This is a genomic window from Rubrimonas cliftonensis (genome assembly GCF_900107585.1).
Lineage (GTDB): Bacteria > Pseudomonadota > Alphaproteobacteria > Rhodobacterales > Rhodobacteraceae > Rubrimonas > Rubrimonas cliftonensis.
On sequence record NZ_FNQM01000008.1, the window covers coordinates 1 to 115,343 of the forward strand.

At 71.2% G+C, this 115,343-nt stretch carries 86 protein-coding genes (1 of these 86 running past the window's edge); 52 read left to right on the top strand and 34 right to left on the bottom strand.

Features of this window, described 5'->3' with window-relative positions; translation table 11 throughout:
* The 6 genes from BLW43_RS13235 to BLW43_RS13260 all read right to left on the bottom strand — a co-directional run.
* The coding region (locus tag BLW43_RS13235) for a VCBS domain-containing protein (protein WP_175478893.1) at positions 1-2,693 on the bottom strand (2,693 nt) is incomplete at its 3' end.
* 343 nt (positions 2,694-3,036) lie between these two features.
* Complete coding sequence (locus BLW43_RS13240; protein ID WP_093254153.1) at positions 3,037-4,944, bottom strand: calcium-binding protein; 1,908 nt, start codon at positions 4,942-4,944, stop codon at positions 3,037-3,039.
* A 139-nt stretch (positions 4,945-5,083) separates the two neighbouring features.
* Positions 5,084-6,523: a trypsin-like serine protease gene (locus BLW43_RS13245; protein ID WP_093254154.1), complete on the bottom strand. Its 1,440-nt coding sequence runs from the start codon at positions 6,521-6,523 to the stop codon at positions 5,084-5,086.
* A gap of 22 nt (positions 6,524-6,545) precedes the next feature.
* A complete protein-coding gene (locus tag BLW43_RS13250) occupies positions 6,546-8,501 on the bottom strand; it encodes a choice-of-anchor L domain-containing protein (protein ID WP_093254155.1) in 1,956 nt (651 codons plus the stop codon).
* Positions 8,502-8,675: 174 nt separating this feature from the next.
* Positions 8,676-10,121, bottom strand: coding sequence for a calcium-binding protein (locus tag BLW43_RS13255; RefSeq protein WP_175478894.1), 1,446 nt, complete (start codon positions 10,119-10,121; stop codon positions 8,676-8,678).
* Positions 10,122-10,168: 47 nt separating this feature from the next.
* A complete protein-coding gene (locus BLW43_RS13260) occupies positions 10,169-11,431 on the bottom strand; it encodes a calcium-binding protein (protein WP_175478895.1) in 1,263 nt (420 codons plus the stop codon).
* A 266-nt stretch (positions 11,432-11,697) separates the two neighbouring features.
* Here BLW43_RS13260 and BLW43_RS23575 point away from each other — a divergent pair, with 266 nt between their 5' ends.
* The gene (locus tag BLW43_RS23575; protein ID WP_175478896.1) at positions 11,698-14,028 is read left to right on the top strand and encodes a calcium-binding protein; all 2,331 of its coding nucleotides are present in this window, start codon (positions 11,698-11,700) and stop codon (positions 14,026-14,028) included.
* Between the two features lie 12 nt (positions 14,029-14,040).
* Here the strand turns inward: BLW43_RS23575 and BLW43_RS13270 are convergent, their stop codons facing one another.
* The 5 genes from BLW43_RS13270 to BLW43_RS13290 form a co-directional block, all read right to left on the bottom strand.
* Positions 14,041-15,483: a phosphohexomutase domain-containing protein gene (locus BLW43_RS13270; RefSeq protein ID WP_093254159.1), complete on the bottom strand. Its 1,443-nt coding sequence runs from the start codon at positions 15,481-15,483 to the stop codon at positions 14,041-14,043.
* A gap of 497 nt (positions 15,484-15,980) precedes the next feature.
* Entirely contained in the window at positions 15,981-16,370 is a 390-nt protein-coding gene (locus BLW43_RS13275; RefSeq protein WP_093254160.1) for a type II toxin-antitoxin system VapC family toxin, read from the bottom strand.
* Positions 16,367-16,597 (bottom strand): type II toxin-antitoxin system Phd/YefM family antitoxin, encoded by a 231-nt coding sequence (locus BLW43_RS13280; protein WP_093254162.1) that lies wholly within the window; start codon positions 16,595-16,597, stop codon positions 16,367-16,369. The genes BLW43_RS13275 and BLW43_RS13280 overlap by 4 nt, the downstream gene beginning before the upstream one ends.
* A gap of 106 nt (positions 16,598-16,703) precedes the next feature.
* On the bottom strand, positions 16,704-18,050 hold the full coding sequence (glmM, locus tag BLW43_RS13285) for a phosphoglucosamine mutase (protein ID WP_093254163.1): 1,347 nt from the start codon (positions 18,048-18,050) through the stop codon (positions 16,704-16,706).
* Between the two features lie 154 nt (positions 18,051-18,204).
* Positions 18,205-18,771: a hypothetical protein gene (locus BLW43_RS13290; protein WP_139284058.1), complete on the bottom strand. Its 567-nt coding sequence runs from the start codon at positions 18,769-18,771 to the stop codon at positions 18,205-18,207.
* Positions 18,772-19,023: 252 nt separating this feature from the next.
* Between BLW43_RS13290 and glmU the strand changes: the two genes are divergently transcribed.
* The 8 genes from glmU to BLW43_RS13330 all read left to right on the top strand — a co-directional run bounded on the left by glmU (position 19,024) and on the right by BLW43_RS13330 (position 32,433).
* The gene (glmU, locus tag BLW43_RS13295; RefSeq protein ID WP_245731047.1) at positions 19,024-20,418 is read left to right on the top strand and encodes a bifunctional UDP-N-acetylglucosamine diphosphorylase/glucosamine-1-phosphate N-acetyltransferase GlmU; all 1,395 of its coding nucleotides are present in this window, start codon (positions 19,024-19,026) and stop codon (positions 20,416-20,418) included.
* Entirely contained in the window at positions 20,415-22,220 is a 1,806-nt protein-coding gene (locus BLW43_RS13300; RefSeq protein WP_093254165.1) for an SLC13 family permease, read from the top strand. The genes glmU and BLW43_RS13300 overlap by 4 nt, the downstream gene beginning before the upstream one ends.
* 147 nt (positions 22,221-22,367) lie before the next feature.
* Positions 22,368-24,194, top strand: coding sequence for a glutamine--fructose-6-phosphate transaminase (isomerizing) (gene glmS / locus BLW43_RS13305; protein WP_093254167.1), 1,827 nt, complete (start codon positions 22,368-22,370; stop codon positions 24,192-24,194).
* A 150-nt stretch (positions 24,195-24,344) separates the two neighbouring features.
* Complete coding sequence (locus tag BLW43_RS13310; RefSeq protein ID WP_093254168.1) at positions 24,345-25,151, top strand: TnsA endonuclease N-terminal domain-containing protein; 807 nt, start codon at positions 24,345-24,347, stop codon at positions 25,149-25,151.
* On the top strand, positions 25,148-27,301 hold the full coding sequence (locus BLW43_RS13315; RefSeq protein ID WP_245731048.1) for a Mu transposase C-terminal domain-containing protein: 2,154 nt from the start codon (positions 25,148-25,150) through the stop codon (positions 27,299-27,301). Before BLW43_RS13310 ends, BLW43_RS13315 begins: the two co-directional genes overlap by 4 nt.
* On the top strand, positions 27,294-28,937 hold the full coding sequence (locus tag BLW43_RS13320) for an ATP-binding protein (RefSeq protein WP_093254170.1): 1,644 nt from the start codon (positions 27,294-27,296) through the stop codon (positions 28,935-28,937). The genes BLW43_RS13315 and BLW43_RS13320 overlap by 8 nt, the downstream gene beginning before the upstream one ends.
* A 19-nt stretch (positions 28,938-28,956) precedes the next feature.
* Positions 28,957-30,537 carry a TnsD family Tn7-like transposition protein gene (locus BLW43_RS13325; protein ID WP_093254172.1) on the top strand — a complete coding sequence of 527 codons (1,581 nt, stop codon included), beginning with the start codon at positions 28,957-28,959 and terminating at the stop codon, positions 30,535-30,537.
* A complete protein-coding gene (locus tag BLW43_RS13330) occupies positions 30,538-32,433 on the top strand; it encodes a hypothetical protein (protein ID WP_093254174.1) in 1,896 nt (631 codons plus the stop codon).
* 34 nt (positions 32,434-32,467) lie between these two features.
* Here BLW43_RS13330 and BLW43_RS13335 read toward each other — a convergent pair whose 3' ends face one another.
* Complete coding sequence (locus BLW43_RS13335) at positions 32,468-33,037, bottom strand: tyrosine-type recombinase/integrase (RefSeq protein WP_093254175.1); 570 nt, start codon at positions 33,035-33,037, stop codon at positions 32,468-32,470.
* A 226-nt stretch (positions 33,038-33,263) separates the two neighbouring features.
* Between BLW43_RS13335 and BLW43_RS13340 the strand changes: the two genes are divergently transcribed.
* Positions 33,264-33,857 (top strand): Uma2 family endonuclease, encoded by a 594-nt coding sequence (locus BLW43_RS13340; RefSeq protein ID WP_093254312.1) that lies wholly within the window; start codon positions 33,264-33,266, stop codon positions 33,855-33,857.
* 241 nt (positions 33,858-34,098) lie between these two features.
* Here the strand turns inward: BLW43_RS13340 and BLW43_RS13345 are convergent, their stop codons facing one another.
* On the bottom strand, positions 34,099-35,157 hold the full coding sequence (locus BLW43_RS13345) for an NAD-dependent epimerase/dehydratase family protein (RefSeq protein ID WP_093254176.1): 1,059 nt from the start codon (positions 35,155-35,157) through the stop codon (positions 34,099-34,101).
* A 159-nt stretch (positions 35,158-35,316) separates the two neighbouring features.
* Between BLW43_RS13345 and BLW43_RS13350 the strand changes: the two genes are divergently transcribed.
* The 11 genes from BLW43_RS13350 to BLW43_RS13400 all read left to right on the top strand — a co-directional run bounded on the left by BLW43_RS13350 (position 35,317) and on the right by BLW43_RS13400 (position 49,327).
* Positions 35,317-35,610, top strand: a complete 294-nt coding sequence (locus tag BLW43_RS13350) for a hypothetical protein (RefSeq protein ID WP_093254178.1) — start codon at positions 35,317-35,319, stop codon at positions 35,608-35,610.
* Positions 35,611-35,970: 360 nt separating this feature from the next.
* Positions 35,971-38,619 (top strand): LamG-like jellyroll fold domain-containing protein, encoded by a 2,649-nt coding sequence (locus tag BLW43_RS13355; RefSeq protein WP_093254180.1) that lies wholly within the window; start codon positions 35,971-35,973, stop codon positions 38,617-38,619.
* A gap of 78 nt (positions 38,620-38,697) precedes the next feature.
* On the top strand, positions 38,698-39,264 hold the full coding sequence (gene rfbC / locus BLW43_RS13360; protein ID WP_093254182.1) for a dTDP-4-dehydrorhamnose 3,5-epimerase: 567 nt from the start codon (positions 38,698-38,700) through the stop codon (positions 39,262-39,264).
* Positions 39,265-39,274: 10 nt separating this feature from the next.
* Positions 39,275-40,321: a dTDP-glucose 4,6-dehydratase gene (rfbB, locus tag BLW43_RS13365; RefSeq protein ID WP_093254194.1), complete on the top strand. Its 1,047-nt coding sequence runs from the start codon at positions 39,275-39,277 to the stop codon at positions 40,319-40,321.
* Positions 40,322-40,323: 2 nt separating this feature from the next.
* On the top strand, positions 40,324-41,208 hold the full coding sequence (rfbD, locus tag BLW43_RS13370; RefSeq protein WP_093254314.1) for a dTDP-4-dehydrorhamnose reductase: 885 nt from the start codon (positions 40,324-40,326) through the stop codon (positions 41,206-41,208).
* Positions 41,192-42,076: a glucose-1-phosphate thymidylyltransferase RfbA gene (gene rfbA / locus BLW43_RS13375; RefSeq protein ID WP_093254195.1), complete on the top strand. Its 885-nt coding sequence runs from the start codon at positions 41,192-41,194 to the stop codon at positions 42,074-42,076. Before rfbD ends, rfbA begins: the two co-directional genes overlap by 17 nt.
* 102 nt (positions 42,077-42,178) lie before the next feature.
* Positions 42,179-44,629 (top strand): tetratricopeptide repeat protein, encoded by a 2,451-nt coding sequence (locus BLW43_RS13380; protein WP_093254197.1) that lies wholly within the window; start codon positions 42,179-42,181, stop codon positions 44,627-44,629.
* 1 nt (position 44,630) lies between these two features.
* Positions 44,631-45,872, top strand: coding sequence for a glycosyltransferase family 4 protein (locus BLW43_RS13385; RefSeq protein ID WP_093254199.1), 1,242 nt, complete (start codon positions 44,631-44,633; stop codon positions 45,870-45,872).
* Complete coding sequence (locus BLW43_RS13390; RefSeq protein ID WP_093254201.1) at positions 45,869-46,798, top strand: glycosyltransferase family 2 protein; 930 nt, start codon at positions 45,869-45,871, stop codon at positions 46,796-46,798. Before BLW43_RS13385 ends, BLW43_RS13390 begins: the two co-directional genes overlap by 4 nt.
* Before the next feature lie 64 nt (positions 46,799-46,862).
* Positions 46,863-47,762 (top strand): hypothetical protein, encoded by a 900-nt coding sequence (locus tag BLW43_RS13395; protein ID WP_093254203.1) that lies wholly within the window; start codon positions 46,863-46,865, stop codon positions 47,760-47,762.
* Positions 47,763-47,896: 134 nt separating this feature from the next.
* Positions 47,897-49,327 (top strand): undecaprenyl-phosphate glucose phosphotransferase, encoded by a 1,431-nt coding sequence (locus BLW43_RS13400; protein ID WP_175478897.1) that lies wholly within the window; start codon positions 47,897-47,899, stop codon positions 49,325-49,327.
* On the opposite strand, the gene BLW43_RS13405 is transcribed toward BLW43_RS13400, so the two are convergent.
* A complete protein-coding gene (locus tag BLW43_RS13405) occupies positions 49,321-50,187 on the bottom strand; it encodes a glycosyltransferase family 2 protein (RefSeq protein WP_093254206.1) in 867 nt (288 codons plus the stop codon). The two genes, BLW43_RS13400 and BLW43_RS13405, sit on opposite strands and share 7 nt — an antisense overlap.
* Positions 50,188-50,394: 207 nt before the next feature.
* Between BLW43_RS13405 and BLW43_RS13410 the strand changes: the two genes are divergently transcribed.
* The 4 genes from BLW43_RS13410 to BLW43_RS13425 all read left to right on the top strand — a co-directional run bounded on the left by BLW43_RS13410 (position 50,395) and on the right by BLW43_RS13425 (position 55,516).
* The gene (locus tag BLW43_RS13410) at positions 50,395-51,768 is read left to right on the top strand and encodes an O-antigen ligase family protein (RefSeq protein ID WP_093254207.1); all 1,374 of its coding nucleotides are present in this window, start codon (positions 50,395-50,397) and stop codon (positions 51,766-51,768) included.
* Positions 51,765-53,174 carry an oligosaccharide flippase family protein gene (locus BLW43_RS13415; RefSeq protein ID WP_093254208.1) on the top strand — a complete coding sequence of 470 codons (1,410 nt, stop codon included), beginning with the start codon at positions 51,765-51,767 and terminating at the stop codon, positions 53,172-53,174. Before BLW43_RS13410 ends, BLW43_RS13415 begins: the two co-directional genes overlap by 4 nt.
* Positions 53,175-53,268: 94 nt before the next feature.
* A complete protein-coding gene (locus tag BLW43_RS13420) occupies positions 53,269-54,600 on the top strand; it encodes a UDP-glucose dehydrogenase family protein (protein ID WP_093254316.1) in 1,332 nt (443 codons plus the stop codon).
* Between the two features lie 289 nt (positions 54,601-54,889).
* Complete coding sequence (locus BLW43_RS13425) at positions 54,890-55,516, top strand: VPLPA-CTERM sorting domain-containing protein (protein WP_093254210.1); 627 nt, start codon at positions 54,890-54,892, stop codon at positions 55,514-55,516.
* A gap of 99 nt (positions 55,517-55,615) precedes the next feature.
* On the opposite strand, the gene BLW43_RS23580 is transcribed toward BLW43_RS13425, so the two are convergent.
* From BLW43_RS23580 to BLW43_RS13435, 3 genes are all read right to left on the bottom strand, one after another.
* Positions 55,616-56,278 carry a VPLPA-CTERM sorting domain-containing protein gene (locus BLW43_RS23580; protein WP_175478898.1) on the bottom strand — a complete coding sequence of 221 codons (663 nt, stop codon included), beginning with the start codon at positions 56,276-56,278 and terminating at the stop codon, positions 55,616-55,618.
* A gap of 185 nt (positions 56,279-56,463) precedes the next feature.
* Positions 56,464-56,625 carry a hypothetical protein gene (locus BLW43_RS23585; RefSeq protein ID WP_175478899.1) on the bottom strand — a complete coding sequence of 54 codons (162 nt, stop codon included), beginning with the start codon at positions 56,623-56,625 and terminating at the stop codon, positions 56,464-56,466.
* A gap of 166 nt (positions 56,626-56,791) precedes the next feature.
* Entirely contained in the window at positions 56,792-57,688 is an 897-nt protein-coding gene (locus BLW43_RS13435) for a hypothetical protein (protein ID WP_093254214.1), read from the bottom strand.
* 164 nt (positions 57,689-57,852) lie between these two features.
* Between BLW43_RS13435 and BLW43_RS13440 the strand changes: the two genes are divergently transcribed.
* The 3 genes from BLW43_RS13440 to cysQ are packed head-to-tail and all read left to right on the top strand — an operon-like array spanning position 57,853 to position 60,596.
* On the top strand, positions 57,853-59,568 hold the full coding sequence (locus BLW43_RS13440) for a bifunctional sulfate adenylyltransferase/adenylylsulfate kinase (RefSeq protein WP_093254215.1): 1,716 nt from the start codon (positions 57,853-57,855) through the stop codon (positions 59,566-59,568).
* Positions 59,569-59,619: 51 nt separating this feature from the next.
* Positions 59,620-59,769, top strand: coding sequence for a hypothetical protein (locus tag BLW43_RS23590; RefSeq protein ID WP_175478900.1), 150 nt, complete (start codon positions 59,620-59,622; stop codon positions 59,767-59,769).
* Positions 59,769-60,596, top strand: a complete 828-nt coding sequence (gene cysQ / locus BLW43_RS13445; protein WP_093254216.1) for a 3'(2'),5'-bisphosphate nucleotidase CysQ — start codon at positions 59,769-59,771, stop codon at positions 60,594-60,596. The genes BLW43_RS23590 and cysQ overlap by 1 nt, the downstream gene beginning before the upstream one ends.
* 128 nt (positions 60,597-60,724) lie before the next feature.
* Here the strand turns inward: cysQ and BLW43_RS22945 are convergent, their stop codons facing one another.
* Positions 60,725-61,567: a hypothetical protein gene (locus tag BLW43_RS22945; protein WP_139284059.1), complete on the bottom strand. Its 843-nt coding sequence runs from the start codon at positions 61,565-61,567 to the stop codon at positions 60,725-60,727.
* A gap of 356 nt (positions 61,568-61,923) precedes the next feature.
* On the opposite strand from BLW43_RS22945, the gene BLW43_RS13450 reads away from it, so the two are divergent.
* The gene (locus BLW43_RS13450; RefSeq protein ID WP_175478901.1) at positions 61,924-63,003 is read left to right on the top strand and encodes a Gfo/Idh/MocA family protein; all 1,080 of its coding nucleotides are present in this window, start codon (positions 61,924-61,926) and stop codon (positions 63,001-63,003) included.
* On the opposite strand, the gene BLW43_RS13455 is transcribed toward BLW43_RS13450, so the two are convergent.
* The 6 genes from BLW43_RS13455 to xrtD all read right to left on the bottom strand — a co-directional run bounded on the left by BLW43_RS13455 (position 62,988) and on the right by xrtD (position 69,790).
* Positions 62,988-64,097 carry a hypothetical protein gene (locus BLW43_RS13455; protein WP_093254219.1) on the bottom strand — a complete coding sequence of 370 codons (1,110 nt, stop codon included), beginning with the start codon at positions 64,095-64,097 and terminating at the stop codon, positions 62,988-62,990. The two genes, BLW43_RS13450 and BLW43_RS13455, sit on opposite strands and share 16 nt — an antisense overlap.
* A 7-nt stretch (positions 64,098-64,104) precedes the next feature.
* A complete protein-coding gene (locus BLW43_RS13460) occupies positions 64,105-64,689 on the bottom strand; it encodes a polysaccharide biosynthesis/export family protein (protein ID WP_175478902.1) in 585 nt (194 codons plus the stop codon).
* Between the two features lie 111 nt (positions 64,690-64,800).
* Positions 64,801-65,634: a CpsD/CapB family tyrosine-protein kinase gene (locus tag BLW43_RS13465; RefSeq protein ID WP_093254221.1), complete on the bottom strand. Its 834-nt coding sequence runs from the start codon at positions 65,632-65,634 to the stop codon at positions 64,801-64,803.
* A 58-nt stretch (positions 65,635-65,692) separates the two neighbouring features.
* Positions 65,693-67,300 (bottom strand): GumC family protein, encoded by a 1,608-nt coding sequence (locus BLW43_RS13470; RefSeq protein WP_093254222.1) that lies wholly within the window; start codon positions 67,298-67,300, stop codon positions 65,693-65,695.
* A gap of 18 nt (positions 67,301-67,318) precedes the next feature.
* Positions 67,319-68,182 (bottom strand): ExeA family protein, encoded by an 864-nt coding sequence (locus BLW43_RS13475; RefSeq protein WP_093254223.1) that lies wholly within the window; start codon positions 68,180-68,182, stop codon positions 67,319-67,321.
* A gap of 120 nt (positions 68,183-68,302) precedes the next feature.
* The gene (xrtD, locus tag BLW43_RS13480) at positions 68,303-69,790 is read right to left on the bottom strand and encodes a VPLPA-CTERM-specific exosortase XrtD (protein ID WP_175478903.1); all 1,488 of its coding nucleotides are present in this window, start codon (positions 69,788-69,790) and stop codon (positions 68,303-68,305) included.
* A gap of 268 nt (positions 69,791-70,058) precedes the next feature.
* Between xrtD and BLW43_RS13485 the strand changes: the two genes are divergently transcribed.
* From BLW43_RS13485 to BLW43_RS13545, 13 genes are all read left to right on the top strand, one after another.
* Positions 70,059-71,294 carry a glycosyltransferase gene (locus BLW43_RS13485; RefSeq protein ID WP_139284060.1) on the top strand — a complete coding sequence of 412 codons (1,236 nt, stop codon included), beginning with the start codon at positions 70,059-70,061 and terminating at the stop codon, positions 71,292-71,294.
* A 14-nt stretch (positions 71,295-71,308) separates the two neighbouring features.
* Positions 71,309-71,947, top strand: coding sequence for a sulfotransferase family protein (locus tag BLW43_RS13490; protein ID WP_093254227.1), 639 nt, complete (start codon positions 71,309-71,311; stop codon positions 71,945-71,947).
* Positions 71,944-73,206, top strand: coding sequence for a right-handed parallel beta-helix repeat-containing protein (locus tag BLW43_RS13495; RefSeq protein WP_093254228.1), 1,263 nt, complete (start codon positions 71,944-71,946; stop codon positions 73,204-73,206). Before BLW43_RS13490 ends, BLW43_RS13495 begins: the two co-directional genes overlap by 4 nt.
* Before the next feature lie 180 nt (positions 73,207-73,386).
* Positions 73,387-73,650, top strand: coding sequence for a spike base protein, RCAP_Rcc01079 family (locus BLW43_RS13500; protein ID WP_093254230.1), 264 nt, complete (start codon positions 73,387-73,389; stop codon positions 73,648-73,650).
* A 119-nt stretch (positions 73,651-73,769) separates the two neighbouring features.
* On the top strand, positions 73,770-76,760 hold the full coding sequence (locus BLW43_RS13505; RefSeq protein WP_139284061.1) for a hypothetical protein: 2,991 nt from the start codon (positions 73,770-73,772) through the stop codon (positions 76,758-76,760).
* A 164-nt stretch (positions 76,761-76,924) separates the two neighbouring features.
* The gene (locus tag BLW43_RS13510; protein ID WP_093254232.1) at positions 76,925-77,875 is read left to right on the top strand and encodes a class I SAM-dependent methyltransferase; all 951 of its coding nucleotides are present in this window, start codon (positions 76,925-76,927) and stop codon (positions 77,873-77,875) included.
* Between the two features lie 4 nt (positions 77,876-77,879).
* Positions 77,880-79,433 carry an MBOAT family O-acyltransferase gene (locus BLW43_RS13515; protein WP_093254233.1) on the top strand — a complete coding sequence of 518 codons (1,554 nt, stop codon included), beginning with the start codon at positions 77,880-77,882 and terminating at the stop codon, positions 79,431-79,433.
* 10 nt (positions 79,434-79,443) lie between these two features.
* Positions 79,444-80,487, top strand: a complete 1,044-nt coding sequence (locus tag BLW43_RS13520; protein ID WP_093254235.1) for a hypothetical protein — start codon at positions 79,444-79,446, stop codon at positions 80,485-80,487.
* A complete protein-coding gene (locus BLW43_RS13525; RefSeq protein WP_217632182.1) occupies positions 80,480-80,731 on the top strand; it encodes an acyl carrier protein in 252 nt (83 codons plus the stop codon). Before BLW43_RS13520 ends, BLW43_RS13525 begins: the two co-directional genes overlap by 8 nt.
* 70 nt (positions 80,732-80,801) lie before the next feature.
* Positions 80,802-82,715, top strand: coding sequence for an HAD-IIIC family phosphatase (locus tag BLW43_RS13530; RefSeq protein WP_093254236.1), 1,914 nt, complete (start codon positions 80,802-80,804; stop codon positions 82,713-82,715).
* Complete coding sequence (locus BLW43_RS13535) at positions 82,712-83,149, top strand: VOC family protein (RefSeq protein ID WP_175478904.1); 438 nt, start codon at positions 82,712-82,714, stop codon at positions 83,147-83,149. The genes BLW43_RS13530 and BLW43_RS13535 overlap by 4 nt, the downstream gene beginning before the upstream one ends.
* Positions 83,150-83,156: 7 nt before the next feature.
* Entirely contained in the window at positions 83,157-84,125 is a 969-nt protein-coding gene (locus BLW43_RS13540) for a glycosyltransferase family 8 protein (protein ID WP_093254238.1), read from the top strand.
* Positions 84,122-85,480: a Gfo/Idh/MocA family protein gene (locus BLW43_RS13545; RefSeq protein ID WP_093254240.1), complete on the top strand. Its 1,359-nt coding sequence runs from the start codon at positions 84,122-84,124 to the stop codon at positions 85,478-85,480. The genes BLW43_RS13540 and BLW43_RS13545 overlap by 4 nt, the downstream gene beginning before the upstream one ends.
* A gap of 24 nt (positions 85,481-85,504) precedes the next feature.
* Here the strand turns inward: BLW43_RS13545 and galE are convergent, their stop codons facing one another.
* Together galE and BLW43_RS24600 are read right to left on the bottom strand one after the other, a co-directional pair.
* On the bottom strand, positions 85,505-86,488 hold the full coding sequence (gene galE, locus BLW43_RS13550) for a UDP-glucose 4-epimerase GalE (RefSeq protein WP_425441183.1): 984 nt from the start codon (positions 86,486-86,488) through the stop codon (positions 85,505-85,507).
* A gap of 818 nt (positions 86,489-87,306) precedes the next feature.
* A complete protein-coding gene (locus BLW43_RS24600) occupies positions 87,307-89,976 on the bottom strand; it encodes a calcium-binding protein (protein WP_139284062.1) in 2,670 nt (889 codons plus the stop codon).
* A gap of 394 nt (positions 89,977-90,370) precedes the next feature.
* Here BLW43_RS24600 and BLW43_RS13560 point away from each other — a divergent pair, with 394 nt between their 5' ends.
* Positions 90,371-91,903, top strand: coding sequence for a tetratricopeptide repeat-containing sulfotransferase family protein (locus tag BLW43_RS13560; protein ID WP_175478905.1), 1,533 nt, complete (start codon positions 90,371-90,373; stop codon positions 91,901-91,903).
* Here BLW43_RS13560 and BLW43_RS13565 read toward each other — a convergent pair.
* Positions 91,894-92,802 carry a LysR substrate-binding domain-containing protein gene (locus BLW43_RS13565; protein WP_093254244.1) on the bottom strand — a complete coding sequence of 303 codons (909 nt, stop codon included), beginning with the start codon at positions 92,800-92,802 and terminating at the stop codon, positions 91,894-91,896. The genes BLW43_RS13560 and BLW43_RS13565 overlap by 10 nt on opposite strands.
* Positions 92,803-93,002: 200 nt before the next feature.
* Here BLW43_RS13565 and BLW43_RS13570 point away from each other — a divergent pair, with 200 nt between their 5' ends.
* Positions 93,003-98,327 carry a metallophosphoesterase family protein gene (locus BLW43_RS13570; protein WP_093254245.1) on the top strand — a complete coding sequence of 1,775 codons (5,325 nt, stop codon included), beginning with the start codon at positions 93,003-93,005 and terminating at the stop codon, positions 98,325-98,327.
* A 250-nt stretch (positions 98,328-98,577) separates the two neighbouring features.
* On the opposite strand, the gene BLW43_RS13575 is transcribed toward BLW43_RS13570, so the two are convergent.
* Positions 98,578-99,612 carry a helix-turn-helix domain-containing protein gene (locus BLW43_RS13575; RefSeq protein ID WP_093254246.1) on the bottom strand — a complete coding sequence of 345 codons (1,035 nt, stop codon included), beginning with the start codon at positions 99,610-99,612 and terminating at the stop codon, positions 98,578-98,580.
* Positions 99,613-99,818: 206 nt separating this feature from the next.
* On the opposite strand from BLW43_RS13575, the gene BLW43_RS13580 reads away from it, so the two are divergent.
* Positions 99,819-101,018: a site-specific integrase gene (locus tag BLW43_RS13580; RefSeq protein ID WP_093254248.1), complete on the top strand. Its 1,200-nt coding sequence runs from the start codon at positions 99,819-99,821 to the stop codon at positions 101,016-101,018.
* 103 nt (positions 101,019-101,121) lie between these two features.
* On the opposite strand, the gene BLW43_RS22950 is transcribed toward BLW43_RS13580, so the two are convergent.
* The gene (locus BLW43_RS22950; protein ID WP_175478906.1) at positions 101,122-102,333 is read right to left on the bottom strand and encodes a glycosyltransferase; all 1,212 of its coding nucleotides are present in this window, start codon (positions 102,331-102,333) and stop codon (positions 101,122-101,124) included.
* Between the two features lie 139 nt (positions 102,334-102,472).
* Here BLW43_RS22950 and BLW43_RS13590 point away from each other — a divergent pair, with 139 nt between their 5' ends.
* From BLW43_RS13590 to repC, 3 genes are all read left to right on the top strand, one after another.
* Positions 102,473-103,885: a mannose-1-phosphate guanylyltransferase/mannose-6-phosphate isomerase gene (locus BLW43_RS13590; protein WP_093254249.1), complete on the top strand. Its 1,413-nt coding sequence runs from the start codon at positions 102,473-102,475 to the stop codon at positions 103,883-103,885.
* 432 nt (positions 103,886-104,317) lie between these two features.
* Positions 104,318-105,385 carry a replication initiator protein A gene (locus BLW43_RS13595; RefSeq protein WP_093254250.1) on the top strand — a complete coding sequence of 356 codons (1,068 nt, stop codon included), beginning with the start codon at positions 104,318-104,320 and terminating at the stop codon, positions 105,383-105,385.
* Positions 105,386-105,623: 238 nt separating this feature from the next.
* Positions 105,624-107,072 (top strand): plasmid replication protein RepC, encoded by a 1,449-nt coding sequence (gene repC / locus BLW43_RS13600; protein ID WP_093254252.1) that lies wholly within the window; start codon positions 105,624-105,626, stop codon positions 107,070-107,072.
* A 50-nt stretch (positions 107,073-107,122) separates the two neighbouring features.
* On the opposite strand, the gene BLW43_RS13605 is transcribed toward repC, so the two are convergent.
* The 4 genes from BLW43_RS13605 to BLW43_RS13620 form a co-directional block, all read right to left on the bottom strand.
* Positions 107,123-108,325: a ParB/RepB/Spo0J family partition protein gene (locus BLW43_RS13605; RefSeq protein ID WP_093254253.1), complete on the bottom strand. Its 1,203-nt coding sequence runs from the start codon at positions 108,323-108,325 to the stop codon at positions 107,123-107,125.
* Positions 108,322-109,650, bottom strand: coding sequence for an AAA family ATPase (locus tag BLW43_RS13610; RefSeq protein ID WP_093254255.1), 1,329 nt, complete (start codon positions 109,648-109,650; stop codon positions 108,322-108,324). The genes BLW43_RS13605 and BLW43_RS13610 overlap by 4 nt, the downstream gene beginning before the upstream one ends.
* 111 nt (positions 109,651-109,761) lie before the next feature.
* Positions 109,762-110,058: a CcdB family protein gene (locus tag BLW43_RS13615; RefSeq protein ID WP_093254256.1), complete on the bottom strand. Its 297-nt coding sequence runs from the start codon at positions 110,056-110,058 to the stop codon at positions 109,762-109,764.
* A 4-nt stretch (positions 110,059-110,062) separates the two neighbouring features.
* Positions 110,063-110,314, bottom strand: a complete 252-nt coding sequence (locus BLW43_RS13620) for a type II toxin-antitoxin system CcdA family antitoxin (RefSeq protein ID WP_093254257.1) — start codon at positions 110,312-110,314, stop codon at positions 110,063-110,065.
* Positions 110,315-110,482: 168 nt separating this feature from the next.
* On the opposite strand from BLW43_RS13620, the gene BLW43_RS13625 reads away from it, so the two are divergent.
* The 4 genes from BLW43_RS13625 (at position 110,483) to kdsA (ending at position 115,327) form a co-directional block, all read left to right on the top strand.
* Positions 110,483-112,573, top strand: coding sequence for an NAD(+) synthase (locus BLW43_RS13625; RefSeq protein ID WP_093254324.1), 2,091 nt, complete (start codon positions 110,483-110,485; stop codon positions 112,571-112,573).
* Between the two features lie 33 nt (positions 112,574-112,606).
* On the top strand, positions 112,607-113,014 hold the full coding sequence (locus BLW43_RS13630; RefSeq protein ID WP_093254259.1) for a type II toxin-antitoxin system VapC family toxin: 408 nt from the start codon (positions 112,607-112,609) through the stop codon (positions 113,012-113,014).
* Between the two features lie 206 nt (positions 113,015-113,220).
* The gene (locus BLW43_RS13635; protein ID WP_093254261.1) at positions 113,221-114,321 is read left to right on the top strand and encodes a KpsF/GutQ family sugar-phosphate isomerase; all 1,101 of its coding nucleotides are present in this window, start codon (positions 113,221-113,223) and stop codon (positions 114,319-114,321) included.
* Between the two features lie 148 nt (positions 114,322-114,469).
* Positions 114,470-115,327, top strand: a complete 858-nt coding sequence (kdsA, locus tag BLW43_RS13640) for a 3-deoxy-8-phosphooctulonate synthase (RefSeq protein WP_093254262.1) — start codon at positions 114,470-114,472, stop codon at positions 115,325-115,327.
* A 6-nt stretch (positions 115,328-115,333) separates the two neighbouring features.
* Here the strand turns inward: kdsA and BLW43_RS13645 are convergent, their stop codons facing one another.
* Positions 115,334-115,343: the end of a glycosyltransferase family 61 protein gene (locus BLW43_RS13645; RefSeq protein WP_093254264.1), read on the bottom strand. 1,151 nt of this gene lie beyond the right edge of the window; only the last 10 of its 1,161 coding nucleotides appear in the window; its start codon lies off the right edge, out of view; the stop codon is at positions 115,334-115,336.

Here is a 115,343-nt window from a genome sequence, read left to right on the forward strand (position 1 = left end):
AGGGTGTCGTTCCCGTCCCCGCCGATCAGCACCTCGTCGCCGCGGAACGCAACGAGGATGTCGTCGCCCGCCCCGCCGTCCATCACGTCGTCGCCGCGGCCCGGCTTGATCGTGTCGTTCCCGTCGCCGCCGAAGATCGTGTCGTCGTCATTGCCCGACAGGATGATGTCGTCGCCAGCGCCACCCTCGATGCTGTCCGCGCCCGAGGCCGTCTTGATGGTGTCGTCGCCGTCGCCGCCGAGCACGGTGTCGTTTCCGGCGCCGGAGAGCGCGATGTCGTCGCCCGTCCCGAGGATGAGCACGTCGTCGCCCGCGAGCCCCTTCACCGTGTCGTTCCCGCCGAGCGCGTCGATCGCGTCGGCCTGCGGCGTGCCGGTGAGCCGGTCGGGCCCTTCGGTGGGCTGGGGCCCCGCCGGCGGCTGCTCGTTGGCGCCGTCGATGGTGATGACGATGTCGCGGGTGGCGCCGTCGCTTGCGGTCAGCGTCAGGGCGTCGGTGACGGTCTGGCCGGCGGCGAGGGACTGGGCGGCGCCGTTCTGGGTGTAGGTCCAGAGGGTCCCGGCGGCGTTGACGGCGATGGTCCCGTAGGTTCCGGTCGCGGTGCGCCCCGCGAAGCTTGGGTTCTGGCCCTCGTCGGGGTCGGTGATCGAGATGGCGCCGGAGACGGATGGCTCGTCCTCGCCCAGCCTGCCGGTGGTCGCGCCGCCGGCGACGGCGGGGTCGTCGGCGCCGTCGATGGTGAGCGTGATGGCGCGCGGCGTGCCGTCGCTTGCGGTCAGCGTCAGGGCGTCGGCGACGCTCTGGCCGGCGGCGAGGAACTGCACGGCGGCGTTGTCCAGCGTGTAGGTCCAGAGAGTTCCGGCCGCGTTGACGGCGATGGCCCCGTAGGTTCCGGTCGCGGTGCGAGCCGCGAAGCTTGGGTTCTGGCCCTCGTCGGGGTCGGTGATCGAGATGGCGCCGGAGACGGATGGCTCGTCCTCGCCCAGCCTGCCGGTGGTCGCGCCGCCGGCGACGGCGGGGTCGTCCACCGCAGTCACCGTGATCGAGACGGTCGTCGTGGCCGAGCCGCCGCTTCGGTCCGAAATGGTGTAGCTGAACGCGTCGGCGCCGTTGAAGTCGGGGTCGGGCCGATAGGTCAGCCCGGCTTCGGACTCGATGACGTCGCCATGGGCGCCCTGCGTAAAGCCGCTGATGAGGAGCGTGTCGCCGTCGGCGTCGACGTCGTTGGCGAGCACGTCGATGGTCACGGCGCCGTCCTCGGCCACCGTGGCCGTGTCGCGCGTGGCGACGGGCGGCGTGTTGTCTTCGTCTGCGCCGTCGATGGTGATGGTGATGTCGCGGGTGGTTCCGTCGCTTGCGGTGAGCCGCAGCGCGTCGGTGGCGGTCTGGCCGGCGGCGAGGAACTGCACTGCGGCGTTGTCAAGCGTATAGGTCCAGAGGGTCCCGGCGGCGTTGACGGCGATGGCGCCGAACTCCCCCGTCGCCGTGGCGCCGGCGAAGCTGGGGTTCTGGCCCTCGTCGGGGTCGGAGATGGAGATGGCGCCGGAGACGGCGGCGGCGTCCTCGCCCAGCCTGCCGGTGGTCGCGCCGCCGGCGACGGCGGGATCGTCGGCGCCGTCGATGGTGACGGTGATGTCGCGGGTGGTTCCGTCGCTTGCGGTGAGCCGCAGCGCGTCGGTGGCGGTCTGGCCGGCGGCGAGGAACTGCACTGCGGCGTTGTCAAGCGTATAGGTCCAGAGGGTCCCGGCGGCGTTGACGGCGATGGCGCCGAACTCCCCCGTCGCCGTGGCGCCGGCGAAGCTGGGGTTCTGGCCCGCGTCGGGGTCGGAGATGGAGATGGCGCCGGAGACGGCGGCGGCGTCCTCGCCCAGCCTGCCGGTGGTCGCGCCGCCGGCGACGGCGGGATCGTCCACCGCAGTCACCGTGATCGAGACGGTCGTCGTGGCCGAGCCGCCGCTTCGGTCCGAAATGGTGTAGCTGAACGCGTCGGCGCCGTTGAAGTCGGGGTCGGGCCGATAGGTCAGCCCGGTTTCGGACTCGATGACGTCGCCATGGGCGCCCTGTGTAAAGCCGCTGACGAGGAGCGTGTCGCCGTCGGCGTCGACGTCGTTGGCGAGCACGTCGATGGTCACGGCGCCGTCCTCGGCCACCGTGGCCGTGTCGGGCGCGGCGACGGGCGGCGTGTTGTCGGGCCGCGTCACGCCATCGCCTGTGGACAGGAATTCGAGCACGGGGCCTTCGTCGAGCGCAAGCATCGCCGGGCCGTCGCCGGAGGCTGGCAGTTCGAAGAACGTGCCGCGCTCGTCGCCGGCGCTGTACCCCGCCCGGGCGACGGTTCCGCCCAGCCCGTTCGTTCCGCCCGAGGCGTCGCCTGTCGTCCAGTCGATGTTCTCGTACCGGAACGAGATCAGGAAGTCTCCTTCGGACCGGCCTTCCCGGTCGGAGACGTCCGTGAGCACGAGCTGGAAGGCGTTCAGCCTGTCGGTGCGGCTGGCGAAGTACCCCACGTCGTCCCACGTCACGGTCACGGCGCCGGCGGCGGGATCGAGGTCGTAATGGACAAGGTTCGTGCCCTGCGACGTTCCCCCCGGCGACGGCCTGGTCGCCCCGCCTCGCGTGTCGACGTCGGCCCAGTACGGAAAGATGCCGGCCGTTGTTCCCGACGAGATCGGCGATGGCGTGAACTCGCTCAACGGCGTGTCAAAGGTGACGCTGCCATTGGTATTGATGTAAAACCCGCTGTATGTTGCGCCAAAAAACTTAAGACCATCTTCGAAAACAGAGCTCAAGTCAATGAAATTGGAGGAATCGTCATCGTTTCTTGAGACGACGTTCTCGCCAAAACCAGCGGATCCGCCAAGATTGTTCAGCAAATTTGCCATGAGGGTTCAGCTCCGTAGTCGGAGTGTTTCGCCGCGCCAGCGAAAAATAAATACACATGTCAAAGCGCTGACTGATGCAACATTAACCAGTCTGTTGGGGTTTTCAATGGATGGCCGCTCACCCTCGTGCGCAGGCGGCCTCGGGCGCGACGTCTCAGGCGTCGAACAGCAGCACGTCGCCGGCGAAGTCGGCGACGTCGAGCGGGCCGAAGCGGGCGGAGTTGACGAGGATCGAGCTGTCGCCGGCCTCGATCAGCACGTTGTCGCCGGCCTGGATGATGCTCAGGTCGGCGAAGGCGAGCCCCGAGCCGCGGAAGTCCAGCGTGTCGGACTGGGGCAGGAAGTCGAGCACGATGCGGTCGTCGCCCCACTCGGGCGTGTCGAACACGAACGTGTCGCGCCCCGGCCCGCCCTGCATCCGGTCGTCGCCGGCGCCGCCGGTGAGGGTGTCGTCGTCGAGATTGCCGAGCAGGGTGTCGTTCCCGGCCCCGCCGACCAGCAGCTCGTCGCCGCGGAAGCCCGCGAGGATGTCGTCGCCCGCCCCGCCGTCCATCACGTCGTCGCCGCGGCCGGGCTTGATGACGTCGTTCCCGGCGCCGCCGAGGATCGTGTCGTTCCCGTCGCCGGACAGGATCACGTCGTTCCCCGCGCCGCCTTCGATGCTGTCGTCGCCGGCGCCGGCCTTGATGGTGTCGTCGCCGTCGCCGCCGAGCACCGTGTCGTTCCCGGCGCCGGATAGCACGATGTCGTCGCCGGCCCCGAGGTCGATGAAGTCGCCGCCGGCGAGCCCCTTCACCGTGTCGTTTCCGCCAAGCGCGTCGATCGCGTCGGCCTGCGGCGTGCCGGTGATGCGGTCGGGGCCGTTGGTGGCGATCGGCGCAGGCGTGACCTCCGGGCCCGGCGCCTGCGGGTCGAAGACGTTGGCGTCGGGGGCGAGGAAGATGTTCTCCGCGTCCAGCCCGCCGTAGACCGTCAGCTCCAGCGCGTCCGAGAGGCGGATGACCGCGGCGCCGGTCTCGCCCTCGGTCGTGATCGTCTGCAGGTCGTCGAGGCTTCTGACGGCCTCGAAGCCGTAGAGGGCGAGCGTGTCGAAGTCGGGTTCGAAATTGAAGATCTCGAACGATCCTGTCGCGTCGGGCGTCACCTCCACCACGTCGCGCGCCTGATCGGTCTGGCCCGGCTTGCCCGGCAGATAGATGACGTCGAAGGTGAAGGGCGCGATCACCGAACTCGGCGGCGCGCCGGGCGTGAAGCCGAGCGTGACGCTGCCGCCGCCCCGGTTGGCGAGGGTCACGCGGTCCGGGCCCAGCCCCGCGATCACCCCGACAGGCCCATCGCCGAAGGTCTGAAATTCGTCCGCGCCGTCGCCGCCCACGGCCGTCTCGTCCGGGCCGACCAAGGTCGGCCCGATACTAAAACCACCCGGACCCGGGGGAGGCGCCGGCGCCAGATCGCCATACAGGCCGTAGAGGTTCCACGGCAGGTCGGGGAGGCCGAGCTGGTCGGGCCGCGCCAGCAGGAAGGCGCCGACATCCACCAGATCGTCGCTGCTCGCCCTGACGCGGATGTTCACCGGCCCCGACGTCGCGCCGTCGAAGCGGAAGTCGTAGATGTCGGTTCCGAGGGGGTCGAATGTTCGGGTCACGGTCGTCAGGGCCGGGTCCGGCGTCACGATCACCACGCGGTCGCCCGCCTCGAAGTCGAAGTCCGAAAGCTGCGCGCTCGTCTCCAGGACGATCGTGTCCGCGCCCGGACCGCCGGAGACGTCGCCCTGGACGGCCGACCGCACGACGATCACGTCGTCGCCGCCGCCGCCGCGCGCGGACACGTTTCCGGCGGCGTTGGTGACGATGACGAGGTCGTCCTGCGCCACGTCCGGCGCCGCATAGGCCAGCACCTCGCCGAAGGCGCGGTCCGTGAGGATCTGCACCGTTTCGGTCGGCGGCGGCGGACCCTCGAAGAGTCGCAGGCCGACGGAGGGCGGCGGTTCGGCGGGGTCGGAGTCGAGCACTGTCGGCCCGCCTTCGGGCAGGCCTGGCGCTATCGGGGCGGGGTCGCGCATCGCGCTCTCCTGTCTCGACGGGCATCGCTGCGGCGCCCCGCTCGGATGGCGGAGAGCAAGGCGGCTTCAGTCTGAAACTAACACGCCATGGCGTCGTCCAGAACCGTCTCCATGGACTACAGTGGGAATTTGTCGGTATTCACCCGAACAGCAGCACGTCGCCGGCGAAGTCGGCGGCGTCGAGCGCCCCGAAGCGGGCGGAGTTGACGAGGATCGAGCTGTCGCCGGCCTCGATCAGCACGTTGCCGCCGGCCTGGGTGACGCTCAGGTCGGCGAAGCCCAGCCCCGAGCCGCGGAAGTCCAGCATGTCGGACTGGGGCAGGAAGTCGAGCACGATGCGGTCATGGCCCCATTCGGCCGTGTCGAACACGAAGATGTCGCGCCCCGGCCCGCCCTGCAGGCGGTCGTCGCCGGCCCCGCCGATCAGCGTGTCGTCGTCGAGGTTGCCGAGCAGGGTGTCGTTCCCGGCCCCGCCGATCAGCATTTCGTCGCCGCGGAACGCAACGAGGATGTCGTCGCCCGCCCCGCCGTCCATCACGTCGTCGCCGCGGCCCGGCTTGATCGTGTCGTCGCCGTCGCCGCCGAGGATCGTGTCGTCGCCGTCGCCGGACAGGATCACGTCGTTCCCCGCGCCGCCGTCGAGCAGATCTTCGCCGTCGCCGGACTTCAGCGTGTCGTCGCCGGCGCCGCCGCGCAGCGTGTCGTCGCCGTCGCGCGACAGGGCGCGGTCGTCGCCGTCGCCGAGGTCCACGTCGTCGGGCTCGGCCCCGCCGATGAAGACGTCGGCGCCCGGACCGCCTGTCACGGCGTCGGGCGCCGGCGGCGGAACGGAGATGTCGGGCGTCGGCGCGACGGGCGGAGGCGCGACGGGTGGAGGCGCGACAGGTGGGCCGTCGCCGTTCTCCGCGACCCAGCCCGCGATGTCGTCGAACGCGTCCCCGTCGATGAACGTCGCCGTCGCCCCGGTGGAGAGGACGCCGATGATCTGGCTCCCGCTCGCGCCGTCGACCCAGAACGGCCCGCCGCTGCCGCCGGCGAGCTCGAAGTCGCTGCGGTCCTCGAAGCCGTGCTCCAGCACGAACCCGTCATAGATCACGTCCGTCGTCACCTGGAGCATGTCGCGGCCAGGGGTCGCGGGATCCTGCAGGCCCTCCGGGTAGCCGGCGTAGGTGATCGAGCGCCGCCCGTTCGGCGCCATGGCGTTCGCCGCCAGGCCGAACCAGCCGGTCGCCGCCCCGATCGGCGTGGGCGCGTTCACCGTGAGCACGGCGTAGTCGCGCTGCGTCTCGGAGGTGGAGATCAGCCCGTCGCCGTCGGCGTCCACCTCGTAGTAGCGCCAGGACTCGGCCTGGAACACGCCGACGGGCGCGGCGGCGCCGTTGCGGCCGGGCGTGACCGCGATGTTCACGGCGGCGCCGTCGATCCCGTCCCAGACGACATGGGCCGCGGTCAGCACGTCGTTGGGGCCGATCACGGCGCCGCTGCCCCGCGCCGAGACGCCGTTCCCGAAGGTCGTCACGATGTCGACCACCGCCAGGAACGGGGGGGCGGCGCTGTCGCTCACGCGCGTCCAGCTCATCGCCGGGGCGCCGCCGCCCGCCTCAGCCGAACAGCAGCACGTCGCCGGCGAAGTCGGCGACGTCGAGCGCCCCGAAGCGGGCGGAGTTGACGAGGATCGAGCTGTCGCCGGCCTCGATCAGCACGTTGTCTCCCACCTGGGTGATGCTCAGGTCGGCCAGCGCCAGCCCCGAGCCGCGGAAGTCCAGCGTGTCGGACTGCGGCAGGAAGTCGAGCACGATGCGGTCGTCGCCCCATTCGGGCGTGTCGAACACGAAGACGTCGCGGCCCGGCCCGCCCTGCAGGCGGTCGTCGCCGGCGCCGCCGGTGATGGTGTCGTCGTCGAGGTTGCCGAGCAGGGTGTCGTTCCCGGCCCCGCCGACCAGCACCTCGTCGCCGCGGAAGCCCACGAGGATGTCGTCGCCGGCGCCGCCGTCCATCACGTCGTTCCCGCGGCCCGGCTTGATGACGTCGTTCCCGTCGCCGCCGAGGATCGTGTCGTTCCCGTCGCCGGACAGGATGACGTCGTTCCCCGCGCCGCCGTCGATGCTGTCGTCGCCGGCGCCGCTCTTGATGGTGTCGTCGCCGTCGCCGCCGAGCACCGTGTCGTTCCCGCCGCTCGACAGCACGATGTCGTCGCCGGCCCCGAGGTCGATGGCGTCGGCGTCCGCCAGCCCCTTCACCGTGTCGTTGCCGCCGAGGGCGAGAATGACGTCTTCCTGCGGCGTGCCGGTGAGCCGGTCGGGCCCCTCGGTGCCGGTCTGCGTCGGCGTCTCGAACGATCCGGGCGCGCCGACGAACGGGTTCGCGACGCCCGACGCGGTGACGAAGGTCGAACCGTCGGCGGTGTTCACCGAGAAGGTCGCGTCCTCGAAGTCGCCCTCGAGCGTGATCGAGGCCTCCGCCTGCCCGTCTCCGTCCACATCCACCGACAGCGTGTTGTCGGCCAGGGTGAAGGTGAGGTTGGCGAGGCCGAACAGCGCCCCGAGAAAGGCCAGGGTGTCGCTGTCGAAGAAGTCGGTGATCGTGTCGCCGTCGAGGTCGGCCAGAGACCCCTCGATGAGGTCGGCTCCGAGGCCCGTGGCGATGACGTCGAGGCCGAGGCCCGGGGCGATGGTGTCGTCGCCGCCGCCGGCCTCGAAGATCTCAGGCGAGGCGCTGCCCTGCAGGTCGTCGTTCTCGTCGCCGCCGTTCACCGGCACGAACACGCCGCCGGCCCCGGATGCCGTGGTGCGCAGGTTGCCGATGAACAGGCCGCTGTCGAGGATGCTGTCGCCGGTGTCGGCGATGCCGATCTTGAAGGTGTTCACCCCCTGCTTCACCGGCGCGATCAGCGACAACCGCGGGCTGAACCCATCATACTCCACCCGGAACGCGCCGTCGCCCGTCGAAAAGTCGAAGTCGTTGTCGATGAAGTTGCCGCTCTCGAGGTTCTCGCTGATGACGCTCAGCGGCTGCTCGACGTTGTTGTTGAAGACGGCGACGTTTACCCCGTTCACCAGAACCGCGGCGATGTCCACGAAGCTGCTGTCGGAGTACTCGGGGTATTCGTCCGAGCCGAACAGCACGTCGAAGCTGACGCCCTTCACGTTGGGGTTGCTGACGGTGACGGAGAACTCCAGCACCGAGGCGTCGTTCGTCGTGCCGGCCCCGGAGAAGGCCGCCTGCGCGGCGGCGTCGAGGTCGTCGTCGCCCGGCTGGGAGAGGATTTCGGTGAAGCCGGCCGTGGTATTGACGTCGCCGGGGCCGCCCCCGGTGCTGAGGAAGATGCTTTCGCCGATGCTGGCCGCGACCTCGCCGTTCGAGGTCCGCTCGATGGCGAAGCCGTCCTTGTAGACCCGCAGCCCGTCGAGGGAGCCGGTGTAGCTGACGTCCGAGATCGTGGCGTTGAAGACGCCGCCGGTCAGGTAGGGGACCAGCGCGCCCGCATTGGCGGCGGCGTCAAGCCGGAGCGAGCCGTCGGCGTTGGCGCTGAAGCCGCCGGGAATTGTCTCGTCCATGGTCCATCTCTCCTCAAACCGGCCAGCGGGCATGGCCGCAGGCCCTTACAGGCGCCGGAAACCTCGATCACGGCCGACCGGCGCCGGCGCAGCCGCCCGTCGACCTCTTCGTTCTTCGTCCGGCGCGCGCGCCGGGTCGGCCGCCGCCTGCCGGCGGCGGGCGGGGCGCCGGCCTCAGCCGAACAGCAGCACGTCGCCGGCGAAGTCGGCGACGTCGAGCGCGCCGAAGCGGGCGGAGTTGATGAGGATCGAGCTGTCGCCGGCCTCGATCAGCACGTTGTCGCCGGCCTGGGTGATGCTCAGGTCGGCCAGCGCCAGCCCCGAGCCGCGGAAGTCCAGCGTGTCGGACTGCGGCAGGAAGTCGAGCACGATGCGGTCATGGCCCCATTCGGGCGTGTCGAACACGAAGACGTCGCGGCCCGGCCCGCCCTGCATCCGGTCGTCGCCGGCGCCGCCGGTGATGGTGTCGTCGTCGAGGTTGCCGAGCAGGGTGTCGTTCCCGGCCCCGCCGACCAGCACCTCGTCGCCGCGGAAGCCCACGAGGATGTCGTCGCCGGCGCCGCCGTCCATCTGGTCGTCGCCGCGGCCGGGCTTGATGACGTCGTTCCCGGCGCCGCCGAGGATCGTGTCGTTCCCGTCGCCGGACAGGATCACGTCGTTCCCGTCGCCGCCGTCGATGAGGTCGTCGCCCGCGCCGCTCTTGATCGTGTCGTCGCCCGCGCCGCCGCGGATGGTGTCGTTCCCGCCGCCGGAGAGCGCGATGTCGTCGCCCGCGCCGAGGTCGATGTCGTCGGCGCCGTCCAGCCCCTTGACGGTGTCGCTCCCGCCGAGCGCGGCGATCGCGTCCTCGCCCGGCGTGCCGGTCAGCCGGTCGGGGCCCTCGGTGGCGCCGGCGACGCTCGGCTCGTCGATCTCCGGGATCTCGATGTCGATGCCGCCCGGCTCCTCGACAACCGGCGGCGTCTCTCCGACGCCTTCATTCACGGAGCCGCTGTCCGTCGCGCCGTCGCCCGTCACTCCGCTTGCCGCCGCCACCGCCGCATCGACGTCTGTTGCGGCGAACGCGTTGTCGCCGCGATAGAGTTCGTCGGTGGAGAGATCGGTGCTGATGAACGGATCGACGATGCTCGACCCCGACGAGATCACCGGCGTGCGCACCTGCATGGCGGCCGTCACCCCGCTGATGGCCGCGAACGCCGCATCGAAGCCGATCAGGAACTGGAACGTCTGGTCGCCGTCGAGCTTGCCCGGCGCGTAGGTTCGCGTGAACTGCTCGATCAGCAGGGCGTAGGAGCTGAGCCCCTCCGGCGTCTGCTCCGGCGGCGCGGCGACGAGGCCGAAGCGCAGCCCCGTGGCGCTGTCGGTCTCGGCCGTCGTCTTGGGGTCGCCGAGGACGACGGCGGCGCCGTCCCCGATCTCGAGCTGGCCGTTCGGCAGCTCCGGGATCGCGTAGGAGGGGTCGAAGGGCGTGCCGCTGAAGGGCAGGGTGATGACGTAGGGCGTCACCTCGCGCGCTAGGAAGATCCCGTCGCGCACGTTGGTCCAGCGCAGCGCGCCCGACAGGGTCACGGTGTCCGCAGCCGTGTCCACGGCGATGTCGGGGATCTGGTCCGGGGTCATCGGCTGCGCCTCCCTTCCTGTCGGTCCCGCCTGTCGGTCCCGCGCGCTTACCCGAACAGCAGCACGTCGCCGGCGAAGTCGGCGACGTCGAGCGCGCCGAAGCGCTGGGAGTTGACGAGGATCGAGCTGTCGCCGGCCTCGATCAGCACGTTGCCGCCGGCCTGGGTGATGCTGAGGTCGGCCAGCGTCAGCCCCGAGCCGCGGAAGTCCAGCGTGTCGGACTGGGGCAGGAAGTCGAGTACGATGCGGTCGTCGCCCCATTCGGGCGTGTCGAACACGAAGACGTCGCGGCCCGGCCCGCCCTGCAGGCGGTCGTCGCCGGCGCCGCCGGTGATGGTGTCGTCGTCGAGGTTGCCGAGCAGGGTGTCGTTCCCGGCCCCGCCGACCAGAACTTCGTCGCCGCGGAAGCCCACGAGGATGTCGTCGCCGGCGCCGCCGTCCATCACGTCGTCGCCGCGGCCGGGCTTGAGGATGTCGTCGCCGTCGCCGCCGAGGATGGTGTCGTTCCCGTCGCCCGAGAGCACGATGTCGGCCCCGTCTCCCGCGTCGATCAGGTCGTCGCCGTCGCCGCTCTTGATGGTGTCGTCGCCGGCGCCGCCGCGGATGGTGTCGTTCCCGGCGTCGGAAACCACGCTGTCGTCGCCGTCGCCCAGCGCGATGTCGTCGTCGCTGTCGAGCCCGCGGACCGTGTCGTTCCCGCCCAGCGCGTCGATCGTGTCAGGGCCGGGCGTGCCGATCAGCAGGTCGGGGCCTTCCGTGGCCCCGGCGACGGTCAGCTCGCCGAGGTCGGGGATCTCCACGACGATGCTGCCCGGCTGCTCGGTGATCGGCGGCGTCTCGCCGTCGATCACCACGCCAGGCAGACCCGAGAGCGGGATCGAGACGCCGGGGCCGAAGGGGCCGGAGGTGACCGGCTGGAAGTCGGTGATGCTGTTCACGAAGGCCTGCGCCTCGGCCGCATTGGCGATCGCCGGTAGCGGATCCCCGCCGAGAAGAACGAAATTGTCGAAATTTGTCTCTTCGTCATACAGCGAAAGCAGCGTGTGGCTCAGGCCGTTGCTGCGGATGATGCGGACGATCAGCTCCTCCTCGGGGCCGTCGTTGTCGTCGACGCCGACGAAGCGCTCGCTGGTGGTGTCGGAAGTGATCTCGACGACCTGAACGCCGCTCTCTTCGGTGAACAGCACCTGATAGCTGAACGCCGCATCCGCCGGACCCTGAAGCTCCAGCGTCCGGTTCGCGAAGGCGGTGACGGTTTCGGTCTCGTCCTGGAACCGGATGGCGAGGACGGGAAGGGTGAACGTGGCCACGATGCAACTCCACATGCAAGGGGCTCGCCGCGACAGGGCGACGATTCGACTGCTTAACGATTTGTAAACGCCGCAGCGGCGGCCGGTCCACTTGCAAAGATGGTTACTCAAGGGCCGCGCGCATGTGACGGGCGTCACATCGCGCCGCATTATGGTTATGGTGCGTTAACGATTGAACGGATCGCGACCGGCGATCCGGCGGGAGGCGGAGTTCGGCGGCTGCGGGGGGTCGGCGAAGCGCCTGAAACGCATCCAGGGGAGGCCCCATGGCCGAATTCATCGTCACCTCCGGCGCCGACGTCGTCGACGACGGCGACCAGATCTTCACGCTGCGCGAGGCGATCCTCGCCGCGCGGGAGACGGAGGGGCCCGACACGATCCGCTTCGAGGCCGGCGTCGCGACCGTGACCCTCGCCGCGCCCGGCGACGGCGTGCCCTCGAACGCGCTGGAGATCGTCGCGGGCGAGAGCGTCTTCATCGACGGCGATGCGAACGGCGACGGCCTGCCCGACGTGACCATCAGCGGCGGCGACGCCACGGCGCATTTCCTGGTCGAGGAGGGCGCGTCGCTGTCGCTGACCGCGCTGCGCCTCGTCGACGGCAGGGTGGTCTTCGGCGGCGCCTTCGCGGCCCCGGGAACTCCCGGCGCCGACCGCGGCGACGCCAGCGACGGCTTCCAGACCTCGCTGAGCAGCGGCGTCCGCAACTTCCAGCCCGCCGCGAACGGGGTCGCCGGCGGAACCGGCGGCCCGGGCGACGACGGCGCGGCGGCGGCGGGGTCGATCCTGAACTTCGGCGAGTTGTCGCTGACGCGTGTGTTTCTCGACGACAACAGCGCCCAGGGTCAGCCCGGCGGGGCGGGCGGCGCCGGCGGCGACGGCGCCCGCGGCGGCGATTTTCCCGGCAAGGCGCCGGACCGGTTCAACGGGGAGGACGGTGGAAACGGCGGCGCCGGCGGAACCGGCGGCGCGGCCGGCGACGGCGGCGACGGTGCGGGCGCCGTCGTCAACCTCGGATCGCTCACCCTGCGCGACGTCGCCTTCGGCGCCGGCAATGTCGGTGCGGCGGGATCGGGCGGCGCCGGTGGAACCGGCGGCGTCGGCGGGCGCGGCGGCAACGCCGAGGACGGCGGCGACGGAACCTTCGGCGCGGCCGGCGACGGCGGCGACGGCGGAAACGGCGGGCGCGGCGGCGATGGCGGCTCGGGCGGCGACGGCGGCGACGCGGCGCATGGCGTGGTCAACCGCGGCGCGCTGTCGGCCGAGACCCTGGTTGCCGCGCTCGATCCTGCGGCGAGCGGCCCGGCCCCGGTGTCGGCCGGCGGCGGCGGGGCGCGCAACTCCGGCGGCGGCGCCGGCACGCGCGGCGACGCCGGCGGCGGCTTTCTCGGCGGCGGGGCCGACGGGTCGAACGGCTCCGGCGGCTCGCTGGGCAGCTTCGGCGCGGCGGGATCGGTCGGCGCGGCGGCGCCGGTCCTGCTCAACGCCGGCGACGGCGACGCGCCCGGCTTCGTGGACACGCTGGTTTTCGCCCACGCCGCCGTGACGACCGTGCGCGAGGGCGACGCGCTGCGCTTTTCCATCGGCCGGCTCGGCTCGACCGCGACCAGCTTCACCGTGGCCTGGGCGCTGACCGGCCTCTCGGCGTCGGATCTCGCGGGCGCTCCCGCGCTCAGCGGCGCGGTATCCTTCACCGCCGGCGCATCGGACGCGCAGACGCTGAGCTTCACCGTTCGCGACGACGGCGCCTTCGAGGCGACCGAGACCGCGACGCTGACGCTGACCGGGGTCAGCTTCACCTCCTCGACCGACGAGGAGATCGGCCTCGGCACCGCCGCGGCGGTGGTCGCGGTGCTCGACGCCGCCGCCGGCACCGAGGGCGCGACCGAAGGGCCCGACCGCATCAACGGAACCGCCGGCCCCGACGTGATCGCGTCGCTCGGCGGGAACGACACGGTGAAGGGCTTCGCCAGCGACGACGACATCGTGCTCGGCGCGGACGACGACATCGCGCTGGGCGGATCGGGCGACGACACCATCGAGGGCGGCGACGGGAACGACACCATCAAGAGCGGCGCCGGCGACGACAGCATCGAGGGCGGCGCGGGGAACGACGTGATCCTGTCCGGCGACGGCGACGACACGATCCTCGGCGGCGCCGGGAACGACACGATCAAGCCCGGCCGCGGGAACGACGTGATGGACGGCGGGGCCGGCGACGACATCCTCGTGGGCTTCCGCGGCGACGAGGTTCTGGTCGGCGGGGCCGGGAACGACACCCTGCTCGGCAACCTCGACGACGACACCATCACCGGCGGCGCCGGCGACGACCGCCTGCAGGGCGGCCCGGGCTTCGACGTCTTCGTGTTCGACACGGCGGAATGGGGCGACGACCGCATCGTGCTCGACTTCCTGCCCCAGTCCGACACGCTGGACTTCCGCGGCTCGGGGCTGGCGCTGGCCGACCTGAGCATCACCCAGGCCGGCGACAACGTGCTGATCGAGGCCGGCGACAGCTCGATCCTCGTCAACTCCGCCCGCTTCGGGGCGCTCGACGTCGCCGACTTCGCCGGCGACGTGCTGCTGTTCGACGCCTGAGGCGCCGCCGCGTCAGCCCTGCCCGAGACGCGCCGACGCGGCGGCGAGCCCGGCGGCGACCAGCGCCGCCGCGCGCGCCTCGGTCTCCGCCTCGGCGTAGACGCGCAGCTCCGGCGCGTTGCCGGAGGGGCGCAGGTGCAGGATCGCCGCGCCGGCCGTCATCCGCACGCCGTCGAGCGTGTCCACCGTCCCGGCCTGGGGCAGGCCGGCGGCGGCCAGGAAACCCGCCCGCGCCGCCGCGTCTCCGGCCAGCGCCGCCGCCAGCGCCGCGCTCCTATCCGGCGCGACGTCCTGCAGGCGGTCCGACGCGGTGAAGCGGGCGGGCAGGCCGGCGGCGAGCGCCGAGAGCGGGCCGCCGGCCTCCGCCGCCAGCGCCAGCGCGGCCAGCATCGGCAGGACGGCGTCGCGGGTGGGCAGGGGGGCGAGGGTGGCCCCGTCCGCATCCCCGTCCGCATCCCCGTCCGCATCCCCGGCCTGAACCTCCGCGCCCAGCAGGAAGCCGCCATTGGCCTCGTAGGCGACGGGCAGCCGCGCGCCTTCCGCCGCCAGCTCCGCCATGGCGGCGATGACGAAAGGAGAGCCGATGCGGGTGCGGCGGATGCGGGGGAACCAGCCGGTCCTCTCCAGCGCGGTGTTGGAGGAGACCGGCGTGGCGACCGCGTCGGCGCCGAGGAACTTCGCCGTCAGCACGCCCAGCATGTCGCCGCGCAGGAAGCGCCCCGCCTCGTCGGCCATCAGCGGGCGGTCGCCGTCGCCGTCGGTGGACACGAGCGCGTCGAGCGCGTGCTCCGCCGCCCAGGCTGCGGCCTGCGCGGCGTCCTCGGGGCGCACGGCCTCGGTGTCGATGGGCACGAAGCCCTCGGCGCGACCGAGCGGGACGACCGTCGCGCCGAAGCCCTCGAAGAGCGCCACGAGCAGGTCGCGGCCCACGGCGCTGTGCTGGTAGACGCCGATCCGCCGGCCCTTCAGGAACCCCGCGGGAAAGAAGGCCCGCGCCCGGTCGAGGTAGCGCCGCGCCGCGCCCGCCTCGTCGAGCCGCCGCCCCGGCGCGGCGGCTGGCGCACTGGGGGCGGCGAGCGCGGCGAGCACGCCGGCCTCGTCGCCCTTCGTGATCTCGCCGTCGGGGCGATAGAACTTCAGCCCGTTGCGGTCGAAGGGGATGTGGCTGCCGGTGACCATCACCGAAGGCAGGCCGCGCGCCAGCGTCTCCAGCGCCAGCGCCGGCGTCGGCAGCGCGCCGCAGTCGACCGCGTCCGCCCCCGCCGCCATGGCGGCCCGCGCGCAGGCCTCGGCGATGCGCGGCGAGGAGGGGCGAAGGTCCCGCCCGATCAGCAGCGCCGGCGCAGGGCGGCCATCCCGGCCGAGATGGGCGAGGAAGGCCGCGACATGGGCCTCCACCACCGCGTCGGCCATGTCGGTCACGAGGCCGCGCAGGCCGCTGGTGCCGAATTTCATCGCCTGTCGCCCCCTCGCGGACCCGCCGCCCGCGGTTTAGCCGGCCCGGCCCGCGGCGTCACGCGGCGCGGCGCTGCAGGGCGCTGCATGTCGGACCAGTCCTTCGCCAGATCAGAGGGCCGCCCATGAAGGTCGTCGACATCCATGAGGCCAGGGCCCGTCTCTACCGTCTCGTCGCGGCGGCGGGTGAGAGCTTCGTGATCGCGCGTGCGCCGGCAAGCCGCTGGTGCGGTTGGTCCCGGTGGACGCGCGCGCGTCGCGATCGCCCCCATCGCATGCGGCGGCGTCTGCTCGAGACCGGCTGGACCGAGCTGACGCCGGAAGGCCGCCCCGCCGCCGATCCACGCCGACCCGTTCGACCGGCCGATGGTGGCGCCGGCGCAGGTCGAGGGGCTGGCGCTGCCGACGCGCGACCCGGTGGCGGCGCGCCACCCCCGGACCGGTCCGGCTGGTCTGAGGCCCGGAGCGCGCTTCGGCTTCCGGGGCGCGCCGGGATCTCAAGTCCACAGCCGCTGCGCGCCGACGGCGTCGAACGCCGTGTCGGGAGAGACGATCGGCAGTTCTTCGGCCTGGGCCGCCGCCGCTATGATCCGGTCGAACGGATCGCGATGGTCCCAGTCCAGCAGCGACGCCGAGAGGGCGGTCGCCGCCGACAGCGGAATGGGATCGAAGCCGTCCGCCAGCGCGCGATCGAGCAGCTCTCCGGCGAAAGGCGCCATGGCGGGCCATTTCCCGAGCCGAACCTTCTGACCGATCTCGTAGAAGGAGATGACGCTCAGCGCGACGCGCTCGGCGCGTTCGATCTGCGCACGGACCGTTGCAGGCAGGCGCGGGTCGTCGGTCAGGACCATGGCGAAGGGGCCGGTGTCGAGCAGCAGCGCCGTCACGCGGCGTCCCAGTCCCGCAGTTCCTCGGCGTCCATCGGCGCGAAGGCGTCGTCCGGCGGCGGCGCGACCAGCCCCTTCAGCCCGCCGATCCGGACGCGCGCCCTGCGCGCCGGCGCCAGTTCCGCGACGGGCGTTCCGTGGCGGGTGATCACGACCCGTTCGCCGCGCTCCACCGCCTCGATCAGCTTCGAGAGATTCGTCTTTGCGGCGTGGACCGAGACCTGCATCGCAACCTCGAAATGACCATAGCCAGACCTTAGCCACAATCGGGCGTCGCGGCAATCGGCGTGAACGGGCGCCGTGAAAGGTCTTGGGCGGCGCGGGCCCGTCGCCTCAGCCCGCCGACAGCGCCGCCGCCACGGCGCCCACGGTCTCCTCGACCATGGCGCGGTCCTCCGCCTCGGCCATGACGCGGATCACCGGCTCGGTGCCGGAGGGACGGATCAGCAGGCGGCCATGGCCGTCGAGCGCCGCCTCCGCCGCGGCGATGGCGGCGCGCACCGGCGCGCGCTCCAGCGCCTCCCGCGGGGCCGCGACGTTGACGAGCTTCTGCGGCAGCGGCTCGAACAGCGCCAGCGTCTCCGAGGCCGGCCGCCCGGTCTCGGCGATCACCGCCAGCGCCTGCAGCGCGGCGAGCAGGCCGTCGCCGGTGGTGGCGAAGTCGCTCAGGATGACATGGCCCGACTGCTCGCCGCCGACGTTGCAGCCCTGCGCGCGCATCGCCTCGACCACATAGCGGTCGCCCACCCTGGTGCGGATCATGCCGACGCCCTTCGCGCCGAGCCAGCGCTCCAGCCCGAGATTGGACATGACGGTGGCCACCAGCGCGCCGCCCGAGAGCCTGCCGGCCTCGGCCCAGCGCGCCGCGATCAGGCCCATGATCTGGTCGCCGTCCACCAGGCGCCCGGTCTCGTCGATCAGCATCACGCGGTCGGCGTCGCCGTCCAGCGCCACGCCGATGTCGGCGCCGTGCTCCAGCACCGCGGCCGCGCAGGCCTGCGGCGCGGTGGAGCCGACGCCGTCGTTGATGTTGAGGCCGTTGGGCGAGACGCCGATGCGGACCACCTCGGCCCCCAGCTCCCACAGCGCCTCGGGCGCGGCGCGGTAGGCGGCGCCGTTGGCGCAGTCGATCGCGACCTTGAGGCCGTCGAGCCTCAGCCCCTTGGGAAAGCTCGCCTTCACCACCTCGATATAGCGCGCCACGCCGCCGTCGATGCGCCGCGCCCGGCCGACGCGGCCCGCGAGGTCCCAGCCGGGCGCAGTCGGGGGCGAAGGTGCGGCGATCTCGGCCTCGATGGCGTCCTCCTCGGCGTCCGACAGCTTGTAGCCGTCCGGCCCGAACAGCTTGATGCCGTTGTCGGCCCACGGGTTGTGCGAGGCCGACAGCATCACGCCGACGTCGGCGCGCATGGAGCGCGTCAGCATCCCCACCGCCGGCGTCGGCACCGGGCCGAGCAGCATCACGTCCATCCCCCCGGAGGTGAAGCCGGCCTGCAGCGCGCTCTCCAGCATGTAGCCCGAGAGCCGCGTGTCCTTGCCGATCACCACGCGCCCCGAGCCGCCCTCGCGCCGGAACCGCCGCGCCGCCGCGCGCCCCAGCGCCAGCGCGACCTCGGCGGTCATCGGGTGGACGTTGGCGGGCCCGCGCACGCCGTCGGTGCCGAAGAGTCTTGGGGACATGGGCGGGCTTCCTTCCGGGGCGGCGCGCGGCGGCGCGGACGGGACGTCATGCCGGCGCGTTATGGCGCCTTCGCGGCCGGAAGTTGATCCCCCGCGCGTCGCCCGTGGAGAGCCGGAGACGGTGGGGAGGCGGGCCGCGGGAAGGCCGCGGGCGTCAGGCGATGGCGCCGCTCCGCGCCAGCCGCCGCAGGTTGCGCTGGCGCAGCGCGTAGTAGAGCCAGGCGAGCGCCGTCACGGGCAGGGTGAGCCGTCCGGCCTCGACCCGCACCAGATCGGTGTAGCGCGTCCGCCCGCCCGGCGCTGGCTCAAGGATCATGAGGTGATCCCAGGCGCTGACCACGTCGCCGCGGCCGTTGTCGCGCAGCAGGCGGCGCGCGCCCTCGGCCGGCGGCCGCTCGATGGCGATGACCTGCCGCCCGATCGGCAGCCAGCCGAAGAGCCGCAGATCGACGCGGTGCTCGCGCGCGTCCCACACCGTCGGAAATCCGTCGGGATCGACCGGGTCGAAGCGCATCAGGCCGCGGGTGACGCTCTCCAGCAGCGCCGGCGTCTGGATCGCCCGCCACAGCGTCTCGATGTCGACGTCCAGCGTCACGGAGGTCGCCGCGCTGCGCCCGCGCGGCTCGGCGGCGCGCTTCAGGGCCCGCGTCTCGGCGCGTGTCTGGGCGCGGCGGGCGTCGAGGACGAACAGGCACGGCGTGGCGCGGCATGGGCGTGTCATCATGGGCGCTCCGTTAACTCGTTTACATTTATTTGCCCCTTGTGACGGCGCGCGCCATCCCTCATTTATGGGGAGGCGTTCTATGCCAACTATCTGAAAAATAACGCAGGAGAAGCTGGCGGATCGAGTTTGCCGCCGGACCCGCGCGGTTAACGCAGCGTCAGCTTGCGGCGATCTCGGTCCGGCGCTTCTCAAACCCCGGAGGGGCGCCGTAGAAGAGGGCTCCCGTCGCTGACCGCCAGGCGCCCGCCGATGACCTCTTCCCCCGCCGCCGCCTCTCCCGCCGCCGCGGCGCCGCCCATGGCCGTCGTCGTGCTGGCCGCCGGCGTCGGCAGCCGGATGCGCTCCGCCCTGCCGAAGCCGCTGCACAGGGTCGGCGGGCTGCCGCTGCTCGGCCATGCGCTCGCGGCCTTCCCCGCGGCGAAGGCTGCGCGGCGGGTCGTCGTGGTCGGCCCGGGCGAGGCCGGCGCGCAGGTCGCCGCGGCGGCGCGGGCCGCCGCCCCCGACGCCGCGATCGCGGTGCAGGCCGCCCAGCGCGGCACCGGCGACGCGCTGGCCTCAGCCCTCCCGGCGCTTGCGGGTTTCCGCGAGGGGACCGTGCTGGTGGTCTACGCCGACACGCCGCTGCTGAAGCCGCAGACGCTGGCGGCGATGGCCGCGGCCCGGGCGGCGGGCGCCGGCGTCGTGGCGCTCGGCTTCGAGCCGCCGGAGCCGGGACGCTACGGGCGGCTGGTCGAAGACAGGGCCGGGCTCGCGCGCATCGTCGAGGCGGCGGACGCGACGGCCGACGAGCTGGCGACGCCGCTCTGCAACGCCGGCGCCATGGCCGTCGACGCGGCTCGGTTGCCCGGCTGGCTCGGCCGGCTCGACGCCGGCAACGCGCAGGGCGAGCTCTACCTCACCGATCTCGTGGGGCTCGCGCGCGCCGACGGGGCGCCTTGCGCGGTCGTGCGCTGCGGCGTGGACGAGGCGACGGGGGTCAACAGCCGCGCGGAGCTCGCCGCCGCCGAGGCGGCCTTCCAGGCCCGCGCCCGCGCGGCCGCCATGGCGGGCGGCGCGACGCTGACGGCGCCCGAGACCGTGTTCCTCTCCCATGACACCCGGCTCGGCCGCGACGTGACGGTGGGCCCCAACGTGGTGTTCGCCCCCGGCGTCACGGTGGAGGACGGCGCCGAGATCCGCGCCTTCTCGCATCTGGAGGGCTGCGTCGTGCGCGCCGGCGCGATCGTCGGGCCCTTCGCGCGGCTGCGCCCCGGCGCGGAGGTGGGCCCCGGCGCCCATGTCGGCAACTTCGTCGAGATCAAGAACGCCGTTCTGGGCGAGGGCGCCAAGGCCAACCACCTCGCCTATGTCGGCGACGCGACGGTGGGGGCGGGCGCCAACATCGGCGCCGGCGCCATCACCTGCAACTACGACGGCGCGAACAAGCACCGCACCGAGATCGGCGCGGGCGCCTTCATCGGCTCCAACAGCGCGCTGGTGGCGCCGGTGACGATCGGCGCCGGCGCCTATGTCGCCTCGGGCTCGGTGGTGACGCGGGACGTCGCGGCCGACGCGCTCGCCGTGGCGCGGGCGCGGCAGGTCGACAAGCCGGGGCTCGCGGCGACGCTGCGCGCGCGGCTCAGGCGGGCGGCGGAGCGTCCATGATCGACCCCGCAGCCCTCTGGTCGGCGCTTCCGGCCGAGGCGCCCGCAGTCTTCACGCTTGCGCTGCTCGTCGCGACGTTCGCGATGTTCGTGCGCGAGCGCCATCCGCCAGAGCTGGTCGCCCTGTCGGCGCTCGGCGCGCTGCTCGCCTTCGGCGTGCTCGACGCCGGCGAGGCCTTCGCGGCCATGGCCAACCCCGCCCCGGTCACCATCGCCTGCATGTTCGTGCTGTCGGCGGCGCTGGTGCGGGCGGGACTGCTCGAGATGGTCGCCGCGCCGCTGGTCGCCGGGGCCGCGGCGCGTCCACGCCGGACGCTTGCGGCGTTCGCGCTGATGCTGGCGGCGACGTCGGCCTTCATGAACAACACGCCCGTGGTCGTCGTGATGATCCCCATCGCCATCCGGCTGGCCGAGGCGCTCGGGATGGCGCCGTCCAAGCTGCTGATCCCGGTCTCCTACTGCGCGATCCTGGGCGGCCTGTGCACGATGATCGGCACCTCGACCAACCTGCTGGTGGACGGGGTCGCGCGCCAGCAGGGGCTTGCCCCGTTCACGCTGCTGGAGATCACGCCTCTCGGCGTCGCCCTGCTCTGTGCGGGCCTGATCTACATGGCGACCTTCGGCATGCGGCTCCTGCCGGAGCGCGAGACGCCGGGCGGCGCCCTGCGCCGGCGCAAGAACCTCCGCTTCATGACCGAGGTGGTCATCCCCGAGGGATCGTCGACCATCGGCATGGCGCTGGAGGACGTCGACATCTTTCGACGCGAAGGCCTGAGCGTCATCGACGTCGTCCGCGGAGACGCGTCGCTGCGCAGGGATCTCGCGGCGGTGCGGCTCGAGGAGGGCGACCGGGTCGTGCTGCGCACGGGAGCGCATGCGCTCATCGACCTGCGCCAGAGCCGCGGACTGAAGACGGTGGACCGCGTCGGCCAGCGCGGCAGCGTCACGGCGGAGGCCCTGGCTGGGCCGGAATGCACGCTGATCGGCCGGTCGCTGGGCAAGTCCCGCCTGCGCCGGCGCTATGGCGTCTATCCTCTCGCCGTGCACCGGCGGGGACCGATGGAGGGGGGGCGGCTCGACGACGTCGTGGTGCGGCTGGGCGACACGCTGATGCTGGAGGGCGACCCGGAGGATATCCGCCGCATGGCGGAGGATCTGGGGCTCGAGCTGCTGTCGCGACCGCTGGCGAGGGCCTACAGGCGCGAGCGCGCGCCTCTGGTGGCGGCGGTGTTCCTGGCCGTCGTCGGCCTGTCGGCGCTGAACGTCGCCCCGATCGCCACGCTTTCGCTGCTCGGAGCGATCACGGTGCTGATGACGCGGTGCGTCGACGTCGAGGAGGCGTATGCGACCGTCGACGGGCGGCTGCTCGCGCTCATTCTCGCGATGCTGGGTTTCGGCGCGGCGCTCGACAAGACCGGCGCCGTCGCGCTGCTGGTCGACATCGCCGCGCCATGGCTCGCCGGCGCGCATCCGGCGCTGGCGCTGTGGGCGCTTATCCTGGCGGCGTCGCTGCTGACCGAGGCCGTCACCAACAACGCCGTCGCCGTGGTGATGACGCCCGTGGCCGTCGCGCTGGCCGGAAGTCTGGGCGTCGACCCCAGGCCGTTCGTGGTGGGCGTGATGGTGGCCGCCTCGGCGAGCTTCGCGACCCCCATCGGCTACCAGACCAACATGCTGGTCTATGCGCCGGGCGGATACCGCTTCGCGGACTTCCTGCGCGTGGGCGCGCCGCTGAACCTGATCATCGGCGTCGTCGCCGCGCTGGTCATTCCCGTCCTCTGGCCGCTGACCCCGGTGAACTGAGGGCGCGCGCCCGCAGCCGTCCCGCGGCGGCGGGGCCGCCCTCACGCGGCGGCCTCAGCATGAAACATGATGTGAACCTTGCGGGCTTTGCCCGCCCGGCCTGCAACGATAGGAAGTGGGGCGGGTGGCCCTGGCGGAGAATTCATCATGTGCGGCATCGTCGGCGTTCTGGCGCGCCGCCCGGCGGCGCCGCTGATCCTCGCCGCGCTCAAGCGGCTGGAGTATCGCGGCTATGACAGCGCCGGCGTCGCCACGCTCGACGAGGGCGGCGCGATGCGCCGGCTGCGCGCGCCAGGCAAGCTCGATGCGCTGGTCGCCGCCCATGACGCGGCGCCGCTGCCGGGGACGACGGGGATGGGCCACACCCGCTGGGCGACCCACGGCGCGCCGACCGAGGTCAACGCCCACCCCCACCGCGTCGGCGCCGTCGCGGTGGTCCACAACGGCATCATCGAGAACTTCCGCGAGCTGCGCGGCGAACTGGTCGCCGACGGCGCCGTGTTCGAGAGCGAGACCGACACCGAGGTGGTCGCTCAGCTCTGCGCGCGGGAGATGCGCCGCGGCCTCGGCCCCACGGACGCCGCCGCCGCGACGCTGAAGCGGCTTCGGGGGGCCTTCGCGCTGTGCTTCCTGTTCGAAGGCGCGACCAACCTGCTGGTCTGCGCCCGCCGCGGGCCGCCGCTGGCGATCGGCTACGGCGACGGCGAGATGTTCGTCGGCTCCGACGCGCTGGCGCTGGCGCCGCTGACGACGCGCATCGCCTATCTGGAGGACGGCGACTGGGCGGCGGTGACGCGCGACGGCGCCCATGTCTTCGACGAGCGCGGCCAGCCGGTCGTGCGCGCGGTCCGCAACGTCGCCGTCGAGCCGGGAAGCGTCGACAAGGGCGGCCACCGCCATTTCATGGCCAAGGAGATCCACGAGCAGCCCGCCACCGCCGCCGCGGCCGTGGCGCAGTACGTCTCGCCCGGGCGCGACCGGGTGCTCTCGCCTGCGGCGTCGCTCGACTGGGCGGGGCTGGAGCGGGTGACGCTGGTGGCCTGCGGCACAGCCTTCTACGCCTGCCAGGTCGCGAAATGGTGGTTCGAGACCGTGGCGCGCCTGCCCGCCGAGATCGACGTCGCCTCGGAGTTCCGCTACCGCGAACCGCCGCTGCCGGCGCGCGGCGCGGCGGTCTTCGTCAGCCAGTCCGGCGAGACGGCCGACACGCTGGCGGCGCTGCGCTACGCCCGGTCGCAGAACCAGACCATCCTCACCGCCGTCAATGTCGAGACGTCCTCGATGGCGCGCGAGGCGGACGTGGTGCTGCCGCTCTACGCTGGCCCCGAGATCGGCGTCGCCTCGACCAAGGCCTTCACCGGCCAGCTGATCGCGCTGGCGGCCACCGCGATCCTCGCGGCGCGGGCGCGGGGCGCCGTCGACGCGGCGGAGGAGGCGCGGCTCGTCTCGGCGCTCTGCGCCGCCCCCGCGGCGCTCGCCGACGCCATCTCGCGCGAGGCCGACGCGGCGCGCGTCGCCGCCGAGATCGCGCGGGCGCGCGACGTGCTCTATCTCGGGCGCGGGCCGATGCACGCGCTCGCGATGGAGGGGGCGCTGAAGCTCAAGGAGCTGACCTACATCCACGCCGAGGGCTACCCGGCGGGCGAGCTCAAGCACGGGCCCATCGCGCTGGTGGACGAGCGCACGCCGGTCATCGTGCTGGCTCCGACGGGTCCGCTGTCGGAGAAGACGCTCTCCAACATGCACGAGGTGATGGCGCGCAAGGGCCGCGTGGCGCTGATCTCCGACGCCGCGGGCTGCGCGGCGGCGGGCGAGGGCGTGTGGCGGATGCTGGAGGCGCCCGCCGCCGACCCGTTCATCGCGCCCATCGTCTACGCCGCCCCGGTGCAGCTTCTCGCCTACCATGCAGCCGTGGCCCGCGGGACCGACGTGGACCAGCCGCGCAACTTGGCCAAGTCGGTGACGGTGGAGTGAGCGGGCCGGCGCGCGTCCACGCCCCTGTCGAATCGCAAAAATGATCGCTTTCACGGGAAATAGATCGCTCTCACGTAAAAAAGTGCGTTCATTTCTCCGAGGGCGTTCTATGCTTTGCATACCGTTAAGAAGGTTGTCTGCGGAGACGGGATGGCGCGCAGCCGCTACGGGTTCGACGAGGCCAAGATCGCCCGCCTCCTCAATGAAGGGCGCGGTAAGGGCCGCGGCGCCGACTACAAACCCTGGCTGACGGTGCAGGACGTGCCGTCGCGGGGACGCAGCCACCGCTTCGCCGGCCGAACCACTGCGCGCGTCCACCACCTACTGTCCGACATCGAATACCGGACGCTGCTGATCTATGAATGGTGCGACGCCGTCGTGGATATTCGCGAGCGTTTCCCGCTCGACCGCACTGCGACCACGCGCATCGCCGCAGCGATCGGGGTCGCTCATCCGGCCGACCCGAAATCCGGCGTCGATCTGGTCATGACGACGGACCTCCTCATCGATTTCACGGACCGCGTGGTGGCCCGTGCGGTCAAGCCGTCGAGCGACCTCGACAAGGCAAGGACGCTAGAGAAACTTGAGATTGAACGACGTGTCTGGTCCGAACAGGGCGTCGACTGGGGCGTCGTCACCGAGCGCGAACTGCCCGACAGCATCATCGCCAACCTGCAACGGCTCGCGGGGTACCGTGATGTGGATGACAGGGTCGCGCCGGAGCGCATCGATTTAATCGAGCGGGAGCATGCGGAATGGAGCGACGCCCTGCTCCGCGATTTCTGCCTTGCCATGGACGCGCGCCACGGGCTCGAGGCGGGCGGAGCGCTGGAGATCGTGCTGCACCTCATCGCCATCAAGCGCTGGATCGCGGACGTCACAGCGCCGATCGACGGCGAGACGCCGCTGTGGCGGTTCACGCGACGCGACGGGCAGGCGCGGAGGGATAGCGCGTGACCGGATTCGCGCCGTGCGACGTGATGCAGACCGGTGACGCGGGACGGCGCGAGCGCGTTTTGTGGATCGACCGGGACCGCGGGCGCGCCGTCCTGATCGACATCGACGCCGAGCGCGCCCTGCCGGTCCTGCGACCGTTGGACGTTCTGGAGGCGCAGGTGGAGGCCGGCGAGATCGCGCGGATCGACGATCCGTGGCTGCGCCCGGTGCTCGAAGACGCGACGCCGCCGACGCATCGGACGCGCCGCGACGCCGCCTGGCGGCTGATCGAACCTCTCATCCGCGCCCAGCCGGACACGTTCCTCGAAGGCCCGCGCGGGGCGCTCGTGGCGCAAACCGTGGCCCGGGGCGAGGCCAGCCGCACACGCCTCTACCGCCTGCTGCGGCGATACTGGCAGCGCGGCATGACGCCGAACGCGCTGCTTCCCGACTACGCCAACAGCGGCGGGCGAGGAAAGGACAAGGCGGCCTCGGGCCGGAAGCGCGGCGGCCGTCCAGTCTACGGCCCTGAGGGGATTAACGTCACGCCCGACATCCGGGAGGCCTTCACGCTGTCGGTGCAACGCCATCTTGTGAAGAGCAAGAATATGACGGTGTCGGAGTGCTATAACCGCTGCCTTGGAGACTTCTTCTGCGACGTACGCGTCGATCCGGAGACCGGTCGCCAGAGGAGGGTGCTGCGGGACCAGCATCCGTCGCTTCACCAGTTCCGGTACTGGCTGGCGAAAGACGACAATCCGCTGGCGCTTAAGCGCAAGCGCCGCACCGCGCGGGTCTATGACAAGGACAGCCGCGGATTGCTGGGCTCTTCCCGCGCCGAAGTCGCGGCGCCGGCGGATCGCTTCCAGATCGACGCCACCGTGGCCGACATCTACCTCGTGTCGCAGTTTGATCGACGCCGAATCGTGGGCCGACCGACCATCTATGTGATTGTCGATGTCTTCAGCGGTCTGATTGCCGGGCTCTATGTCGGCTTCGAGCACGCGTCATGGCTCGGCGCCATGATGGCGCTGATCAACGCGGCGATGGACAAGACCGCGTATTGCGCGCGGTATGGAGTCGAGATTACCGAAGCGGACTGGCCCTGCGCGACGCTGCCCCGAACGCTGCTGGCCGACCGTGGCGAGATGCTCGGCCCGAAGGCCGACGCTCTGGTCAATAACTTCGGCATCCACCTCGAAAATACCGCGCCCTATCGCGCCGACTGGAAGGGGATCGTGGAGCAGCAATTCCGGCTGCTGCCCGCCGCGTTCAGAGACTATACGCCAGGCTATATCGAGCCAGACTTCCGTGAGCGGGGTGCCCGAGACTACCGTCAGGACGCTACGTTCACACTCGACGAATTCACTGCGATCATCATACGCTGCGTCCTCTTCTACAACAACGAGCGGGAGATCACCGGCTATCGCCGCGACGCCGGCATGATCGCCGAGGACATGCCGCCGGTTCCAATCGAGCTGTGGGAGTGGGGCCTCTCCGCCCGCGGCGGCGCGCAGCGACGCTATCCTGAGGACCGGGTTCGCCTGAGCCTTCTGCCGACGGCGACCGCATCCGTCACGCACCGTGGGATCGAGTTCCACGGGTGCCTCTACAGCTGCCCGACAGCGATCGCAGAGCGCTGGTTCGACAAGGCGCGACAGCGTGGGCGATGGAAGGTCGACATCTCCTACGATCCCCGGCTTCTTGACGAAATCCACCTCCATGACGCGCGGGGCTCGTTCGGATTCCTGCCCTGCGCCTTGACCGATCTGAGCGCCGCGCAACGCGGCAAGACGCTGTGGGAGATCGACGAGCAACGTCGTCAAGACCGCCGCCGCATCGCGCAAAGCGACGGTTCCCGCCGCGAGGCGCGGATCAATCTCGGCCAACATCTGCGGGAGATCGCCGACGCCGCGCTGACGAAGACGGCCGCCGCCGGGCCGTCTGCAGAAAGCGCCGCAGCCCGCGTGCGGGGCATCCGCGCCAACTGCGCCGCCGAGCGAGACGCAGAGCGAAGGGCGGCTGTCGAGACGGCGCGACCGCGGGGCGACGGCGCCAAGGTCACCCCGATCCGGCCCGAGATCACAACCGACCGTGACTTCTCGCTGCCCAGCGTGGCGCGTTTCCGCAAGCGACACTCAGACGACGAAACAGAGGGCGGCGATGACTGAGGCGCCGCCGGACCTCCCCGAGTACGCAGGCAACCCGTTCATCAACCGCCTGCCGCCGCTACGCGACGCCAAGACGGCGCTGGAGGACCTCACGTCGCTGCCGATCCACGCCGAGGCGGAGCGGGCCTATCCCGCGCATCTGCGCGCCCACTGCTTGCAGCGCCTCACCCACTACTTCGACCCCAACGAACGCCATATCGATCTCGACCAGCGCATCGAGTTGATGATCCGGCAAGGCTATGTCGGGCGAAACCCGCTCACCACCAGCTACATTGATCACCTCGCCAACGGCCACGCCCGCGTGATGGCGCGCAACCTCGAGACGGCGCCACGGGTCGCGGAGTCCACCGCCAGCGGCATCGCGCTGATCGGCGTCAGCGGCATGGGCAAGACCCGAAGCGTCCAGCGCATCCTCAGCCGCTACACGCCGCAGGTGATTGTCCACGAAGAGCCGTTCCTACTGCACCAGGTCGTGTGGCTGCGCCTAGACTGCCCGTCACTCGGATCCCGCAAGCAGCTCTGCTTCAGCTTCTTCAAGAAGATGGACGAGTTGCTGGGGACCAACTTCGAGGCGCGCCACGGCGGCGCTCGGGAGCCGGTCGACAAGATGCTGCCGCAAATGGGCGCCATCGCGAACCGCCACGCGCTTGGCCTTCTCGTGATCGACGAGATCCAGCATCTGATCGAAGCGAAGGGATCGGGGCGGGAGGAGCTGCTGAATTTCCTCGTCACTCTGGTCAACATGGTTGGCGTGCCCGTCCTTCTGATCGGCACGCCGCGGGCACTGCCGCTTCTCGACGGAGCCTTCCGACAGGCGCGACGCGTGAGCGGCCTCGGCAGCCTGCTCTGGGATCGCCGCCCACCGGATGAGACGTGGGACGACTTCGTCACGCGCATGTGGCGCTGCCAGTGGACGCGCACGCCCTCGCCGCTGACGGATGACGTTCGGGCAGCCTTTTACGACGAGAGCCAGGGCGTCATCGACATCGTCATCAAGCTTTACCTTCTAGCGCAGTTGAAGGCGGTCCAGCTTGGGGCGCTGGCCGACGATCCCGAGATCATCGACGCGCCGCTGCTGCGCCATGTCGCGAAAGAGAGCCTCGGGCTCGTGCGCCCAATGCTGGACGCGCTGCGGCGCGACGATCGGCGCGCGCTGGAACGGTACGACGACCTGACGAGCTTCGACATTCACGTCCGTCAGGTTCTGGCGGATGCGGCGGCGACCATGCCGCGACGAGTTCCCCTCTCTCAGGAACCGCCGGTGGCGGCGGCCACAACCGCACGACCTGATGAGGGTGGAGCGCACATCCTCGCGGTGCTCGGGCAGCTGGGCGTCGCCGCCGACGTCGCTAGGGCCGTCATTGCGGAGATCAGGGCGGAGACACCCGATCTGAGCCCGCTTGATCTGGTTCATGCGGTCGCCGAGCGCCTCAAGGACCGCCCTTCGCTCGGGAAGACTGCGAGGCGGCCGCGAAGGCCGAAGGCGTGTCCACCCGAGACTCAGCCAAGTCCAGATGATCTGCGCGGCGCAACTGTCGAGTCCGCGTCCGGCCATGCTGGACTGCTCGCCGCGAGCATGCTGCGGGCGCCGGCGGATGACACCGATCTGATATCGCGTGACGCAGCACGTGGCTGATAGAGGCGCTGCGAAGAGGATGCTGACCTACTTCCCCCGCCTACTTCCCGACGAGCTGCTCTACAGCGTCATCGCCCGCCACCACCGCCACACCTGCGAGGAGAGCCCCAAGCGCACGATCGAGGCCCTGTTCGGCGACCGCTCGGTGCGCGCGGCCGTCGACCTGCCGGCGCGTCTCTGTGCGCTTGCGGCGCGGCTGCCGCCAGGGCTGCGGCTGACGGCGCCCAGCATCGCGCGGTGGCTCACGCTGCTGCCCTACTACGCCGCCTTCCAGAGCGCCGCCGTCCGGCGGGACGCGCTGCGCGCCATGACGCGCGGCACGACAGACGGCCTGCACATGCGCCTCGGCTTCACAGCGAGCCGGGTGCGGCCGCCGACAGCGCTGCGCCGGTGTCCGGTCTGTGACGCTGAGGCGCTGACGGAGGTCGGCGAACTCTGGTGGCGGCGCGCCCATCAGCTGCCTGGCGTGCTTGTCTGCCCCGATCACGGCGCACCGCTGATGGCGACCTCAGCGCAGCCGGCGCTTGCGGGGCAGCACGTCTTCCTCGCGGCGGCCGCGCATCCGGTCCTGATCGCCGCGGCGCCGGGATGGGCCGCCGACAGGGCCGCCATGGCGCTGCTCACCGATCCCCCGCCTGATCGCGTCGTCTACCGCGGGGCGTTGCTGGACGCGCTGGCTGTCCGGGAGCTGGCCACGCCGACCGGCTCCGTCCGACAGCGCCGGCTCGGCGCGCTGCAGGCCGAGACGTTCGCGCCGCTGGCGGATGCTCTGCCCGAGGCGCTCCGCCCGGACTGGCTGGCGGCGATCACGCGCCGGCGCCGCCATGTCTTCCACCCGCTCCACTACGTGCTGCTCGACGTCCTGCTGGACGCGGCGCCGGTGGATCGGGCGCGCCGCGTCGTGCGCCCGCGGCGCTTCCTCGCCGACGACGCGGACTTCGAAGCGCGGCTGCGCGCAGCTGTCGCGACGTCACCGGTCCTGACTCGCGTGGCGCGCGAGCTTGGCGTCGATGCGAACACCGTCCGCCGCCACGCCGCGCGTCTCGGCCTAAATGCGCCGTGGAAGCCTCTGGCGACGGCGACGCGCGGTCCCGATGCAGGAACAGACCATGATCATCGAAGGGACTGGGCCACATTGCGCGCCGCCGAGCCGACCCTGAGCCGCAAGGCGCTCCGGACCCGCCTGCCGGCGGCCCACGCATGGCTGCGCCGCCATGACCCCGACTGGCTGGCGACCCACTCTCCGCAGCTGCGCCGCCGTACTCGTGGAAGGGCGCGGGTGGACTGGGCGGCGACCGACCGGGCGCTGGCCGCGGACATCGGGCGCGCCGCCACGCGGCTACTGGCCCAAGCGCCGCCGGTGCGGATCACATGCGCCTCGGTGGAGCGGGCGCTCGGCCGCCCCGGCTGGCTGGCGCCGCGCCGGGCGAAGCTGCCCCTCAGCGACGCGGCGGTGCGCGCCGTGTCGGAGGACGTCGGCGCCTTTCAGGCGCGCCGTCGCCTCTGGGCGGAGGGGACGCTGCTGGCGGAGGGACCCGCCCCGGACTGGCGCGTCCGTCGCCTCGCGGGTCTGCGCGCCGCGCCGCAGGGCAAGAGCTGAATGGCGGTCCAGATCGAGGCCCTGAGGATCTTCGGCGAGGTCGAGATCGTCGTCATCGGCGCGCCGTTCCGCAGCGCGGACGGGTCATGGCTGATCAAGCTGATTCTGCGTTGGCGCGACAGCGACCGGCAGTCCACGGCCGTCGTTCCCATGGGCGCGCTCCCGCTTCTCTCCATCGGTCGCGTGTTCATAAGCGGCAATCGCTCCGATCTGGCCTGGACCGGCAAGGTCGCCGACATCACCATCCCCGACGTCTCGGCCTGCGAGGAGATCGAATCGGACGCTGTGCCCGGGGAATTACTCGCGCCGCTGTTCTCCAGCGCGCGGCGGCGGGGACCGCCCCAGAGCGTGTTGCTGTACCGCGTCGGAGACCGGCGCATCTACGTCCCCGCCATCGAACTGATCCGCGCGTGCCACCTGACCTGCTCGACGCTGGCGACCGCCATCCTGCGGCCGCAGGCGCTGATGGGGCTCTACCGGCCGCTGCGGCCCGGCGCGCATGAACGGCTGCGCCTCGATTTCACTGCAGCGCTGCCGGTCGGCCTGCTGCGGGGCAAGCGCGCGCCGGGCTTCGTGGAGCGCTTCGCATGGACCGCCGTGCATCCCGAGGGCCGCAGGAGCTGGGACAGCGTGGCGCGCCTCTCGCCCGGGTCGGGCAGCCTGCGCATCGCGCCGCCGGCCCTCATCGGCTCGGAATGGCGTGTGCGCATGATCGAGGCCGATAACGCGGCGCTGGTGCTTGAGATCGCGTCCATCACCGGCAAGGAGCAGGTCGCCGAAGAAATCGTCTACACCCATCCGAAGCTGATCCGCTACGTGCGCACCGTGACCCGGACCGACGTCGGGACCGCCGCCACCAGCCGCGCCGAGAATGCCGGCGCAAAAGGCGAGACGTCGACCGAGCCGTTCGATGGCGAGGTCTCGGAGGAAGAAGGTAGTTCGGATGCGGGCGAAGGCGGCGCGGAGCGCCTGATCGTCGAGACCGAGGCGGCGACGCGCATGGCGGACCCGTCGGTCGTCTCCATCGAGGGCAATGCGCACGAGTTCGACCGGACGATCCCGATCCGTGACATCCGCTTTGAGGTGGAGGCGACCAAGGGTAAGCGCGCCAAGATGATCGTCACGGACGACGAGGATGAGGACGATGACGACGGCGAGACCGGCATCAGGACAGTACGCCGCGCAAGCGGCGGCGCGCTAGATGGGTCGCAGGCCGCCGGCTCTGGAGACGCCGGGCCACGCAGGACGATGAGCGAAGCCGGCGAGACCAAGCCCGCACCGGCGAAGCCCGCCGCCATGGTGCGCCGCAAGGTGACGGTCGCCGAGCCCGAGCCCGGTGCGGAGTTGGACCAGATCGAGTTCAGCACGCTCGAAAAGATGGACACCGACTATGTCGGCGCGCTCGGCCCGCTGGTCGAGGTCCTGCGCCGGATGGATGCAATGCTGCCCACCGTCCGCGTCTCCTCCTCGCTGACGCCGCTGCCGGAGGGCCGCGCGATCTCGCGCATCGGGGCCGCCCGCTTCGATCGCAGGCCGGCGCTGGTCGCCGTGCTCTGGCCTGCGGACCGCGGCCCGACGCTGCTGATCGACGTCGATCACAGCGGCGGCGTCTCCGTGGCGATGCTCGCGCTGCGCTACGGTCCGGACGCGACTATGGCGGCCATTGAGGAAGACGTGAAGGCGATGCTGACCGCGCTCGCCACCAACGGTTTCTGGGTGATGGAGACGCTGCAGGAGCAGATCGACGCCGGCGCGGTCGCCGTCGAGCGCCTGGTGAAGGTCCTGCGCCGCACCCGCAGCGCCGAGCACCCCGACTACATCAACCGCTGGGTCCTGACGCTCATCGAGCGGCTGGGGTTTCAGGACGAGATGCGGTCTGGTGACGCAGGCCTTTGAATCTTTGATGTGGCTTTGGCCAGAGAAGCCGACCTCATCGCCACATCCGGTCGCTGATCTCACGCTGCTCGTCGCCAAGCGCGTTGGCGTAGATTGCGGTCACCTCCAGCGAGCCGTGCCCCATCCATTTAGCGAGCATGTTGAGCGGCACCCCGTTGACGACGGCGTTGACGCCGTAGCCGTGTCGAAATCCCTTCGGGGCCGCATGGGGTCCGTCGGCGACGCCGGCATCGGCGAGCACGGCCTTCACGCGCCGCCAAGCCGTCGTCCGCGACCAGGACCAAAGGCGGTCGTCCTGCGCCGCGCCGCGCTCGCGCAGACCGTGCACGAGGTCGAGCAGTTCGGTGAGGGGCTCGGGCACGGGCACGATGCGATAGATGCCCCGGCGGCGTTTCTTGAGCGTCTCGAAGGTCAGGGTCCGGTCGGCGAGGTCAACCCGGCGGCGTGTGAGACCGAGCACTTCGGAGATCCGCGCGCCGCTGTAGTGCAGCGTCTCGCAGAAGCTGCGGATCTCGCGCGGCGCCGATTTCGCCGCGACGAGAAACGCCTCGCGCTCCCGGCGGTTGAGATACAGTCTTTCGCCGTGCGCATCGAACAAGCTCATGGCGGACCGTTCTCACAAAATCTGTTTCGCTCGCAACCCACGCGCTGCGCGGCGCACGGCTTGAAACGGGTGGCCTCGACGCCGCCATATCAAGCGCTTGCCGGCGCCGCGCCGCGAACGCGGGCGTGTAACGGTATTATTCGAAAGGTTTCAACCGAAATGCGTTTGATGACGTTCATGGCCCCACGCCCTATCATGGGCGTGCTGTCGGATGACGGAGGCGGTGATGACCTTGCAGACGCTCGCGTTCAAGCGGCCCGCCACCTATCAGGACGTTCTCGACGCGCCGGCTCATCTCGTCGCCGAACTGCTCGACGGCGCGCTCCATCTGCAGCCGCGTCCCGGAGCGCGCCATGCCCGCGCCGCCTCTCGCCTCGGCGTGAAGCTCGGCGGTTTTGACGACGACGGACCGGGCGGATGGTGGCTGCTGGACGAGCCGGAGATCCATCTCGGCGACCATGTTCTCGTGCCTGATCTCGCCGGATGGCGACGCGCGAACATGCCGGCGTTTCCGGATGCCCCAGCGATTGATCTGGCGCCGGATTGGATCTGCGAGGTGCTCTCGCCGTCGACCCGTCGACTCGATCTCGGCGTGAAGCGCGATGTCTATGGCGCGCATGGCGTGTCTCACCTGTGGTTTGTCGACCCTGACGCGCAGACGCTTGAGGCCTTCGCCTGCCGCGGTGGCGCATGGGTGCTTTTGGCCACGCTCACCGGCGACGCGATGGTCCGACTCGCTCCGTTTGAGGAGGCGATCTTCTCGCTCAGCGCGCTGTGGCCGCCGAGCAAGCCGGAACCACCGCAGAGCGAGGACATTTAAGCTCTACGAGAGCAAACTTTTTTGCGATGCGCTGGGAGATCTAGCGGGCGGGCCATACAGTTAGGAGCAAACTTTCAGCATTCTGAGGCCGTCGCCAGCGCCCAAAAACACAGTCTTTTCAGAAGCGTGCCGCTCGATCTTTTTTGTCATTCAACAGCCCCGATCGCCGGGAACGAAGCCGGGATCTGAAGCAGGACGTCCGGCGTGCGTCCGTCCGCGCCGGGGAAGGCGCGCCGGCCGTTCATCCGGCGCGCACGGTCCAGTCGGTCCACCAGCGCGCGAACCGCCGCACCCCTTCCGCGAGCGTCACCTGCGGGACGAACCCGGTCGCGCGCTCGAGGTCGGCGACGTCGGCGGCGGTGGCGGCGACGTCGCCGGGCTGGGCGGGGACGAGCCGGACCTCGGCCTTGCGGCCCAGCTCGGCTTCGAGCGCGGCGACGAGGGCGCGCACCGGCGCGGGTTCGGCGCGGCCGATGTTGTAGACGCGGTGCGGCGCCCAGCTGCGCGCGGGGTCGGGGTTCATGCGGTCGAAGCCGGGATCCGGCGCCGGGGCCAGCGGCGCAAGCCGCAGCAGGCTCTCCACCACGTCGTCGACATAGGTGAAGTCGCGGCTGACCTCGCCCATGTTGTAGAGCTCCAGCGTCCGGCCCGCCATGATCGCCTCGGCGAAGGACCAGTAGGCCATGTCCGGCCGCCCCCAGGGCCCGTAGACGGTGAAGAAGCGCAGCCCCGTCGCCGGAAGCGCGTAGAGGTGGCTGTAGGCGTGCGCCATCAGCTCGTTCGCCTTCTTGGTCGCGGCGTAGAGGCTGACAGGATGATCGACGCCGTCGCGGGGCGACAGCGGCAGCCTGGCGTTGCCGCCATAGACCGAACTCGACGAGGCGTAGACGAGATGGGCCGGCGCGGCCGCGCGGCACGCCTCCAGCACGTTGAGAAACCCGGTGAGGTTGCTGTCGGCGTAGGCGCCGGGATTGGTCAGCGAGTGCCGCACGCCGGCCTGCGCGGCGAGATGGATCACGCGGCGCGGCGCGCCGGCCGCGTCGAAGGCGGCGCCTAGGGCCCGCGCGTCCGCGAGATCGCCCTCGATGAAGCGGAAGCCGGGCCGGCCCGACAGCCGCTCCAGCCGGGCGCGCTTCAGCCGCACGTCGTAATAGTCGTTCACGTTGTCGAAGCCGACCACGGCGAGGCCGGCCTCCAGCAGCCGCTCGGCGACATGCATGCCGATGAAGCCGGCGGCGCCCGTGACCAGGACGGGCGGCTCGTCGCGGAGGTGCTCCGCCCAGGCTGCGGGGTCTGTCATGGCGGGATCCCTGATCGCGGCCGTCCGCCAGGATTGCGTCCGTCGCAGGGCTTTTCTTCGAGCGCCGCATCAATGGACGATGCGGGCGGCGTTGTCGAGCGCCGCCGCCGGCCTGCGCGTTTCATCGCCCGTTAATCGGCGCGGGGCACAGTCCTCGCCATGAAACACGGACCCATCAAGGTGCTCGCCGCGGGTTACGGCCTCGGCGTCGCGGCGGGAGCGGCCGTCTGGACGACGGGCGGCTCGATCCTTGCTTCGGCCGCGACGGCGTGGCTGGGCGGCGCCGCGGCGACCCTTGCGCTGGCGGCGATCCCCGCCACGCGCCGGCTTCTGGCCGATGCGGGCCGGGGCGCGGCCGCCGAGGACGAACGCGCGCTCGCCGAGGCGGTCCGTCGCTGGGAGGACGAACGCCTTGGCGTCTCCGCAAAGGCCGAGCGCCGCCGTTTCGGCTGAGGCGCCGTAGCGCCCGGCGGTCGCCCGTCCGCGGCGGGCCGGGAACTTGCGCCGTGGCGCGTTTCGCCATGACCGCCTCAAGAATCCCGGAGCACAAATACTCCTATCCGATAGGCACCGTTTCCACTGCGCACTGAAGCATTGTGACACGACTTGTAATTCGAAATATGCGCATATTGTGGCGATTTCTGCGAATAGCAGCCTTTTTTTGTCGCGGATGTTAACAAAAAGTTCTGGTGAGATAAAATCCGGTTCGTTACAAGTCTCGTTAACCGAGTCGCCTTATCCACCATCCCAAACGCAGCATCGTCGGGTTGAGCCCGATTTCTGTGGAAACTCATCTCGTGGAGTTGTTCCTGCATGTCGACCCAACGGAATACGTCAGCGACGGTCTCAAGCGCCGCCGAGCTGGAGGCCGCGCTCTCGATAGCCGATGGCGGGACCATACTGCTAGCTCCCGGGAACTACGGGGCGCTCCGGCTGCTTTCATGGCAGCAGGAATATGTCAGGTACGACTCCGAAGTCGTCATAAGGTCCGCGGATCCTGACAATCCCGCGGTCTTCACCGGGTTCGATCTGCGCGGCGTCGAGAATCTGGCGTTCGAGAGCGTGGCCTTCGAGTACGACGCGCCGCGGGGCGATCGCGTCGTGGAGCAGCCGTTCAAGGCGACCAGCGTGACCGGGTTGCGGCTGACCGACGTGGATTTCAAGGGCGATCTCGCCGAGGGCGTCAGCTCGGGCGCCGACGGATACGCCACGGGCTTCGGTCTGGCGGTGGTCAGCTCCCGCGACGTCACGCTGGAGGACTCGCACATCGAGACCTTCTTCAAGGGCGCCACCTTCAACGGCGTCGACGGGCTCACGGTGCGGGGCAACACCATCGTCGACATGCGCTCGGACGGACTGAACTTCGTCGACGTCGAGGATGCGCTGATCGCCGACAATTTCATCGGCGACTTCCGCGCCGCGCCGCTGCTGAACGACCATCGCGATGCGATCCAGTTCTGGACCGCCGGTTTCGAGGATCCGTCGCGCAACGTGACGATCTCGGGCAACTACATCGACATCGACGACGGCGACTGGATGCAGTCGATCTTCATCGGAAACGACGGCGTCGGGTCTGACCCGACCTTCCTGATGGAGAATTTCGAAATCGTCGACAACGTCATCTACAACAGCCACGCCAACGCTGTGCATGTGGACGGCGTCGACGGGCTGGTGATCGCGCGCAACACGGTGTTGCACAACGTGATTCCCGGCTTCGAGGGCGGCACCTACGATCCGCGCATCGTCGTCACCAGCCGCTCGCGCGACGTGCTGGTCGAGCGCAACGTCGCGCCCAAGATCGACATGAACGCGAGGGCGGGCGACAATATCGTGCGCGACAACCTGATCGTGCAGCGCGACTATCTGCGGGAGCCGCATCACTACGAAAACCTGTTCGTCAACGCCATGGCCGACGCGGACGCGACGCTTGAGGATCTGCGGGCCTTTCCGGGCGGCGTGATCGAGACGCTGGACGTCGGCTCGGCGCTGAACCGCTTCGACACGACGCCGACGGCGCCGGACGGCTTCATCGTCTCGACCCGGGGCGAGGCGCTGGAGCGCAGCACCTACACGCTGGACGCGCGGAACGTCTTCGACCCCGACGGCAGGATCGCGCCGGAGCGGCTGCAGGTGACCTGGCGCTTCGGCGACGGCTCCACGGCGCAGGGGCTGGTCGTCGAGCATCCCTACGCCAACGCCGGCGTCTACGACGTGACGGCGGAGGCGCGCATCGACGGCGGCTCCGAGACGCTGACCCTGCGCAAGCGCCTGGCGGTGGAGACCCCGCTGATCGCCAAGCTCGACTTCGAGAACGGCCTCGTCGACGAGTCCGACCTGGCCGGGAGCGTCACCAGGACCGGCGCGGTCTCGGTGACGTCGGAGGGCGACGGCCGTGTGCTGAAGATGAGCGGCGGCTACATATCGCTCGAAAGCGCCGACGCCTTCACCAACAACGACGCGTTCAGCCTGCTGATCGACTTCAAGAAGCAGGCCGCCGCCGACTCGGGGCGCCTGGTGGCGCTGGTCGGCAGCTTCGTGATCGACATTCAGGAGGACGGCGTGCGCGTCAACCTGACGACCTCGGAGGGGCAGTGGCGCTTCGGCACGTCCAGCGCCGCGATCCGCGACGTCGAGTGGCACAGCCTGGGCCTGACCTTCTCGGGCGAGTCCGGCGTCGCGAAACTCTACATCGACGGCGTCGAGATCTCTCGGTTCAGCGGCCTCGACGGCCATTTCCAGGATGGGTCCTCCGGTCAGGCGCTGCACCTGGGCAACCCCTGGGGCGGCGGCGACTTCCGCGGAATGGTTGATAATGTTTTGTTCTACAACGCAGAACTCTCGGCCGAGCAGGTGGTGCTGGGCGGGCGCTTCGGCGACGAGATCGACGTGTCGAACCCCATCGAGCCGAACCTGCGGCCGCTCCTGATCACGTTCGACGAGCCGCGACCGACGGAGGGCTATCTCGTCCGCGGCGCCGAGATCGTGGACCGCGACGGCGACGCCTGGGCGCGCTTCGACGGCGTGGACGACATGGTGACGGTCGCCGTGGCGCCGGAGGCCTTCGACGACGCCAGCCAGATCTCGGTCGGCGCCACGTTCGAGCGCGAGGACCTGCTCAACGGCCGCCTGTTCTCCAGCAGCAAGCAGTTCAGCGTCGATTTCCGCGGCCCCGACGTGATCGTGTTCGTCGCGCTGGAGGACGGCGGCGCGTTCCGCACCATCGTCGAAGGCCTCGACATCGGCGTAGGCGAGGTCCACGCCCTGCAGCTCGACATCGACCTCGCGGGCGACCGCATCGTTCTGCTTCACAACGACGAGATCGTTCTGGACGAACAGGCGCCCGTGGATTTCCCGAACTTCGGCTGGGAGGGTCTGACCGTCGGCGGCTCGGGCTGGGTCAGGAACTTCAACGGCTACATCGACGACTTCTTCCTGCTGTCCGACGCGCCGACCTGGGAGTAGCGCCTTGCGGCGGGACAAGCCACTGGACCCCCGCGCGGCGCCATGTTCTAAGCGCCGCGCGCGATCAGTGAGGCCGGGATGGACGTGACGGCGACCGAGATACCCGACGTGCTCATCCTCACGCCGCGCCGCTTCGCCGACGCGCGGGGCTTCTTCAGCGAGACCTGGAGCGCGCGGGCGATGGCGGCCGTCGGCCTCGACGTCGCCTTCGTGCAGGACAACCATTCCCGCTCGACGCAGGCCGGAACCGTGCGCGGCCTCCACTACCAGCGCCCGCCGCACGCCCAGGGCAAGCTGGTGCGCGTGGCGCGCGGGCGCATCCGCGACGTGGCGGTGGATGTCCGCGTCGGTTCGCCGAGCTACGGCCGCTGGGTGGCCGCCGAGCTTTCGGCGGAGAACGGCGCCCAGCTCTGGGCGCCGCGCGGCTTCCTGCACGGCTTCGTCACGCTCGAACCCGACACCGACGTGATCTACAAGGTCGACGACTTCTACTCCGCCGACTGCGACGGCGCCGTGCGCTTCGACGACCCCGACCTCGCCATCGACTGGGGCGTCGATCCGCAGGCCGCGACGCTCTCCGACAAGGACGCCGCCGCGCCGGCCTTCGCGTCGTTCCGCTCGCCCTTCGCCTTTGCGCATCCATGAGGGCCGCGCGATGAAGCTCCTCGTGACCGGCGGCGCCGGTTTCATCGGATCGGCCGTCGTGCGCGGCGCCGTGGCCGAGGGGATCCGGGTCGTCAACGTCGACGCGCTGACCTATGCGGCCAATCTCGACAACGTCGCCTCGGTCGTCGACAGCCCGCTCTACGCCTTCGAGCGGGTCGACATCCGCGACGACGCCGGGCTGGCCCGGGTCTTCGCCGCGCATGATCCCGACGCGGTGATGCACCTGGCCGCGGAGAGCCACGTCGACCGCTCGATCGACGCGCCGACAGCCTTCGTGGAGACCAACGTGCTCGGAACCTGCGCCCTGCTGCAGGCGGCGCGGGCGCACTGGCGGGCGCTGCCGCCGGCGCGGCGGGAGGCGTTCCGCTTCCACCATGTCTCGACCGACGAGGTCTATGGCGCGCTCGGTCCGACGGGCCGCTTCACCGAGGCGACGCCCTACGATCCGCGATCGCCCTATTCGGCCTCGAAGGCGGCGTCCGACCATCTGGCGCGCGCCTGGGGCGAGACCTACGGCCTGCCGGTTCTGGTGACGAACTGCTCCAACAACTACGGCCCCTTCCACTTCCCCGAGAAGCTGATCCCGCTGACCATCCTCAACGCACTGGCGGGGCGGCCGATCCCGATCTACGGCTTGGGCGAGAACGTCCGCGACTGGCTCTATGTCGAGGACCACGCGGCGGCGCTGCTGACGGTCCTGCGGCGCGGCCGGGTCGGCGAGACCTACAACATCGGCGGCGATGCGGAGGCGCGCAACATCGACATCGTCCGGGCGATCTGCGCCGTCCTCGACGCGCTCCGCCCCGACGGCGCCCCGCGCGAGCGGCTGATCTCCTTCGTGGCGGACCGCCCGGGCCACGACTTCCGCTACGCCATCGACGCGGGCAAGATCCGCGACGAGCTCGGCTGGCGGCCGACGGTCTCGCTGGAGGAGGGGCTGCGCCGCACCGTGGCGTGGTATCTCGACAACGAGCCGTGGTGGCGCGCGATCCAGCAGCGTCACGGCGTCGGCGACCGGCTGGGCCTCGGCGCGTGACGCTGTCGCTGCTCGTCTTCGGCTCCACGGGCCAGGTCGGCGTGGAGCTGCGCCGGCTCGGCGGCCCGGACCTGGCGATCGAGTCGCTCGACCGCGCCGCTGCGGATCTCGCGGATCCCGAGGCCTGCGCCGCGCGGGTGGCGCGGACGGGCGCGGATGTCGTCGTCAACGCCGCCGCCTACACCGCCGTGGACCGCGCGGAGGGCGATGAGGCGGCGGCGACGGTCGTCAACGGCGCGGCGCCCGGCGCCATGGCGCGGGCCGCCGCGGCGCGCGGCATCCCCTTCCTGCACGTCTCGACCGACTATGTATTCGACGGCGGCGGCGCGCGGCCCTGGCGCGAGACCGACCCCGTCGCGCCGCTCGGCGCCTATGGCCGCTCCAAGCTCGAGGGCGAGCGGCGGGTCGCCGAGGCCGGCGGGCCGCACGCGGTGCTGCGGACCGCCTGGGTGCACGCCGCCCACGGCTCGAACTTCGTGCGGACCATGCTCCGGCTGGGGGCGGAGCGGGACGCGCTGCGGATCGTCGACGACCAGCGCGGCGGACCGACCGCGGCGGCCGACGTGGCGGCGGCGCTGGTTGCGATCGCCCGGGCCTTCGCGGAGGGGCGCGGCGTATCGGGCGTTTTCCACTACGCCGGCGCGCCGACCGTGAGCTGGCGCGAGTTCGCCGAGGCGATTTTCGAACGCGCGCATTGGCTTGCGCCGCCGCGGATCGAGCCCATCCCGTCGGAGGCGTATCCGACGCCGGCGCCGCGGCCGCGCAACTCCGCGCTTGACTGCGGGCGCATCGGCGCCGCCTATGGCCTGCGACAGCCTGACTGGCGCTGCTCGCTCGAGGCGATCATGAAGGAACTCGGGGAGGCGCGCGATGGCGTCGGGGCGTAAGGGCCTGCTGCTCGCGGGCGGATCCGGAACCCGGCTGCATCCGATCACGCGGGCGGTCTCGAAGCAGCTTCTGCCGCTCTACGACAAGCCGATGATCTACTATCCGCTCAGCGTGCTGATGCTGGCGGGGCTGCGCGACATCGCCGTGATCACCACGCCGCACGATCAGGCGCAGTTCCAGCGCCTGCTCGGCGACGGCGGCGACCTGGGTCTGCGGCTGGAATGGATCGTCCAGCCGAGCCCCGACGGCCTCGCCCAGGCCTACCTGCTCGCGGAGACGTTTCTCGACGGCGCGCCCTCGGCGATGGTTCTGGGCGACAACATCTTCTACGGGCACGGGCTGCCGGAGACGCTGGCGGCGGCCGACGCGCGCGCCGAGGGCGGCGTGGTGTTCGGCTACCAGGTCGCCGATCCGGAGCGCTACGGCGTGGTCGAGTTCGACCGCGAGGGCGCGGTGCGGTCGATCGAGGAGAAGCCGGCGCGGCCGCGGTCCAACTTCGCGCTGACGGGGCTCTACTTCTTCGACGGCCGGGCGCCGGAGCTGGCGCGCGATCTCAGGCCCTCGGCGCGCGGCGAGATCGAGATCACCGGGCTGATGCAGCGCTATCTCGACGCCGGCGCGCTTTCGGTCGAGCTCCTGGGGCGCGGCTTCGCCTGGCTCGACACCGGCACCCATGACAGCCTGATCGAGGCCGGGGAGTTCGTCCGCACCATCGAGAAGCGCCAGGGCCTCAAGATCGGCTGCCCCGAGGAGATCGCCTTCCGCAAGGGCTTCATCGACCGGGCGGCGCTGGCGCGGCTCGGCGAGGCGCTCGTGAAGACCGGTTACGGGCGCTATCTGCTCGGGATCGCCGAGGCGGCGGAGTAACGCGGTGTTGGCGCGCCGACGGCCACTCTGTATCATGGCGCCGCGCGGCCTTTTTGACGTCGCCGCCGCCGTCCGGCGGCCCGTGAAGCCTGGAGTATCCGTATGATCGCGCCTCTCCTCAAGCTGCCCTTCCTGCGCGCGCTGGCGACGGGGGCGGCCCTGATGCTCGTGGCCGCATGCGAAAGCCCCGAGGAGCGCGTCGCCGGCCACTACGCGGCGGCGATGGAGCTTCTGGAGAAGGAGCAGCCCGAGAGGGCGGCGCTCGAGCTGCGCAACGCCCTGAGGCTCGACGAGAACCACGCGCCGTCCCGGTTCGAGATGGCCAAGCTCTACGAGGCCGACGGCGAGCTGCGCGCCGCGGTGGGCAATTACCGCCTCGTCATCGAACTCGATCCCGAGAACGTCGAGGCGCGCAAGCGCCTGGCGCCGCTGCTGATCGTCGGCGGCGCCTTCGAGGAGGCGCGCGACGTCGCCGCGGCGGCCGCGGCGCTGGCGCCGGAGGACCCCGAGATCAAGACGCTGGAGGCGACTGCGCTCTACCGGCTGGGCGACGTCGACAAGGCCGTGGAGCTGGCCCGCGCGGCCATCGACATCGACCCGGGCCACACGCCCGCCCAGGTTCTGATCGTCACCGACATGGCCGCGCGCGGCGACCGGAGCGGAGCGCTGGCGCGCGCGGACGCGCTGCTGGCCGAGGCGCCTGACGACCTTGCGCTCAACCTGCTCAAGCTGCGGCTGCTGGAAGGCTCGCCCGACGTCACCGATCACCTGCGGAAGATGGCGGAGCGCTTCCCGGACCGCGCCGAGTTCCGGACGGCGCTGGCGTCGGCGCTGCAGGCGGCGGGCGACGTAGAGGGCGCCGAGCGCGAGCTGCGCGCTCTGGCGGAAGCCGCGCCGGAGGACGCGCGGCGGGGGCTTGCGCTGGCGCGGTTCCTCGGCTCTGCGCACGGCCCCGAAGCCGCGCGCGCGGAACTGGACAGCCTCGCCGCGGCCGCGCCGCCCGAGAGCCGCCTGGAGTATCGCCTCGCCAGGGCCGAGCTCGACTACGCGCTCGGCGATGCGGACGCCGCCCTCGACATTCTGCGCTCGGTGATCGACAGCGACGAGTCATCCGCCGCCGGCGCGGCCCGGGCCCGGCTCGCTTTCGGTCGGATCGCGCTCGCGCGAGGCGACCTCGAAGCCGCGCGCGACGCCGCGGAGACCGTGCTGACCGCTGACGACGAGAACGCCGATGCGCGCGGCCTGCGCGCGGCGATCATGATCGAGGAGGACCGGCCGCGGGAGGCGGTTCTCGAACTGCGCCAGGCGCTGGCCCAGGCGCCCAACGACATGCGCCTGCTGCTGCTCAGCGCCCGCGCGCATGAGCGCGCCGGCAGCGCCGAGCTCGCCGAGGAGAGCCTCGCCTCGGCGGCGATCGCCTCTGGGTATCAGCCCGAGATCGCCATCGCATACGCCCGGCTCCTGTCGCGGCGCGAACGGCTGGAGGCCGCCGAGGCGGTTCTGGCGGAGACGTATCGTCAGCATCCGCGCGACGCCCGCGTGCTGCTGGCCATCGCCGAGGTTCGCCTTCGCAGGCAGGACTGGGACGGGGCCGAGGAGGTCGCGGCGGCCTTCGAGGCGCTCGGCGGCGAGGAGGCGGCCTCGCGCCTGCGCGCGGCGTCGCTGACCGGCCAGGGCCGGTTCGACGAGAGCGTGTCGGTCCTAGAGCGGCTGACGGCCGGCGACGATGCGGGCGACGCGCTGACCGCCCTCGTGCGCAACTATGTGCGGCTCGGCGACATGGAGAACGCGCGCCGCGTCGTCGATGAGACGATCGCGCGCGACCCGGGCCAGCTCCGCGCGCGGGTGCTGCGCGCCGAGCTGGAGGTGATGGGTCGCGATTTCAATGTCGCCGAGGCGACGCTGCGCGAGGCCGTCGCCATGTCGCCGGAGGCCTCGCTCGGCCATGTGAGCCTGGTGCGGCTTCTGCTGATGCGCGGCGACGAGGCGGCCGCCGAGACGGCCGCGCGCGAGGCGGTGGCGCAGGCGGCTTCGCCGGCGGAGGCGCGCCTGATTCTGGCGCAGCTGCTCGAGCGCCGCGGCGACTTCGACGGGGCCATCGAACAGTACGAGGCGCTCTACGAAAGCCAGCCCGACTCCTTCGTCGTCGCCAACAATCTGGCGAGCCTGCTGTCGGACCATCGCGCCGACGACCCCGCCGCCATCGACCGCGCCGCCCGCGTCGCCCAACGCCTGCGCGGCTCGGAGTCGCCGTACTTCAAGGACACCTACGGTTGGACGCTGTTTCTGCAGGGCGAGCACGAGACGGCGGCGCGGGTGCTCGAACAGGCCGCCGAGGGGCTGCCCGAAAACGCTGTCGTGCGCTATCACGCCGGCCGCGCGATGGCCGCGCTCGGGCGCTCCGACGCCGCGCGCGGCCACCTGGAGGCCGCGCTCGCCCTCGGCGGCGACTTCGCCTTCGCGGACGCGGCCCGGGCCGCGCTCGCGGCGCTTCCCGCGGCCGGAAGCGACCCGAACCAGAGCGGCCCGGACCAGAGCGGCGCGCAGCAGTGACATGAACCTGGAGCGCGCAGCCGCCGCGGTCGCCGGCGCAAGGATCCTGATCCTCGTGGAGAACCTGCCCGTCCCCTTCGATCGCCGCGTCTGGCAGGAGGCCACGACGCTGCGCCGTCATGGCTGCGAGGTGACGGTGATCTGTCCCAAGGGCCGCGGCTACGACGCGGAGGAGGAGGAGATCGAGGGCGTCCGCATCTTCCGGCACGATCTGCCCCTCGAAGCGGAGGGCGCGCTGGGGTATCTGCGCGAGTATCTCGCGGCGCTGTGGAGTCAGGCCCGGCTCGCCGCCCGGGTGCGCCGTCGCCACGGCTTCGACGTGATCCAGGCGTGCAACCCGCCGGACCTGCTGTTCCTGACGGCGCTGCCCTATCGCCTGACCGGCCGCGCCCGTTTCATCTTCGACCATCACGACCTGTCGCCGGAGCTGTTCGAGGTGAAGTTCGGTCGACGCGGCCTGCTGCACGCCGTTCTGCGCGCCGCGGAACGGGCGACCTTCGCGCTCGCCGACGCCTCGATCGCGACCAACGAGACGTTTCGCGACATCGCCGTAGCGCGGGGGCGGATGGACCGCGACCGGGTCCGCATCGTGCGCAGCTATCCGAATCTGGCGCGCTTTCGCCGGGTCGAACCCCAGGCGGGGCTCAAGCGGCCTGACGGGTTTCTCGTCGGCTATGTCGGCATCATCGGCGCGCAGGACGGCGTCGACCTCCTGGTTCGCGCCATGGCCGATCTCGTCGGCCCGCGGGGGCGCGACGACGTGGACTGCGTGATCATCGGCGACGGGCCGGCGCTGGCGGGGTGTCAGGCGCTGGCGGCCGAGCTCGGCGTCGCGGAGCGGGTCCGCTTCGCCGGCTATCTGGGCGGCGAGGCGCTGCTGGCGCATCTGAGCGCGGTGGACGTCGGCGTGATCCCCGACCCCTCGAACGCGTTCAACGACAAGCTCTCCATGAACAAGGTGTTCGAGTACATGGCGCTCGGCCTGCCCTTCGTGCAGTTCAACCTGCGCCAGGCGGCGTCGGAGGCGGGGGAGGCGGCGCTGGTGGCGTCAGGCTCCAGACCCGAGGATCTCGCCGCCGCGATCGAGACGCTCCTCGACGATCCCGAGCGCCGCGGCCGCATGTCCGCCTATGGCGCGGCGCGGGCGGCGCGGGAATTCACCTGGGAGAGTCAGGAGCCGGCGCTGCTGGAGGCCTACGCCCTGGCGCTGGAGGCCGGCGGTCGCCGGCGCAGGTCGGCATGAGCGTCGACGTGTCGATCATCGTCGTCAACTTCCGCACGCCGGAGATGACGGTCGAGGCCGTGCGCTCTGTCGGCGAGAACGCCGGCGAGGGGTTCTCCTACGAGATCATCCTGATGGACAACGGCTCCGGCGACGGCTCGGCCGAGGCGTTGCGCGCGGCGTTTCCCGAGCTCGACGTCATGGCGCTGGAGGAGAATGTCGGCTTCGCGCGCGCCAACAACATCGGGGCGGAGCGGGCGCGGGGCGAGTACATCCTGTTTCTCAACCCCGACACGCTGGTGCGGCCGGGCGCCGTCGCCGCGCTGCTGGCCTTCGCCCGCCGCCGGCCTGAGGGGGGCGCCTGGGGCGGCCGCACGGTATTCGCCGACGGCGCGCTGAATCCCAGCTCCGTGGCGCGCTTCGTGACGCCGGCCACCATGCTCATGCGTGCGGTCGGGCTGTCGCACCTGTTTCCCCGCAGCGCCTGGCTCAATCCGGAGATCTATCCGGGCTGGCGGCGCGACAGCGAACGGGAAGTCGACGTGCTGTTCTTCTGCTTCGTGCTGATGCGGACCGAGGTGTGGCGCCGGCTTGGCGGCTTCGACAGGCGGTTCTTCATGTTCTGCGAGGATGACGACCTGTGCTGGCGGCTGCGGCAGGCGGGGCTGCCGCGCCTGTTCACGCCGGAGGCCGCCATCGTGCATTATGGCGGCGCATCCACGACGCATCGCCCCGGCAGGATCGTCGCGATCAATCGCGCGCGGTTGCAATGGGTGGATCGACACTGGCGCCCGGTGGCGCGGGCCACCGCGCGCCTTGCTCTCGGCGGCGGGGTCGCGGCGCGTGCGCTCTTCGAGCGGCTTTTCCACGGCAGGCGGACGCCGACCTGGGGCGAGGTCTGGGCGCGGCGCTCCGAGTGGCTGTCGCCCGGCGCCGTGACGAAATGAATTCCGGTTCATCGTGATTTCCGTAAGACAGTTGCGCCGCCGTCTCGGCCTTTGGCGCTACGCTGTGCTCCATGGCGCGCGGGACCGGCGGCTGGCGCGGGCGGCGGCGGAGGCTCAGCGCGAAGCCGACGCCGCGCTGGAGGCGCTGCCGCCGCTGCCCGCGGCTGGCGACGGTCCGGAAGCCCACATCATGTGCGGCGAGCGCCAGTTCGTCATGGGCGCATGGTCCAGCTACAGCCTGCTGCGCTTCATACCCGAGGCGCGGCTTGTCGTGCATACGGACGGCTCGCTGACGGAGCAGACGCTGGCGCGCTGGCGCCGGATCGCGCCGGGCATGCGCGTGGTCTCCCGCGAGGAGGGTCTGGCCGCGATGCGGCGCAGGCTCAGGCCGTTCCCCCGCATTCTCGACTGGTGCGAGCGCTACCATTTCGGCATCAAGCTCGGCGGCACCCACTCGATCGCCGAGGCGCAGCGGGTGCTGGAGTTCGACAGCGACACGCTCGCCCTGCGCGAGCCTCGGGCGCTCCTGGACGCGCTGCGCGACTCCAGCGTGCCGCTGACCTGGAACGCCGACATCGCGTACTGCTACGCCTATCCCGAAGCGACGCTGCGCGACGCGCTCGGCGACATGCTGGGGCCGTTGCCGTGGCGACTCAACGGCGGGCTCATGGCCGGCAGGCGCCTCGATGACGCCGACTGGGCGCTGCTCGACGCTGCTCTGGGCCGGTTCGGGGAGCGCGCCGGCATCGATCCGATGCGTTTCTGGATGCACCAGACCCTCATTGCGGTGCTGGCCTCCCACATGGGCGACAAGGCCCGCCCCCTGCCCAGGGAGTACGACATCCATGACGGTCCGACACGGCCCGACGCGTCGATGCGCCACTATGTCGGTCATCCGGGGATTCGGCCGCGGTTCTTCATCGAGGGCGTGCCGTTCGTGCGCGACGCCGTCGAGCCGATGTGAGCCGTCATGACGTGGAGAAGCTTTCGGTTCCCACACGTTAGCCGGCGTGTCATAACCATGCGAGCGGACGGTCCACGCAAATCGGTAATGGACGACTGGCGGTCAGTGAACTCATGAACAGTCGTCAGAGACCCATGCTCCCCGTCGCCGCGCGTCGCGGCTATCCTTTGCCGCCCTCTGTGCTGCCGGAGGCCATACTCGCCGTCGACGTGCTGGCGCTGACGTTGTCGGCTGCGGCGGTGCTGTTCGTGTTCAGAGAACCGCCCGAGAACGCGCTCATGCTCGTGTTCTTCTTCTATCTGCCGTTCTATGTCGCGCTGGCGAGCTGGAGCCGGATGCACAGCATCACGAGCGTCATCTCGCCGATGTCCCGCTCAGACGACGTGATCATCGCCAACGCCTCGGTCTGCCTGATGCTGCTGAGCTTCCTGATGGCGTTCGGCGACAGCAACAAGCAGAACACGGTGCAGTTCGCGGCGGCCCTGTCGGCTTGCGCCGCCACGACGATGATCGCGCTGCGCTTCGCCGCCCGCGCCGTGATACTCGACCTGTCGCGCCGCGCCGTGATCGGTCAGAACGTCATCGTCGCGGGAACCGGCGACCAGCTGCGCCGCTTCGTGGCGAGACTCGATCAGTCACGCCCCATCTTCGTGAACATCTGCGGCATCTACGAGTTCGCGGTCGACGGCCATGACGCGGGGCCCGGCGAACACCCCGCCGAACACCCCGCCGTGCGCGACGCCGCCGAACTCATCGCGATAGCCCGCGCCGACGCTGTCGACGACATCATTCTGGCGATGCCGTGGAATGCGGGGGCCGAGCTGGCGCATCTCGTCGCGCAGCTGAAAGAGCTTCCGATCAGCGTGCATCTCAGCACCGACCTGGTCGGGTACGAGCTTTCCTTCCGCCCCATCGTCGGCACGCTGGCCCAGTTGCCGGCGTTCGAGGTCGCGCAACGGCCGATCTCGGGATGGAGCTTCGTGATGAAGCGGATGCTCGATTACACGCTGTCTGCCGCGGCGCTGGTTGCGCTGTCGCCCCTGATGCTGCTCGTGGCGCTCGCGATCAAGATCGACACTCCGGGTCCGGTGTTCTTCAAGCAGTCGAGGCTCGGATTCAACAACGAAACCTTTTCCATCTACAAGTTTCGCTCCATGCATCACAAGCCTGTCTCCGAGGCGGTGATCCGACAGGCGAGCAAGGGGGATCCGCGGGTGACGCGGGTGGGACGGATCATCCGGACCACCAGCATCGACGAGCTGCCGCAGCTGTTCAATGTGCTGAACGGCTCGATGTCGCTTGTCGGCCCACGCCCCCACGCCCTGTCGCACAACGAGGAGTACGGCGCGCAGATCCGTGGCTACTTCGTCCGGCATCGCGTCCGGCCCGGCATCACGGGCTGGGCGCAGGTCAAGGGCCTGCGCGGCGAGACCGAGACCCTGAGCAAGATGGAGGCCCGGGTCGCCCATGACGTCTACTACACGGAGAACTGGTCGCTTCTCTTCGATCTGAAGATCCTGATCATGACGGTGGCCATCGTTCTGTTCCAGCGAACGGCCTATTGAACGGCGCCGGCCGCGAGCCGCAGCATGCTCCAGGCTCGAAACAGCCGGATGCGCGTCATCGCCGCCAGAGCGCGCAGCCGTTCGCCGGGCGTGGCCAGCTTCGGGCTGAAAAGAACCCGCGGCGCGTGAAGCAGCGGCGATGCCGCGACGGCCAGCGCCCGCAGCGCCCAGCGCAACCTGGGCGCGCGCCCTGTCATGGCCAGGCGGAACAGCTCACGCTCGGTGCGGCGCGTCTTGCGCAGCAGCGCCGTGAAATCGCTGCGCGTCGGGTGCGCCACCCGAACCGCGTCGTCGTAGACAAGCCGGAAACCCTGTCCGACGGCGCGCCAGCACCAGTCGATGTCCTCCGAGACGTCCGGCGCGAAGGGGCCGACGGCGCCGAACACGGCGCGGCTGGTCAGCATGTTGGCGGTGACGGAAAACTTCTTCTTTTCGACATAGGTCTTCTGGTCGAAGGCGAACAGGGTGTCGAACGCCTCGGCGCCGCTGCGCGGCGGCGGCGTCTCGTCGAACACGTCGACCCGCCCGCCGACGACGTCCGCCCCGGGCCGGGCCATGGCGCGGCGCGCGGCGATGATCCAGTCGGCGGCCGGCACGCAGTCAGCGTCCAGAAAGAGCAGCAGCGGCGACTCCGTCTCGGCCACGCCGCGGTTGCGCGCGGCGGCGGCGCCGGGGCTGTTTTCGGTGACGAAGCGGATCTCCGGAAAGGCGGCGGCGACGGCGCCCATGTCCTCGCTCGAGGCGTTGTCGACGACGATGCGCTCGATCGCATCGTAACCCTCGCAGCCGCGCAGCGCCTCCAGGCACCGCCGCAGCCGCGCGACGTCGTTGTAATGTGGAATAATCACAGCCGCGTTCATGGATTCACCGCCCCTTATGCAGCAAGTTGAGCGTTGTGGAAGACTCACGACGTCGGATCGATGGCCTACCAGCTTTCAGCCAAACGAACTACTGACGCGCCGCGCGAGCCCGTAGCCGCAGCGGTTCGCCGCGGCGCGGACAGGCGCGACCGGGCGGCTTTTCTGCACGAGCGGCGCGCGCAGGCGCGGGCGCGGGTCAATCGCCGCATGATCCTGACCATGATGGTCTGTCTCTGCACGCCGCTGATCTTCTACATCGGTCCGATGCAGCTGACGCCCTATCGCCTGCTGCTGCTGCTCGCCTTCCTGCCGATGGTCGCCGCGCTGCTGACCGGGCGCGCCGGACGCCTTGTCCTGCCCGACCTGCTGATGGTGGTCTATGCGTGCTGGGCCGCCGGCGCGCTGCTGGCGGTGGACGGTCTGCAGCGGCTCGAGTTCTCCGGCATGTTCATCGTGGAGACGCTCGGAGCCTATCTGTTCGCACGGGTCTATGTCAGCGACCGGGAGTCCTTCGTCTATTTCGCCAGGGTCCTCTTCGGCGCCGTGGCCTTCCTGCTGCCGATCGCGCTGGTCGAGGCGACGACGAATGTCATGATCCTCAATCGCCTGGCCGACATCGTCGGCGGCACGATCGCGGACATCAACCAGGAGAGGCGGCTTGGACTGGAGCGCGTCCAGGGCCCCTTCAACCACTCGATCCTGTTCGGGGTCTTCTGTTCGTCAGCCTTCGCGCTCGCCTACTATCCGCTGCGCGAGGACGTCAGGAACATGTTCGCGGGCGTTTGGCGGCTGGTCCTGGTGGCGGTGGCGGTGTTCCTGTCGCTGTCGACCGGCGCCTACCTCGCGGTGGTGCTGCAGGGCGCGCTGATCGGCTGGGACCAGATGCTGCAGGGCTGGCGCAGGCGATGGCTGCTGCTGGGTGGGCTTGTCGCCGGATTCTACGGCTTCGTCTCGCTGGCGTCGAACCGGACGCCGGTCGAGGTCTTCATCACCTACTTCACCTTCAACGCCGGCAACGCCTGGAACCGCATCCACATCTGGAACTACGCGAGCGCCGACGTGGCCCGCCACTGGCTCTTCGGCATCGGCCAGCGGGGGGACTGGGAGCGGCCGCACTGGATGCCGAGCAGCGTGGACCATTTCTGGCTCGCGACCGCCCTGCGCCACGGCCTGGTGGCCATTCTGCTGCTGATCTCCGCCTATCTGGCGCTGCTGGTGATGGTCGGCCGCGCGCCCCTCGCGGATCGACGCGACCAGTTGTTGCGGCGCAGCGTGATGATGACGATCATCGGCGTGAGCCTGGCGCTCTGCACCGTCCATGTCTGGGGCGCCACCTACATCCTTTTCCTCATGCTGCTCGGGTCGGGATGCTGGCTGATCGCGAACCCTGACGTGCCGATGCTGGAGCGCGCCGGGGCGAAGGGCCTGCGTCGGAGCAGGCCCGGCCCTGCGACGTTTGCCCGCTCCGACGCGGTTGGCGGTTTGTCGTCTCCGCGGCGCTCTGCTACGGGATCGTCCCTGTCTGGCGCGGCCGGTCGCGACGACGCGGTGAGAGGCGAAGCGGGGCCGTCGGCGGTATGATCAAGAACGGGCTGTTCCTGACCGCCGGCAATTTCGCCGCCGGCGCAATGTCCTTCGCGCGCAACGTGGCGATCGCGCGTCTCGTGGGCGTCGAGGATTTCGGTGTCGCCAGCACCTTCGCGATGATCGTCGGCCTCGCGGACGCCCTGGGCTACACCGGCGTCGACCGGCTTCTCCTGCAGGCCAAGGACGGCGACAGCGCGCAGATCCAGCGTACGGTTCACCTCGCCAACATCAGCAAGGGCGTGGTGACGGCCGGTGTGCTGCTTCTGATGAGCGAGTATGTCGCCGCCTATTTCAGCGTTCCCGAGACCGCCTGGGCGTATCAGGTGCTTGCGATCGGCCTGCTCGCGCGCGGCTTCGGCAACGTCGACCGCTTCCGCTACCAGCGCGACATGCATTTTGGTCCCTCGATCGTGATGGAACTGGCGGCCGGGCTCGCCTCGCTGGTTTGCGCCGTCGCGCTGGGCGTTGTTCTGGGCGACTATCGAGCGATGCTCTATGCGCTGTTGCTCTACGATTTCGTCTTCGTGGCGATGTCGCACATCGTCGCCGAGCGGCCATACCGGGTAAGCTTCGACAGCGCGCCTCTTCGGCGCGTCCTGAAGTTCGGCTGGCCGCTGACCATCAATGCCGTCCTGCTCTACGCCGTAATGCAGGGCGACCGATTCATCATTGGCGGCGCTCTCGGCGTGGAGATGCTCGGTCTCTACAGTGCGGCGCTGCTTCTGGTGTCGTTCCCGACCAATCTGGTGAACAAGAGCCTGAACAGCTTCTTCCTGCCGCAGATCTCGCGCGTGCAGGAAGATTCCCGCCGCTACGCGATCTACTTCGAACTACTGATGCAGATGGCGCTGTTGACCACCTTCGTGATGTGCGCCGGCTATCAGATCGCCGGCCCGGCGGTGCTGATCACGATGTACGGGGAAAGCTTCGCGTCGGTCGCGTTCCTGTTCCTGCCGCTGGCGATGCTGCACGGCCTGCGCCTCATCCGCAGCGCGATCAACACGCAGGCGATCGCCCGCGCGCAGACGACCAACCCGCTGGTGGCCAACCTCGTGCGGGCGATGGCGCTGCCGGTCGCGTGGGTCGTGGTCGACAATGGCGGCGGTCTGGCCATGGTGACGCTGGTGGCCGTGGTCGCCGAGGCGATCGCCACGATGGTCGCGCTCAGCATGCTGACGCGGCGCTCCGAGCCCGGTCTCGGCGCCGGCGTCGAGCTGGTGTTCCTGACCCTCATGGGCGTCGCCGTTGTCGTGCTCAACGACATGGTTATGCATCACGGGCTGAGGCTTCCGTTCTGGAACGTCGCATTTCCCGCGCTTCTGGCGGCGACGGCGCTGCTGCTGGTGTGGCGGACGCCGCTGCTGCGGCGCTGGTTGCTCAGCGGCGGGCGCCAACTCTGAGACGACGCCGGCGACGAATGCGCTGGCGTCTCGCCGCGACAGCGGCTAAGCGGCAGGTGCCGCGAAAGACGGGCTTGGCAACAGCGGGTTGACGATGCGGATTGCAATGATCGGTACGGGCTATGTCGGCTTGGTGTCGGGCGTATGCTTCTCTGATTTCGGACATGACGTGGTCTGCGTCGATACGAACGATCAGAAGATCGCCATGCTGCGCGGCGGACAGTCGCCCATCTACGAGCCGGGGCTCGACGCGCTGATGGCGAAGAACGTCGAGGCCGGCCGGCTGTCCTTCTCGACGGATCTCGCCGCCTCGGTGAATGCGGTCGATGCTGTGTTCATCGCCGTCGGCACGCCAACGCGGCGCGGCGAGGGGCACGCCGACCTGACCTATGTCTACGCCGCCGCGCGGGAGATCGCGAAGGCGCTCAGCGGTCCGACCGTCGTCGTCGTGAAATCCACGGTCCCGGTCGGCACCAACCGCGAGGTGCTTCGGATCATGCGCGAAGTGCGCCCGGAGCTGGCGGTCGACGTCGCCTCGAACCCGGAGTTCCTGCGCGAAGGCGCTGCGATCGCGGATTTCATGCGGCCGGACCGCGTCGTTGTCGGCGCCGAGTCGCAGACTGCGCGGGATGTGATGCGCGCGCTCTATCGGCCCCTGTCGCTGCGCGAGGTGCCGATCATCTTCAGCTCGCTCGAATCGGCCGAGATCATCAAGTACGCGGCCAACGCTTTTCTCGCCACGAAGATCACCTTCATCAACGAGATCGCGGATCTCTGCGAGAAGGTCGGCGGCGACGTGCAGGACGTCGCGAAGGGCATCGGTCTGGACGGACGCATCGGGGGCAAGTTTCTGCACCCCGGGCCCGGTTACGGCGGATCGTGCTTCCCGAAGGACACGATCGCCCTCACCCGCACCGGCCAGCAGCACAACGTCCCGATCCGGATCGTGGAGACCGTCATCGCGGTCAACCAGGCCCGAAAGCTCGGCATGATCGACCGGATCGCCGCCATGCTCGACGGGGAACTCGTCAATCGCCGCGTCGCGGTTCTCGGCGTGACGTTCAAGCCCGATACTGACGACATGCGCGAGGCGCCGGCGCTGACGATCGTGCCGGCGCTCATCGGCGGCGGGGCTTCGGTCGCGGTATGCGATCCCCAGGGCAAGAAGGAAGGCGTCACGCTGCTGCCCGGCGTCGCGTGGTTCGACGACCCCTACGAGGCCGCCGCGGGCGCGGACGCCGTCGTGGTGCTGACGGAATGGAACATGTTCCGGGGCCTGGACCTCTCGAGGTTGCGCCAGGGAATGCGCGGAGACGCGCTGGTGGATCTGCGCAACATCTACCTCCCGGCGGATGCGGTGGCGGCGGGTCTGCGCTACGCCTCGATCGGCCGGGTTGCCGCGGCGGGCCATGCTCAGGCTTCCTGACGCCAGCTTCCTGACGCCGACCTTCTCGATCAGGCCAGCCGCCGGGGCCGCAAGCGGCCCCGGCGGCTGATCCTTGTCGCAAGACGCGATCCACCGGCCGCGTGAGCGCGGCTCGGTGGAAATCTCCCGAATCCTGCCTCCGCAGGGTTGTGCCGCGACGCAGCGCATACAACGCAGGCGCGAATAAACCTTTGATTGAATCAAATCTTCTGCTAGCAACCATTTAGTGAAGGTTGTCACGCGGGCGCGTTAACCTTTCTTGGTGTTCGATTAATGGAGGTGCTGTCACATGCGGATGGCCTACGGAGTTCTGGCGGGCTTTCTGGCTTCAGCCACTGCGGCTTCGGCTGCAACCATCGATTTCACCGACGCGTCGGTGTGGTCATCCGGCGCTTCGACCCAGACGGTGTTCGGGTCGACCGTGAGCCTTTCGGCGTCCGGCGGCGCGATCAACTTCACGCCCTTCGACGGTGGCGCGGCGGTGCCCGGCCTCGCGTCGATCAACGACGGCGTGGGCGTCAATGACGACGAAGTTTCGCCGCGTGAAACGCTGACGGTGATGTTCTCGGCGCCGCTGTTTCTGACGGCAGTGTCGTTCCTCGATCTCTTCATCGCTCCGGATGGCAGCGAGGAGGAGTTCGCGATCGGCTCTTCCGACGGCGCCATGCTGTTCACCGTGAGCGCCGTGCAGGACGCCGCCGCCGGCGAGCCTGGCTTCGCCACCTACGTCCTGCCGACCCCGACGGTGGTTTCGAGCATCACGTTCACCGTGGGCGGCACCAATGACGCCCAGGGCGTTCCGGACTTCGCGCTCGCCTCGCTCGACGTCGAGGCGGTTCCGCTGCCTGCCACGGCGTGGATGCTGCTCGCCGGCGTCGCTGGCATCGGCTATGTGTCGCGCCGTCGCTACGCCTGACTTTCGCCGTTCTCTGAAATGAAAGCCCTCAAGGCCGGTCAGGCCTTGAGGGTTATTTTTTTCAAGCCTTGATCGAAGTAAGGCTCGCAGTCAGCCTGATCAGGCGATGGCGCGGCGACGGCGCACGATGTAGCCGGCGCCGGCCAGGCCGGTGAGCAGCATCCAAGCGGCGGCGGGCAGCGGAACCGGCTCGACGTCGATGCCGGCGACCGCGTAGTCGGACTTGCCGAAGCCGTCGTTGCCGGCGCCGACCGTGAAGGTCAGCGAGCTGACGAGGCGACGGTCAATGGCGTGGAAGGCGTAGCCGCCATTGCCGGCGGCGCCTTCGTTGTCCTGCACGGCGAAGAGCTCGATCACGCCGCCGTCATCGAACGTGACGATCGCCGACTCGAGGTCGTCCGTGGTGGGGCTCTGGTAGAGATCGAGGAAGTGGAAGCCGGTCACGAAGAGCGGGCCGTCGAAGTTGACGGTGATGAACTCCGGCGGCGTCGACGGCGCGGTGAGCTCGTCGTCGCGGATGCCGAAGCCGTCGGTGACCTCGGCGAGGCCGCCGGTCTCGCCGGCGAAGCCGTCATAGTCCTGCACCGAGTTGATGCGGGCCTCGGGCTGCAGCGAGACGGTCGAACCGAACACCGAGGTGGTCGCGAAGCCGTCGGGCCACACGGTGCGATCGGTGAAGTCGATGGTGGCGGTGCTCGCCGCGTTGGCGACCACACCGAAGGTGAGCGCAATCGCGCTGCCCAGAATGGCGGACTTGATCATAGTGTATACACTCCTGCTGCGGTTTCCGTTAGCGGCGCTAGGTAACCACCGCTCTGGCTTCAGTGGTAAGACAAAATAAACGATTATCATATCAAAAATTTGATTGAAATGATAATTTGTTTTTCTACTTGCGGTTGTTTTTTGAGGTGAACGGGCGCCGGTTTGGCGCCGCTCAGAGCATCTGGTCAGAACAGAACGATGACGGCGAGCAGAGTGAGCGTAACCCCGGAAAGCGCAACTTTCGATAGTGGGAACGCCTCTTCTCGTGAAAACGCGTATTCTTCGGCGTCGTGCATCCTGGCGTAGTCTACGGAAAGCTCGCCACTGCGTTGCGTGAAAGCGCTCATTGCCCTGTTCCTTGCGTCTGAGGATCGCCGCCCTGGTGCGTGGAACGCCGCACCTAAGTAAAGAAACGAGCCAGCGGTTGTCCCTTGGCGAGTCCATTATTATAAAAAATGGTTAAGTTGAGCAAGAAATTATGAAATCAATCAGCGGTTGCGCAAGTGGGATGCCTCAGTAATCGAAGCGCAGCAGCTCGACGCCGTCGAGCTGCGCGATCGCGTCGATGTCGCGGGCGTAGAGTGCGCGAAGCCGCTTCCTTTCCGTTGTGTCGAACGGCGCGAACGGCTCGGCGCCGGGCGGCGAAGGCGCGTTGAAGAGCTCGGCGACGCGGGCATTGCGCTCACGTGGCGGCAGGGAGGCGTCGAGGCGCTCGGCCGCGGGGACGGCGTCGGCGTGGGGTGCGCGGGTGCGGACCGGCGGCGTCACGTCTTCGAGGTCGCTGACGTCTACGCCGCACAGTGCGGAGAGTATATGGCCCTGCGCGGATCGGTAGTCCTCGTAGCGCCAGACGCGGATCTTCACGGCGGGCGCTGCTCGGCGCAGGCGCTTGAGATGCGCGGCCCAGCTCGGCGGTCGCGTGCGTACGGCCTCGCGCACCGTGTCGAATCCGCCTGGAACGACGCGCTCCCGCAGTATCTGCACATAGACCGAAGGCAGCATCGTTTCCCAGTAGCGCAATGAGAGGAAGACCTCCAGCCGGGCTCCGTCTCCTTCCAGGGAGGCGAAGGCGCGCATCCGGAGCCAGGCGCGTGGATAGATCGGCGAGGCCAGCGCATCCGGCGATGGCCCGAGCCAGTTCTCTTCGGAGACGACGACGGTCTGCGGGCCAGCGCGCAGCGGCGCGAGCGCGGCGTGGATGTGACGACGCATGGGCGCGCCGGCCGCCCAGAGACGCCAGTGCCGCATGCGGAGGTCCGGGAGCTGGTTGAGCCGGTTCACTTCCATGGGCAGGTAGTCCACGCCGCGTTCCAGAAGGCGCATCCGGTTGTGCTCAAGCAGATCCTGAACATGGGTGGTCGCCGTCTTGTGGACGCCGAGGTGCATGCGCCAATCGCGCACAGGCTGCATCGCGCTTCCCCTGCCTCCTCCGCAGACGTCCGTTAGTGGCGTCGGGCGCGGCCTGCAAGTCGCAGCTTCAGCGCAGAGTCGCCATTAACGACTTGTCAGCGTTGCATTGTGCTTTTTTGCCGGGCAGAGGTGTGGCGCACGCCCGCAGCGCCAACGGAGACCTCATGTCCGACGTTCTGTCCAACACCGATCCGATCGCTGAGCTCTTCGTCTCGCCCGAAAGCGCCGTCAAGATGAAGCGCGAGGCGGCCGATCTGGTCGGGTGGGATCTCACGCCCCGCCAGCTCTGCGATCTGGAGCTGTTGATGAACGGCGGCTTCAACCCGCTGCGCGGCTTTCTGGGGCAGGCGGACTATGACGGCGTGCTGGAGCGGATGCGCCTGGCCAGCGGCCGGCTCTGGCCGATCCCCGTGACGCTCGACGTCCCGGCGGCCTTCGCGGAGCGGATCGAGATCGGGCAGGACGTCGCCCTGCGCGACCCCGAGGGCGTGCCGCTCGCCATCCTCTCGGTCAGCGACAAGTGGACCCCCGACAAGGCGCGCGAGGCGGCGGCGGTGTTCGGCGCCGACGACCGCGCCCACCCGGCGGTCTCCTACCTGCATGATCGGGCGGGGGAGGTCTATCTCGGCGGGCCGGTGACAGGGATCGCGGCGCCGACGCATTACGACTATCGCGCCCGGCGCGACACGCCCAACGAGCTGCGGGCGCTGTTCCGCAAGCTCGGCTGGCGCAAGATCGTGGCGTTCCAGACGCGCAATCCGCTGCATCGCGCCCACCAGGAGCTGACCTTCCGCGCCGCGCGCGAGGCCCAGGCGAACCTGCTGATCCATCCCGTGGTCGGGCTGACGAAGCCGGGCGACATCGACCACTTCACCCGCGTGCGCTGCTACGAGGCCGTGCTCGACAAGTATCCCGCCTCGACCACGCACCTGTCGCTGCTCAACCTCGCAATGCGCATGGCCGGCCCGCGCGAGGCCGTGTGGCACGGGCTGATCCGCAAGAACCACGGCGTGACGCACTTCATCGTCGGCCGCGACCACGCCGGGCCCGGCAAGAACAGTCAGGGAGAGGACTTCTACGGTCCCTACGACGCCCAGGATCTGTTCGCCGAGCACCAGGCCGAGATCGGCGTCGAGATGGTGCCGTTCAAGCAGATGGTCTACGTCGATGAGCGCGCGCAGTATTTCCCCTCCGACGAGGTGGAGAAGGGGCTGACCGTGCTCAGCATCTCCGGCACCGAGCTGCGCCGCCGCCTGCGCGAGGGGCTGGAGATACCCGACTGGTTCTCCTACCCGGAGGTGGTCGCCGAGCTGCGCCGGACCTCGCCGCCGCGCGCCAGGCAGGGCTTCACCGTGTTCTTCACGGGCCTCAGCGGCTCCGGCAAGTCGACCATCGCCAACGCGCTCATGGTGAAGCTGATGGAGCTGGGCGGACGCCCGGTCACGCTGCTCGACGGCGACGTGGTCCGCAAGCACCTGTCCTCGGAGCTCGGCTTCTCCAAGGAGCACCGCGACATCAACATCCGCCGCATCGGCTATGTCGCCTCCGAGATCACCAAGAACGGCGGCATCGCGATCTGCGCGCCCATCGCGCCCTACGCCGCCACCCGCGCCGGCGTGCGCGAGATGGTCGAGGCCTTCGGCGCCTTCGTCGAGGTGCATGTCGCGACGCCGCTGGAGGAATGCGAGCGGCGCGACCGCAAGGGCCTCTACAAGCTCGCCCGCGAAGGCAAGATCAAGGAGTTCACCGGCATCTCGGACCCCTACGAGGAGCCGGGGGCCCCCGAGCTGCGGGTGGAGACCGTCAGCGTGACGCCCGACGACTGCGCCCAGGAGGTGATGCTCAAGCTCGAGCAGCTCGGCCTCATCGGCGTGGCCTGACCGCGCGGCGACGTTCGCCGCAAGCCGGACCGAACTGCGAGAGGATGCGCCATGATCTCCCACCACCGCCATCGCGACATCGGTCCGGCATGCCCGGCCGACCCCGGCCCGCGCGACCATTGCGACGGCGCGGCGGCTCTCGGCTGTCGCTTCGACGCGGACGAAGCAGCCTGGCGGCCCGATCCGGTCGGGGCCGCCTGATGCGCGACGCCGCCATGGCCGCGGTCCTGCGGCGGCTGGCCGTCGCCGCCGGCGCGGAGATCCTGCGCGTGCGCGCCGGCGCGCGCCTCGAGACGCGGGAGAAGGACGACCGCAGCCCGGTGACGGCGGCCGATCTCGCCGCCGACCGCGTCATCCGCGCCGGGCTCGCCGAGGCCTACCCCGACATCCCCGTGGTGAGCGAGGAGAGCGACGAGGCGCGCGACATCGCCGGGGACCGGCCGTTCTTCCTCGTGGACCCGCTCGACGGCACCAGGGAGTTCCTGAAGGGCTCCGACCAGTTCACCGTCAACATCGCCCTGATCGAGGGCGGGGCGCCGGCGGCCGGCGTGGTCGCCGCGCCCGCGGCGGCGCGGCTCTACGCCACCGCGCCGGGCGGCGGGGCCGTGGCCGAGACCGGCGCCGTCGACCCCGACGCGCCGGGAGATGTCCGTCCGATCGCCTCGAAGGTGGCCGACCCGACGGCGCTGCGCGCGGTCGCCTCCGCCTCGCATCGCGACGCCGAGACCGACGCGTGGCTGGCGCGGCATCCCGTGGCGCGGACCGTCGCGGCCGGTTCCTCGCTCAAGTTCTGCCTGATCGCCGCGGGGGAGGCCGACGTCTATCCCCGCTTCGGCCCGACGATGCAGTGGGACACCGCGGCCGGCCATGCGGTTCTGGCCGCGGCGGGCGGCGCGACGCTGCGGCTCGACCGCGCCGGCGCGCCGCTGCGCTACGGCCGCGGCGCCGGCGCCGACGCGGACTGGCTCAACCCCGGCTTCGTCGCCTCGGCGGCGGGCTTTGTCGTCGGAACCGACCGGGAAGCCTGAAGACGTTCAAGAAGGGCGGTCACGGGGATCGGACCGGCGGCGCGTCTGACGGCCCGTGACTGGGACGCTCGCGCCTTCCGGCGATTGCCCTCGGGCCGCCAAGTCGGCGCGGTCCGGCGCGAGCGGCTTCACGCGACGCGGCGGCGGACCCGGCCTACGAGCGTTAGCGCCGCCGCCGCCGTGGCGAGACCGACCATGCCGCCGGGTAGCGGGATGGGGGCGACGAGGGCGGGTGAAACGCGAATGTTAATTTGAGATAAATTTGAAAAATCATTACCATCTGACCCAACTTGCACACCATTTATATAAAAACTAGAGTTATACAGGCCAGCTCTGTCCCAGTAGGTTCCAATAAATCCAATATTGTCAAGTAATATAGAAAACTTTATAGAATCGTCAATCTTGGTATAATCCAGCAAAACACCAGGGACGCCATGCAAGTATTCATTTAGGCTGCTTGCTAAAAAAAACTTTTCAAAACGGACAATGGAATCGCCATTCAAAGTGTAGTCGACAGAGCTTGCTCCGGTGCGTTCATTAGCGTAAAATTCACCGAGTGGAGGAAAAAAGGCTACAGAACTTACAGATTTGAAATTATAGTCCCGCACTTCTTCATCAAAGCCACCCTCGTCGGCATAGTAAAATTGACAGCCTGTTCCAAAAAAACCATAATCACATATAGACCTTGCGCTCGCCGTGACAGGTCCATCAAAATCAATAATCGAAAATGTAGGCGACGTATCAAATTCGAATGAAACAGTATCGCCTACGCGAACATCATAATTGTTGCCTGAAGATGGCGGAAGCGTCGAATCCTCACGCTCCAGCCCGAAAACACCGTGAACGAAGCGATAGTGAGCGGCTTGCGCGCCGTTCATCGTCCAGAGCGCAAGGACGGTGGCGATCACCATGAATCTGCACAACATCAGCGGCCCCATAAAATCAAAATGATCATTGTCAATCATCATCATGAAATTCATCGGTTGTCAACCGTGACGAAGCGGAGGGTCGGCGGCGCGCCGCTGCGCGGATCCTCGTCGCGGGCGCGCCGCCTCGCCCTCCCCGCTTCGCGACGTGTTTGCCGCGACACCGGCGCCGCAGTCTCGAACCTGCGCCGGGGATGCCCGCCCGGGACCGGCCGGCGCGCGCGCCGTGTCGCCTTACGTGGCCGCGGGAGTTGCGCCGCGCCGCTCCAGACGCGATGAAAGGGCGCGCGACGCCCGCGCCGGGGGGCTGGGCGGCAGGCGGCGCCGATGCAGGCCGGCTCAACCCCGGCTTCGCGGCCGGGACCGGGCGGGAAGTCCGAACACGTTCGAGAGGGGCGGTCATGGCGTTCAGGTGGGCGATCCTCGGGACCGGGCCGGTGGCCCGGAAATTCGCGCTGGGGCTGCGCGCGGCGCAGGACGCCGCGGCCGTGGTGGTCGCCTCGCGCGACCCCGCCAGGGCGCGCGCCTTCGCCGCGTCGCTCGGCGTCGCGCGCGCCGTCGACAGCTACGAGGAGGCGGTCGAGGCCGAGGTCGACGCCGTCTACGTCGCCACGCCGGTCCACCTGCGGCGCGCCCACGCGGCGCTGTGCCTGGCGCGCGGCCGCCCCGCGCTGCTGGAAAAACCCTTCGCCGGCGCGGCCGCCGAGGCCGAGGCGATCGCGACGGCGGCGCGGGAGGCGGGCGTGTTCTGCATGGAGGGGATGTGGACGCGCTTCACGCCGCTGGCGCGCCGGCTTGCGGCCCTGCGCGAGGAGGGCGCGCTCGGCGCGGTGCGGCTTGTCGAGGGGGCGTTCTGCGTTGCCGAGCGGCCCGACCCCGCCGGCTCGCTGTTTCGCGCGCAGGACGGCGGCGCGCTGCTGCACCGGGGCGTCTATCCGCTGTCGCTGGCGAGCATGCTGATGGGGCCGCCGGTCTCGGCGACCGCGACGGCGACGCTGGGCGAGACCGGCGTCGACGAGGACTGCGCCGTTCTCGCCCGCCACGCGAACGGCGGGATCTCGGTCTCGCGCGCCAGTCTGCGCGTGGACGCGCCGCTGGAGCTGCTGGCGGCCGGCGAGCGCGCCACGGCGCGGGTGTCGGCGCCGCTCTATCGGCCCAGCCGGATGCGGATCGCGAAGACGGCGCCGCGCAGGGGGATGGGGGGCGGCGGCGGGCGGCTCGAGAAGCTGCGCGAAAGCGGCCTCGCGCAGGGCCTCCTGCAGCGGCTCGCCGCGCTGCGGCCCGAGCGGGGCGCGACCGTCTTCGCGCCCTTCGCCGGCAACGGTTACGGCCATCAGGCCGACGAGGTCCGCCGCTGCGTCGAGGCCGGGCTGACCGAAAGCCCCGTGATGCCGCTCGCCGAGAGCGTCGCGATCATCGCCGCCATGGATCAGGCCCGGGCCGCCTGGGGCGGCGGGCGGGACGATCACTCGAAGCGGTAGGACAGCTGCAGGAACACCGCGTTGGACAGGATGTCCTCGTCCTCCTCGCGCGAGGCGCGGAAGGTGTAGCCGAGCCGCGTCGACCAGTCCGCCGTCAGCGCGTAGCGGAACGACGGCGTGAGCGAGAGGGTCTGACGGTCTTCCGCGTCGCCGCCGAACACCGAGGAGCGCACCGTGGCGCGCCCGGCCAGCGACAGCGAGGCGCGCTGGGTCAGCTCGCGGTTGACGGCCACGCCGAGCGCGGAGACCGTCGCCACCTCGCCGTCCGAGCCCTGGTCGACGTCCTGGGAGAGCGACGCCTCCACCGACCCGCGTTCGCCGGCGTAGGAGAAGGTGAGGCCGCCGACGACGCCGGGCGTCACGTCTTCGCCGTCGCCGCTGGTGAGCGATGCGCCGAGATTGCCGCCCAGGACGATCCGCTCCGTCGCGAGGTGGTCGAAGCCGAAGCGCAGCGAGAGCGACTGGCTCGCGCCGCTGTCGTCGGACTCGAACAGCCGCGCGCCGAGGGAACTGGTCAGCGTCGTCGCCTGCGTCGCGGCCCGGCGCAGCCCCAGATCGGCCCCGAAGGTCGTGTTGTTCGAAAGGTTGACCGTGTCCTCGGTGAAGATGCGGCCCCGCGCGAGCAGCCCGGCGGTCAGGCTATGCCGCGGATCGAGCAGCAGGCTGCCGTTCACCGCGCCGGAGACGTCGACCTGAAGCGCGTTCGCGCTGGTGGCGCCGCTGTCCTCGAACTGCGCGTCGCGCACGAAGTCGGGCGTCACGTTGAGGGAGGCCGCCAGGGTTCCGCGCCGGCCTCGGATATCGGCGCTGCTGCTCAGCCGCGGCAGCAGGGTGGGATCCTCGTCGTCGCCGACGCTGACGAAGCCGCGCACGCCGGGGGCGAAGATCACGGAGCCGCGCGGCGTCTCGGCGGCGAAGGAGAGCCCCAGATCGGTCACGGAGAAGGCGGCCGCGTCGCCGCCGTCGGCCTCGCGGTCGGGATTGTCCTCCAAGGTGAGCCGCTCGGAGAAGAAGCCGCTCACGCGCCAGTCCGCCGCACCCGGCGACGAGAGGGCGGCGAACGCCGCCGCGAGGGCGATGGTGCGCCCGTCCACGCGCCCGCTACTCGAACAGGCCGCGTTCGGGAACCACGATCACGTCCCCGTCGAAAAGCTGGATGAGGTTGATCGGAACCGCGCCGTCCTCGAGCACTTCGTAGTCGAACAGCAGCGCCGACTGCGCGCCGTCGACGTCGCGCCGCACCTGGATGCGATCGGTCGCCGCGAACACGCCCAGTCCGCCGGAGAGGGCCAGCGCCTGCAGGACGTCGATCGGCAGGGCGACGTCGTAGCGGCCGGGCCGCGCCACCTGGCCGATGACGTAGATCGCCGCCAGCGTCTCCTCGGCCAGCCCCTGCTGCGCGAGCGCGACGGTGACGGTCGGCGGCTCGACGAACTGCGCGGCGAGAGCGCGCCGGATGTCGGCCTGCAGCGCCTCGGGCGTGCGGTCGGCCGCGGGCAGCGTGCCCGCAAGCGGCATGGAGATCCGCCCGTCCGGCCGCACCAGCAAGGTGGAGTTGAGGCCGGGATCCTCGAGCACCGTCACCGTGAGGCGGTCGCCGAGGGCGATGCGATAGCTTCCGGTCTGCGCGGATGCGGCGACGGCGAGCGCCGTCGCGAAAATCGCCGCTAGAATCGTGCGCACCATCGAACCTCTCTCACAGCCCACTTGAGGGTGAACGGCCACGGGCCTGACGTCCATGGAAAAATACATGCGTCCACCCTTCCGGTCCAGCATGCGTTTGGCCGGCCGGACGTCTCAGGCGTAACTGTTGTAGTAATCGCTCAGCTGCGCCTCCTCGGCGCGGTTGAGCAGGACGCCGAGCATCGGCAGCGTCTCGGGCAGCTGTCGCTCGCATTCGAGGATCTGTTCCGCCGTCGTGCGGCCGCCCTGCGCGACCATCAGCACGCCGTCGATGTTGGGCGCAAACGCGCTGACGTCGTCGCAGACGAGCATCGGCGGCATGTCGAACAGCGTCAGATCCGGCTTGAGCGCGGCGTCCGCGGCGGCCAGCGTCTCCGCCGTGCGGCGGCTCTGCAGAACCTCGGCGCTGTCGCGCACGGTGTGCTCGTTGAGCGCCAGCGCCATGTTGTCGCCCACCCGCACGAGATGCTCCTCGGTCGTCGTCGCGCCGGAGAGCCAGTCCTCAAGGCGCCGCCCTTTCCTGACGCCGAGCTTGGTCGAGAGGCTCGGCGCGCGCAGATCCATGTCCACGAGCAGCACGCTGCTGTCGGCGCGCCGCGCGAGGCTGAAGGCGAGGTTCAGCGACACGAAGGATTTGCCGCATCCCTTCGTCGGCGAGGTGACGCCGATGCGCCGCCTGGGGCTGTCCTTCAGCGCCCCGGTCAGCTTGGTTCGGAGCATGTCGAAAGCCATGTAGGCGGGGTTGTTGCGGTCCAGCGTGATGATCCGCTCCCTGTCGAGGCGGCCGTGGTCGATCTCAAGGCTCGGCAGCGCCAGCCAGCCGGCGGGGTCCGGTCGCGCCGGCGCGGCGGCGGGGCGACCGCCCGCCGACCCGCCCGCCGGCCTGCCTCCGGCGGCCTCACGCTCTCGCCGGGCGCGCTCGATCGCCTCTTTCAGCCTCTCGACCATGCCCTGAGTCCTCCCCCCGCGCCCGCCATCCGCGACCTGTCCCGAGGCCGCGGCGTCCTCAGATAATGCCCAGCAAAGTCATGATCCTGGTAAGCCCGCTGGCGTCCATCAGCTTCTCCGCCAGAAGCGGCAGGGGAAGATACAGCTGGTCGATCGCGTAGAGCGCCGCGGCGCCGCCGAGCAGCGTCGCCGCGGCGCCTCCGCGCCAGCGCCACCGCCGCAGCGTGGTTTCGCGCGCCGCCGAAACATAGGGAATCACCGCGATCGGCGCCATCTCCAGCCGCCGTTCGACATCGCGCGCCGTACGCAGGCTGCGGTTCAGCAGTTCGAAGAGCAGCATCAGGCCGACGCCGAGCGCGTTGCCGGCCACGAAGCCCGCCGCGGCGATCAGCGGCCGGTTGGGCGACACCGGCGCGTCGGGGGTCAGCGCCTGCTCGATCACCTCGAAGCGCTCCGCCTGGCGGTTGGCCTCCAGTCGCTCGCCGACTTCGGCCTCGCCGCGCTTCAGCACGGCCTGCTGATGCTGGAGCTCCAGAGTAAGGTACTGGCGCTGAAGGCTGTTCAGCTCGATCTCGACCGCTGGCGTCTTCTCGATCGAGTCGACCAGCTTGGCGCGGCGCGCCTCCTCGGTCTCTCTCTGGCGGTCGAGCAGCGTGATCTGCGCCTCGACGGCCTGGAGTTCGCGTTCGACGCCGCTCGCCGTGCGGTCCCTCTCCGCCTCGGCGTCGGCGACGCCCTGCTCCGCCGTCTGCGCCGCGTCGCCGGCTATCGAGACCTCCAGCGCGCGGATGCGCGCGGTGAGGGAGCGGATTGTCGGATGGGTCGCGGCGTAGAGGCTGGCCTGCTGGGCGAGGGCCGAGCGCAGCCGCTGCAACTCCTGCTCCTCGAGCGTGAGCGACCCCGAGCCGACCGAAACGGCGCCGTTCGCGATGGCGTTGACAAGGGCGCGGCGCCGCTCCTCGAGGGCGACGCGCTGCCGCTCGCGCTCGAAGGCGCGCAGGTCGAGGTTGGCGAGCTCGGTGCGGCGGAACTCGAGGCTGTCGGGCAGCGCGAACTCGTTGGCGTTCTTGAACGCCGCGATGCGCTCCTCCATGGCGGTCATCTCGCCGCTCAGCCGCTCGGCCTCGCGGGTGAAGAAGGTCAGCGTGCCCTGCGCCTGCTCGTTGCGCTGGCGGATGTTCTGCTCCAGCACCATCGAGACGAGCTCGTTGGCGATGCGCGAGGTCAGCTGCGGCCGGTCGGCGGTGAAGGTGATGCCGATGGTCGCGACCGACACCGGCCCGCGGCCGCGGTTCTCGGCGGCGAGCACCGTGCTGTTGATGTCGGTCGCCTCGCGCATCGCCGCCACGACGTCGGACGGCGACATCGTTTCGCGCCCTTCGAAGACGTTGAAGCGCTCGGCGAGGTCGAGCAGGTTGTCGCGCGCCATGAGACGCTGCTCGATGAGCTGGATGCGCTCCGACGGGTCGGACGTCACCGTAGACCGCGCCAGGTCGGAGGGGATCTGCTGCGATTCCACCAGGATCCGCGCCGTCGAGCGATAGGTCGCCGGCAGCGCCAGCGCCACCATGACGCTGAGCGTGGTGCACAGCCCCACCGCGGCGACGTACCAGTACCAGCGTCTGCGAATGACGCCGATCACGTCGTTGATCGTGATTCCCTCCATGCCGCGCTCCGTTACGCCTCAGCCGGTGCCCTTGACCAGCGTGGGCGTCTTATCCAGGGGTTTGAACTGGCTGTAGAGGCCGCGCTGATGGGCGCCGGCGAGGAACTCCCGCAGCAGCGTCTCGTCGATCACGCGCTGCTCGGTGGCGAAGCCGTATACGAGGCAGAGGTCGCACAGGCTGTTGACGATGCGCGGCACGCCGCGGCACGCCTCGTGCACGAGTTTGCAGGTGTGCGGAAGGAACACCCGCCACGCCGCGCCGGCGAGCTCCATGCGGTGATGGATGTAGGCCTCGACCTCCTCGGCGCTGAGCGGTTCGAGGTGGAAGTCGGCCGTGACCCGCTGTCGGAACTGCGTCAGCTCGGGGCGTTCGATCAGGTCGCGCAGCTGCGGCTGTCCCACGAGCACGAGCTGGAGCAGCTCGTCGCCCTCCGAGTTCATGTTCGACAGCATCCGAAGTTCTTCGAGCAGATCCACGCTCAGATTCTGCGCCTCGTCGAAGATCAGGACGACCCGGCGGCCCCTCGCGTAGGTGTCGACGACGATATCCTGGAACCGGCGAAAGAGCGTCACATAGCCGTCGTCGCCGGGGCGCTCGTCCAGCGCCATCAGCACCCACTGCAGCAGGTCGCCGCGGCCCGGCTGCATGTTGGAGACGAGGCCGAGTCGAACGTCCTCGCCCGCCTCCCGCAGCAACTGGCGGATGAGGGTGGTCTTGCCTGCGCCAATCTCGCCCGTCACGACCGTGATCGGCGCGCGCGACATCAGGCCGTAGCGCAGCATGGTGATGCCCATGGTGTGCGCTTCGGACCAGTACATGAAGCTCGGGTCGGGAAGGGTCGAGAACGGTCTGTGCCGCAGGCGATAGAACTCCTCGTACATTTCGCCACCCTCTCGCTCGAACGCGGTTCGCGCAGTTCGGGAACTGCGCGACACACAAACCCCTTGGCTATAATATATCGTTGCTTGCGTCGCGCAGTTCCAGCCGTCCGGGCGCGAAGTTCAGGGAATGAATGCTGACAGCCGCGGCAGCATCGCCTGCATGAACTGCTGCAGCCGCGCGTCGCCGAGAGCCTCGTCCTCCCCGGGCTCAAGCGGCGTGATCAGCCGCACCAGGCCGCCATCCGTCCGGCCGGTGGTGAGCGAGTCGAGCACCGTGATCGCCTTCACGGCATAGTCGCTGGTGAGGCGCTGACCTCGCTGCTCGAACCAGAAATAGACCAGCTGTCTGTTCAGGCCCTTCTGAATCATGGCGCGGTTGACCTCGAACGGCGCCGCTCCGTCGACCGCCACTTCGAGCTGCCTCCAGCGCGACACCTCCCACCCGCCGGCGGGGATGCACACTTCCGGAGAGTGGATGCCGTTGCCCTCCGTCTGCTTGTGGTAGTAGGCGACGAACATGTCAACAGAAGCGCCGCTGACCTCGGAGACGTATCCGGCCGAGTGGTAGTCGTCGGCGCCGAGCACGCGCTCGATCTCCGGCTCCAGCAGCCGCGGCGCGCCGCGCCATTCCTCGATGACGCGGGGGAAGAAGACCAGCAGCTCCCGGTCGGGACGGACGATCTCGCGCTCGGGGGCCGCCGCCCAGCCGACCGCCGCCGCGCTCGTCAGGGCTGCGGCGGCGATCAGCGCGGCCGAGGGGACCACGTCGAGCACCCGCCGGGCCTGGACGCCGAGACCCTCGAACTCGACGTCGAGCGTCTCCGAGAGCCGCTTCGGCCGCCTCGTCAGCTGTTGCAGCAGCATCGCTTCCAGGAAGAGGATCACGATGCAGGCGACGAAGATGATCCAGCCTTCGAAGGTGTGCAGGAACCCCTCGGCGTGCTCGATGCCGAAATAGTTGACGAGCACGCCGATCATGCCGATGCGGAACGAGTTCATCATCACCGTGATCGGCGCGGCCGAGGCGAGCAGGACGATCTTGTGCCACACCGGGCCCTGGTAGAGGACCGCGAAGACGTAGGAGAAGCTGAGCATCGGAAAGAGATAGCGCAGGCCGCTGCACGCTTCCGCGACCTGAAGCTTGTAGAGGCCCAGATCGATGATGTTGCCGTCGAGGTAGACGGGGATGCCGATGGCCTGGATCAGCGCCACGCCAATCTGCGAGGACACGGCCTGAAGCCCCACCGAAACCTGCCAGTAGACGAACTGCGGCAGCGGCAGCATGAACACCAGATGCAGGATGGCCGGCCAGAAGATCGCGCCGCGGCGCAGCCCGAAGCTGATGAGCACCAGCCCTGCGATCCAGACCATGAAGCCGTAGGTCGTGATGTCCGGAATGCGCACGAGGTTGCCCAGCAGCCCCATCAGCAGTCCGAGCGCCAGCACGGCCACGCCGGGCCAACGATCCGTCACCGGCCTGTCCACCGGCGGCGCGGCGCGCATCTCGCGCAGGAAAAGGAACGTCGAGATCAGCGGGATGATCGGGCCGTGACTGTATTCGGGCACCGACCACGCGTCGACCAGCGAGACGAGGCCGCTCCAGAACACCACGCCCCCGGCCGCGAAGGCCGCGGCCAGCCATAACGCTCCCAGCGGAGCGGACCTGAGCGACAGGTGCGACGACGTCGACTTCGGATCAGTAGCAATCGCCAAAACACGCTTCTCCAGACAGATCGACCAGACGGCCAAGTCGCCGCGGCGGCGTTTAACACATAAGCAGTCGGAAATCCTTTCCGAAAACGTTATCGAGTGTGAGCGTAGACGCTTGCCTGCGAATGCACTAGCGACGCCTTCGAGGCAGCAATCGGGGAGACTGATGCGAATCCTTCCTGTGGACGGCCTGGAGGGCGATCCGGCGGCGCCGGCCGACGTCCTGCCCGAACATCCTCCGCGCGTCGAGACCCTGATGCCCAAGCCCTTCGACGGCTACGGTCCGAGCTGGACCTGCGGCTCGATCGTCAGCGGCATGGCCCGCTTCGGCGCGCCGTGCCGCGTCACCGCCACGCGCGTCACGCGGCGCATCGAGGGCCTGGCGTTGCGCGCGGCGTTGCCCGCGGCCTTCAACTCCGCGCCCTACCGCTATGTCCGGCGTTTCGCGGAGCGGCGGGCCGAGCGCGTGTTCCTGCGCGACGTCGGACCCGGCGACATCGCCTACATATGGCAGAACACCAGCCTCGAGACGACCGAGGCGCTGGCGCGGCGCGGCGCGCTGGTCGTGCTGGAGTGCATCAACACGCACCAGCGCCACGCCAGGAACATTCTCGACGCCGAGTTCGACCGCATCGGCCTGCCGCCGAGCCACGGCATAACCGAGCGCTCCGCGCGCGAACTGGACCAGAAGCTCGCCACCGCGCACGCCGTGTTCGCCCCCAGCCGCGCCGTGGAGATCTCGCTGCTGGAGGCGGGGCTGCCCGAAGAGAAGGTGCTCCCGGCCAGTTACGGAGCCTGGATGGACGCCGTCGAGGCGCCGGCGCCGCGCGGGCGCAGGCCGGTGTTCATCTTCGTGGCGTCGGTGTCGGTGCGAAAGGGCGCGCATCTTCTGCTGCGCGCCTGGCGGCGGGCCGGCCTCGACGCGGAGCTGCGCGTGCTCGGCGCCGTCAGCGACGACATCGCGCGAAGCTGCGCGGACGCGCTTGCGGCGTCGAACGTGAAGGTCATGGGTTTCCGGCGCGACGTCTCCGCCCAGCTCGCGCAGGCCGACGTGTTCGTGCTGCCCTCCCTTGAGGAGGGCGATCCGATCGCGACGTACGAGGCGGCGTTCCACGGGCTGCCGATCATCGCCTCTCCGATGGGCGGCGGCAGGATGGGCGACGACCCGGAACGGTTGCGTCTGGTCGACCCGCGGGACGAGGACGCGATGGTGGCGATTCTGCGGGAGCTCGCCGGCTCCGAAGAGCTGCGCCGGCATCTCGGGGCGAAGGCGCGGCGCGCGGCGGCGCGTTTCGAGTGGCCTCTGGTGGGCGCGCGCCGCGTGGAGAGCCTGATGCGCCTGCACGGCGCCCGCGTCGCGGGCGCGCAGGACGGACCGGCGCGCGGCGGCGCGGCGGCGTGACAGCGGAGGACGTGATGAAGCCCACCAAGGTGTTCTGCATCGGTTTCCAGAAAACCGGCACGACCTCGATCAACATGGCGTTGACCGAGCTCGGCTACAGCGTCGCAAGCGTCTTCGGCCGCAATCTGAAGCTCGAGGAGCTGCGCGCCACCTATGTCGAACGTGGCCTCGCCAAGGCGCGCCAGCACGACGCGGTCGAGGACATGCCGTGGCCGCTGATGTTTCGCGAGCTCGACGCGGCGTTCCCCGGCGCGCGGTTCGTGCTGACCTGGCGTGAGACGGATCGCTGGCTGGCCTCCATCTGCGATCATTTCGGCGACAACCCCGACGTCATGCAGCAACTCACCTACGGCGCCGACGCGCCGGCGCCGGTGGGCTGCGAGGCGCGCTACGCCCAGGTCTACGACGCGCACAACGCCGAGGTCCGCAGCCATTTCCGCGACCGGCCCGGCGATCTGCTGGAGATGAACCTCTCGCATGGAGACGGGTGGGACGCGCTTTGCGGCTTCATCGGCGAAACGCCCCTCGACACGCCCTTTCCACGCGCCAATTCATCGTCGCAACGCAAGTCGCTTGGGCAGCGAATCCGCCGGCGGCTGCGCCGCATGGGGATAGCCGTGCCGGCGCTGAACGCGACGGGGGGGGATGGATGAGCAGTTCGATCGCGCGGCGGCTCGCGGCGGTCTGGCTGTGCGCCGCGGCGGCCTTCACGGCCCCGGCGGCCGCGGCGCTCGACGTCATGGACCTCAGCCCCGCCGATGCCGGGGAACGTCTGGCGGCGCTCGCGCGCGCCGGCGTGCCGGACGACGGCGTGACGATCCGGCTCGCCGACGGCGACTACGGCGCGCTGACCGTCAAGGGCCTGCGCGGCGGGCCGGCGACGATCGAACCGGCGCCCGGCGCGACGCCGCGATTCAGTCGGCTGCGGGTGATCGACAGCGTGGACGTGGAGCTGCGGCGGCTGGTCGTCGAATGGACGGAGCCGCGCGTCGAGCGCCACCGCCGGCCGCTCGTGGAGGTCGCCGGCGCCTCCGAGCGCGTGATCATCCGCGACCTCGCCATCAATCCCGACGTCGATCCGACGGGCTGGGCCGCCGAGGACTGGCAGAGCCGGGCGGAGCACGGCGTGCGGCTGCGCGGTCGCGACAACGCCCTGATCGGCGCCGACATCCGCGCCGTCTATCACGGCGTCGAGGCGTTGGGGCCCGGCTCCATGGCCCGGGGCAATCGCGTCTCCGGCTTCGCCGGCGACGGCATGCGGGTTCTGGCGGATGGCGTGACGCTCGAGGCCAACCGCATCACTGACTGCGTGAGCATCGACAAGAATCACGACGACGGCATTCAGGGCTGGACCGTCGGCCCCGACCGCAAGCCCGGCCGCGGCGTGCTGCGCGACGCCAGGATCATCGGCAACACCCTGATCTCCAGGGTCGACCCGCGATACAGCCTGCCTTGCGGGATGCAGGGCATCGGCCTGTTCAACGGCTTTTTCGAGAACTGGACGATCGAGGACAATCTTGTCGTCGTGGATCACTGGCACGGCATCACCATGATGGGCGCGCGCGACGCGCGGATCGTGCACAACACCGTCGTCGACCGCTCGCCGGGCCGCCCGGGGCCGCCCTGGATCACCATCATGTCGCACAATGACGGGCGCCGGTCGCAGCGCGGCCTGATCGCGAACAACATCGTCGGCGCGCTGCGCGGGTCCAAGGAGGTGCCGCCCGGCACGGTGATGACGGTGGGCAACGTCGTCGCGCCCGATCCGGCGACGGCCGTGCGCGACCCGGCGGGTCTCGACTATCGCCCGCGCCCTGGCGGCCCGGCCTTCGGCCTTGTCGATCCGCGCTTCACCCCGTCCGGCGTCGCCGATCGTCCGGTCGGCGCATCCTGGCCCCGCCCCACCGGCTGAGACCGGCCAGCCGGCCTCGGCCGGCGCGACGCCTTTTCGATCGCCGTGACGGCGGGCGCGGCCCTTCGCACGCCCTTCGCCGCGCCGAAGGCGCACTGCGCGCAGATTGACGCGAATTGTTAAGGCGTTGGTGCTACATCGGCATTGTTTTTCAACAGTATCATTCCGAGGACAGAAGATATGGCTCTTCAGCCCAAATCCCTTCGCGCCGCCGCAGTCGGCGCTCCCGCCCGCCGTTTCGTTTCCGTGACGCCCAACGACGCCGCGGACCTGCCCGGAGGCGCGACGCGCGCCGTCTTCGTCGGCGGTGCCGGCCTGCTGGCCGTCGTCGGCGCCGGCGGCGGCGAGGTCGAACTGCTCAGCGGCGACGCCCAGTACCATCCCATCGAGATCGTGCGCGTGCTCAGCCGCACGACGGCGACCGGCGTCATCGCCCTTTACTGACGCAGCGGCCCCGGGAGATCGCCGACATGATGAGCATGCTGCAGCGGGCCTCGTTGTCCGCCGTTCCGCCGCGTCCAAAGACCCGGCGTCCGTCCGCCCCCGTCCCTGTGGTCACGGCCTTGGCGAGGAGCGATGCGCGCCTCTGGATCAATACGGCGGCGGTCGATGTCGACGGGACGCTCAGTCTTCGCGCCGCGGCGCTCACGCCGCATCTCGTCGCGTCCTGGGCCTTCGACACCGCGCCCCTGCGCGAATACGAGATCGTGGCGGAGATCGATCTCTCGGCCGCCCCGAGCGGCGCGTCCGTCCATCTGCGCGCCGCCGACAACGTCGATCTCGACTGCAGCCCCGACGGCTTCGTGGGCAATCTCTTCGACGTGCTGGCGGAAGACGTCGCCTACGCCCCGAATGGCGTCGTGACCCTATCGACCCGGTTCAGGGCGATGCGATCGATCACCTATCTCGGCGTCGCCGTCGGGCAGCAGCGCGTCGCCGTGAGCCGCGATGTTCAGGTCAATCCCCTGCCGAGCGGCTCGGGCGTCGATGTGCTGTCGATCTGGGTGCGCGAGGTCGTCGAGGATGCGCCCGTGGGGACCACGGCGCTGCGCGACCGCGTGAACCACAACGGCGTGACCTTCGTCTTCAACCGGGAGGCGCGCGTCGGGCGCTACGCCGCCGACGGCGCGTTCTGGGTGCTGAACGACGACCCCGCCGGCGCGCCCGTCGAGGTGATCGACATCCTGCCGCGCTCGGCGCGCATCCACGCCATCCAGGGCGACATGCGCTGGGGCCATGGCGCGATGCTCGACCACGGCTCGGGCTCGCCGGGCTCGGACAACAGTTCGGGCGCGCGCTGGCAGGGCTGGCACGAACTCGACGGCACCGGCGCGGGCGGCTTTCCCTACGAACACGCCTTCAACGCCGATCCCGCCGCGACCGGCGCGCCGATCCGCTTCGACGCGGCGCGGCCCGAGGGGTCGATCACCAAGGCGGTGTCGATGCTGCAGCAGGGCGGCTCGGCCGGGCGCACGGCGCTCGACCGCTTCGCGATCCTGACCGTCGTCGCGACGCAGCCGGCGGCGGACGCCTTCCGCCCCGGCACGGCGGCGGCCTCGAAAGCGTCGCCGGCGCGGCTGTCCGATCTGGAGATGAGCCGCATTCCGGCGCTGGTCTCGCCGGCGGGGCACGAGCCTGACGTGGACTGGGCGCTGTGGCGGGCGCTCCAGCACCAGAACTTCCATGCCGTCAACGCGCCGAACCACGACGTCGTGATGGCGAAGGCGACGGGCGGGGCTTATGGCCGCGAGATCGTCGTCGCCTGGTCGAAGCTGTTTCTCGCGCTGATCTCGGACCGGCCGACCGCGGCTCAGAAGGCGGCGCTCGCCGCCGCGATGACGCAGCACGGCATCGACATCCACGCCCGCAACACCTGTCGGACCATCCCGTATCAGGAGCGCTACGTCGTCGGCGGCGGCAACAACAACATCCGCAAGCCCTTCGTCGCGCTGGCCGCGGCGCTGCTGCAGGACGGCGCGATGCTCTCTCACCTGAACGTCGACGGCGGGACCGGCTTCCGCTACGAGAGCGACTGGTACATCCAGCGCGTGACGCAGACACTCATCGACGCGCCTTTCACCGACAGCGGCGACCGGGCTGCGTGGGAATACGAGCCCTGGACGCTCGGCATGCCCGAGTTCCAGAACCTGCCTTCGGCGATCAACCACGGCGCGCCGTGGGACGCCACGCCGGTCGAGGGCACGAGCTACGCCGCGCAGACGAGGGGCGCGGGCAACGCGTTCTCGTCGGTCTATCGCAGCATCACCCAGTCCTGCGCCTACGGGATCATGCTCGCCATGCACCGGATCGAGGGCGCGCGGGCGGCCTGGGGCTACGAGACCAACTTCGCCTACTACGATCGCGGGTTCTACGCCAACCAGCTCGTGACCTCCGGCACCGCCTCGCCGGGGCCGATCTTCGACCATCTGGACGATCCCCAGCTCGCCTGGTGGATCGCGCACCGCATCCAGCCCGGCGAGATCGTCGCCGCCGGCCGCCTCGGGCTGATCGAGGACCGCACGGTGGATGCTGTCGATCACCCGAACTACGCGACCGACAATACGACGCGCATGGTCTGGCAGATCCCGCGGGTGCGCGCGGCGACCACCAGCCTGCCCTACCGCTTCGACGTGGCGCGGGAGGAGTTCTTCGTCGGCGCGCTCGACAACGCTGCGGTGGACAGCTTCTCCGTCTCGCCGGCGCTGCCTGACGGCCTGACGCTGACGCCTGACGGCAAGATCGAGGGCACGCCGACGACCCCGACCGGCGCAACCCTGCTGGAAGGCTGGGGCAGGTGGACGGTGACGGCCGCGCTCGGCGCGCGGAGCGTCTCGGCCGACGTCGTGCTCGCGGTGCTCGGCGATCCAGTCGCGTCCGCCATGGCCGCCGCGACGGTCGCCGGCGAACCCGCCGGCGGATTCATGAGGGCGCTCGGCTCCGAGGTCTCGGCGTCGCAAACCGCTGCGCCGGGGGATGCCCTCCTCGCCATCGTGGCCTCGCAGCGGCGCTTCCTGACGAAGTCGACGAACAGGGTGGCGCTGCAGTGGACGCCGAACGGCGGCGCCGCGGAGCCCATGACGACGCTGGTCGAGGCCGAGACGCCGGAGACGGGGCATCACTCGACTTCGGAGATCGCGCTGATCGTCGCCCCGACCGCCGGGCCGGGCGTGATCCGCGCGAGTTTCGACGAGCCGCAGAACCAGGCGCTGCTGACGACGCTGGCGCTGCGCAACCTGCGCGTCGGTCAGGTCGGCAAGACTGCGGTCAGCGTGATCACGAGCGGCGCGACCTCGAACAGCGTCACGCTGACGACGATCCAGCCCGGCTCGCTCACAGTGGTCGGGCTTGCGATCCGGCGGGGCGACGCCGCCGACGTGAAGCCGCCGGCGGGGCTTTCGCTCCTGTCCGACACGAGAACCGGCTCCAGCCCGACGTCGGACGTCACGCTGCTGGTCTTCGTGGGCAATCTGCCGACCGGCCAGCACACGCTGACCGCGTCCTGGTCCCCGGCGCGGGAGAGCACCATGCTGGCGGCGGAGATCCTCGCCCGCTGACCTCGCCTCGCGTTTACGCGCCTGAAACGTCGCCGGGGCCAAGCTCGGCTCCGGCGGCGGGCAACAAGTGATTGCAATATCGCGTTTCGTCGCGCAAACCTTGGCCGCCTCAGCGTGTGTGCGCTGCACTATCGGCCTGAGCGTGTCGAGGCGGCGGAGGTTTCATGGGTGTCCTATCAGACCGCGATGTGGTGCTGGCGTTGACAGACGCCGCGCCCGCGACACGCGCCGTGATCGAAGCGGTCCTCGACGTCTGGCCCGACCACGCCCGCTACATGCGCCGCAGCCTTGAAGCGCGCACGCCGCCGCAGATGGCGGCGACGGAGACCCTGGCCGAGGCGGCGCTCCTGCTGACCGACGACCTGCCCGAATGCGCGGCGCGCTACCGCTGGACATGCGACCGGCTGCGCGAGGAGGAACTGTTCTTCCACCGCGAGGGCCGCTACCGGCTGTCGACCTTCGCCGAAGCCGAGGCCGAGGTCTACGGCGACGCCGCCTACATGGCGAACTACGTCGACGGCCTGCTGCTGACGCAGGTGCTCTGGTACAATCACGCCGCGAGCTGCGACTTCTTCCTGCGCGAGACACCTGCGATGCTTGCGCCCGACTCGCGGTTTCTGGAGATCGGGCCAGGCCACGGGCTCATGACCTACATGGCGCTGCGGGACTTCGATCTGGCGCGCGCCGAGGCCTGGGACGTGTCGTCCGTGTCGCTCGACCGCACCCGCGCCGCGCTCGAGCGGCTGGGCGGCGCCGACGTGGCCTATTCCGTGCGCGACGTGATGACGCTGGAGCCGCAGGGCGAGCGGTTCGACTTCGTCGTGCTGAGCGAGGTCCTGGAGCATCTCGAGGATCCGAAGGCGGCGATGCGCCGGATCCGCCATGTCGTCGACGACGCGCGCGGCGTGGTCTTCGTCAACGTGCCGATCAACAGCCCGTCTCCCGATCACCTCCACCTCATGCGCGAGCCCGACGATGCGCGCGCCCTGCTGACGGAGTGCGGTTTCGTCATAGAGCGCGAGGCGTTCTTCGCGACGCAGGCGACGCCGCTCGAGCGCGCGCTGCGCAATCGGGTGTCCGTGTCGGCCTGCATGCTGGCGCGGCCCAGGGCCTGAAAGCATGTTGTTCAACTCGCTCGAATTTATATTTATTTTCCTGCCGTTTACGTTGGCGTTCTTCTATGGAATGCTGTTTTTCGGTCTCAGAAGGTATATTTTCGTCTTCACGGTGATCGCATCGTCGATCTTCTACGCCGTGTGGAATCCGCCCTACCTGCTGCTTCTGGGCGCGTCGGTTGCGGGAAACTACGGCGTCGGCGTGCTGCTCGACAGGTTGCCCGCGAGCCGCGCCCGCAGCTGGGTCTTCGGCCTCGGGGTGGCTGCGAATCTTGCGCTTCTGGGCTGGTTCAAGTACACGAACTTCTTCATAAACAACTTGAACTCAGCAGGTTTCGACTTCACGGCGCAGAACATAATCCTGCCGCTGGCGATCTCCTTCTATACATTCCAGCAGATCGCCTATCTCGCGGACGTGGCCCGGCGCGAGGTCAGGCCGGCGGGGATCTGGCGCTACGCGACCTTCGTGGTGTTCTTCCCGCAGCTGATCGCCGGCCCGATCGTCCACTACAAGGACATGGTCCCCCAGTTCTTCGGGCGGCATGTCGGCCGTTTCATGGCGGCCAACCTGACGGTGGGACTGGCCATCTTCGCCATCGGGCTGTTCAAGAAGACGGTGATCGCCGACACCGCCGCCGGCTTCTCGACCCCGGTCTATGCGGCTGCGGCCGCGGGGGAGCCGATCGGCCTGCTGGCGGGCTGGACGGCGGCGATCGCCTACACGGTGCAGCTCTATTTCGACTTCTCCGGCTATTCGGACATGGCGATAGGCCTGGCGCGCATGTTCGGCATCGTGCTTCCGGTCAACTTCCACTCGCCGCTTCGCGCGGCGTCGGTCATCGACTACTGGCGGCGCTGGCACATCACGCTTCAGCAGTTCATCGTCACCTACATGTATCAGCCGCTGGTGCTGCCGCTTTCGCGGTTCGCGGCGGAGATGCGGCTCGGCCGCTGGGCGTCCTTCGGCGTGACCGTGGCGCTGCCGACGGTGATCCTCTTCACGGTGATCGGCCTCTGGCACGGGGCGGCGTGGACCTTCGTGCTCTTCGGCCTGATGCACGGGACGTATCTGGCCGTGAACGAGGCGTGGCGCGAGACCCGCCGCCGCGCCCGCCGCAAGCCCGGCGGCGCGCCGACATGGCTCGACAGGCTGGGGTATCACGCGCTGACCCTGCTGGCGGTGATTGCGGCCAACGTCATGTTCCGGGCCGCCGATCCGGGCGACGCCGTGGCGATCTGGGCGGGAATGCTCCGGTTCGACCAGCTCCCGCAGATCGGCGCGGCGCTGCCGGCGACCGCGGCGGAGGCGTTCTCGGAACCGGCGGTGTTCCTTGCCTTGGCCTGGGCGCTGATCCTGCTCGGCCCCAACACCCAGCAGATCATGGGCCGCTACCGCCCGATCCTGGCCTGGCGGCGCTGGCGCGGCGTCGCTGCGCCGGCGATATCGCTGACCTGGCGGCCGACGCCCGTCTGGGCGGTCGCGACGGCGGCGGCGCTGTTTCTCGGCGTCGCCTTCGTGATGCGCGGGCAGAGCGAATTCATCTACTTCAACTTCTGAGGCGCGAAGTATGGCGCGGAGACGACTGGCGAGTTTCCACCTCTGGCTCGGCGCGACGTTCGTCGCGCTCGTCGTCGCGGCCGTCGCCGCGCCGAACGATCCCTACATCCGCTGGCAGTCGCTCGACGGCACGCTCTTCGAGCGGGCGAAGCGCTTCTACGAGCGCATCCATTTCGACCCGACGCCGATCGACGTCGCCTTCATCGGCTCATCGCGCACCGCCAGCGCGCTGGAGACGCCGGAGCTGGAGGCCGCGCTCGCCGCGCGCGGCGCGCCGATGCGGGTGGCGAACTTCTCCCTGCCCGCCTCCGGCTACGACATCCGCTACGTCATCGCCCGCGAACTGCTCGAGACCCGCGACGTCAAGCTGCTGGTGATCAGCGTCGTGGAGCAGTTTCCCCGCGACGGCCACCAGGCGTTCGGCGAGATCGCCCGCGCAGGCGACGTGCTCGCCGCCCCGTGGATCGTCAACCGCACGCTCCCCGAGAACCTCGCGCGCCTGCCCGTGCGCCAGCTCCAGTTCTGGCTGGAGAGCCTCGTCCCGGACGCTTTCGGCCGGAGCGCCGGCTTCGACCCGGCCGCCTATCCGGGCGCCTCGGCGTGGAACCGGCCTCCCGACGCCGACTACTGGACGGCGGAGGACCCGCAGGCGCTTGCCGAGGAGGCGGCGCGGCGGCGGCGCGAGATCACCCCGCCGCTGCTGCCGGACTGGCTCGGCGGGGTCGAGTTCGGCGTCACGCGCCATTACATCGACGCCATCGCCGATCTCGCCGAGGCCCATGGCGTCGCGCTCGCCTTCGTCTTCTTCCCCTTCTACGAAGGCTTCGAGGACGTGCGCGAGCGCGACTTTCTGGAACGCCTCGGGCCGCTCTGGGCCGCCACGCCGTTGATGCGCGATCCCGCCAACTACCGCGACGCCGCCCATGTCAGCGGCGCAGGCCGCGTCCGCGCCGCGGCATGGATGGCCGAACGGCTGAGCGCCGCCATGGACGCCGGTCTGTTCGCACCGCCGCCGTCACCGCCACCGTCATCCGAGGAGAGCCACAATGACTGACGCCGCACTCGAAGCCGAGCTCATGGAGATAATGCGTGACGTTCTCGACGTCGACGACCTGAACTATGATGAAAATCTCACCGCTGACGACGTAGAGGAATGGGACAGCCTGAGCCATGTTCGCCTTATTGTCGCAGTTGAAAAGCACTTCGGCGTCCGCTTCTCGACGCAGGAGATAGAGGCCATGCGCCGGCTCGGGGATTTGCGGCGCGCGATCACGACGAAAAAGGCGGGCGCGGCCTGACCGGTCCACTTTATTTCGCGGGGCTGGCGCCTTATGAGACCAGCAGGCGCCGAGAGCGGGAGTCGCACCGATGATCTCTTATGACGTCGCAGCGTTGCCATGGCTTCCCAAAGCGCCGGACGACCATCGCGAGCAGGTCCGCGCGTTCGGCCCCGGGGTCGCCGCCGCGGCGCTGCGCGACGCCGCGACGGCGCGGCTCGACATCAACGGCCTAACGCGGCTGGCCAAGGCGCTGGATCGCGTGGGCGAGGCGGTCGAAGGCGACGCCCTCTCGCCGGTCGACGCGGCGCTGCTGGCCGACTGCACGACGGACTATCTCGCCCCGGCGCTCGTCGCGACCGCCCCGCGCCACGGCGTGCGGCTGCGCCTCACGGTCGGCGACTACGGACAGATGGAGCAGGCGCTGCTCGACCCGGGCTCGGCGGTGGCGCGGGCCAGGCCGGAGGTGGCGCTGATCTCGCTCGACGCCGCGTCGCTCGGTCTCGACGCGCCGCTGATGGACGCCGCCGCCGCCGCGGAGGCGGTGGCGCGCGCCGTGGCCAGGCTGGAGGCGCTGGCGGCCGCGGCGCGCGAACGGCTCGGGGCCGTCCCGATCCTGCAGACCGTGGCGCCGCCCGCCGAACCCTGGTCGGGGTCGCTCGACGCCCGCTTCGCCGGCGCGCCGGCGGCGATGATCCAGGCGCTCAACGCGCGGATGGGCGGGATCGCCGAGGCCCATGGCGGTCTGCTGCTGGATGTCGCCGGATTGGCGGCGCGGGTGGGCGTCGCGCGCTGGCGCGACCATGGCCAGCGCCATGCGGCCAAGCTGCCCTTCGCGCTCGACCTCACGCCGCTCTGGGCGGACCATGTCTGCCGGCTGATCGGGGCGATGCGGGGCAAGGCGCGCAAATGCCTCGTGCTCGACCTGGACAACACGCTCTGGGGCGGGGTCGTCGGCGACGACGGCGTGGAGGGCATCGCGCTCGGCCAGGGGTCGGCGCGGGGCGAGGCGCATCTGGCCGTACAGCGCTACGCGCTGTCGCTGCGGGCGCGCGGGATCGTGCTCGCCGTCTGCTCCAAGAACGAGGACGACGCGGCGCGCGCGCCGTTCCGGCGTCACCCCGACATGCTGCTCAGGGAGGAGCATGTCGCGGTCTTCGTGGCCAACTGGACCGACAAGGCGACGAACCTGCAGGCGATCGCCAGGACGCTCAACATCGGCGTCGACGCGCTCGCCTTCCTGGACGACAACCCCGCCGAGCGCGCCCGCGTGCGCCAGATGCTGCCGGAGGTCGCGACGCCGGAGCTGCCGGACGATCCCGCCTGGTATCCCGCCGCGCTGGCGCATGCCGGCTATTTCGAGACCGTCGCGCTGTCGGCGGAGGACGCCGGCCGCGCCGACGCCTACCAGGCCAACGCCGCGCGCGCCGTGGCGCTGGAGTCGCTCGGTTCGATCGACGCCTATCACCGCTCGCTGGAGATGCGCTGCGACATCCGGCCCTTCGACCGCGTCGGCCGGGCGCGCATCGCCCAGCTCATCAACAAGACCAACCAGTTCAACGTGACCACGATCCGCCGCACCGAGGCCGAGGTCGCCGAGATCGAGGTCGATCCGGAGATGTTCCACCGCCAGATCCGGCTGGTCGACCGGTTCGGCGACAACGGCATGATCGCGGTGGTGATCTTCCGCAAGGGAGTGGCGGAGTGGGTCTGCGACACCTGGCTGATGAGCTGCCGGGTGCTCAGCCGCCGCGTCGAGGAGGCCGCGCTGCGCGCGGTCGCCGAGGCGGCCCGGGCCGAGGGGGCGACGCGGCTCGTCGGCCGCTACCGCCCGACCGCGAAGAACCGCATGGTGGCCGATCTCTTCGGCGTCCTGGGCTTCGCCAAGGTCGCCGAGACCGAGGCGGGCGAGACGGAATGGGCCCTGGCGCTCGCGGACTACGTCGCGCCGGAGCTGCCCATGGAGGTCGTCGGGCCGGGCGACGACGCCGAGCGCGCCGCATGACGGACGCCGGGGCGCTGGCGGCCGCCGCGGCCGCGCTCGACGGCCCGCCGCGGCTCCATCACGTCGGCGTCGTCCAGCCCGATTTTGAGGCGGCCGAGGCGTTCATGGCGCTGACGGGGCTGAAGGAGGCCTATCGCGGCTATGTCGAGCCCTTCGCGTGCTGGTGCCTGTTCTGCTGCGCCGACGGGCCGACCGCGATCGAGCTGGTGGTGCCCAACGGCGGCCAGCTGGCGAAGTTCAACCGCGGCGCCGGGGGGCTGCATCATTACGCGGTGGAGGTGGCCGATCTCGACGTGGTGCGCGACCGCTACGCCGCGCGGGGCGCGTCGCTGCTGATGCCCGAGCACGTGAAGGGCGCCGGCCCGTTCCTGTGCAATTTCCTCAGCCCGATCTCCACGCGCGGCGTGCAGATCGAGTTCGTGCAGCCGATCTGAGCCGCGGATGAGCCCATCGGACGGCGTCATCTCCATCGTCCTGGCCGGCGACGCCGCCGTGGCCGTCGGCGCGGCGGCGGCGGCGGCGTCGGCCGCCGCCGCGAAGCGGCCCGGAGAGCGGCTCGACTTCCACGTCTTCGACTGCGGCATGACCGCCGAGGACGCCCGCCGCTTCCGGACGATGGTCGCCGCCGGCGGCGACAGCCTGACATGGCACCGGATCGAGGGCGAGAAGGCGTCACTGCTGTTCGGGCTCTACTCGCACTCCAACCGTCCCTACCCGCCCGCCGCCTACGCGCGGCTGCTGGTCGGCGACATCCTGCCGTCCTCGACGCGGCGCGCGATCTATCTCGACACCGACGTGGTGGTGCGCGGCGATCTGCGCGCGCTGTGGGATATCGACATGGAAGGCTGCGCGGCGTTGGCGATCGCCGATCTGCCGCGCGACGAAGGCAGGATGGCCCGGCTGGCCGCGACGCTTACCGAGCGGGACCGCCGCCGCTTCGACGTGGACGAGACGGCCGTCTACTTCCAGTCGGGGGTGATGGTGCTCGACGTCGACGCGTTCCGCGACGGCGTGGCGCGCGACGTGTTGGCGACGCTGCGCGACTATCCCCGGCTGCACTTTCCCGATCAGGACGCGCTCAACATCGTGCTGTCGCGGCGGCGCCGGCTGATCGATCCGCGGTGGAACCAGATGACCTCGATCTACTGGACCGACGACTGGCGCGAGACCCCCTATGACGAGGCGACCTTCGGCGCCCTGCGCGAGACGCCCTTCGTCATCCACTTCTCGGGCCGTCCGAAGCCGTGGGAGGCGGGATGCGACCACCCGCTCAAGGCGCAGTTCGATGCGGCGCTGGCGCGCACGCCCTGGGCCGGCGCCGCGCCGGGGCCGCTGGCGAAGGCGCGCCGCCGCGCCGGGGCGGCGGTGCGGAAGCTGCGCAAGCTCCTGGCCAGGGCGCTGGCGCGATGAGCGCCGCCCGCGGGTCGGCGGCCGGGCCGGACGGCGTCACCCGCGTCGGTGTGATCGGCTGCGGCTATGTGTTCGACCACTACATGACGACGTGGTCGCGCCACCCGCGGCTTCGCCTCGCCGGCGTGGCCGACCGCGACGCCGCCCGCGCCGCGCGGGTGGGCGCTTTTTATGGCCTGCGCGTTTACCCCGACAACGCGGCGCTGCTCGCCGACCCCGAGATCGATCTGGTGATGAATCTCACCAGCATCGAAAGCCATGTCGAGGTTACGCGGGCGGCCCTCGAGGCGGGCAAGCACGTCTACTCCGAGAAGCCGCTGACGACCGATCTCGCCGAGGCCCGCGCCCTGGCCGCGCTCGCCGAGAGCCGGGGGCTGGCGCTGTCCTGCGCGCCCTCCAACGCGCTGGGCGACACGGCGCAGACCCTGTGGAAGGCGGTGCGCGACGGGGCCGTGGGGCGACCGCGGCTGGTCTACGCCGAGTTCGACGACAACCCGATCTACCTGATGAGCCCCGAGGGCTGGCGCAGCCGCTCCGGCGCCCCCTGGCCCTACATCCACGAATACGAGCAGGGCTGCACCTATGAGCATGTCGGCTACCACCTGACCTGGATGTGCGCGATCTTCGGCCCTGTCCGGTCCGTCACCGCCTTCTCCGCCGTCACCGTGCCCGACAAGACCGACCATCCGCTCGACCCGCCGGACACGCCCGATTTCTCGGTGGCGTGCCTCGCCTTCGAGTCCGGCGTGGTGGGCCGGGTGACGTGCAGCATCGCCGCGCCGCTCGACCACAGCGCGCGCATCGTCGGCGACAAGGGGATGCTGCGCGCCGACACCTACCGCCACTACCGCTGCCCGGTGTATCTGGAGCGCTTCTCGAAGCTGTCGCTGAACGCGCGCAAGGCCCAGAGCGTCCGGCGCAGCCCCCTGCTGCAGGCGCTGTTCGGCGTCGGCGGCAGGCGGCTGAAGCTGGCGCGCAACCCGCCGCCGGGCGAGAGCGTCGATCCGGGCGACGGGCTCGGGCCGTGGTGGTCGCCCCGCGCCGCGCTGACCCGGCTGCGCCGGCGCGAGCTCGGCCAGCAGGACAAATGCGTCGGCGTCGCCGAGCTGGCGGCGGCGCTGCGCGCGGGCCGGCCCTGGTTTCCCGCGCCGGACTTCACGCTGCATCTGACCGAACTGACCATCGCCATCCAGGGCGCCCGCGCCGACGGCGCGCCCCGCGTCCTGACCACGCGGTTCGAGCCGCCGGCGCCGACGCCGGCGACCCTGAGCGGCGCGCCGGACTACGGCGCGGGGCGACCCGGCCTCGCGGCCCGGCTCAGCGAGAAGCTGCTCGACCGCCTGCACCGCCACTAGCGGCGCCGGCCGGCGCCGCGGGTCTCAGGCGCCGTAGCCGCCGCGCCGCATCCAGGCCCAGGCGTCGCGCAGGATCGCGTCGATGTCGCTGCGCTCGGCGCGCCATCCGAGGATCTGCCGGGCGCGCGACGGGTCGCAGACCAGCCGCGCCGGATCTCCGGGGCGCCGCGGCCCCACGCGATGGGGCACCGGCCGCCCGACGACTTCCCCGGCCCGCTCGATCACCTCGCGGACCGACAGTCCGCGGCCGGCGCCGAGATTGGCCGTGAAGCCCTCGCCGCCGGCCAGCAGCCGCTCGACCCCGAGCACATGGGCGCGGGCGAGGTCGGAGGCGTGCACATAGTCGCGCACGCAGGTGCCGTCCTCGGTGGGATAGTCGTCGCCATAGACCACGATCTCGGGCCGCCGACCCAGGGCGGCCTCCAGCATGATCGGGATGAGATGCGTCTCGGGGCGGTGGTCCTCGCCGATCTCGCCCTCGGGGTCGGCGCCGGCGACGTTGAAGTAGCGGAACACGCCGGCCCGCAGGCCGTGGAAGCGCTCGAAATCGGCGATCAGGCGCTCGATGGCGAGCTTGCACGACCCGTAGGGGCTGTCGGGGCGCAGCGGCGCATCCTCGGGGATCAGCGCGGCGTCGCAGGCGCCGTAGACCGCCGCGGTGGACGAGAACACCAGCGCCCCGACGCCCTCTTCGCGCATCGCCTCCAGCAGGTTCAGCGCGCCCGTCAGGTTGGCGCGCCAGTAGAGCCCCGGATCCCGCACCGACTCGCCGACGAGCGACAGCGCGGCGAAGTGCATCACCGCCGCGGGCGCGAAACGCGCGATCGCCTCGCGGACCGAGGCGGCGTCCAGCAGGTTCCCCTCGACCGCCGGCCCGTAGCGCACGGCCTCGCGCCAGCCCGTGCGGTAGCTGTCGAAGCAGACCGGTTCGTGGCCGGCGGCGGCGAGCGCCTTGCAGGCGTGACTGCCGACATAGCCGGCGCCCCCTGTGACCAGGATGACCGCCATGATCGCCTCCATCGCTCCGCGCCAGGGCGGTCCGCATGCGCCGCGCGTCGCCGTTGTCGCCGAGCGGCGGGCGGCGCGCAAGCTGCGCCGGCGCGCGTGGCGCAGCTTGCGCGCCAATCCCGCCGTCGGCGCCTCCGGAGGATCGATGCCGGCGCGACCGGCGACCGGATGCCGGAACGGCCTTGCTCCGCAGCTCCGGTCCCCCTGGCTTCCGGTCCCCCGGGCTGATGCGGCGGAGCCTCCCGCCCAGCGGCGTCCCGTACGCCCTGACGGCGTCACGGGACCGCGCGGAGCATGCACCGACGACGATGAAGACCGGCATGCCGGCGATCGACCCGGCGGGAGCGGCTTGCTGGTCCGCGTGACGGGAGCCCATGGGGCGGTTGCGGACGGGCGGGGCGAATCGCCGGCAGGCCGCTTCCATGGCGCGCAAGGCGACGCCGGTCGCGTCCGTCGCGCTGGCGAAGGGGCGGCGCGCATGATCTGGGCGGCGACGACGAAGCGGCGGGATCGCCGCATCGCGCGATCCAGGTCGGGCCAGGTCGGGCCAGGTCGGGCCAGGTCGGGCCAGGTCGGGCCAGGTCGGGCCAGGTCGGGGGAGAAGCAGGGGCGCGGCGTTCGCCATCTCCATGGGGCTGACCACAGGCATCGCGCCGCGGATGTGGCGCCCCCGATTCCATGCCGAGCCTTCCGCGGCAGGTCTTCCTGCTCCGCTGGGAGCGCTCGCAGATGTCCGATCGCGCCGCCGGCCGGCGCATGACGCCCCGCCGGTCTGCGCCCGGGGACGTTCGCACGCAGACGCCCCGGATCGTCCCGGCTCAGGCGAAGATGAACACGCTGTCGGCGACCTCCGTCAGCCGCTCCCCGCCCTCGATCAGAATGGACAGGCTGTTCTCGTAGCTGTCGACCTGCCAGATCGTGACCAGACGCCCCTTCTGAAAGATGTCCAGCGCGTCGATCCCGGTGATCCCGGCGCCGGAAAGATCGATCAGGTCGGACCCCACGTTGAAGCGCGGCGCGCGGTCCCGCCCCCAGTCGAGATCGTTGTACACGATCACGTCGAGCCCCGGACCGAGGATGAAGACGTCGTCGCCCGCGCCGCCCTCGAAGGTGTCGTCGCCCAGGTTGCCGCGCAAGCTGTCGTCGCCGGCGCCGCCGACGAGCCGCTCGTTCCCGCGAAAGCCGAACACGTTGTCGTCGCCGTCGCCGGCGTCCAGCACGTCGTCGCCGCGCCCGAGCTTCACGATGTCGTCGCCGGCGCCGGCCGTCACCGTGTCGTCGCCGTCGCCCGCGAGGATGAAATCGTCGCCGTCGCCGCCGTCGATGACGTCGTTCCCGAAATAGCCCTTGATGAGGTCGTCGCCGGCGCCGCCGTCGGCGGTGTCGTCGCCGAGCCCGGCGAGCAGCGTGTCGTCGCCGTCGCCGCCGGAAAGCGCGTCGTCGCCGTCGCCGCCCGACAGCACGTCCTCGTCCGCGTCGCCAGACAGGCTGTCGTCGCCCGCCCCGCCGTCGAGCGCGTCGTCGCCAAGGCCGCCGGTCAGCGTGTCGTCGCCGGCGCCGCCGGAAAGCGTGTCGCGCCCCGCGCCGCCAGCGAAGTCGTCGTCGCCGTCGCCCCCCGCCAGCGCCAGCGCCTCGGGCGCGGTCAGCGTCACCGTCACCGTCCCTGTCGCCGGCGCGGGGCCGGTCGCGCGGCCATAGACCACCGCCGCCGTCGTGGGCGCGCCGAACGGATCGTCGGGGTTGGGCACGCGGTCGATGATGACGATGTCGTCGAAGCCGTCGGCGTTCAGGTCGCCGACCGGGCGCGCCTGCGACGGCCGATATGTGAAGCCGGTCACCCCGATCAGCGCGACGCCGTTGGCGCCGTCGATATCCTGCAGCGACAGCGGCGGCGGATCGACGCCCGCCACGCCGAACACGACATAGGCCTCGCTCCGCTCGGTGAAGTCGGACGTGTCGGGGTCGTAGCTTTCGTCGTAGGTCGAGATCAGCAGGTCCGCGAGCCCGTCGCCGTTGAAGTCGCCGGCCGGCGCGGCGTTCAGGCGCGCGTAGCCGTCGTCCAACCATGCGTTCGTGATCAGACGGCTGCCCGCGGCGAGCCGCTCCGCAAGCGTCACGCGGCCGGTCGCGGGCGACGCCCCCCCGTAGAGCACCGCAAGCTGCGGCGGCCCCGCTTGACTCGCGCAGCAGTCGGACAGCTCCAGCTCGGTGTAGACGAGCCCGAGATCGTCGCGCCCGTCGCCGTTCGCGTCGCCAAGGGCGACGACCTCGAATTCGTAGACGACTCCCGGACCGGGGGTGATGAGATAGCCGTCATCCCCGGACAGCGCCTCGAGCGTCACCGTCGCGTCGAACCCGTCTGCGCGACCGTAGACCACCGCGACGACGAACTCCCCGTCCACATAGGCGGACAGCACCAGGTCGTCGACGCCGTCGCCGTTCATGTCGAGCCCCGCGGCGATGTCGCCGTGGTAGCCGGCGCCCTCGGAGACCAGCACCGGGATCGTGAAGCCGTTCGCGCCGTCCAGGGCGCCGGGCGTCGCGAGCGCCGCCGCGCCCGCCGGCCCGCCGAACACGACATGCAGCGCGGCGAGATCCGCCGTCCATTCGCCGAAGAAGTAGCCGTTCGACGTCACGCCGAGATCGTCGTAGCCGTCGCCGTTCAGGTCGCCGGCGGCGAAGACGCCGCCGCCGAGCCCGATCGGCGCGTCGGGAACGAGCACCGAGGTCTCAGGGCCGCCGGGCGCGTCGTCGATCGCCACCGTCCCGCTCCGTCCCGAAACGCCGAACAGCACCGCCGCAAGACCGGAATAGATCGACTTCGTGTATCCGAAACTGTCCACCGCAGGCGTCGCGTCGCCGCTATAGCGCGAGGCCAGCGCCAGTTCCGTCACGCCGTCGCCGTCAAGGTCGCCGACGGCGGCGAAGGCCGGTTCGTCGATATACTCCGCGCCGCCGAACGACCCCGTCACATGGAGGCCGTCCTCCGGGCCCAGCCCGTAGAGGTCGACCGGGCCCTCGCGCAGCCCCTCGCGACCGAACAGCACGGCGAGGTAGGGCGCTCCGAAGCCGCCGAAGCGGTCGCCGAGGATCAGGTCGTCGACGCCGTCGCCGTTCACGTCTCCCGTCCCGAGCGGCTCCGCAACTTCGAAGGAGTAGTTGGGGCCGGTGGACTGAAACGCGAACCCGCCCTCCGGCGTCAGCGCGGAGACGTCGATCGCGCCGCGGTTCGGCGCGCCCAGCACATAGCTGAAGGTCACGGTCGCGGTCTCGCCCGGCGCCAGACCGTCGAAGGCGTCGTCGGGCTCGAAGAGCAGCGCGCCGTCGGCTGCGATCGTCACCACGCCCCCGCCGGACAGGGTGGAGACCGCGCCGATGGAGAGGGCCACGCCCTCGGGCCCGGCGTCGTTGGCGCGCGGATCGATCCTGAACGGGCTGGTCGTGAAGCCTGCGGCCGCATCGTCGACCGCCACGAACGCGTCCGTCATCGCACGCTCCAATCCATCCGGCTTGATGGCCGTTCTTCAATTCGACGATCATGATGCGATGTGGCGCTGGCGCGCAAGAATTCAGTCGATCTGGCCGGGCTGTTTTCTCGCACAGGGCGCCGCGCAAACCGTCGCAAGAGCGTCATCCCGAGAGATGAACCCGAAAAGCCGCGTCCGGTCAGCCCCGTATGGTCTTCGCGCTTGTTCCGTCGACATGCCGGCTCCTGGAATGCGCGGCCGCGGGGGCGCAGGGTCGGGGGCGGCTGCGCGCCCGCAGGCGGTCGTCGACGGGCGGATCGGCGCGGCCTGCGGCCTTGCGCGCCTTCCCGGCGCGTGCTCTGCGGGACCGGCGCGGCGGCCGCGTCGGCCGCAGGAAGGCAGGACGAGGCCCGGCATGACTGGCGCGGCGGCCGAGACCGCAGACTTCCCCGAGCTGGCCGCCGCCCGCGCGCTCTGGAGCGCCGACCGGCGCGACGCGGCGCTCGCCGCCTTCGCGGCGGCGGCGGGCGCGCGGCCCCGCAACGTGAAGGCGCTGCTCGAGGCGGCGCGCGCCCATGGGGCGTGTTTCGAGATCGCGCGCGCGGAGCGGCTGCTGGAGCAGGCGCAGGCCGTCGGCGGCGGCGATCCGCGGGTCGCGACCGCCATTGCGGCGAGCTACGGCCGCATCTTCCGCGAGCGGCGCGCCATCGCGCTGCTGGAGGCGATGGCGCCGCGCCCCCCTGCGGCCCGCGCCGAGCTTGCGGCGCTCTACGAGCGCATCGGGCGGCTCGACGCGGCGCTGGACGAGATCGAGGCGTGCCGCGCCGCCGCGCCCGACGCGCCCGAGCTGCTGCTCGCGCTGGGCCGCGTCCTGCGCCGCAAGGGCGACGCGCGGCCGGCGGCGGCGGCCCTGCGCCGGGCGCTGGCGCTCTCGAGCGCGCCGCCGCTCGCAGCGGAGGCGTGGAGCGAGCTGAGCTATCTGCACGACGCGGCCGGGGAGTTCGACGCCGCCGCGGCGGCGATCGACCGCGCGCACGCCGTCATCCGCGCCGGGCCCGACATCGCCCGGCTGCTCGCCCAGGCGGCGGCGAACAACAGGGCCGTCGAGCGGCTGTCGCAGGCGTTCGGGCGCGAGCGCCTCGCGGCGTGGCGCGCGCGGTCGCCGGAGCGGCGCAGCGAGGCCGTCGGCCATCTGATCGGCTTTCCGCGCTCCGGCACGACGCTGCTGGAGCAGCGGCTTGACGCGCATCCCGGCGTCGTCGCCTCGCCGGAGCGCCCGCTCTACCTGCGCGACCTGCTGCCGGCGCTGTGCCGCGCGGGCGGCGGGCCGCTTTCGCTGGCCTCGCTCGACGCGGCGCCCGAGGCCGCCGTGGCGGCGCTGCGCGCGCGCTATCTCTCGGGGATGGCGGCCGCGCTGGGCGAGGATCTCGGCGGACGGCTGCACATCGACAAGAACCCCAACCACACGGGCCTGCTGCCCGGCCTGCTGCGCCTGTTCCCCGAATCGCGCGTCGTGACCGCGCTGCGCGACCCGCGCGACGTGGTGACGAGCTGCGTCATGCGGACCTTCCGCGTCACCGAATTCAGCGCGATGCTGCTCGACTGGGGCTCGGCGGCGGCGCTCTACGCCGTGGAGATGGGGGCGTGGCTCCGTTACCGCGCCGCGCTCGACCCAGCCCAGCTGGTTGAGACGCGCTACGAGGACGGGCTCGACGATTTCGCCGGCGAGACGCGCCGCACGCTCGCCGCTCTGGGCCTGCCATGGGACGACGCGGTGCTGGGCTACCGCGAGCGGCTGGCCGACAAGGCGGTGAACTCGCCGACCCAGACCGAGGTGCGCCGCCCGCCGCACCGGGGCGCCGTGGGCCGCTGGCGGAACCACGAGGCCCGCCTCGCCCCGCACATGGACGTGCTGCGCCCCTTCGTCGAGGCCTTCGGCTACGACTGACGCTGGCCTGCGTCCGTCGTCGTCATCTCCGCGGCGAGACGGGCCGCCACGTCGCGGAACGCCGCGATCAGCGGCTGGCGGCGGCGCTCGCGGCGGTAGATCAGGTATTCCTGGAACTCCAGCCGCGTCCGCCTGCCCGCCAGCGGCGTGTGCGACAGCCGCGGGTCGGGCGGACACTCCGAGGGCACGAAGAAGGCGACGCCCATGCCGGTGGCGACGGCCTCGCGGATGGCGCTGCGCTCGTTGATCTCCAGCACGCCGCGCGGCTGCACGGCTTCGGCCTCCATCGCCTGCGCGATCATGGCGTGGGTCCGCGAGCCCTGCTCGCGCATGATCAGGGTCTCGCCGGCGAGATCGGCGACGGCGACCTGCGCGAGCCGCTCGAAACGATGCCCCCGCGCGGCCGTGACCCACAGGCGCTCGCGCCGCAGGGGCTCGACGCCCAGCGCGTCGCCCGCCGGCGGGTCGACCGCGACGCCGAGATCGGCCGAGCCGTTCTGCACCTCCTCGAGGATCGCGCCGATCGATGCGACGCCGAGCGAAAGCTCGACCGCCGCATGGCGCGCGCGGAACCGGCGCAGCAGCTCGACCGCCAGCGCTGTGCTGTCGGCCGCCAGGCGCAGGCGTCCGCCGGTCAGCGCAGCCGGGCGGCGCAGCGCGGTTTCGACGTCCTCCGCCGCGATCATCAGTCTTTCGGTCACGGAAAAGAGATCGCGGCCCGACGCGGTCAACCGCAGCGTGCGGCCGCGACGTTCGAACAGCCGCACGCCGTAATGGGCCTCCAAGGATTTGAGATGCTGGGAAATCGTCGGCTGCGAGACGCCCAGCACGGTCGCCGCGCGCGCCACGCCGCCCTCGCGGGCGACGAGGTGAAACGCCCTCACCTGCGCGAAATTCATCGGTTTTCCCTAAGTATCAGCGTGGAAGAACGAATTTGATCTATCAATCGCATTGGTTAACCGTCCGTGTCGAGTTCTCCGGGCGGTTTCGCGGCGCGATCTGCGCCGCGGCCCGGCCCGACCGCTGAAACCCGACCGCCGGAACCCGAGCGGGCCCCCGCCCGCCGAGGCCGCGCGACCCGCGATCCGTGGAGAATCCGATGCTCGACATGCTGATCAACGCCGAGGGCGACGCCAGGACCTTCGCGCTCGCCGACGTGTTCGGACCCGGCGCGACCGGCTTCGCGGTCGCCACGTCGAATGGCGGGACGGTGGCCGCCGCCATCCTCGACGGCGTGCTGACGCTGACCCCGGGCGCGCTCGGCCACGCCGACATCACCCTCACCGCCACCGGCGCCGAGGGCGAGGCGCTGTCGCATGATTTCCGCGCCATCGTCGCGGGGCCGAACGCCTATGTCTTCGCGATCATCCCCGACACCCAGGACTACACCTCGAACGCCGCGATCCGCGAGACGTTCGGGAACATGACCGACTGGCTGCTCGCCCAGCAGGAGAGCCTGGGCATCGCCCATGTCATCCATGTCGGCGACATCGTCCAGTTCGGCGCCGAGAGCCAGTGGCTGATCGCCGAGGACGCGATGGAGCGGCTCGACGGCAGGCTGAGCTACACGCTGAACGTCGGCAACCACGACCAGCAGCGCCCCGGCTTCTCCTCCGCGTTCTCGTTCGAGAGCGACGTGGACGCCTACTTCACGCCGGAGCAGGTCGGCGCGACGCCCGAGCAGGGCGGCGGGACCTATGACGGCTTCGACGTCGGCGAGGACACGTTCGGCAACGGCGACACCTACACCGACAGCATCCGCAACCACTACACCACCATCACCACGCCGGACGGGCAGGACTGGCTGATCTTCAGCCTCGAGTTCGGCATGCCCGACGACGTGCTGCGCTGGGCCTCGGAGATCATCGAGGACCATCTCGACCACCGCGTGATCATCGACACCCATTCCTGGAACGGCGGCGACGGGCGCGTGACGCCGACCACCTCGCCGCTGACCACCGACAATGGCGGCTGGGGCTACGCGATCCGCGACAACCCGCGCAACGTCAACGACGGCGAGGATGCCTGGCGCGAGCTGGCGTCGAAATATCCCAACGTCACCTTCACCTTCAACGGCCACAACTTCATGGGCGGCGCGGAGACGGTGGCGAGCCTCGCGGCGGGCGGCGCCCCGGTCCACCAGATGTTCGTGAACTACCAGAATGGCGCGCTGCCCAACGATGCGAGCTTCAACGGCACCGGCGGCGACGGCGCGATCCGGCTGGTGGTGATCGACCCCGACAACAGCCGCTTCACCACGCACACCAAGCTCGTCGAGCGCGACGGCTTCTACAACGCCTTCCCCGACCATGAGGAGGTGTTCGAGGGCGTCGATTTCGGCGCGCCGGAGCAGATCACCATCGCCAAGGCCGGCGGCGCGCTGGTCGCCGTGGCCGAGGGCGAGACGGCGACGGTCGCGCTCGACCCCGCCGCCTCGCTGGAGAACGGCCCGACCACCTACGCCTGGTTCGACGCCGCGGGCGAGAAGCTGGGCGAGACCGACGGCGCGGCCCTGGAGGTCGAGCTGCCCGCCGGCGTGCACCGCCTGACGCTGAAGGCGACGGACGCCGAGGGCAATGTCAGCGCCGATCTCAAGACCGTGCTGGTCCGCACGGGCCAGAACCTGCTCGCCGAGACCTTCGACGACGGGAACGCCGACGGCTGGGGCGTGCCGGTGACGCCGCCGGCGGCCGTCACGATCGGCACGGATCTCGGCTTCGGCGCGCCCTCGATCAGCGGCGTCGCGCAGATCCCGGTGACGCTGGAGTTCGAGAGCAGCTTCCGCCCCTACGACGACCAGACCGGCGAGATCATGGTCTCCTTCGACGGCGGCGAAAGCTTCACGACGCTGCTGACCCTCGACACCGCCTCCGTCCCCGGCGGCGAGAGCTCGCTGGCGCGCGCCAACGAGACCATCGTCATCGAGACGCTGATCCCCAACAGCGCGGCTTCGGTGCAGTTCGCCTGGCGCATGAGCGAGGCCGACAACGACTGGTGGTGGGCCATCGACGACGTGAAGGTGTTCGGGCCGGGCGCGACGACCGAGACCGTCATCTGGAGCGAGAACTTCGACGGGCTCGCCGCGTCGCTGCTCTCTGCGGTCGACGAGAACATCCCCGCGACGGTGCTCGGTTGGACGCATGAGACGCCCGAGGGCTGGACGCGCACGGTCGACGCGCCGCAGGGCGCGACGGAATGGCAGGGCTGGTCCTTCGCGACGCCGGAATTCTGGACCTCCGCCGACGGCCAGCAGCGGTCGAGCTTCACGCTGGGGACCGGCGTGATCGCCATCGCCGACGGCGACGAGTGGGACGACTTCAACGGCGGCTCGGTCGTGGGCGACGACTTCGCCACGGTGCTGACGACCGACGCCATCGCGCTGGACGGCCTCGGCGAAGGCGCGTCGGCGCTGAGGCTGACCTTCGACAGCAGCTTCCGGCCCTATGACGCGCAGACCGGCGAGGTGCTGGTCTCCTTCGACGGCGGCGAGTTCGCCGCGCTGCTGACGCTCGACACCTCGACCGTGCCGGGCGGCCAGAGCTCGCTGGCGCGCGCCAACGAGACGGTCGTCATCGACCTCGCGGCCCTGGAGGGCGCGCAAGACGTGCGGTTCCGCTTCGACTATCGCGACGCCGACAATGACTGGTGGTGGGCGATCGACAACCTGTCGCTCGCCAGCGTCACGACCGAGCGGCCTGAACTCTTCGCCGAGGACTTCGACGGCCTGCCCCTGCAGGGCGTGGTGGACGAGCCGGGCGATCCGGCGGTTCCGGTCTGGACGCCGACGCCGCCCGAGGGCTGGGCGCAGGAGGTCGCCGACACGACCTCGCAGGGCACGACCGAGTGGCAGGGCTGGACCTTCGCCGACAAGGATTTCTGGATCGACGTCGCCGGCAACCAGTCGCGGGATGCGTTTGCGCTGGGCGCGAACACGCTGGCGATCGCCGACCCCGACGAGTGGGACGACAACAACGCCGGCGCGGCCGGCGACACCAACGAGTTCGACAGCACGCTGACGACGCCGGCCATCGACCTCACCGGCGTCGGCGGCGGCCAGCCGGGCGGCGAGGCGGCCGGGGTGGCGAAGGTCGGCGCCCTGGGCGGCGCGGCGGGCCTGCTGGTCACGCCGGCCGCGTCGGGGCGCTTCGACGCCTACACGCTGATCTTCGACGTGCTCGCGCAGTCCGGCGCGCTGACCGGCCCGGCGGCGCTCTACCAGACCGACGCGGCCAACCGCGACGCCGCCGAGCTCTACATCGGCGAGGCCGGCGGCATCGGCGTGCCGGGCTTCTATGTCGGGCAGGAGCAGTTCGCCTTCGACGCCTGGAACCGCATCGTGATCCGCATCGACGTGCAGGACGGCCAGCAGATCCTGAGCGGCTTCATCAACGGCGAGAAGGTGGCCGAGCTGCCGGTGAGCGGCGTCGGCGAGACCGGCTCGACCTGGTCGATCGACGCCGATGCGGGCTTCCTGCTGTTCTCCGACGGCGCGGGCCTGACCGGCGATCTCTTCGTCAATGCGGTCGCCTTCACGCCGGACGTGCTGGACGACGCGGCCATCGAGGGGCTTGGCGGCGTGGACGTCGACGGTCCACTCTCCGGGCCGCAGAACCCCGACGCCTTCCAGCTCAGCTTCGACGGCGCGCTCGATGCGGTCGACGTCGGCTCGGCGACGGTGGAGCAGGTCAGCTTCGCGCAGGCGAGCCTCGGCTCGTTCCTCGTCAAGGGGTCGATCTTCGGCAACCCGGACGGCGAGGGCGAGGCCGCCGTCTACGCCCAGTCGAACGGCCCGAACGAGATCCTGCTGTATCAGGACGGTTTCGACTGGTCGAACTATGTGTACGACGTGGTGATCGAGCCGGCGGACAACGACACCGTCGGCGTGGTGTTCTACTGGGCCGACGCTTCGAACTACTACGAAGTCGCGATCGACCAGCAGAACCGCACCCGCACCCTGACCCGGGTCCAGGACGGCGAGGCGACCGTGCTGGCGCAGGAGAACGGCGCCTACCGCCATTTCGCCAGGCAGGATCTCCGCGTGGCGGTCGGCGAGAACGGGATCATCGTCACGCTCGACGAGGCGCTGCTGTTCGACGGGCCGGTGGTTGACGCCGAGCCGCTGCAGGGCGGCACGGTGGGCTTGCTCAGCCGCTCGATGGACCGGGTCGAGTTCGACAATGTCGTGGTGACGGCCCAGACGCTTGCGGCCCGCCTGCTCGGCGACGCGCGCGGCGTGGACCTCGACGGCGACGGCGTGGCGACGCTGTCCTTCACGGCCGCGGCGACCATCAGCCCGGCGGCGGTGGCCAGCTTCGAGTGGCTCGTCGACGGCGAGGTCGCAGCGACCGGCGAGACGGTCGAGATCGAGGCGCCGGTCGGCGAGACCGTGGTGACGCTGCGGGTGACCGACGTGAACGGCGCGGTCTCGACCGACGCCCGCACGGTGGAGGTCGTCCCGGCGGAGGCGGTGCTGCTGGCGGCGGATTTCTCCACCGACGCGGCGGGCTTCGCCTTCATCGACGAGGGGACGATCGACGCCCCCGGCGCCTGGAGCGTGACCGACGGCGCGCTGGTTCAGGAGAGCGACATCAACTCCTCCCAGCAGGGCACGGGATCTCGCGCCTACTCGGTGGACGGCGACGGCCCCTACCTGCTGCGCGACGGGACCTACGCCCTCCATGACGCCGAAGAGGCGGCGGCATGGCGGGACTATGCGCTCGAGGTCACGGCGACGTCCGCCGACAACGACGGCGTCGGCGTGCTGTTCCGCTACCAGGACGCCGACAACTACTACAAGCTGGAGATCGACGCGCAGCTCGGGCTGGTGCATCTCACGCGCCATCTCGACGGGTTCGAGACGCTGCTGGCGCGCGCCTATGGCGGCTACACGCCGGGCGAGGCGTTCGACATCCGCATCGAGGCGGAGGGGTCGCGGCTCGGGGCCTGGATCGACGGGGCGGAGGTCTTCGGCGCGCAGGTCGACGATACGCGGCTCGAGAGCGGCACGGTGGGCCTCTACACCTGGGCCAACGCCGGCGTCGCGTTCGACGACCTCGTGGTGACGCGCCTCGGCGATGCGCCGGGGCTGAACCTGATCGAGGGGACCGACGGCAACGACCGGCTGGCGGGCACGGCGCTCGCCGACGAGATCCGCACCGGCGGCGGGCGGTCGGACGTGGTCAGCGGGCTCGGCGGCGGCGACCGCTTCGTGTTCGAGAACGGCGCGGGCCGGCAGGTGCTGCGGATCGAGGACTACGACGCCGCCGAGGGCGACGTTCTGGATCTGGGCGGGGCGCAGGTGGCCGGCGTCCGGGATGCGGCGGGCCGCCTCGTGCTGACGCTGGACACCGACGACGTGATCATCCTCACCGGCCTCTCGTCGGTGGATGAGATCGTTTTCGCCGGCGACACGCTCTTCGGCTGAGGCGCCCGGCCGTCCGCAGGGCCCGCCCAGCGAGCCCCGCCGCCCGGGCGAGTCCGGACGGCGGCGACCCGCCAGGCCGGACTGAGCCGGACTAGGCCGGACTGGGCCGGGCGGCCCGCGCGCATCCGGCCTTCCGGCGCTCGACCGGGGCGGTCCGGTCTGCGACCGGATCGGTCCGAGGCCATCTGCGGGGGCGTGGAACGGCTGCGGCATCGCCGCGCCGCGCGGGATCGCCCCGGACCTCTCCGCGTCACGCCGCCGCCCGCCATGTCCTGAAGCGGCCCCGTCCCGTCATCTCCCGCGCGATCCCGGCGGCCTCCAGCCGTTCGAGCGCGCGCCCCGCGGCGCTTTCCGACAGCCCGAGCGCGCGCGCCGCCTCCGGGGCGGCGAGGGCGAGGCGCCGCGCGAGCAGCTCCACGAGGCGGGCAGGCGTGCGCCCCTTCATGGCGGCGGCGGCGGCGTCGGCGCGGGCGCGCCAGGCGGCGAGGTCGTCCAGCGCCGCCCGCGCGTCCGCCGCGCCGTCGGCGAGATCGGCGAGGAACGCCGCCAGCCTCGCCTCGGGCTCGGGGCCGGCGGCGCGGCGGCGCAGGGGCAGCGGCGCGAAGCGCGCCCCGCCGCCCCTGGCGTCGCCGCGTCCCGGACCGCCGCCCGGCGAGGCTCTCCCCCAGAAGACGCCTGGCGACGACGCGCCGGCCGCAAGCCGCATCGCCGCGACGGCCGCATCGGCCGCGGCGTCGGGATCGGCGCGCCGGAGCGCCTGCTCCAGCGCCGCCGCGCGCACGAAGCAGTGCCGGCCCTGCGCCGTCTCCGGCGGCTCCGCCGGCCATCGGTCCTGCGCCGAGCGCGCGGCCGCCAGCCGGCGCGCGAGCCCGTGCGCCAGCGTCATCGCGGGGGCCTCGTCGCCCGCCCTGCCCCGCCGGCGGGCGGCGTCGAGCGCCATCGCCCAGGGGTCCACCGGCGCGGCCTCCGCCTGCAGCAGCCGCGCGGCCTGCACGACGGCGAGCCGCTCGCGCGCAGCCCGGCGCGCCGCCGGGGGCGCGAGGCGCAGCCGCTCGTCGAGCCGGGCGAAGCCTGCGGCGGCGGCGACCAGGCCCTGGACGCAGGCGCGTTCGGCCTCGGCCCAGCCATGCGCGTCCGCGGCCTGCGCGCGGAACCGGCGTGGCGCGTCGTCCTCGGCGGCGCGGAGGGCCGGCGGCGCGTCCTCCTCGAGGTCGTCGTAGATCGAGCGCGCGAGGGAGGCCTCGTCGTCGGGATCGGCGTCAGTCCAAGGTGGGTGTCGGTGCATTCGATCAGAATAGCTTGAAAACCGTAAAAAGCGAAATGGACAGGATTACGCCGTTTACCTTGAGGGCTGCTCCACCGCATGCAACCATGCGATAACAGATATTTATCGCAAGGCTTGTCCGAAGGCCCTCCGGCGGGCAGAATCCGAGCCCAAGAGGCGCGAATGCGCCGTGAGAGCGCACCGCGCTCGGTCCGGAGACGCGCCCCATGTCGTCCACGCCGAACGACGCCGGCCAGAACGACCCTGGCCAGAACGACCCTGGCCAGAACGACCACCCCGGCCCGGACGACCCCGGCCCGGACGCGGCCGCGGCCGACGCGGCCCGCCGCCGCGTGGCCGCGCTGCTGGCGGACCGCCCGCCTGCGCTCTCCGACGCGCATGTGGCTGCGCTTCTGGCGATGGCCCGCGAGACGACGCCCGACAACTCCGCGCGCGCGCTGCGCAGCGACGCCCGCGCCATCGCGGCGTGGCGGCGGGCCGCCGTCGGCGGAGACCTCGTCTTTCCCGAGGCGCCCGGCGTCGTCGTCGCCTTCATCCTCGACCATGCCGCCGATCTGGAGAGCCGGCCGGCCGACGACCCGTCGCGCCTCGCCGCCGAGGCGCTGGTCGCGCTCGGCCGCCGCGGCGGGCTGGCGGCGCAGGCCCCGGCCACCATCGGCCGCCGGCTCGCGAGTTGGCGCCGGCTGCACCGGCTGAAGGGCGTCGACGACCCCTTCGACGACCCGCTGGTGCGCGAGACGCTGCGCATGGTCCGCCGCGCCGGGCGCGGCCGCCACGGCCGGCCGAGGAAATCCGCCAACGCCATCGACCGCCGGCTGCTCGACGCGCTCTACGAGGCGCGGCCCTCCGGCCTGCGCGGCGTCCGCGACGCGGCGCTCATCGAGGTCGCCTGGGCCTCGGGCGGGCGGCGGCGCTCCGAGATGGCGGCGCTGAGGGTCGAGGATCTCGACCGCTCGCGCTTCGCCGGGACCGGGGAGATCGGCCTGCGGCTGGCCGGCTCCAAGACCCATCGCGGCGCCGAGGCCCCGCCGCCGCTGACGGTCCGCGGCCGCGCGGCGCGCTGTCTCGACCTGTGGCTGCGCGCCTCCGGCGTGACGGCGGGCCCGGTGTTCCGCGGCCTCACCCGCGGCGGGGCCGGGCGCACGGTCAGAGTGCTGGAGACGGGCGTGAGCGGCGAGGCGATCCGGCGCGCGGTGAAGTCGGCGCTGGTCGCCGCGGGGTTCGACCCCGCCCACGCCTCGCCCCACGGGCTGAGGAGCGGCTTCGTCACCGAGGCCGCGCGCCGGGGCGTGCCGCTCGAGGCCGCCATGCGCCTCACCCTGCACCGCTCCCGCGCCCAGGCCGGCGCGTACTATCAGGAAGCCGGGCTCGACCGGAACCCGGCGACGGCGCTCGGGGCCGAGTGAGCGCGGCGTGGAGGCGGGGCTGGAGGCGGCGCCCCTCCCCGTCCCCGAGCCTTCTCCGAGCCTTCCCTGTCCCCGAGCCTTTCCGGGCGCTCCCGGCGAGGGGTCAGGCGCGCTCGGCCAGCCGCCGCAGCGCCGCGGCCCGCGCCGGCCAGATCCACGCCCGGTCATAGGCGGCGAGGATGCGCTGGCGCGCCCGCAGCCCCCGCGCCCGCGCGCCGGCGCGGTCCTCCAGCGTCGCGACGATCGCCGCGGCCAGCGCCTGCGGGTCGTAGTGGTCGACGAGCAGCGCGCCGTCCGATGCGCCCAGCGCTTCGCGGATCGGCGCCGCGTCGTTCGCGATCAGCGGCGCCCCCGCGCTCATCGCCTCCAGGAACGACCACGACAGCACGAAGGGCACCGTCAGGTACACATGCGCGTCGGTCCCCTGCAGCAGCGCGGCGTAGGGCGCGGGCGCGAGCAGCCCCGTGAAGTGCAGCCGGCTTTCGTCGAGGTCGAGTTCGGCCAGCATCCGCGCCTTCCAGCTCTCGCCCGCCGGCAGCGCCGCGCCATAGGCCACCCGGTCCCGCCCCGCGATCACGGCGTGAAGCTTCGGCCGCGCCTTCTGCGCCAGCGCCAGCGCGCGCATGAACTCCGGAAAGCCGCGATAGGGCTCCATGCCGCGGGTGGCGTAGCTCACCACCTCCGCGTCATCCGGAACGCCGTGCTCGGCCAGCTGCGCCCGCGCGGCGGGGTCGGGCTTCAAGCCGGCGGCGTCCACGCCGTCCGGCGCCACGGTCAGCCGCGCGCGGATCCAGTCGGGAAACTGCGCCGCCTGGAACTCGGCGGGGCAGAACGCCATGTCCGCCTGCGCCAGATCGACGAGCATCGGCGCGTTGCGCGCCGCCGCCCGCGCCCGCAGGGCCGTCTCGTCGCCGGGCGGCGGATCGTCGGGGTGGATGTCCGGGCGCGGGTGGCGGTACCACCACTCCAGATAGGGGACGAAGGCGGCGCCCGGCCAGACCGCCTTGGCGTAGGTGCCCGCGCCCCAGCCGCTGTGGGCGACGACGACCTGCGGATCGATCCCGGCGGCCTTCGCCTTCACCGCCGTCGCGGCGAAGCTTTCGGCGTTGCGCAGGGCGCGGTCGAGGCCGCGGGCGTGGCGGTGCGTCTCCGGCGCGCCGTCCTCGGCGGCTTCGAACAGCATCATCCGGCAGCCGCGCGGCGGCGTCGCCTGGGCGGCGGTCGCGAAGCAGACGTCGTCGCCCTGGCGCGCCAGCCATGCGCCGAAGGCGCCGAACTGGCCCGGAAAGTTCGTGTGGACGAAGAGGATGCGCATTCTCGGACTCTCGGTCTGCCAGCTCCCGCGGCGGCGGGACGCGGCGCGACCGTCGCGGGGGGACTGTTGCATCTCGACTTTGCGGCCGGCAACCGTCAAAGCTGCGCGCGTGTCCCCTCCCGCCCGAGCGAAACCCCGCATGACCGCTGCGATCATCCCCATCATTCTGTGCGGCGGTTCGGGCACGCGGCTCTGGCCGGTTTCGCGCAAGGACTTCGCCAAGCAGCACGCGCCGATCCTTGAAGGGCTTTCGCCGTTTCAGGGGACGCTGGCGCGCTTTGCGGGCGGCGGCTTCGACCGGCCCATCGTGGTCGCGGGCGCCGGGGGGCGTTTCATGGCGGCCGACCAGGCGCTGGCGGTGGGCGTGGCGCCTGAGATGCTGCTGGAGCCGGAGGGGCGCGACACCGCCGCCGCCATCGCCGCCGCGGCGCGGCTGGCGGCGCGGCGGCGGCCCGACGCGGTGGCGATGGTGTTCCCGTCCGACCACCTGATCCGGGACGTCGCGGCGCTGCACGCGGCGATGGCGGCGGCGGCGGAGGCGGCCGGGGCGGGCCGCATCGTGACCGTGGGCATGCGGCCGACCGAGCCGGCCACCGGCTTCGGCTACATCCGCCCCGGCGAGGGGCTCGGCCATGGCGCGGCGCGGGCGGTCGCGCGCTTCGTGGAGAAGCCCGACGCCGCGCAGGCGCAGGCGCTGATCGCCGACGGCTGCCTGTGGAACGCGGGCATGTTCTGCTTCCGCGCCGACGTGCTGCTGGAGGAGATCGCGCGGCTCGCGCCGGAGGTCGCCGCGGCCGTCGAGCGCGGCGTGGAGGAGGCGGAGGACGACCTCGGCGCGCTCCGCCTGGGCCAGGGTTTCCTCGCTGCGCCAAAGATCTCGTTCGACTATGCGGTGATGGAGAAGACCGCCCGCGCCGCCGTGGTGGAGGCCGATTTCGGCTGGTCCGACATCGGCGACTGGCGCGAGGTGTGGCGCGCCGCGCCCCGCGACGCGGCGGACAACGCCGCCATCGGCGAGGCGGTGCTGCAGGACAGCCGCGGCTGCTACGTGCGCGCGGACGCCGGCCGGCTGGTGGCGACGCTGGGGCTCGAGGGGCTCGCGGTGATCGACACGCCCGACGCGGTGATGGTGGCGCCGCTCGACCGCACGCAGGAGGTGAAGGGGCTGGTCGCCGCGCTCGCCGCCGCCGGCCGGCCCGAGGCGACGACGCCCGCCCGCGTCCACCGCCCCTGGGGCTGGTACCAGACCATGGATCTCGGCGAGCGCTTCCGCGTGAAGCGCATCCAGGTGACGCCGGGCAAGAAGCTGAGCCTGCAGAAGCACCACCACCGCGCCGAGCACTGGGTCGTGGTGAAGGGCACGGCGGAAGTCACCCGCGACCACGAGGTGCTGACCGTGCGCGAGAACGAGAGCGTCTATCTGCCGCTCGGCTGCGTCCACCGCCTCGCCAACCCTGGCAAGATCCCTGTCGAGATCATCGAGGTGCAGACCGGCGCCTATCTCGAAGAAGACGACATCATCCGCATCGAGGACGATTTCGGCCGCGGCTGAACCGCCCCCGGCGCTTGCCGGCCGCCCGTCGCCAACGCGCGTCGCGCCTCCCCGCGCGCCGGGCGCCGTGCGATCTTGGGGCGGTCTTCGGGCGTCCCCGAACGGCCTTCGGCGGGCGGCGGTGAACGAAGGTCCGAGCTTCGGACCCCGCCGCCGCCGCCCTGCCCCGGCCGCCGCCGCGGGGCGCTGCGATTCGCCCGCCGTTGCGGCCTGCTCCGGCGATTTCGGTGATTCCCCGCGGGGAAGCGCCGCCGGCGCCGTTCCTTCGTTCACCGACTGCCGTTCCTTCGTTCACCCCGGCCCGTTCCATCGATCACCCGGCGCCGTTCCTTCGTTCACCCGGCGCCGTTAGATCGTTCACTGCGGCCTGCGGCGCTGGACGGGTCGGGACGGCTGCGACAAAGCTGTGAACCTGTGGTCGAGGGGCGCGGCATGGCGATGGAAACCTACGAGATCGAGACCCTGGGCGGGGCCCGACCCGCCATGGACCAGCCGGCCCCCGCCCAGCCGGCCCCGGACCAGCCCGGCGCGACCGGCGCGCCCCTGTCGCCCGCCCTCCCGTCGCCGCGCCGCGCCGCGGTCGAGACCGACAGCCCGCTGGAGGGCGCGGTCGCCGGCCAGGTCGACCTGATGGCCTACCCGTTCTTCTCGCTGTCCAAGACCCCCGCCAAGCGCGCGATAAAGTTCGTCGAGGGCGCGGTGTCGCTGGAGGTGCGGCCCTCCGAGAAGGGCGTCGCCACGATCTACGACAAGGAGATCCTGATCTACCTCGCCTCGCTGGCCATCGAGCGGCTCGACCGCGGCGAGACCTTCGACGGCGTCCTGACCTTCACCGCCTACGATTTCTTCAAGCTCGCCGGCCTCTCCGGCGCCTCGGGCAAGAACTACCAGCGGCTCGCCGGCTCGCTCGACCGGCTGCAGGGCACGCAGGTGCGCACCACCATCGAAACGGGGGGCGTCAACATCGACGGCTGGTTCTCCTGGGTGTCGGAGGCGCAGGTGATCTTCACCCGCGACAGCCGCGGACAGAAGCGGGCGCGGGCCTTCCGCGTGCGCATCACCGACTGGCTGGTGCGCGCCATCGCCGCCGACGGTTCGGTGCTGAGCTACGACCGCAGCTATTTCCAGCTGTCGGCCATCGAGCGGCGGCTCTACGAGATCGCCCGCGCCGGCTGCGTGCGCGGCGCGCCGCTGGAGCTGGAGCTCAATACGCTGCGCACCCGCGTCGGCGTCACCAGCCCGCTCAAGAAGTTCCGCCAGCTGCTCGCCCAGATCGCCGAGCGCGACGACCTGCCGGGCTTTCGCGTCGACATCCTCGACGCCGAGGCCCGCGGCGTGCTGAGCCGCATCAGGGTGCGCCTCGTCCCCCGCGCCGGCGCGCTGGCGCCGCCGCGCGGCGCGGCGCCCGGCCCAGAAAGCGGCCCGGAAAGCGGCCCGGAAAGCCGTCCCGAAATCCCAGCCGGAAGCCCGCCCGCCCAGGGCGCGCTCGCGCTCGACTGAGCCGCGGGCGCATCAGGCGCAGGACGTCCCGACCATGACAGAGGAAAGCCGAACCCCAGAATAGCAAACCCCCGGAGGCCGGAGGCTCCCCGAGGGCGTGCGTCGTCTATCGTTGGCGCTTTAGACATAGCACCCCCCCATATCAGCCGCAACGCTCAAGCGCGCTTCCTGCGTGTCCGAAGGCGTGCGCGCGGGCGAGACGCCCGGACTCCGGCCAACACCGGAGACCACAGAGGCCATGCTCATCGAGACCGAGGCGGCGCATCCCCCGCGCCGCGCCCCCGCCCCTTCCGGGCGGGACGACCTTCCCTCGCCCGCGGCCCGGCCGAACCCCGGCCAGCGCCGCTCCACCCCCGCCGGCCGCCGCGCCGATGCGCTGGCCGAGGCCTGGGCCGGTCTGCCCGAGGGCGTCACCCGCTGGCGCCTCGTCGCAGCCCTCAGGGCCGCCGCCCGCGCGCTGAGCCTGTCCAGCCCGATGCTGCGGCTGATGGAGCACTACGTCGACCTCACCTACGATCAGGACTGGGCGGAGGACAGCGAGCCGGTGATCTGCCGCCCGCTGACGGAGATCGCCGAGCATCTCGGCCGCAGCGAGCGCCAGGTGCGCAACATCGAGCGCGCGCTCGTCGAGCGCGGCCTGCTGGCGTTCCGCGACAGCGGCAACCACGCCCGCAAGGGCCGCCGCGACCGAAAGACCGGCCGTCTGGTCTACGCCTACGGGCCGAGCCTGGCGCCCTTCGGCGCCCGCGCCGGGGAGGTGATCGCGCTGGCCGCCGCCGCCCGCGCCGACATCGCCGAGGGTCGCCGCCTGCGCATGGCGGTCTCGGCGCTGCGCCGGCGGCTGAAGGCCGATCTCGACGCGGCCGACGCCGCGGGGATCGAGGCGACCGCCTTGCGCGCCGCGCTCGACGCCGCCCCGGCCCGCCTGCCCGCCGCGATGCCGGCGGATGCGCTGCGGGGCCTGCGCGACGACCTCGCCGATCTCGCGGCGCGGGTGCTGGAGGCGCTTGGCGGCGCCTGCCCCGAGGACGACGCCCCGGCATGGTCCAAGCTGCATGAAACTTCCGCCCGGCCGGCAATCGACGGCTCTCCTGAAACTGATACATCCAAAAAAAATGCCGCAAGCGGCTCTGGTATCGCCTTGAAAAAGGCAAAGACGGCCGCGGGGCGCGAAGGGACGATCGATGCGCCTGTTGTGGGAGGCGGAAAGGACGAGCGCGCTCGGACGGCGCACCCCGACAACGGCGTGGGGGCGATCCCGCTGGCGCTGGCGCTGGCCGCAGCCGGGCCCGAGATCGGGGCCCTGGCGCGGGAGACCGCCGCGGCGCGGGGCGGTCCGCCCAACTGGCCGGTGCTGATCGACGCCGCCCGCACGGTCGCGCCGATGCTGGGGATCGACCAGACGCTCTGGGGCGAGGCCTGCGGGCGGCTGGGGCGCGGCGGCGCGGTGCTGGCGACGATCATCCTTGCGCGCGGCGCCGCGCGGGCCGGGCCGGAGGATGGCGGCGCTGGGGCGGGGGTCGGCGGGGCCGGTCTCGCGCCGATCCGCCGCCCGGCGGCCTATCTGCGCGAACTTCTGGCGCGGGCGGATCGGGGCGAGTTGCATCTCGACCGCTCGATCCGGGCGCTCGCGGCGACCCCCTGCGGCGACAGCCCCGAGCCTGCGCTGCGCAGGGCCGCGCCGTGAGGTCAGGGCGAGATCCGGGCGAGGTCCGGACCAGTCCGGGTCGGCGCGCCCTACCCGTCCAGCTCCCGCAGGAACGCCGCCAGCGCGACGCGCAGCTCCGGCTCGCTCCAGCTCCGCGCGCCGGCGAAGCGGATCGTGACGCGGTCGCCCCGCGCCGCGGCCTCCACCCCCATGCGCTCGGCCCGCGCCCGCACGGTCGGCCCGGCCGCGCTGCGCGGGGCGCTTCGGAGCGCCCCGCCGCCCGCCGCCGCGGCGTCGAGCGCCGACAGCGCGTCGTCGCGGCCCGCCTCCGTCTGGGCGCCGGCCAGGAGGGCGCCGCGCAGGAGCGCGCTGAGCGGGTCGGGCCGCTCGGCGGTGGGCAGCGGCAGCGCCGGGTCGGCGACGGCGCGCAGCAGCGCGACCTCAAGCGTCTCGCTGCGGTCGGGCTGGGCGGCGAGCGCGATGCGCACGGCCTCGGCGGTCTCCGGCGCCTCGCGCATGCGGTTGCGCAGCGCGACGCCCACGGCGCGGGGCAGCGCGGCGGGATGGGCCAGCGCGTCGCCGACCGCGTCCATCACCTCGACGAAGTTGCGGATGTAGCTGCGCTTCTGCGGCGCGGCGGAGCGGAACAGCTCGGCCACCGCCGCGTCGGCGTCGCCGCCCAGATGCGCGTCGGCGTAGGCGCGGGCGAGCCGCGCCATCTCGGCGAAGGAGACGTCGCGCCGCATCAGGTTCTCGTCGACCATGCGGCGGTAGGCGCTCGCGAGAGCCGCGGCGTCCTCCCTGTCCGCGGGGCCGATCGCGGCGGGGATGCGCTCGAAGCCCGGCCCCTCGGCGCGCAGCTCGCGCCAGGCCGCGAGGCGGCGCCAGCCCTGCACCAGCGCGAAGCGGCGCGGGCCCGGCGCCGCGCCCTGCCCGTCCCCGATCCGCGCCAGCCGGATCGGGTTCGACAGCCCGATCTCGCGGATCGAGGCCTTCAGCGCCTCGATGTCCTCGTCGCGCACCGGCGCCCGGTCGCGGATCAGCCAGCCCTCGTCGATGGCGTCCGGGTCGACCGCCTCCAGCAGCAGCCCGGCGCGCTTGGCTGCGACATGCGCCGCGGCCAGCGCGTCGTTCTCGGCGCGGATCGCAGCCTCTCGGGCGGCGCGGTCGGAGAGCGAGGCCGCGGTCTCGCGCACGGCGGCGGCCATGGGTCCGCGCCGGGCGGGCGGCGGCGTCGCGGCGTCGGGCTCCGCCGCCGGGGCCTCGACGTCGAAGGCGCGCCGCCGGCTCACGCCGCGGCCTCCCCGCCAGCGGCCCGGTCGCCGTTCTCGGCTGCGATCTCCGTCCGCGCCGCCGCGACGGCCTCGGCGAACTCGCCGTAAGCCGCGTCAAAACTTTCTCGCGCGCGGCGCCAGGTCTCTCGGGTCATGTCGCGGTAGTCGATCTCGTAGACCGAGCACAGGAAGCGGCCCGACTGCTCGACGGCCCGCGTCATCTCGATCTGGCGCTGCGCCACCCGCTCGCCGAAGGCTTTTCGGAACGCGCCGTCCATCGCCTGGTGCAGCGGGTTGCCCGGCTCGTAGCGCGTCAGCAGGAAGCGCAGGTCGCAGAACCGTTTCCCCGCGGGGAAATGCCCGCCGAAGCCGTGCTCGAGGTCGGCCAGCGCGTCCGAGAGCTGGCCGAGAAACGAGGTGGTGCTGTCGTACTCCCAGTAGCCGGGGCCGGAGGGGATCCACAGCAGGTCGGCGGCGAAGACCGCGTTCATCGACTGGTAGCCGATGGCCGGCGGGCAGTCGAAGATGATCAGGTCGTAGGCGTCGGGCGGCAGCGCGTCGAGCCAGCGCGAGACCGCGGCGAAGAAGGTCCAGTCGGGGTTGAGGTGGCGGTACTGGGCGCTGGCGAACTCCACGAAGGCGGCGTTGGCGCAGGAGGCGACGAGGTCGACCGTCGGCCATGCCGTGGCGCGGATGAAGCTGGCCGGCGCGCGCGCCTCCAGGCCGAGCCCGGTCACCGAGGCGGGCAGGGCGCGCCGCTCGGTCCGCGCGCCGCTCTCCGCGCCGACGGGGCCGGCGTTCATCGCCTCGGTCTCGCGGATGAGATCGCGCGCCATGACGCCCCAGACCGTGTCCTCCTCGGCGACGTCGACCGCGCCCATGGCGTGGGAGAGCGTGGCCTGCGGGTCGAAATCCACCGCCAGCACGCGCCAGCCCTCAAGGGCGGCGGCGTGGGCGAAATGCAGCGCCACGGTGGACTTGCCGGCCCCGCCCTTGAAGTTGGCGATCGCCGCGCGCACGGCGCGGCCTCCGGTGCGGGCGGGCATGAGGCCCGCGCGGCCGCGGCCGGGCTTCAGCCGGGCGCGCAGCGCGTTGATCTCGTCGAGGCTGAACCAGCGCTGGCGGCCGTCGGGCTCGGTCACGCCCTGGGGCAGGGCGGGGTTCTCGGCGAGGCGGTTGCGGAAGGTGGAGGGGTTGATCTTCAGGATCAGCTCCGCGACCTCCCAGCTGGAGAAGCGGCGCAGGGTCTTCTCGGCCTCGGGCGAGAAGGTCTGGGCGCGGATCCAGCCCTGGATGCGCCGCGATCCCGCCGTCAGGCGGGCGAGGTCTTCATGGTCGATCATGTGCCTGTCCGGTTGAGGCGCCTCTTGCGGGCGTCCTTCGCTGCTCGCGGGCAGTTTACGCCCGCAGGCCCGAACCACCAAGCAAAACCGTTCCCCGCGGGGAAAGGCGCTTCAGAAGCCGCTGAAGACCATGTCGAGCGCGCCGCGGATCGCGTGATCCTGCGCGCTCAGGTCGGCGACCGGCGCGCCGGCTAGAAGCCGCGCAGGAACGGCCGCCATCTCGGCGGTGTGCAGCGCGCAGCGGGCGCCCTCGATCTCGAAGACCGGTTCGAGGCGGGAGATCGCCGGCAGCGCCTCACTGACCGGCATGAGCGGCGCGACGACCCGCGACCCGGTTGCGATCAGGTCCGACTGGAGGTCCAGCACGAGGGCGCCGTCCGGCAGGCGGTGGACGTGGAACTGCGCCACCCGGTCAGGGCTTCCACGACTGCCACGCCGCCAGCGGCAGGCCGTTGGCCTCGATCCACGCCGTGCGCCGCGCCATGGCGTCGGTGTTTTCGGCGCGCCACGCCTCGGCCCGCGCGGCGCGCACGGCCTGATCGAGCGCCGTCTCGGCGATGGCGGAGACGTTGAGATCGAGCGCCCGCGCCGCGTCGAGCAGCGCCGCGTCGAGGGTGACGTTGGTTCTGCGCTTGACGGCGACGCTGGTGCGATCACGTGACATACACATTCTTTATACACACTCAATCCTGCGCGCAAGTTCCCCCGGCGGCCTGTCCGTTCCCCGCGGGGAAAGCGCGCGCCGAGCCTTGCCCCATCGTCAGCCCCGGCGCCTCGGGCTATCGTGGCGCCTGTGCGCCGGAGGATGCGCCGCCGCCTGTGGGACCGCTCCATGACGCTTGCGCCGCCGCCCGGCTTCTTCAACGCCCATGATCAGGGCTTCGTCCGCTGCGCCGTCGCCGCGCCGAAGGTGACGCTGGCCGACCCGGCGGCGAACGCCGAGGCCATCGCCGCGCTGGCGGAGACGGCGGCGGCCGACCATGTCGCGGTGCTGCTGACGCCGGAGCTGGGGCTCTCGGGCTACGCCATCGACGACCTGCTGCACCAGGACGCGCTGCTGAATGCGGTGGAGGCGGCGCTCGCCGCGCTCGCGGCGCGGACGGCGGCCTTGGGCCTGATGCTGCTGGTCGGCGCGCCGCTGCGGCTTCAGGGCCGGCTGCACAACTGCGCCGTGGCGCTGCACCGGGGCCGCGTCCTCGGCGTCGTGCCCAAGAGCTACCTGCCGAACTACCGCGAGTTCTACGAGGCGCGCTGGTTCGCGCCCGCCGCCGCCGCCGCCGCGACCGAGATCACTGTGGCCGGCCAGACCGCGCCCTTCGGCGCGGACCTCATCTTCGAGGCGGAGGACGTCCCCGGCCTCGCCGTCGCCCTGGAGATCTGCGAGGACGTCTGGGTTCCGGTCCCGCCCTCGGCGCTGGCCTGCATGGCGGGCGCGACGGTGGTGGCGAACCTCTCGGCCTCCAACGCCACGGTCGGCAAGTCCGAGTTCCGCCACGCGCTCTGCGAGGTCAGCTCGGCGCGCCAGATCTGCGCCTATCTCTACTCCGCGGCGGGGGAGGGCGAGAGCACCACCGATCTCGCCTGGGACGGGCAGGCGATGATCTACGACCTCGGCGAGATGCTGGCCGAGACGCCGCGCTTCGCCCGCGCGCCGCAGATGATCACCGCGGACGTCGATATCGAGCGCCTGCAGGCGGAGCGGCTGCGCGCGACCAGCTTCGCCGCCTGCGCGCGCGAGACGCCGGGCGCGACCGACCCCGCGCGCTGGCGCCGCGTGCGCTTCTCGCTCGACCCCGTGCGGGTGCGCGACGTCGGGTTGCGCCGGGCGGTGGCGCGCTTTCCCTTCGTGCCGGCCTCCTCGGAGCGGCTCGACGCGCTCTGCGCCGAGGCCTACGCGATCCAGACCGACGGGTTGCGCCAGCGGCTCGAGGCGTCGGGCGTGAAGCGCGTCGTGATCGGCGTCTCGGGCGGGCTCGACAGCACCCAGGCGCTGCTGGTTGCGGCGCAGGCGATGGAGCGGCTGGGGCGGCCGCGCAGCGACATTCTCGCCTACACCCTGCCGGCCTTCGCCACCTCGGCGAAGACGAAGGCGACCGCCTGGGCGCTGATGCGGGCGCTGGGGGTGACGGCGCGCGAGGTCGACATGACGCCTTCCTGCGTTCAGATGCTGCGCGACATCGGCCACCCCGCGGCCGACGGCGCGGCGCAGTACGACCTCGCCTACGAGAACGTGCAGGCCGGCGCGCGCACCAGCTTCCTGTTCCGCGCCGCCGGCCACGAGGGCGCGCTGGTGGTGGGCACCGGCGACCTGTCGGAGGCGGCGCTCGGCTGGTGCACATACGGCGTCGGCGACCACATGAGCCACTACAACCCGAACGCCTCGATCCCCAAGACGCTGATCCAGCACCTGATCCGCTGGGAGGCCGCGCGCGCGGGCTTCGGGGCGGAGGTCTCCGCGGCGCTGCGCGACGTGCTGGCCACGGAGATCTCGCCCGAGCTGGTGCCGGGCGAGGGGGAGGGGCCGGGCCAGCGCACCGAGGATTTCGTCGGCCCCTACGCGCTGCAGGACTTCAACCTCTACCACGTCACCCGCTACGGGATGCGGCCCTCGCGCGTGGCCTTTCTCGCCTGGCACGCCTGGCGCGACGCGCAGGCGGGGGCCTGGCCGCCGGGCCTGCCCGAAGACCAGCGCCGCGCCTACGACCTCGAGGAGATCGCGCGCTGGCTGCGGGTGTTCCTGAGCCGCTTCTTCGGGACGAGCCAGTACAAGCGCTCGGCCATGCCCAACGGGCCGAAGCTGAGTTCCGGCGGCGCGCTCAGCCCGCGCGGCGACTGGCGCGCGCCGAGCGACGCCGGCCCCGCGGTCTGGCTCGCGGAGCTGGAGGCCCGGCTGGGCGCCGCCGGGTCGGCGCCGCCCCTTTGACGCGGCCTCCCGCCGCGCTTCGGCGCCTGCGTCATCGACGCGAGCGTGGCGCTGAAATGGCTGGTCGGCGAAGCAGGATCAGACGCCGCGGCCGCATTGCTGGACGGCCCCGCGCTGCTGGCGCCGGAACTCATCCATGTCGAGATCGCCAATGCGCTGTGGCGCATGGCGCGGGTCGGGCGCATCGCCGAGGCCGACGCCGCCGATGCGCTCGCGCTGCTTGCGAGGCTGCCCCTGCGCCGGCGCGTCGCCGATCGTCACCTGGCGCCGGAAGCGCTGCGGCTGGCGCAGTTGCTGGACCATCCCGCATGCGACTGCCTCTACCTGGCGCTGGCGATGGACGCCGGCGCGCCGGTGGTGACGGCGGATCGTCGCTTCGTCGCGGCGGCTGCGCGTGACGCGGCGAGCGCGCCTCTCGTCGTCGATCTCGCCGCGCTGTAGCGATGCGCGCCATGGTCACGCGCTTTCCGGAGCGCGGCTGCAATTTCCCATGGGCGGGCTTCAACGGGCCGAGGCCCGGACCGGGAGGGGCGCCTTTCCCCGCGGGGAAAGGGCTGCGCGCCAGACGCCGGGTGCGCGGCGGGCGGCGGCTTCTTTCCAAGCATGGCGCGGCGGGCTATGCAGCGGGCCGCGCAGCGGAGAACCCGATGACGTCAGACGCCGCATCCCCGAGCATCCCTGAGACCGCCGCCGAAAGGGCCGCCGAAAGGGCCGTCGAGAAGGCCGCCGCGGAGGCGAGCCTCGACGCCGCGCCCGAGGCCGATGTCGGCGCGTTCGGCCTCGACGCGCTCGACGCCGCTGTGGAGGGCGTGGCGCGGCTGCGCGCGGCGCTCGCCGCGCCGCCCCTGAGCGAGGCCTTCGCCGCCGCGGTCCGGCTGATCATGGGGCTGGAGGGCCGGCTGATCGTCTCCGGCGTCGGCAAGAGCGGCCATGTCGGCGCCAAGCTCGCGGCGACCTTCGCCTCCACCGGCGCGCCGGCCTATTTCGTGCATCCCACCGAGGCCAGCCACGGCGACCTCGGCATGATCCGCCGCGAGGACGCCATTCTCGCGCTGTCCTGGTCGGGCGAGACGCGCGAGCTGACCGACCTCGTCGCCTATTCGCGGCGCTTCGCCGTGCCGCTGATCGCCGTCACCGGCGGCGCCGGCAGCATGCTGGCGCGGGCGGCGGACGTGGCGCTCGTGCTGCCGGCCGCGCGCGAGGCCTGCCCGCACAACCTCGCGCCGACGACCTCGACGCTGATGCAGCTCGCGCTCGGCGACGCGCTGGCGGTGGCGCTGCTGCGCCGGCGCGGCTTCAGCGCGACCGATTTCCGCGACCTGCACCCCGGCGGCAAGCTCGGCGAGCAGCTCAAGACGGTCTCGGCGCTGATGCTGCGCGGCGAGCACATGCCGCTGATCGCGCCCGACGCGACGGTGGAGCGCGCCATCGGCGCGATCACCTCGAAGGGCTGCGGCATCGCCGGCGTGCTCGACGCGGGCGGGCGGCTCGTCGGCGTCATCACCGATGGCGACATCCGCCGCTTCGTGGAGCGCCACGCCGAGACGCCGATGCGCCAGGCGCTGACCGAGAACAGCGCGGGCGACGTCATGACCCGCGATCCGGTGATCGCGGCGCCCGACATGCTCGCCGTCTCGGCGGTGGCGGCGATGGAGGCGCGGCGCATCTCGGCGATGTTCGTCGTGGAGGACGGCCGGCCCGTGGGCGTGGTGACGCTGCTGCAGTTCCTGCGCTCGGGCGTGGTCTGAGCGCCTGCGCGCGTGAGCGTGGTGTGAGCGCCTGCGCGCTCGGGGTTCTGTCTGAGCGCCTGCGCGCTTGGGGTTCTGTCTGAGCGCCTGCGCGCTCGGGCGTGATGTGAGGCGCGCGCCGGCGGCGCGGCGGGGGAGGAGACTTCAGATGACCGAGTTCAGGCGCGTGACGGTCGACGGCCCCTCGGGGCCCGTCGTCTTCGCCTCCGACGCGCCTTTCGCGCTGATCGCCGGCCCCTGCCAGATCGAGAGCCGCGACCATGCGCTGAAGATCGCCGGGGCGCTGCGCGCGACCGCCGACGCCGCGGGCGTGCCGCTCGTCTTCAAGGCCAGCTACGACAAGGCCAACCGCTCATCGGCGCACGGCGCGCGGGGCGTCGGGCTGGAGGCCGGCCTGCGCATCCTCGCCGACGTGCGCGACGCCATCGGCGCGCCGGTGCTGACCGACATCCACGCCGAGACCCAGGTCGCCGCCGTCGCCGAGGTGGTCGACATCCTGCAGATCCCGGCGTTCCTGTGCCGCCAGACCGACCTGCTGCTCGCCGCCGCCGCCACGGGGCGCGCGATCAACGTCAAGAAGGGCCAGTTCCTGGCGCCGTGGGACATGGCCAACGTCGCCGACAAGCTGGTGTCGGGCGGCTGCGAGAAGGTGCTGCTGTGCGAGCGCGGCGCGTCCTTCGGCTACAACACGCTGGTCAGCGACTTCCGCGCGCTGCCGGCCATGGCGCGGACCGGCTGGCCGGTGGTGTTCGACGCGACGCATTCGGTGCAGCAGCCCGGCGGGCTCGGCGCATCCTCCGGCGGCCAGCGCGAGTTCGCGCCGGTGCTGGCGCGGGCGGCGGCGGCGGTGGGCGTGGCGGGGCTCTTCATCGAGGCCCATGACGACCCCGACCATGCGCCCTCGGACGGGCCCAACATGCTGCCGCTGGAGTGGATGGGCCCGCTGCTGGCGGAGCTCACGGCGCTCGACCGGCTGGCCAAGGAGAGCCGGTTCCGCGGGATCTGAGCCCGGTCAGCCGGCC

What these genes read in the sequence shown, in the direction of transcription:
- BLW43_RS13520 (WP_093254235.1), top strand. Translation starts at nt 79,444, where the DNA reads ATGGCGCGGAGACGACTGGCGAGTTTCCACCTCTGGCTCGGCGCGACG.
- BLW43_RS13530 (WP_093254236.1), top strand. Translation starts at nt 80,802, where the DNA reads ATGATCTCTTATGACGTCGCAGCGTTGCCATGGCTTCCCAAAGCGCCG.
- BLW43_RS13470 (WP_093254222.1), bottom strand. Translation starts at nt 67,300, where the DNA reads ATGGAGGGAATCACGATCAACGACGTGATCGGCGTCATTCGCAGACGC.
- BLW43_RS13330 (WP_093254174.1), top strand. Translation starts at nt 30,538, where the DNA reads ATGGCGGTCCAGATCGAGGCCCTGAGGATCTTCGGCGAGGTCGAGATC.
- BLW43_RS13465 (WP_093254221.1), bottom strand. Translation starts at nt 65,634, where the DNA reads ATGGTCGAGAGGCTGAAAGAGGCGATCGAGCGCGCCCGGCGAGAGCGT.
- BLW43_RS13385 (WP_093254199.1), top strand. Translation starts at nt 44,631, where the DNA reads ATGAACCTGGAGCGCGCAGCCGCCGCGGTCGCCGGCGCAAGGATCCTG.
- BLW43_RS13250 (WP_093254155.1), bottom strand. Translation starts at nt 8,501, where the DNA reads ATGGACGAGACAATTCCCGGCGGCTTCAGCGCCAACGCCGACGGCTCG.
- galE (WP_425441183.1), bottom strand. Translation starts at nt 86,488, where the DNA reads ATGGCGGTCATCCTGGTCACAGGGGGCGCCGGCTATGTCGGCAGTCAC.
- BLW43_RS13590 (WP_093254249.1), top strand. Translation starts at nt 102,473, where the DNA reads ATGACCGCTGCGATCATCCCCATCATTCTGTGCGGCGGTTCGGGCACG.
- BLW43_RS13350 (WP_093254178.1), top strand. Translation starts at nt 35,317, where the DNA reads ATGAAACACGGACCCATCAAGGTGCTCGCCGCGGGTTACGGCCTCGGC.
- rfbB (WP_093254194.1), top strand. Translation starts at nt 39,275, where the DNA reads ATGAAGCTCCTCGTGACCGGCGGCGCCGGTTTCATCGGATCGGCCGTC.
- BLW43_RS13400 (WP_175478897.1), top strand. Translation starts at nt 47,897, where the DNA reads ATGCTCCCCGTCGCCGCGCGTCGCGGCTATCCTTTGCCGCCCTCTGTG.
- kdsA (WP_093254262.1), top strand. Translation starts at nt 114,470, where the DNA reads ATGACCGAGTTCAGGCGCGTGACGGTCGACGGCCCCTCGGGGCCCGTC.
- BLW43_RS13540 (WP_093254238.1), top strand. Translation starts at nt 83,157, where the DNA reads ATGAGCCCATCGGACGGCGTCATCTCCATCGTCCTGGCCGGCGACGCC.
- glmS (WP_093254167.1), top strand. Translation starts at nt 22,368, where the DNA reads ATGTGCGGCATCGTCGGCGTTCTGGCGCGCCGCCCGGCGGCGCCGCTG.
- BLW43_RS13425 (WP_093254210.1), top strand. Translation starts at nt 54,890, where the DNA reads ATGCGGATGGCCTACGGAGTTCTGGCGGGCTTTCTGGCTTCAGCCACT.
- BLW43_RS13410 (WP_093254207.1), top strand. Translation starts at nt 50,395, where the DNA reads ATGATCCTGACCATGATGGTCTGTCTCTGCACGCCGCTGATCTTCTAC.
- BLW43_RS23575 (WP_175478896.1), top strand. Translation starts at nt 11,698, where the DNA reads ATGGCCGAATTCATCGTCACCTCCGGCGCCGACGTCGTCGACGACGGC.
- BLW43_RS13240 (WP_093254153.1), bottom strand. Translation starts at nt 4,944, where the DNA reads ATGCGCGACCCCGCCCCGATAGCGCCAGGCCTGCCCGAAGGCGGGCCG.
- BLW43_RS13595 (WP_093254250.1), top strand. Translation starts at nt 104,318, where the DNA reads ATGGCGATGGAAACCTACGAGATCGAGACCCTGGGCGGGGCCCGACCC.
- BLW43_RS13575 (WP_093254246.1), bottom strand. Translation starts at nt 99,612, where the DNA reads ATGCACCGACACCCACCTTGGACTGACGCCGATCCCGACGACGAGGCC.
- BLW43_RS13415 (WP_093254208.1), top strand. Translation starts at nt 51,765, where the DNA reads ATGATCAAGAACGGGCTGTTCCTGACCGCCGGCAATTTCGCCGCCGGC.
- BLW43_RS13610 (WP_093254255.1), bottom strand. Translation starts at nt 109,650, where the DNA reads ATGATCGACCATGAAGACCTCGCCCGCCTGACGGCGGGATCGCGGCGC.
- BLW43_RS13515 (WP_093254233.1), top strand. Translation starts at nt 77,880, where the DNA reads ATGTTGTTCAACTCGCTCGAATTTATATTTATTTTCCTGCCGTTTACG.
- BLW43_RS13565 (WP_093254244.1), bottom strand. Translation starts at nt 92,802, where the DNA reads ATGAATTTCGCGCAGGTGAGGGCGTTTCACCTCGTCGCCCGCGAGGGC.
- BLW43_RS13280 (WP_093254162.1), bottom strand. Translation starts at nt 16,597, where the DNA reads ATGCAGGTCTCGGTCCACGCCGCAAAGACGAATCTCTCGAAGCTGATC.
- BLW43_RS13320 (WP_093254170.1), top strand. Translation starts at nt 27,294, where the DNA reads ATGACTGAGGCGCCGCCGGACCTCCCCGAGTACGCAGGCAACCCGTTC.
- BLW43_RS13625 (WP_093254324.1), top strand. Translation starts at nt 110,483, where the DNA reads ATGACGCTTGCGCCGCCGCCCGGCTTCTTCAACGCCCATGATCAGGGC.
- BLW43_RS23585 (WP_175478899.1), bottom strand. Translation starts at nt 56,625, where the DNA reads ATGAGCGCTTTCACGCAACGCAGTGGCGAGCTTTCCGTAGACTACGCC.
- BLW43_RS22945 (WP_139284059.1), bottom strand. Translation starts at nt 61,567, where the DNA reads ATGATGATGATTGACAATGATCATTTTGATTTTATGGGGCCGCTGATG.
- BLW43_RS13485 (WP_139284060.1), top strand. Translation starts at nt 70,059, where the DNA reads ATGCGAATCCTTCCTGTGGACGGCCTGGAGGGCGATCCGGCGGCGCCG.
- rfbA (WP_093254195.1), top strand. Translation starts at nt 41,192, where the DNA reads ATGGCGTCGGGGCGTAAGGGCCTGCTGCTCGCGGGCGGATCCGGAACC.
- BLW43_RS13635 (WP_093254261.1), top strand. Translation starts at nt 113,221, where the DNA reads ATGACGTCAGACGCCGCATCCCCGAGCATCCCTGAGACCGCCGCCGAA.
- BLW43_RS13300 (WP_093254165.1), top strand. Translation starts at nt 20,415, where the DNA reads ATGATCGACCCCGCAGCCCTCTGGTCGGCGCTTCCGGCCGAGGCGCCC.
- BLW43_RS13245 (WP_093254154.1), bottom strand. Translation starts at nt 6,523, where the DNA reads ATGAGCTGGACGCGCGTGAGCGACAGCGCCGCCCCCCCGTTCCTGGCG.
- BLW43_RS13270 (WP_093254159.1), bottom strand. Translation starts at nt 15,483, where the DNA reads ATGAAATTCGGCACCAGCGGCCTGCGCGGCCTCGTGACCGACATGGCC.
- BLW43_RS13620 (WP_093254257.1), bottom strand. Translation starts at nt 110,314, where the DNA reads ATGTCACGTGATCGCACCAGCGTCGCCGTCAAGCGCAGAACCAACGTC.
- BLW43_RS13440 (WP_093254215.1), top strand. Translation starts at nt 57,853, where the DNA reads ATGTCCGACGTTCTGTCCAACACCGATCCGATCGCTGAGCTCTTCGTC.
- BLW43_RS13510 (WP_093254232.1), top strand. Translation starts at nt 76,925, where the DNA reads ATGGGTGTCCTATCAGACCGCGATGTGGTGCTGGCGTTGACAGACGCC.
- BLW43_RS13290 (WP_139284058.1), bottom strand. Translation starts at nt 18,771, where the DNA reads ATGACACGCCCATGCCGCGCCACGCCGTGCCTGTTCGTCCTCGACGCC.
- BLW43_RS13495 (WP_093254228.1), top strand. Translation starts at nt 71,944, where the DNA reads ATGAGCAGTTCGATCGCGCGGCGGCTCGCGGCGGTCTGGCTGTGCGCC.
- BLW43_RS13345 (WP_093254176.1), bottom strand. Translation starts at nt 35,157, where the DNA reads ATGACAGACCCCGCAGCCTGGGCGGAGCACCTCCGCGACGAGCCGCCC.
- BLW43_RS13535 (WP_175478904.1), top strand. Translation starts at nt 82,712, where the DNA reads ATGACGGACGCCGGGGCGCTGGCGGCCGCCGCGGCCGCGCTCGACGGC.
- BLW43_RS13310 (WP_093254168.1), top strand. Translation starts at nt 24,345, where the DNA reads ATGGCGCGCAGCCGCTACGGGTTCGACGAGGCCAAGATCGCCCGCCTC.
- BLW43_RS22950 (WP_175478906.1), bottom strand. Translation starts at nt 102,333, where the DNA reads ATGCGCATCCTCTTCGTCCACACGAACTTTCCGGGCCAGTTCGGCGCC.
- repC (WP_093254252.1), top strand. Translation starts at nt 105,624, where the DNA reads ATGCTCATCGAGACCGAGGCGGCGCATCCCCCGCGCCGCGCCCCCGCC.
- BLW43_RS13525 (WP_217632182.1), top strand. Translation starts at nt 80,480, where the DNA reads ATGACTGACGCCGCACTCGAAGCCGAGCTCATGGAGATAATGCGTGAC.
- BLW43_RS13405 (WP_093254206.1), bottom strand. Translation starts at nt 50,187, where the DNA reads ATGAACGCGGCTGTGATTATTCCACATTACAACGACGTCGCGCGGCTG.
- BLW43_RS13545 (WP_093254240.1), top strand. Translation starts at nt 84,122, where the DNA reads ATGAGCGCCGCCCGCGGGTCGGCGGCCGGGCCGGACGGCGTCACCCGC.
- BLW43_RS13340 (WP_093254312.1), top strand. Translation starts at nt 33,264, where the DNA reads ATGACCTTGCAGACGCTCGCGTTCAAGCGGCCCGCCACCTATCAGGAC.
- cysQ (WP_093254216.1), top strand. Translation starts at nt 59,769, where the DNA reads ATGCGCGACGCCGCCATGGCCGCGGTCCTGCGGCGGCTGGCCGTCGCC.
- BLW43_RS13460 (WP_175478902.1), bottom strand. Translation starts at nt 64,689, where the DNA reads ATGGTGCGCACGATTCTAGCGGCGATTTTCGCGACGGCGCTCGCCGTC.
- BLW43_RS23580 (WP_175478898.1), bottom strand. Translation starts at nt 56,278, where the DNA reads ATGATCAAGTCCGCCATTCTGGGCAGCGCGATTGCGCTCACCTTCGGT.
- glmM (WP_093254163.1), bottom strand. Translation starts at nt 18,050, where the DNA reads ATGTCCCCAAGACTCTTCGGCACCGACGGCGTGCGCGGGCCCGCCAAC.
- BLW43_RS13560 (WP_175478905.1), top strand. Translation starts at nt 90,371, where the DNA reads ATGACTGGCGCGGCGGCCGAGACCGCAGACTTCCCCGAGCTGGCCGCC.
- BLW43_RS13255 (WP_175478894.1), bottom strand. Translation starts at nt 10,121, where the DNA reads ATGACCCCGGACCAGATCCCCGACATCGCCGTGGACACGGCTGCGGAC.
- BLW43_RS24600 (WP_139284062.1), bottom strand. Translation starts at nt 89,976, where the DNA reads ATGACGGACGCGTTCGTGGCGGTCGACGATGCGGCCGCAGGCTTCACG.
- rfbC (WP_093254182.1), top strand. Translation starts at nt 38,698, where the DNA reads ATGGACGTGACGGCGACCGAGATACCCGACGTGCTCATCCTCACGCCG.
- BLW43_RS13475 (WP_093254223.1), bottom strand. Translation starts at nt 68,182, where the DNA reads ATGTACGAGGAGTTCTATCGCCTGCGGCACAGACCGTTCTCGACCCTT.
- BLW43_RS13355 (WP_093254180.1), top strand. Translation starts at nt 35,971, where the DNA reads ATGTCGACCCAACGGAATACGTCAGCGACGGTCTCAAGCGCCGCCGAG.
- BLW43_RS13325 (WP_093254172.1), top strand. Translation starts at nt 28,957, where the DNA reads ATGCTGACCTACTTCCCCCGCCTACTTCCCGACGAGCTGCTCTACAGC.
- BLW43_RS13335 (WP_093254175.1), bottom strand. Translation starts at nt 33,037, where the DNA reads ATGAGCTTGTTCGATGCGCACGGCGAAAGACTGTATCTCAACCGCCGG.
- BLW43_RS13390 (WP_093254201.1), top strand. Translation starts at nt 45,869, where the DNA reads ATGAGCGTCGACGTGTCGATCATCGTCGTCAACTTCCGCACGCCGGAG.
- BLW43_RS23590 (WP_175478900.1), top strand. Translation starts at nt 59,620, where the DNA reads ATGATCTCCCACCACCGCCATCGCGACATCGGTCCGGCATGCCCGGCC.
- BLW43_RS13450 (WP_175478901.1), top strand. Translation starts at nt 61,924, where the DNA reads ATGGCGTTCAGGTGGGCGATCCTCGGGACCGGGCCGGTGGCCCGGAAA.
- BLW43_RS13500 (WP_093254230.1), top strand. Translation starts at nt 73,387, where the DNA reads ATGGCTCTTCAGCCCAAATCCCTTCGCGCCGCCGCAGTCGGCGCTCCC.
- BLW43_RS13580 (WP_093254248.1), top strand. Translation starts at nt 99,819, where the DNA reads ATGTCGTCCACGCCGAACGACGCCGGCCAGAACGACCCTGGCCAGAAC.
- BLW43_RS13490 (WP_093254227.1), top strand. Translation starts at nt 71,309, where the DNA reads ATGAAGCCCACCAAGGTGTTCTGCATCGGTTTCCAGAAAACCGGCACG.
- glmU (WP_245731047.1), top strand. Translation starts at nt 19,024, where the DNA reads ATGACCTCTTCCCCCGCCGCCGCCTCTCCCGCCGCCGCGGCGCCGCCC.
- BLW43_RS13435 (WP_093254214.1), bottom strand. Translation starts at nt 57,688, where the DNA reads ATGCAGCCTGTGCGCGATTGGCGCATGCACCTCGGCGTCCACAAGACG.
- BLW43_RS13570 (WP_093254245.1), top strand. Translation starts at nt 93,003, where the DNA reads ATGCTCGACATGCTGATCAACGCCGAGGGCGACGCCAGGACCTTCGCG.
- BLW43_RS13380 (WP_093254197.1), top strand. Translation starts at nt 42,179, where the DNA reads ATGATCGCGCCTCTCCTCAAGCTGCCCTTCCTGCGCGCGCTGGCGACG.
- BLW43_RS13420 (WP_093254316.1), top strand. Translation starts at nt 53,269, where the DNA reads ATGCGGATTGCAATGATCGGTACGGGCTATGTCGGCTTGGTGTCGGGC.